The following is a 112498-nucleotide window of genomic DNA, read 5'->3' as shown; positions in this document are numbered from 1 at the left end:
GGCGGCAAGCAGCCGCGCATCCTCTTCGGCACCCAGGCCGGCACCAAGCCGCCGAGGTTCGTGCTGTTCGCCTCCGGGTTCATCGAGGCGGGTTACCGGCGCTTCATCGAGCGCCGGCTGCGCGAGGAGTTCGGCTTCGACGGCACCCCGATCCACATCTCGGTGCGGGTGCGCGAGAAGCGCGGCGCGAAGAAGAAGTGACATGAGGAGGGGGGGGGGCCCCCCCGGGGGGCCCCCCCCCCCGGTGGGGGGGGCAGGGGGGGGGGGGGGGGGGGGGCCCGCCCGGGGGGGGGGGGCCCGCGGGGGGGGGGGCCCGGGGCGGGGGGGGGGGGGGGGGCCCCCCCCCCCCCCCCCCCCCCCCACGGGGGGGGGGGCCGCGGCCCCGGCGGCCCCCCCCCCCACCCCCCCGGGGGGGGGGGGCCCCCCCCGGGCCCCCCCCCCTCCTCATGTGTCAGTTCCCTCTGCGCGGGCCGGGTGGCAGCGCCGCCGGGACGTGCTGCATCCCGGTGTGCTGCATCCCGGTCTGCTGCTGTCCGATGTGTCCCACCCGCTGCCACTGCGACTGCTGGCGGGCGCTGAACGCACCCGCGCTGTAGGCGCTGTACGAGCTGCTGAACGAGCCCGAGGCGTGCGGGATGTTCCCGAACGCGGTGAAGCCCAGCTCCTCCTCGCCGCTGCGGTCACCCGGCAGCGAACGGAAGGCCTTGACGTACTCGGAGTAGAGCGCGTCGTAGATCGGCGTGGCCGATGGTCCGCCGGGAAACCGGCGCGGAGCGTCGTATGGGTGCACGTATGTCCAAACGACACCGGGACCTCGGGGATGCGGTCCGGCGTCCTCACGTCCCCGCGAGCGGCATCGCGGCCGCGACCAACTTGCCGTTCGCCGCGGCCTTGTCGAGTGCGTCCCGCAGCAGGTCCTCGCGAGGCTGTCGTCCGATGGAGCCCACCGGCGCGGCGAACATCAGCACCTGCTGGTGCTTGTTGGCGGCGGCCCGCCAGCTCTCCGTCACCTGGAGCGGCTGGTGCGCCTGCCACCAGGCCACCGGCTGCCCGCCGTTCGCCGAGGGCTGGAGCACCGCGTGCAGCTGCCCCACCGCCAGCAGCACCGACCACCCGTGCAGCACGGAAGGCACCGACTCGATCGACGTCAGCGGCATGAAGCCCTGCTCGATCAGCAGCGGCAGGAAGTCGTCGCCGCCTCCCGTCGCGCCCGGCCGCGCGATGGGCCCGGTCGGCTCCACGACCAGCGCCGGGTGCAGCTCCCCGGCGATCAGGACGAGTCCGCTGGTCACGCCGAGCACCGCCTGCTCGGGTACGACCTTTTCCGGGTCCAGGTCCACGGTGTCGCCGGTGATGGACTTCACCGCGCCCTGGAGCTGCTCCTCGGTGACCTGGACGACCTGGGAGGGCAGGCAGGAGGCGTGGGCGAAGGCCAGGACGGCGGTCTCGTCGCCGATGAACAGGACGGTGCTGGTGCGCTCCTGCTCGGAGTCGCCCTGGGTGCGGCAGGACGTGCAGTCGTAGCTGCCGGGGGCGTTGTGTCCGGCGAGCAGCCGGTCGGCTTCTTCGTCGCCGATCTCAGCGCGTACCTCGTCGCTGACCTCGAGCATGCGCGGCACGGGTGGCTCCCTCGGGAAGTGGTGCGTGGCGGGGCCGGGTGGCTCCCGGCCCGTGAACCGGGCGGGTCCCGGCCTCATGAAGGAGACAACGGGTGATCTGTGGCGGGAGTCACGCCCCACGGTGAACGGAATCGAACCAACCACAGCTCAGGGTCACAGGTCGTACGGATTCGCGCCCGTATCGTCAATTCCCGGGAGATCCAGGGAAGTTGGCCACGCGAAGTGGGTCATGGATCGCTATGACCACTGGTCGACAAATCAGGAAATCACGGAATGAAATGGGTGGACGAAAATCACCGCTGCCCTCGCCCGTGCCGCAGCTCCGCCGCCTCCCCGCTGAACACGACCGCGCCGCGACGCAGTTCGTACACGATCGCCGTCCGGCCGTGCAGCTGGGGTGGGAGCCGTTGCTCGGCCACGACCACGCACGCGTCCAGTGCGGCGAGGAGTCCGTACGTGCGGGCCGCGACCGTGGGGGACATGCCCTGCGCGGGCTCGTCGACGAGGACCACGCGCGCGCGTGCCAGCAGGGCACGGGACAGGGCCAGCATGCGCTGCTCGCCGCCGGAGAGGGTACCGGCGCGGCGCGGGAGCAGCGGGACCAGCTCCGGGTAGGCGTGCAGGGCCGGGTCGGGGGTGGCAGCGGCGAGTTCGAGGTTCTCGCGCACGGTGAGGGAGCCGAACACCGCCCGGCGCTCGGGGACCAGACACAGACCGCGCCGGGCCCGCTCGTACGCCGGTACGCGGGTCACGTCGGTGCCGTCCCACACCACGCTGCCGTCGGTGAGCGGCACCGTCCCGGCCAGGGCGCGCAGGACCGTCGTACGGCCGGAGCCGTTGCGTCCCAGCAGGACGGTGAGGCCGGGGCCGGGGGCGGTGAGGGTGACACCGTGCAGGGCCTCCAGGGGGCCGTAGCGCACGCGCGCGTGGCGCAGGGAGACGGCCGTCCTCGCTGTCATACGGCGGTCTCCCGGGCCTTGAGCGTCTCCAGTACGTGGGCCGGGGGGCCGGAGGCGATGATGCGGCCCGCGGTCATCACGTGCACGATGTCCGCGAGGCCGGCGACCAGGTCGAGGTCGTGCTCGACCACGAGGAGGGCGGTGCCGTCCGCCGCGAGGGCCCTGAGGACGCGGGCCAGGGCGCTCACCTCGGCGGTGTCCAGGCCGGCGGCGGGTTCGTCGAGGAGCAGGACGTTCGGGGAGCCGGCGAGGGCTCTGGCGAGTTCCACCCGGCGGAGGGTGCCGGTGGGGAGACGGGCGGCGGGCGCGTCGCGCAGGGGGCCGTCCAGCTGGAACAGCCTCAGAGCGCGGTCCACCGCGGCCGGGTCCGGGACATGGCCCTGTTCCGCGCCCACCTGGATGTTCTCGGCCACCGTCAATGTAGGGAACACGGCGAGTCGTTGGAAGGTGCGGGCGATGCCGAGGCGGGTGCGGGCGTGGGGCGACAGCCGGGTGATGTCGCGGTCGCCGTAGCGGACTTGGCCTCGGCTGGGCCGGATCGTGCCTGCCAGGCAGTGGAACAGGGTGCTCTTTCCCGCGCCGTTGGGGCCGATGATCGCGGTGATCCGGCCGGGTGGGACGGTGAGGTCGACTCCGTCGAGGGCGGTGAAACCGTCGTAGCGGGCCTGGAGGCCGTGGGCGGTGAGGACTGTCCGGCCTGCGGTACCAACCGTGCGGGGTTCGCGGGCGACTACGGGTGCCCGGGGCGGAGCCGGTGCCTGGGTCGGTGCGAGGCCAGGTGGGCGCAGGCGCCGTCTCACCCGCGCCCCGAGGGGGCTCAGAGCTGTCGGCCGGGGCGGTCGCAGTCGGCCCGCCACCGCCCGCACCGCCTCGTACGGCCCCCCGGGAAAGCGGCCCACCAGGACCGCCAGCACTCCGATCAGCGCCGCCGCCACCCCTCCCCGTGCCCCCGCGTCCAGGCCGACCAGCAGGGCCGCCGCGCCCAGGGCGCCCAGGGTGCTGTCGGCGCCCAGGACGACCACCGCGGCGAACCAGAGGAGGCCGCGGACGGGGTCATAGGCGGTGGGGTCGAAGGCGCGCAGGCCCATGCCGAGCATTCCGCCGCCCAGGGCGGCCAACGCGGCGCCCGCCACGAAGGCGAGGAGCTTCAGGGCGGGGACGCGGACGCCTGCCGCCGACGCGCCGGACTCGTGGTCGCGCAGGGCGGCCAGGGCCCGGCCCGTGCGGCCTCTGCGCAGCGCGTGGGTCGCCAGCAGGGCGAGCGCGAGCAGGACCAGCTCCAGGACGTAGTACCCGCGGTCGCCGTCGAAGCCCTCCGGGCGGCCCAGGGACAGGCCGGACGTGGCATACGGCTGGGCGAAGACGAAGCGGCTCACACCGACGCCGACCGCGAAGGTCGCCAGGGCCAGTGCCAGGCCCCGGCGGGTGATCGCCGGCCAGCCGGTCAGGAGGCCCAGGGGAGCCACCAGGACCACCGCCAGCGCCAGCGCGGCCAGTTCCGGCAGGCGGGGCAGGCCCGGGAAGCGGCCCGCCGCCAGCAGGGCCGTGAACAGGGCACCCAGGCCCGCGTAGGCCGCCTGTCCGAGGGAGATCTGGCCGCCCCTGCCCGTCACGACCACCAGGGAGAGCAGCACCACGCCCAGTGCCGGGACCTGGACCGACGTGTGCAGGTCCGAGCCCGCGAAGCCCAGCGGGAGCAGGAACAGCACCACCGCGACGATCCACGCGCCCTGGGGGGTGGGCACGCGCGCGGTGGCCGTGCGCGGGAGCACGTCCCGGGTGCCGATGCGGGGGAGCACCGACGAAGCGATCAGCAGGGCCACGACGAACAGGTTCGCCCCCACCGCCTGGAGCAAGGGCTCGCCCCGGCCCGACGGGTGCAGCCGGGTCAGCTGGCTCTGCCCCACCCCGATGGCCAGCGCCACCACCACCGCCACCGGCAGACTGCGCATCCGCGCGGCCACCGCGACCGCCACCACCTCCATGACGAGCAGCGGCAGCCCGTACGGGTCCAGGCGGACGTACGGGGCCAGCAGGACGCCCGTGAGGCCCGCTGTGAACGCCCCGAACGCCCAGCCGGCCGCCGCCACCCGGTCGGCGTCGATCCCGCCGAGCACGGCCAGCCCGCGGTCGTCCACGACGGCCCGCAGCTCCCGTCCGAAGCGCGTCCAGCCGGGGGTCTGGGGGCATCCCCCAGAAGGATGCAGTACCGCGCCCACCCCGGCCGCCAGGGCCAGGACGACTGCCAGCTGCCCCCAGGGATCCGCGGACAGCAGCTCCGGAGCGTCGTCGCGGGCGCCCTGGCCCCACAGCAGCGCGGCCCCGCCCACCAGCAGCACGAAGACGCCGATGGAGGCCACCAGGGTCTGGGCCGGATCGCCGCCCAGGACGGACAGGGGCCGGAAGACGAAACGCTCCAGCGCCACACCCAGGGCCGGCGCGAGGATCAACAGGGTCACCACTGCCGCGGCCCACAGCGGCCAGCCCCACTCCACCACGCACTGCCGCAGCACGTACGCGCACACCATCGCGATCGCCCCGTGCGCGAAGTTCAGCACCCCGGTCGCGCGGTACGTCACGATCAGGCCGACTCCGGTGAGCGCGGCCGCGCTGCCGACCGACAACCCGGCCAGGGTGAGGTCGTAGGTCAGCGACGACATCAGTCGGTTTCCTCGACGGGCTCGCAGATCGGACAGGGGCCCAGCTCCCCGCTCGCCAGGAGCTTGGCGTCCACCGGGACCGACTCCCCCTTCCCCGCGACCAGCGGGCAGTCCGCGCGATGCCACAGAGTGCCGCCCGGCACCATCAGCAGGTCCCCGCTGACCGCCAGGGGCGCGTCGGCCGCCGCGGCGGACTCCTCGGCTTCGGCGGGCTCGGCGGCGACCAGGAGGCCGTACAGCTCCTCCACGCGCGCGGCGGCGAGCGCGCCCCGGCCGTGGGCGAGGAGCACCGCCCCGGCGACGATCAGCGCGGCGCCGGGCACCGTGCAGGAGGCGAGGTAGGGCAGCTGTCGCTCCGCGTACCGCTCGCCCGAGACGCCGTACCAGCCCAGGACGCACAGTACGGCGCCCGCGGCGAGCGCGGCCCAGCCGGCCCACAGGACGGGGTGCACGGTCCGCAGTCGGGCTGTCCGCATCTGTGGCTCCCACATGTCGCGTGCCTGTCCATGTCAGCCAATCGCTTGCACTATGCCTTCTGGAAGCTGACCCTGAAAGCACCGGGCGCACGTGGCCCGGACCGACACCCGGTGGTGAGCCAGATGGTTCTCGGGAGCGACCGCACGTGGGGGAACGGCAGCCGGGGGCTGATGACGGTGGGGTTCGTCCTCGCCGCGGCCCTCACGGCGTGCAGCGACGACAGCGGCGGCGGCAGCGAGAGCCCGCCGCCGACGCCTTCCGTGGAGCGGACCACACCGTCGGCGGCCCCGTCGCCGAGCGGCCCCGCCGACGCGGCCGCCGCCCAGCAGGAGATCAAGTCGAACTGGGAGAAGTTCTTCGACCCGAAGACCTCCACCAAGGACAAACAGGCCGTCCTGGAGAACGGCGACGAGATGGGCCCGGTACTCCAGGCCTTCAGCGGTGACCAGCGCGGCGGACAGGTGCAGGCGAAGGTCACGAAGGTCGGGTTCACCAAGCCGACCTCGGCCGACGTGACGTACACCCTGATGCTGAACGGGGCCACCGCCCTGCCGGACGCCTCCGGAACGGCGGTCGAACAGGACGGCACCTGGAAGGTGTCCGTCAACACCCTGTGCGCGCTGGTCCAGTTGAGCGGCAATGCCACGGCGTCGGCTCTTCCGGGCTGCTGAGGCCGCCCTCGCGGTCCTGCTGCTCACGGTGGGCACGGCGTGCGGCAGCAGGCTGCCGGAGAGCGACTTCGAGCACCGCGAGCGGGCGACCCCCGCCCCAGACAGCACTCCGATCCGGGTCGGCATCGTCACCAGCGTGACCAATCCGGTCGGCGGCAGCGCCTTCACCGGCCCGCGCGACGGCGCCAAGGCGTACTTCGAGCGCCTCAACGCGCGCGGGGGCGTCGACGGCCGCCGGATCGAGGTGCGCGAGTGCGACGACGGCGGCAGCGGAGTCGGCAACAACACCTGTGTGCACCGGCTGATCGACGAGGACAAGGTGGTCGCCCTGGTCGCGACCACCGCCCTCGACTACGCCGGCGCCTCCCGCGTCTCCCAGGCGCGCGTGCCCGACATCGGCGGCCAGCCCATCGGCGCCGCCTACGACACCTGGCCGCACCTGTACGGCATCTACGGCAGTCTCGCGCCCCGGTCCGGCACGACCGGCTGGGGCGGGAAGCAGTACGGCGGAACCGAGGTCTACCGCTACTTCAAGCGCGAGCACGGGGCCCGTACGGCGGCTGTGGTGTCGTACAACCAGGCCGCGTCCGCCGCCTACGCCCGGCTCGTCGAGCAGGGTCTGAAGGCCGAGGGGTACAAGGTCGTCACCGAGCAGGTCGACTTCGCGCTGCCCAACTTCCGCGCCGTGGCGGCCGACCTGAAGGAGCAGGGCGCCGACCTGGTCTTCGACGCCGTCGACAGCCATGGCAACGCGCAGCTGTGCGAGGCGATGGACAAGGCGGGCGTCGAGGTCACCGCCAAGGTCACCAATGTGCAGAACTGGACGTCCACCGTCCGGGACGACTACAAGGACGCCCCGCGCTGCCGCAACGCCCTGTGGGCGACCGGGTCCAGCCGGAACTTCGAGGACGTCGGCAATGCGGCCGTGCGCGAGTTCAGGGACGCCACCAAGAGCCTGAAAAGGCATTCTCAGTGGCAGTTGGAGGGCTGGGCGGCCGCGAAGTGGTTCACGGACGCCGCGAAGTCGTGTACGCCACACGGCGTCACGCGCGCGTGCGTCGACGCCTACATGAACCACAGCCAGGACTACACCGCGGACGGCCTGCTTCTCCCCGTCCGCTTCGAGCGCCTGGCCGAGCCCCCGAAGTCCCGCAGAACCTGTCTCTCGGTGGCCCGCTGGCAGGACGGCCGGGGCTGGGCCTCCCAGGGCGACATGGACCGCACGTGCTTCGACGTTCCGCAACTGCCGTATCAGCAGTGAGTCACCGGACGCACGCAACCAAGGGAGGTGCCCGAGGGTCTGACAGAGCACCATGAACCACGGGAGGACCATGCCCGCCGGGCAGGGCGTACAACTGCGCGCCGACTGTGTTGCCGACTCCGCGGGCGGACTGACCTTCGACGTCACCGCCGGCGGGGCGAGCAGTACGGCCCATCTGGTGCTGCGCCGGCGCGACGGCCACGAGGAAGTGGGACTGCCCCTGGCCCCGGCCGCGGCCGGGCGGCTGCGCGCGGCCCTGCCCAGCACCGTCGCCCTGCCCGAGGGCCGCTGGGACGCGTACGCGTGCGTGGCCGACGACGAGCCGCTGCGCCTCGCGCCCGGCGCCACCGACCTGCGCGCGCTCGGCGCCCGCATCCCGAGCGGCTCCCGCGGCCACGTCGCCGTCCGCATCCCCTACGCGACCCGGCAGGGCAACCTCACCGTCCGCAGCTGGCTGCGCGCCCCGCACGCCGAGGCGGGCGAACTGCGGGTCGCCAGCGCCGGACTGACCGTGCGCGGGCGGCTGTACGGCACCGCCTTCGCCACCGGCGCCCACGCCGAGGTGCGCCCCCGGCACTCCCCGGGCCCCGCCCGCCGCATCGACGTCGCCGTGGACGAGGCATGGTTCGGCTTCTCTGTCGGGTACGCGGCACTCGGACCCGGGGTCTGGGACCTGTGGCTGCGGCCGCACGGCGAGAGCGGGCCGCGGGTGCGGATCGCGCGGCTGCTCGACGACGTCGCCGACAAGAAGGCCGTGTTCACCTACCCACGCGCACGCGTGGAGACGGCCTACGGCCCGGTGGAGGCCGGGCCGTACTACACGCGGGACAACGATCTGTCGGTGTCCGTCACCGCGTGCCCGTCACCGCAGTGAGCCGAAGAACTCCCTGACGTCACCGGCCAGCAGCTCGGGCATCTCCAGGGCCGCGAAGTGGCCGCCGCGGTCGAACTCCGTCCAGCGGACGACGGTGTTGACCTGCTCGGCCCAGCGGCGGATCGCCACGTCCTCGCCGAAGTTGGCCACCGCGGTCGGCACGTGGGAGCTCGCCGTCGGGAACCAGTCCGGCACATGGCTGTTCTCGTAGTACATGCGGGCCGCCGAACCGGCGGTGCCGGTCAGCCAGTACAGCATCACGTTCGTCAACAGGGTGTCCCGGTCGATCGCGTCCTCCGGCAACGCTGCCGAGGAGTGCGTCCACGCCTGGAACTTCTCCATGATCCAGGCCAACTGGCCGACCGGCGAGTCGGTGAGCGCGTAGGACAGGGTCTGCGGGCGGGTCGACTGGAGGGCGTTGTAGCCGAAGCCGTCCGTGGTGAACTCGGCGATGCTCGTGAGGCTGCGCCGCTCGCGGTCGGTCAGCCCCTTGCGTGCCGCCTCGTCGACCGGGCCGAGCGGGATGAAGCCGACCGAGGCGGCGTTCACATGGACGCCGACGACGGACTCCGGCGCGATCCGGGCGAGCGCGGGGGAGATCAGCGCGCCCATGTCGCCACCCTGGGCGCCGTAGCGCTCGTAGCCGAGCCTGTGCATCAGCTCCGCCCACGCGCGGGCCACCCGGTTGACGTTCCAGCCCTTGTCGCGCGTCGGCCCGGAGAACCCGAAGCCCGGGATGGACGGGATCACCAGATGGAAGTCCCCGCTCAGCGAGCCGATCACTCCCAGGAACTCCACGACCGATCCCGGCCAGCCGTGCGTCAGGATCAGCGGGAGGGCGTCCGGCCGGGACGAGCGGATGTGCAGGAAGTGCACCTGGGCGCCGTCGATCCCGGTGACGAACTGCGGGAGCTCGTTGAGGGCGGCCTCGTGCTTGCGCCAGTCGTAGGCACCGCGCCAGTACGCGGCGAGATCCCGGACATACGGCAGCGAGGCGCCGTACTCCCAGCCGGCGTCCGGGAGCTCGTCCGGCCAGCGAGTGAGGTCCAGGCGGGTGTGCAGATCGTCGAGCTGCGCCTGGGGGACGTCGATCCGGAACGGTCGGATGTCACGGTTCTCTGCGGTCGCGCTGTTGTCTGCCATGACTCCAGGCTAGGAATGCTTGCGGACAGCTACTGTCCGCAAGCGCTGGCAGACTCGGAACCATGTTGGAGACCTCGGCACGACTCCTGCGCCTGCTCTCACTCCTGCAGGCCCACCGCGAATGGTCCGGCGCCGACCTGGCCGACCGCCTCGGCGTCACCTCCCGCACCGTGCGCCGGGACGTGGACCGGCTGCGCGAGCTGGGCTACCCCGTCAACGCCAGCCCCGGCACCGGCGGCGGCTACCAGCTGGGCGCGGGCGCCGAACTGCCCCCGCTGCTCCTGGACGACGACGAGGCCGTCGCGGTCGCCGTCGGCCTGCGCACCGCCGCAGGCCAGGGCATCGAGGGCATCGGCGAGACCTCGGTACGGGCCCTCGCCAAGCTGGAGCAGGTCCTGCCGGGCCGGCTGCGCCGCCGGGTGGGCGCCCTGAACGCCTTCACCGTGCCGATGCTGCGTAGCCCCCAGCCCTCCGCCGTCGACCCGGGCGTCCTCACCGAGCTGGCCAACCTCTGCCGGGACGCCGAGCGCCTGCGCTTCGAGTACAGCGACCACGCCGGCGCCTCCAGCCGCCGTACCGTCGAACCGCACCGCCTGGTCTGCACCGAGCGGCGCTGGTACCTGGTCGCCTGGGACCTGGACCGCGACGACTGGCGGACCTTCCGCGTCGACCGGATCACCCCCAGGCCGCCGCACGGCCCCCGGTTCGCTCCGCGTACCCCGCCCGCCGAGGATCTTGCCGCGTACGTCTCGCGAGGCGTCTCCACGCGCGTGTACGCCTCGCACGCGGTCGTACGGCTGCTCGTGCCCAAGGAACAGGCCGCCGAGCGGATCTCACCGAGCGCCGGGGTGCTGGAGGCCGAGGGACCCGACAGCTGCCTCCTGCACACCGGAGCCTCGAGTCTCGACGTGATGGTGATCCACGTGATGATGACCGGCTTCGAGTTCGAGGTGCTGGAGCCTGCGGAGCTGACCGAGGCGATCAGGGCGGCTCACGGCCGGCTTGCTCGCTCGCTTGCTCGCTCTTCGGCTCGGGCTGCGGAGCCAGGGCCGCGTACTCCGGATGGTGCAGGTCGAACGCCGGGGACTCGGAGCGGATCCGGGGCAGCGTCGTGAAGTTGTGCCGCGGCGGCGGGCAGGAGGTCGCCCACTCCAGGGAGCGGCCGAAGCCCCAGGGGTCGTCCGTGTCCACCTTCACTCCGTACCTGGCGGTCTTCCAGACGTTGTAGAGGAACGGCAGCGTCGAGGCGCCGAGCAGGAACGCGCCGATCGTCGAGATGGTGTTCAGGGCCGTGAAGCCGTCGGCCGCGAGGTAGTCGGCGTACCGGCGGGGCATGCCCTCGGCGCCCAGCCAGTGCTGGACCAGGAACGTGGTGTGGAAGCCGACGAACAGCGTCCAGAACTGAATCTTGCCGAGCCGCTCGTCGAGCATCTTCCCGGTGAACTTCGGCCACCAGAAGTACAGCCCGCCGAAGACCGCGAAGACGACCGTGCCGAACACGACGTAGTGGAAGTGCGCCACCACGAAGTAGGTGTCCGAGACGTGGAAGTCCAGCGGTGGCGAGGCCAGCAGCACCCCGGTCAGACCGCCGAACAGGAACGTCACCAGGAAGCCCGTCGCCCACAGCATCGGTGTCTCGAAGGACAGCGAGCCCTTGATCATCGTCCCGGTCCAGTTGAAGAACTTCACGCCCGTCGGCACGGCGATCAGGAAGCTCATGAACGAGAAGAACGGCAGCAGCACCGCGCCGGTGACGAACATGTGGTGCGCCCACACCACGATCGACAGGCCGGTGATCGACATCGTCGCCGCGACCAGCGTCAGATAGCCGAAGATCGGCTTGCGGCTGAAGACCGGGATGATCTCCGTGATGATGCCGAAGAACGGCAGCGCGATGATGTACACCTCGGGATGGCCGAAGAACCAGAACAGGTGCTGCCACAGCAGCGCCCCGCCGTTGTCCGCCTCGAAGACCTGTGAGCCGAAGCGCCGGTCGGCCTCCAGGACCAGCAGCGCGGCCGCCAGCACCGGGAACGCCAGCAGGATCAGGATCGACGTGAACAGCGTGTTCCAGGTGAAGATCGGCATCCGGAACATGGTCATGCCGGGGGCGCGCATCCCGATGATCGTGGTGATGAAGTTGACCGCGCCGAGGATGGTGCCGAAGCCGGCCAGCGCGAGACCCATGATCCACAGGTCGGGGCCGACGCCGGGGGAGTGCGCGGAGTTGTTCAGCGGCGCGTAGGCGAACCAGCCGAAGGCGGCCGGACCGGACGGCACCAGCAGCGACCCCAGCACGATCAGGCCGCCGAACAGGAAGAACCAGTACGACAGCATGTTCAGCCGTGGGAACGCCACGTCCGGGGCGCCGATCTGCAGCGGCATCAGCTCATTGGCGAAGCCCGCGAAGCTCGGGGTCGCGAACAGCAGCAGCATGATCGTGCCGTGCATCGTGAACAACTGGTTGAACTGCTGGTTGTCCACGATCTGCAGCCCCGGCCGGGCGAGTTCCGCGCGCATCAGCAGCGCCATGACCCCGCCGACCAGGAAGAACACGAATGAGGTGATCAGATACAGGTGACCGATCTTCTTGTGGTCGGTGGTGGTCAGCCAGTCCACGACCAGCCGCCCGTGCCTCCCGGTCCGCACGGGTCGGGCCGTCGCCTGCACGGTCTGCGTCCCCATCGCTCGCCCCTTCCGCTCTCTGACGCCATGATGCTCGCGCCGTCGTGCATGGCGACAGGGGGCGTAAGGGGGTTCTGTGTCGGAACCGTGTATTTCCTATGCGGCGTCAGCTGGTGAGGCGGTGTCCGGAATCGGTCGGCTAAGGGGCGCCGGACCGGTTTTCGGACGGGCCTTCTCGCAGGGTATTCGGGGAAGTCGTACGACACACGGAAATTACGTTCGAATACCCGCGGTAAGGCTGGGGAAACGCCCGTCCGTGTGACGGAGCGCGAGGGATACGGGTGGCGGGATCCTGTGACAGAAGCGTGACAGGAGGCGTGCGGGATCCGGGCTTCCGCGACCGCCGGGCAGGGCCTAGCGTGGCGGTATGGCACCCATTCCGACACCGCCCACCGAACCCCAGGACAGCCCGGACAGCTACGTCGGCCTCGACTCCGCCTCCGCCGAGCGGACCGCGCGTGAGCGGGGCTGGTCGACGGTCCGGTCGCTGCCGCCGGGGGCGATCATCACGATGGAGTACCGCTCGGGCCGGCTGAACTTCGAGGTGAAGGACGGCCGCGTGGCGCGGGCCTGGAAGGGCTGAACGGCATGACGTGGGCCCCGGCTCCGTGAAGGGAACCGGGGCCCACGTCATGCCCGGGGTGGTGGTGCGTACCGGCCCCGTCGGCTGCGAGGTGCCGGATCAGCCGCCGGTCACCGGCCGGGTGGCCGCGGACGGCGTGCCGCGCACGATCCGGTCCGGGTGCGGCGGCCGGCGGCTGCCGAGCGGGGTGACCGGAGTGCGCTCCGAACGGGTGGTGTGCGGGGCCGGCGCCAGATGGAGGGGTGACCTGGGACCACGCGCCGGAACGGCGGCCTCGCGGGCCGCCGTCTCGTTCTGCGGGGCGGTGAGCGGCTTGAGGCGGGCGGGCGCGGGGGCCGCGACGGGGGTGACCGGGGCCGGGGCCTTCGCGCCGCCGCGGGCCCGCCAGCGGTCGCGCAGGCCGAAGGCGTAGTCCTCGGTGCGGGCGATCAGCGGCTCGAACCAGGGCAGCGCGAGCAGGATCAGCAGACCCGCGACCCAGCCCAGCACGACGTCGCTCAGCCAGTGCGTACCGAGGTAGACGGTGGCCATGCCGACGCCCAGCGACGTCACGGCGGAGATCGCGGACAGCCAGCGGCGGGCTCTCGGGGTGGAGGCCAGATACGCCAGGATTCCCCAGGTCACCACGGCGTTGGCGGTGTGGCCGCTGGGAAATATATCGCCGCCCAGGCCCATCTCGTTCGAGCCGATCACGGTCGCGTAGTGCGGTCCGAGCCTTCCCATGCCGTACTTGGCGGCGCCGACCGTGATGTTCAGCAGCAGCAGTGAGGCACCCAGGGTCAGCAGCGGGCGCAGGGTGTGCTGGCGCCAGGAACGCCAGCCCAGCCAGGCCGCCACCATCACCGCGGTGGGGCCGCGCTGGCCCAGCACCACGTAGTAGTCGACGAACCAGTGGATGGACGCCCACTGCTGGTACGGCCGGAAGAACATGACCTGCCAGTCGAGGCGGACCAGCCACGACGTGGTCACCACGAGCCACACGATCGCCAGGTAGATGGCCAGGGCGGCGACCACGAGGACGGTCCGGTGGCGGCTCGTCCGCGGCACGCTGAGGTGGGCCGGCCGTTCCGGCTCACGGTCCAGCCTGGCGAACACCCGGTCCAGACGGGTGGGGTTTCGTTCGGTACGCACTCAATCGACGTTACAGCGAGTGAGCTCTGATCCCTGGCGAATCAGCGGCTTTGTGATGACGATGTGATGTGGGATTCCTCTCAGCCGGGTGCTTATTTCCGGGGATTCCGCAAAGACGGCGGCTGTGCTCCTCAATTGTTTTGATCATTCCGGATCACGGTTTTATGGCCCTTATGAATTCGTTCACCGAATCATGGGGTGGAATTCTCCGGGCGCTCATCGGCGCTCCCGAGTCGATCATGGTGGACCGGAACCGTTCAGCCAGAAGGCGCCGTACAGGGCGGACGCGGCGGCGATCAGGGTGATGATCACGGCTGACCTGCGGGTCCTCGAGCGGGCCAGGGCCAGGGCGAGGGGGAGCAGCAGGGGGAAGGCGGGCATCAGCAGGCGGGGTTTCGAGCCGAAGTAGCTCGACGCGCACAGGGCGAGCGCGGTGACGACGCCGGAGTACACCAGGAGGGGCAGCGGCTGCCCCTGCCGTGCGCAGACGACGTACAGCCACACCACCAGCCCGACGCCGACGATCAGCCCGGTCCCGGCCAGGGCCGACGGGAACGACGTGAACTTGTCGGCGACGAAACGGGCGAAGGCGTACCCGCCGTCGAATCCGTTCCGCCAGCCCGCCTGCACATCGAGATACCCGAGCGGCCCCTTCCCGGTGCGGTGACCGACCCACAGGACGTAGGCGGCGGCACCGAGGGGTGCGAGAGCCATGCCGAGGGCGCGGCGGGGGGCGGGGTGGTCGGCGGGGGCCGTTGCGGGGCCGGTGCGGGGGGCGTGGGCGGATCCGGGGGCGGGTGAGGAGCCCGCTCCGGACGGGTCGGCGGAGCCGCTGCCGGAGGCGGATGGTGGCGGGCCGGGATCGGGAGCGTGTGACGGGCCGGCGGCGGGGGCGTGTGTCGGGTCGGGCGCGCTGTCCGCGTCCGCGATGCGCCCGGTCATGGGCGACGGGGTCCGGCCGATGGGGGCGTGTTCGGCGTCCGGGGCGCCGCTCGCCCCGGACGCGCTTCGGCTCCGCTCGAAAGAGCTGTCGGCTGGGTTGCCGGGGGCCTGGAGGGCTGGGGTGCTTTCGGGTGTGCCGGGGGTGCCGAGGGGCGAGGACGCACCGGGTGCCGCCGGATCGGTTCCGGGCGTGTCCGCTCCCGGTGCGGACGGGCTGTTCCCGAGTGGACCGGTTCCGGGTGCGGCCGGGTCCGTCTCCGCCGCGTTCAGGGCGGCCCCCTTGTCGAGCTGCAGGCGACCCGCGATGTGCCGGGTGTGCTCGGCGGCGCCCCGGCGCGGAGTCGATGCGGGCCCCCGCAGGGACGGCGCGGCGATACCGGGGGCGCTCTGCGCTCGGGTCCGGTTTCGGCGGTCGCCCAGGTGTGCCGCGATCCCCGCCACCCAAACCGCCGCGACCACCGCCAGGCCCACCGGGCGGGTCAGGCCCGCCAGCGAGGCCAGGAGGCCCGCCGTCACCCAGCGGCCGGTCAGTACCGCGTACAGCGACCAGGCCGCCAGAGCCGTGAACAGCGACTCGCTGTACGCCATCGACTGGACGATTCCGACGGGCAGGACGGCCCACAGCAGGACCGCGCAGGCGCCGGCCCGGCGGCCGTACACACGATCCGTCACCGCGAAGACGCCCCAGGCCGCCGCCGGCGAGGCGAGCAGGGCCACCGCGAAACCCGCGTCGGCGTACGACAGCGGGGTCACCGCGGACAGCAGCCGCTCCAGCCAGGGCAGGAGCGGGAAGAACGCCAGGTTCGAGTGCACGTCGCCGTTCGGCAGCCGCACCTCGTAGCCGTAACCGAGTTCGGCGACCCTCGTGTACCAGAGGGCGTCCCAGCGGGCGGTCAGGAGGGTGTACGCGCTCTTGTCGCGCGCCTCGCTCCACAGGGCCAGCGTGAGGAGGCCCAGGGCGCGTACGGCCGCGTAGCCGAGCAACGCCGGGGCGGCTCGGCGCAGGGCCGGTTCGGTGCGCGTTCCAAGATCGGTCACGGGTCCGATTATCGACCGGTCGCCGAAGCCGCCCGCCGGGGCGTGACGACAGGCGGTGAAAGTGGCGTACGCCACACAGGTTCTGCCGGAAGTCTGAGAGGTCCGCCACTGGGCCGACGCGCGAACTCGCGTACGCTGACGTGTCACCCGCCGTTCGCTGCGCGGGCCGGAGACCACCGCTCCTCTCCGGCCGAGATCATGGGGAGTCCCCACCCCGTGTGCCCGCCGAACGCCAGGGAACTTCTGGGAGGTACGTACATGTCCGGGACGACCACGGCCGCCGCGTTGCTGCGCCGTCGGGCGGCCGGGGCCGGTGCAAACCGCTGGGTCGTCCTCGTGGTCCTCTGCACGAGCCTGCTCCTGGTCGCCCTCGACGCGACCGTGCTGCACGTGGCGGTACCCGCCGTCACCGAGGACCTCAAGCCCGGCGCGATACAACTGCTCTGGATCGTCGACGTCTATCCGCTCGTCTGCGCCTCGCTGCTGATCCTCTTCGGCACGCTCGGCGACCGCGTGGGCCGCAGAAGAGTCCTCCTCCTCGGCTACGCCCTCTTCGGCGTCGCCTCCGGTGTCGCCGCCGTCGCGGACACCGCCCAGGTGCTGATCCTCGCGCGGGCGCTGCTCGGCGTCGGCGGTGCGATGATCATGCCCGCGACGCTGTCGATCCTCCGCCAGGTCTTCCCCGACCGGCGTGAGCGGGCGCTCGCGATCGGCATCTGGAGCGCCGTCGCCGCGGTCGGCGCCGCGGTCGGACCGCTGCTCGGCGGCTTCCTCCTGGAGCACTTCTGGTGGGGCTCGGTCTTCCTCATCAACATCCCGTTGATGCTGGTCAGTCTGCCGGTGGGCCGTCTTCTGCTGCCCGAGTCGAAGGGCAGCGCCGACGGTCCCTGGGACGTCGTGGGCGCCCTGATGGCCGCGGGCGGCCTGTTCGCCCTCGTGCTCGGCGTGAAGCGGCTCGGCGGTGGAGAGCTCGACGCGTTCACCGCGATCCCGCTGGTCGTGGGCGCGGCACTGCTCTTCCTCTTCGTACGGCGGCAGCGGCGGCTCGCGCATCCCCTGGTGGACCTGCGGATGTTCGCGCGTCCGGCGTTCAGCACCTCGGTCGGCTGCATCGTCCTGGCGATGCTCGCTCTGGTCGGACTCGAACTGATCGCGGCCCAGTACCTGCAGCTGGTTCTCGGCCTGTCCCCGCTGGAGACCGGTCTGCGCCTGCTGCCGCTGACGATCGCCGCGATGACGGCGGGGCTGGCCGGGGCGCGTTTCCTGCGGCGGTTCGGGCCGCGCCGGATGGTGAGTGCCGGGTTCTGCCTCACGGCGGTGGCCGTGCTGCTGCTCACCGCGATGGGCGACGCGGACAACACGGGCCTGCTGGTGCTCGGGTTCGTGCTGCTCGGGTTCGGTCTGGAGACGACGCTCTTCGGGGCGTACGAGTCGATGCTCAGCGAGGCCCCGCCGGAGCAGGCGGGCGGGGCCGCGGCGATCGGCGAGACCTCGTACCAGCTCGGAGCGGGCATCGGGATCGCGCTGCTCGGCAGCGTGATGAACGCGGCGTACACGCCCGGCCTGTCGGGCGTGCCCGGTGTCCCGGACTCGGCGTCCAGGTCGGCCGGGCACTCCCTGGGCGAGGCCTACGAGGTCGCCGGACGCCTCGGCGGACCCGCCGGAGTCGCCCTGCGCCGGGCCGCCCAGGACTCCTTCGTGCACGGACTGCACGTGACCTTGCTGGTGAGTGCGGGGTTGTTGCTGCTGGGCGCGGTGATGGCGCTGCGGCTGCCGCGCACGATGCAGTGCGGTGAGACCCCGGCGGCGGTCGGGCTTCCGGCGCCCAGGGACGTCGCGGAGTCGCGCGTCTCCGCCTGACCGGCGTCTGGATGTGCGGCACGGCGCGCTGTAACGTCGGCGACGGAGCTAAATTAGCGGTGCTAGTTTCCGTCGCCACCCAGTCGCCACCCAGTCGCCACCCGCTGTTTCCCGCCGCCCGCCCGCTGGACCCCTTCTGCCGGAGGATGTGCCATGCCCCCGTTCGACCCCGCCGACCCCCTCGGCATCGACGACCTCCTGGAACCGGAGGACCTCGCGATCCGCGGGACCGTGCGGACCTGGGCCGCCGACCGCGTCCTGCCCCAGGTCGCCGACTGGTACGAGAAGGGCGAGCTGCCGGGGATCAGGGAACTCGCCCGGGAACTCGGACAGATCGGCGCCCTCGGGATGTCGCTCAGCGGATACGGGTGCGCCGGCGCCTCCGCCGTGCAGTACGGGCTCGCCTGTCTGGAGCTGGAGGCCGCCGACTCCGGGATCCGGTCCCTCGTCTCCGTGCAGGGCTCGCTCGCCATGTACGCGATCCACCGCTTCGGCAGCGAGGAGCAGAAGCAGACCTGGCTGCCCCGCATGGCCGCCGGCGAGGTGATCGGCTGCTTCGGGCTCACCGAACCCGACCACGGCTCCGACCCCGGCTCCATGCGGACGCACGCCAAGAAGGACGGCCCGGACTGGGTCCTGAACGGGCGCAAGATGTGGATCACCAACGGGTCGGTCGCCGGGGTCGCCGTGGTGTGGGCGCAGAGCGACGACGGGATCCGCGGGTTCGTGGTGCCGACGGACACGCCGGGTTTCTCGGCGCCGGAGATCAAGCACAAGTGGTCGCTGCGGGCCAGCGTCACCAGCGAACTCGTCCTCGACGACGTACGGCTGCCCGCCGACGCGGTGCTGCCGGAGGTCGTGGGACTGAAGGGGCCGCTGAGCTGCCTCTCGCATGCCCGGTACGGGATCGTGTGGGGGGCGATGGGGGCGGCGCGGTCGTGTTTCGAGACCGCCGTGGACTACGCGAAGACGCGGGAGCAGTTCGGGCGGCCGATCGGGGGCTTCCAGCTCACCCAGGCCAAACTCGCCGACATGGCGGTCGAACTGCACAAGGGGATTCTGCTCGCCCATCATCTGGGGCGGCGCATGGACGCCGGCCGCCTGCGTCCCGAGCAGGTCAGCTTCGGCAAGCTCAACAACGTCCGCGAGGCCATCGAGATCTGCCGTACGGCGCGGACGATCCTCGGGGCCAACGGGATCTCCCTCGAATACCCCGTGATGCGGCATGCGACGAACCTCGAGTCGGTGCTGACGTACGAGGGCACCGTCGAGATGCACCAGTTGGTGCTCGGCAAGGCGCTCACCGGACTGGATGCCTTCCGGTGAACCCCGCTGGGGGCAGGGCCGGTGAGCGGCCCTGCCTCAGCTCTGGTTGAAGAAGCCGTCCGTGCGGTGCTGGCCGGGATCGCCGTTCACGATCTCCGTGTTGGCGGGGGTCAGCAGGAACACCCGGGTGGACACACGCTCGATGGAACCGCGCAGTCCGAAGATCAGCCCGGCCGCGAAGTCGACGACGCGCTTGGCGTCGCCGGCCTCCATCGCGGTGAGGTTCATGATGACGGGGACGCCGTCGCGGAACAGTTCGCCGATGGCGCGGGCGTCCCGGAAGCTGTCCGGGGTCACCGTGCCGATGCGACGGCCCTTCTCCTCGGCGACGTCCGAGGCCACCTTGACCCGGGGGTCGGTGACCCAGGCATCCCCGGGCTCGGTCCCTTCGGAGTATCCGTCGTCGTCGTAGTAACGCTCGTCATCGTTGTCGTCAACGAGGCCCAGCCAAGCACTAGCCTTGCGCACCGATCCCATGGACGCCTCCTCTCACAGCGGTTTCTCTTGCTTCTGTATCCCTATGGTCATCCATGATGCGGATCGCGCGCCAAGTGAATAGCCGCCGCGCGGGGGGTTTGTGACGGTACTGGTGCACAGCGAATACGTCGAGAGCCCTTGTACCCCAAGGGTCGTGTCCCATACGGCTGCTGACTGTGAGTGAAATATGATTCTTCGCGGCGTATGGGTGAGGGCTGGAGCGTACGGGTGAACGGGGCGGGGAGAGGAACCCGCTGCTCAACGCCGTGCCGGTGCTGGGATCTGACGGTGGCTCAGGCTGGTGCGCTAAGAATTTTTTCCTTCCGGAGGGGAGATCCGGGACGTGGAAATCGCCGAGCCCGTCGTCCCCCACTTCTTCAGGATCCTGGCGTAGGTGCCGTCCTCGATCAGGTCGTTCACCGCTGCCTGGAACGCCTTCGTCAGCGGTGTGCCCTTCTTGAAGGCGAAGCCCACGTCCAGGCGGTGGTACTCGTTGAGGAACTTCACGCCCTGCTGGTGGGCCACCGCGTAACGCAGGCCGTTGATCGTGGACATCACGACGTCGCTGCGGCCCTGCTGCAGTGAGGACCAGATCGCGCCCTGCTCGTTGTAGGTCTGCACCTTGTACGGCTTGTCGCACAGGTGCCTGTTGTCCTCCAGGGTGGCCTCGAACGTCGTGCCGGCGCCGGTCGCCACGTTCAGACCGCACAGCTGGGTCAGGTCGGTGACCTTGGTGAGCTTGCTGTCGGCGCGGGTGGCGAAGCCCTGGCCGTCGTTGATGTAGGTGACGAAGTCGATCGTCCTGCGGCGCTCGTCGGTCACGCCGAAGTTGCCGACGCCGAGGTCGTACTTGCCGCTGTCGAGGGCGGGCAGGATCGCCTCGAAGCTCGCCTGCTCGGTCCTCAGCCTGATGCCGAGGACCTTGGCGACCGCGTTCGCGAAGTCGACGTCCTGGCCGGCGAGGGTCTTGCCGTCGTCCAGGATCGAGGTGCCGGGCGGCTGGCCGGAGACGCTGACGGCGAGGGTCAGGGTCTTCGTGCCGGGCGGCAGGAGCCGGGCCGCCGCCTCGTCCTTCCCGATCGCGGAGACCACGTCCGCGGTGGGGACGGCGTCGGACTCGGCGGAGGCCGTAGCGGTGTCGTCCGCGCCGGAGCCGCACGCGGTCAGCAGCAGAGTGCCCGCCGTGATGAGGGCGAACGGGATGATGAGCCCGTTTCGGGCGCGCGGGGGTGTGCGCATGGGGGAGCGGTCTCCTGGAAGCGAGAAAGCGCTGGGTGAGGGGAAGGCGCGTGTGAAGGCGAAGAACGTGAAGAGCGCGAAGAAGGGGGAGAACGCGAAAGGCGCCCTGGGTATCAGGGCGCGCAGTGGGTCAGCTCAACAGGAAGAGGACCACACGCGACCGAGGTCGATGTGGGAGCGCTTGACCAGCCACTGCTGTGGATGCATGGGGTAAGTGGAACAGGCATCCGGTTTGCCGTCAACCGACTTGAGACGTACGGCTCACAGTATGGACAGCCTTGACAGCGAGCGGAAACGCACCCGTAGTCTCAAAGGGCGGCCCTGCTGAGGGGCTCGGCCGCATCCGTGTGAAGGCACCCGTCCGAGTTCGACCGACTCGCTGCCACGGAGCCCTCGCATGTCCTGCGACACCCTCGCCAAAGCCCCCGCCGCACCGGAGATACCGGAACACGCGGACTCCCTTCGCATCGTCCCGCAGCGCCGTCTCGGCCAGTGGACGGCCGCCGTCGCCGTCCTCGTGCTGCTGGGCCTGGCCGTCAACTCCGTCCTGCGCAACCGGGCGTTCCAGTGGGATGTCGTCGCGGACTACTTCACCTCGGACGCGGTGCTGCGCGGACTGTGGCTCACGCTCTGGCTGACCGCGGTCGTCATGGCGCTCGGCTTCGCGCTGGGCACCCTGCTCGCGGCGGCCCGGCTGTCCGCCAACCCCGTGCTCAGAAGCGTGAGTTGGGGATACGTCTGGCTGTTCCGGTCGATCCCGGTCCTGGTGCAGCTGCTGCTCTGGTTCAACATCGGGGCGCTGTACCCGCAGATCCTCGGGGTGAAGACGGTCGACCTGCTCGGCCCGGTCACCGTCGCGGTCATCGGCCTGACCCTGCACGAGGCCGCCTATGCCGCCGAGGTCGTGCGCGGCGGCATCCTGTCCGTCGACCACGGACAGATCGAGGCGGCGCAGGCGCTCGGACTGAGCCGGTGGCGGCGCTGGTGGCGGATCGTGCTGCCGCAGGCTATGCGCTCCATCGTGCCCCCGGCCGGGAACATGCTGATCGGCACCCTCAAGGGCACCTCCATCGTCAGCGTGATCGCCGTGCAGGACCTGCTCTACTCCGTGCAGCTCGTCTACCACCGCACCTACCAGGTCATCCCGCTGCTGATGGTCGCCACCCTCTGGTACACCGTCGTCACCTCGGTGCTCGGCGCCGGCCAGTACTACGTGGAGAAGCACTACGCCCGCGGTTCGGAGCGCACCCGATGAGGCACTCACTGGTGATCGTCGGAGCCGGGCCGCGGGGGACCGGTCTCATCGAGCGGATCGCCGCCAACGCGCCCGAGCTGTACGACGGTTCGGGTCTCGACCTGCACCTGGTCGACCCGCACCCGCCCGGCGCCGGACGCATCTGGCGCGAGGCGCAGTCACCGCTGCTGTGGATGAACTCGCACGCCGAGGACGTCACCATGTTCACCGACGAGACGGTGCAGATGGAGGGGCCCGTGCGCCCCGGCCCCACCCTGCACGAGTGGGCCGGCATCGACGGCCGCACCTTCGCGGACCGGCAGCTCCAGGGCGCCTATCTGCGCTGGGTGCACGAGCAGGCGGTGGCCGCGCTGCCGCCGTCCGTGTCCGTCCACCACCATCCCCGACGTGCCCTGCGGGTGAGCGGAGCGCGCGAGGGACGCCAGCAGGTCTGGCTGGAGGGCCGTCCGCGCCCGCTCCTCGCCGACCTGGTCGTCCTCAGCCTGGGCCATCTCGACGCCGAACCGGACGAGGAGCAGCGGGACCTGGCGGCGTACGCCCGCACCCACGGCCTCGTCCACCTGCCGCCCGACTTCACCGCCGACAGCGACCTGTCCGCGCTCGCGCCCGGCGAACCGGTCCTGGTCCGCGGGTTCGGGCTCGCCTTCGTCGACCTGATGGCGCTGCTGACCGAGGGCCGGGGCGGACGGTACGACGGGGACACCTACGTCCCGTCCGGGCGTGAGCCGGTCCTCCTCGTCGGATCGCGGCGCGGAGTGCCGTACCACTCGAAGATCGGCTACGACTGGACCGGTGAGCGGCCGCCGCTGCCCCGTTTCCTGGGCCCGGCCGAGATCGACGGGCTGCTCGCCCTGCCGGAGGGCTTCGACTTCCGGCGGGACGTGTGGCCGCTGGTGGCGAAGGAGCTCGGATTCGCCCACTACCACCGGCTTTTCACCGTGCATCCGGAACGGACCGCGATGTCCTGGACCGACTTCGAGGAGAAGTACGCGGCCGCCGGGGATCCCGCCGAACGGGAGAGCCTGGCGGCCTCCGCCGTGCCCGATCCCCGCGACCGGCTCGACCTCGCCCGGCTCGACCGGCCACTGGAGGGCGTGCGGTACGCGACCCACGAGGAGTTCCAGGACGGGCTCCGGGAGTACGTCGAGGCCGACCTGAGCCGCCGGCACGATTCCCGGTACAGCCCGGACCTGGCCGTGTTCCTGGGGCTGCTCTCCGTCTACGGGCAGTTGGTCCGGCTCGGGGACATCGGCGGATGGTGGCACGGGTTCTTCAGCTTCCTCGCCTCGGGGCCGCCCGGACCCCGGCTGCGGCAGCTGCTCGCGCTGTCCCGGGCCGGAGTGCTCAGGTTCGTCGGGGCGGACATGGAAGTGCGCGCCGAGGACGGGGTGTTCCGGGCGTCGAGCCCCACCGTGCCGGGCCACTCGGTCGAGGCACGGGCGCTGGTCGAGGCCCGGCTGCCCGAGCCGACCGTCCGGCGGGCCCTCGATCCGCTGCTGCGCGAGCTGTACGCCGAGGGGGCCGCCGAGAGCCCGGACGGGCTGCTGCGCGTGGACCGTGCCGACGGACGGCTCCTGGACCGGTCCGGCCGGCCGCACCCCCGGCGCTTCGCGCTCGGGCCGTACACCGACGGACGTACCCCCGGCGCCTTCACCCGGCCACGCACCGGCGGGCCCGCGTTCCGACAGAACGACGCGACCGCGCGGGCCGCGCTGCGGTTCCTCGGCGAGCTCGCCGCCCGTGCGGCCGCCTGAGTCACCTGGAAGGCAGGGAAGTTCACCGATGACCGTCATGGTCGACATCAGGTCCGTCCACAAGAGCTTCGGCCCACTGGAGGTGCTCAAGGGCATCGACCTGGCCGTACGCACCGGAGAGGTCACCGTGATCCTCGGTCCGTCCGGCTCCGGCAAGTCGACGCTGCTGCGCACCGTCAACCACCTGGAGAAGGTGGACAAGGGGACGATCAGCGTGGACGGGGCGCTGGTCGGATACCGGCGCTCCGGTGACAAGCTGTACGAGCTGCCCGAGCGCGAGGTGCTCCGACAGCGCACGCGGATCGGCTTCGTCTTCCAGAACTTCCACCTGTTCCCGCATCTGACCGTGCTGGACAACGTCGTCGAGGCCCCGGTGTCCGCGCTGAAGCGGCCCCGCAAGGAGGCCGTCGAGGCGGCGCGGCGGCTCCTGGACCGGGTGGGACTCGCCGACAAGGCGGACACCTATCCCAGGCAGCTCTCCGGCGGGCAGCAGCAACGGGTCGCGATCGCGCGGGCGTTGGCGCTGGAACCCCGGCTGCTGCTCTTCGACGAACCGACCTCGGCGCTCGACCCCGAACTCGTGGGGGAGGTCCTCGACGTCATCAAGGACCTCGCACAGCAGGGCACCACGATGATCGTCGTCACGCACGAGATCGGCTTCGCCCGCGAGGTCGCCGACACCGTCGTGTTCATGGACGACGGACGGATCGTCGAACAGGGGCCGCCGACCGAGGTACTGGACGCTCCGCGCAACGAGCGGACCAGGGCGTTTCTCTCCAAGGTGCTGTGAGCGAGATGGCCGCCGGTCCGCGCGGTCGTGGTTGCTTCCCGCCGCGGCGGGCCGGATTCTCCCCCGAAAGGACTCCCCCACATGGCTTCCTCGCACGGCCGGGGCCTGGTGCACCTGGCCGCCGCCCTCGACCATCCGTCGGCGTACGACGCGCTCCCCTACATCGAGGCGGCCCGGCTCGCCGAACGCGGTGGGCTCGACTTCCTGACCCTGGACGACACCTTCGCCCGGCCCGGCCCCGACGCGCTCGACGTGCTGTCCCGGGTCGCGTCCGCCACGGGCCGGATCGGCCTGGTGCCCACCATCACGACCACGCACCGCGACCCCTTCCACGTGCGGGCAGCCGTCGCTGCCCTCGACCGCGTCAGCCGGGGCCGGGCCGGCTGGTGGATGGACGTGTCGGCCACCGACCACACCCTCGTGGCCATATCGGCGGCGCCGCCCGTGTCGGCCGGTTCCGAGACACGGGACGCCGGCTTCCCGGGCACGCCCTTCTCCGCCAAGGACCCCTCGATCGTGCCGCGCCTTCCGCAGGGCCTCCCGGTCCGCGTGGTCGACGCCACCGACGGACCCGCCCGCAGAACCGCCGCCCGGTATGCCGACGTGGCCCTCGTCCGCGCCGCGAGTGCCGCGCAGGCCGCCGCCGTACGGGACGAACTGCGCTCCCTGGCCGCGGAGTTCGGGCGCGGCCCCGACGAACCGCGGATCCTCGCCGGCCTCCTCGTCGACCTCGGCGACGGAGAGCACGCGGCCGTGCCGGGGCACGGCGGAGGCGGCCCACGTCAGACCGCGCAGGGGCCGCTGTACCGGGGAGGCCCCGTCGACCTCGCGGAACTGATCGCCACCTGGCACGGCGAGGGCATCGTCGACGGCTTCCACCTCACCCCCGCCGAACCGCTGCGTGACCTGGAGCGGCTCGTCAACGGCACGGTGGCGCTGCTGCAGCACCGCGGACTGTTCCGTACCTTCTACCCGGGCAGCACGCTCCGGGAGCACCTGGGCCTCGGCAGACCGGCCACCCAGTGCGCCGGGACCGGGCGAGCGTCCTGAGCCGTGACGCACGTGTCTGTCCGCCCGCTTTCCGGGCGGCTCGCCGTGGGCTGTTTTCGGCGATCCGGCGAGCGGGGATGGAAGGTGTGTTTCCGGTACGGGTGCCCGTCCGCGCCGGACGTCGGCGGCCGCAAGACGGCCGGTTGCGGGGGAGAGCGACGCGGGCCGAGGCGTGGCGGTTCCCTCTGAAGCACAAAGGTCTTTCAAAGGTTGACGGCCGAAAGGCGCCCTTGCGCCGACCGTCCGTTCGGCCGAATACTCCCCCTCAGCGCTTGTCAGGAGCACGGCTTGTCCGAAAACCGGACGACCGGGCCGCTGACTGCGCCTCACGGGCCCCGACCCCACGCGGGCCCCCGACTTCCCCTGGGAGGGAACGAAACGTGAGGATCAGGCGCACCAACCCCCGCAGTGGCATTACGAGACGGACCCGGCTGATCGCCGGTACCACCGGCCTCGTGGCCGCGGCCGCGATCGCGGTCCCCAGCGCGAACGCGACCGCTGCGACCCCGTTCAGCACCGCCGAACTCAAGAGCGCCAGCAGTTCGGTGCTCAAGGCCGACATCCCGGGCACCGCCTGGGCCGTCGACAGCAAGACCAACCGTGTGGTCGTCACCGTCGACAGCACGGTCTCGCAGGCCGAGATCTCCAAGATCAAGGAGCAGGCGGGCAGCAACGCCGACGCGCTCACGATCAAGCGGACCCCGGGCAAGTTCAACAAGCTGATCTCCGGCGGCGACGCCATCTATGCGAGTAGCTGGCGCTGCTCCCTCGGCTTCAACGTCCGCAGCGGCAGCACCTACTACTTCCTGACCGCCGGTCACTGCACCGACGGCGCGGGCACCTGGTGGTCGAACTCCGGGCACACGACCACGCTCGGTTCGACGGCGGGCTCCAGCTTCCCGACCAACGACTACGGCCTCGTCAAGTACTCCAGCAGCTACCCGACCTCGTCGATCTCCGGCACCGTCGGCAGCGTCGACATCACCAGCGCCGCCACCCCGAGCGTGGGCACCACGGTCTACCGCCGCGGTTCCACCACCGGCATCCACAGCGGCCGGGTCACCGCGCTGAACGCGACCGTCAACTACGGCGGCGGCGACGTCGTCTACGGCATGATCCAGACCACGGTCTGCGCCGAGCCCGGCGACTCCGGCGGCCCGCTCTACTCCAACAGCGGTATCGCCTACGGTCTGACCTCCGGCGGCAGCGGCAACTGCTCCTCCGGCGGCACGACCTTCTTCCAGCCGGTCACCGAGGCCCTGAGCGCTTACGGCGTCAGCGTCTTCTAGACCCGGTTACGGCCTGAACCGCAGCCGGCACCCGGTGAGCCCCCGTACGCATCCGTACGGGGGCTCGTCGTGATCACGACGAGGTCCGCTCCGGTGGCGCGCAGAGCCAGTCCAGTACGGCCGGCAGGGCCTCCAGGGCTCCGAAGCGGCCGGTGTCCCGCTGGAGGACGGGCCGGACCCGGGGGACGCGGTCCGCCAGCCACCTGAAGTGACCGACCGGGGAGAACCTGTCCTGGTCCCCGTGCCACAGCAGGACGGGCCGGGTGACGGCCGCCGGGTCGAAGCCCCAGCCACTGAGCAGGGCGAGGTCGTCGTCGAGCCAGCCGTACGACGAACCGCGCACCGCCTCCCGGTAGGTGCGCAGCAGCATCTGGCCGACCGCCGGGGCGGAGACGGTCCGCCGGTCGGAGTCCGTGAGCCCGTCGCGGAGGGAGACGAGCAGCTGGGCGGGGTCGCGGCGGATGTCGGCGGCGCGGGCGGCGAGGCGCTCGGCGAAGGCGAGCGGGTCGGTGAGCGCCCGGGTGAACTCCTCCACCTGGGACGCGGCCATGCCGTCGAACCAGCTCAGGTCCCTCGCGTCCGGGGGTGCGGGGGACGCCAGTGCCGCAGCCCGCCGTACCCGGGAGGGCAGCAGGGCGGCGCAGGCCAGGGCGTGCGGGGCGCCGCCGCCGTGACCGAGCACCGAGAAGTGGCCGAGCCCGAGGGCGCCGGCCAGTTCCGCCACGTCGCGGGCGGCGTCGGCCACGCGGCGGCCCGGCAGCCGGTCCGAGTCGCCGTAGCCGGGGCGGTCGTAGGCGATGAACCGGATGTGCGGGTGCGCGGTCACGACTTCCCGGGGTACGACGCCGAAGCGGCAGCCCGGGGTGTCGTGCAGCAGTACCACCGGGCTGCCGTCCGGGTCGCCGTACTCCTCGACCGTCAGCCGGCGGCCGTCCCGCGTCCTGATGCCGTGGACCACCTGTGTCCTCCGTCTCCCCTTGTGTACCCCGCGGAGTTACCGTCGAAGTACACACCTTGAGCGCCTGGTTCGGACCCTGGGGGTCGCGATGGTCGAGGAGCTGGTGGCGGCGGGCGTAGCGCTCGTGTCGGCCGGAGCGGTGTACGTGATGGCGGCCGCGCGGGTCGTCAAGCAGTACGAACGGGGCGTGGTCTTCCGCCTCGGAAAGCTCCGGCCGGATGTGCGCGGGCCGGGGTTCACGATGATCGTTCCGGGCGTGGACAAGCTCCGGAAGGTCAACATGCAGATCGTGACCATGCCGGTGCCCGGGCAGGAGGGCATCACCCGGGACAACGTCACGGTGCGGGTGGACGCCGTCGTCTACTTCAAGGTGACCTCGCCGGCCGAGGCGGTCGTCCGGGTCGAGGACTACCGGTTCGCGGTCGCACAGATGGCGCAGACCTCGCTGCGGTCGATCATCGGCAAGAGCGAGCTGGACGATCTGTTGTCCAACCGCGAAAAGCTCAACCAGGGGCTGGAGTTGATGATCGACAGCCCGGCGGTGGAGTGGGGCGTCACGATCGACCGGGTCGAGATCAAGGACGTCTCCCTGCCCGAGACCATGAAACGGTCCATGGCCCGGCAGGCCGAGGCGGACCGGGAGCGGCGGGCGCGGGTCATCAACGCGGACGCGGAGCTCCAGGCGTCGAAGAAGCTGGCCGAGGCGGCCAAGGAGATGTCCGAGCAGCCTGCCGCGCTGCAACTGCGGCTGCTGCAGACGGTGGTGGCGGTTGCGGCGGAGAAGAACTCGACGCTGGTACTGCCGTTCCCGGTCGAGCTGCTGCGGTTCCTGGAGCGGGCGGCGCCGACGCCGCAGCAACCGGTGCAGGAGCAACGTCCGCCTCTTGAGTCCCTGCCGGATCCGGACCCCGAGGGGTTGAATTCAGGACAGGACTAGACCTCACTTCTCTCGCGCCGTACGTCTGGTCATCGTTATCCGTTCGAGACCTCGCGGTGCTCACGCTGTGCTTGGGGCGGCCGTTACATTTGCGGTTCCTGGGGCGTCAACTTCCTTTTGACCAAGGGAAGTTGATCTTCCGTCAGGTTCCTTCACAGCCGATCGTCACGGGGGAGTGCTGTGCAGAAGATCCAGTTGACCTATTGGTGGAACGGGCACGAGCCCGGTGACGTCGTGGACGTCGACGACCAGACCGCGCGGGGACTGCTCGATGTCATCGCGCGGCCCGCGGAGCACTCCGGGGAATCCGACGACCCCGACGAATCCGACGACTCCGAGGACGGCGGCGAGGGGCCGGAGCCCGGGCGATGAGCGAGCCGTACGTCACCTTCCCGGACGTGGAGCAGCTGGTCGTCGATCTGCTCAAGGACCGCAGCGAACTGGCGGGTGTCGTCGTCGATGTCGCACCGCCGGCCGGGTTCGACGGCTCGCAGCGCGCCGTACTGGTCTCCCGGATGGGCGGTGCCTGGGCGGAGGATCCCCGGCTCGACAACCCGCTCGTCGACCTGGACGTCTACGGCCCCTCCAAGGCCGCGGCCCACACCGTCTCCCTCGTGGCCCGTTCCCTGATGCTCCAGCTCCGGGGCGTGCGCTACGGCGGGGCGACCGTCGTGGACGTCGTCGAGGAGGACGGGCCGCGCTGGCTGCCCGACTACCGGCACGCCAGTGCCAACCGCTACGTCTCGACCACCCGCCTGGTGGTCCGCCCGGCCTGAACGGCCGTGTTCCCGGCGCGACTTCGCCGTACCCCCCGCAGCACATCATGTCCATCTCCCAGCAAGGAGCAGTGATGGCCGGAACGAACGCCAAGGAGATCCGGGTCGCGGGCAATGGCCGTGTGCTCATCGCCCCGCTCGCCACCGCACCGCCCGCCGACACCGCCGCGGCGTGGGGTGCCGGCTGGAAGGACCTCGGCTACACCACCACCGACGGGGTCAAGATCTCCAAGAAGGACAAGCTGGACCCCGTGGACACCTGGCAGAGCGTCAGCTCGGCGAGGTACGTCTACTCCGACCGCGATCTCAGCTTCAAGTTCCAGCTCCTCCAGCTGAACGAGGACACCCTGCCGTTCTTCTTCGGCGGCGGGCAGGTCAAGGAGACGGCGACCGGGTCCGGCCTCTACAAGTACGAGCTGGCGGCCGAGCCGAAGTTCGACGAGCGGATGCTCGGGCTGGAGTTCGTCGACGGCGACGAGGTCAAGTACCGCATGATCGTCGCCCGTGGTCAGGTGACCGAGACGGAGGAACTCGCCCTCGTCCGTACCGCCCCCGTGAAGCTCGGGGTCACCTTCACCGCGCTGGCCACGGTGGACGGTGCCCCGCTGGCGACCTTCCTGATGAAGGACCCGAGCTTCAGCGCGGCCTGATCCCTCTGTCCCGTCCCGCAGCAAGGAGTTCCACCGACATGGCCCCCTTCAACGTCAACGCCGCCCGTGCCCAGCGCCTCGAAGCAGTCGGAAAGAGCTGGGAGTTCGAGGTGGACGGGGATGTGTTCCGGCTGCCCACCGAGTTCCCGCGCACTATCGCCAAGCAGATCGCCGCGCTGGAGGACAACGACATCGACGGGCTGCTGGCGCTGCTGCTCGGGGAGGAGCAGTTCGAGCGCTTCTGCAAGTACGACACCAGTGTCCAGGACGTCTCCGCGATCCTGGAGGCGTACGGCAACGACACCGGCATGTCGTTGGGGGAAGGCTGAGCCTCGGCGCGCTGGTCGACGAGCACGCCGAGGCTCTGGAGGCGGATCTGCTCCGCCACTACGGGGTCGACCTCCTCGACTGGCACCGGGGCCGGCTCTCCTCCCGGCGTCTGCGGATCCTCGTCGAACACCTGCCCGCGGACTCGTCCTACGCCCGGGCGGTCCACGGCGAACAGGCGGACTGGACGGTCACGGACCACTTGCTGGCCGCCGTCGTCGACCATCTCGCCGTCGCCAACTGGATGTTCGCGACGGTCCACCGGGACGAGGACGCGGAACCGGCGGAGTATCCGGAGGCGGTGCCGCGGCCGTCCGGGGCGGAGACCGAGGCCATGGAGACACCGCGGGACGCGCGGGGGGAAGGCGCCGCGACCCCGGCAGAGATCGTGGCCTTCCTCAGCGCGCCTTGATCAGGCAGACAGGAGGAGTGAGCGCATGGGGGTGTCGAGCGGTGACATCAGCGCGTTCAAGCAGGCCGTCATGGAACAGGTCAGCCAGTGGATACAGGACGAGCGCATCAAGGCCGAGTGGGCGATCGCTAAGGCCGAGGCGGTGGTGGGCAAAGCCGAGGCGACCTTCGCCAAGGCCGAAGCGACCTTTCACAAGATCGAGGCCACCGGCGCGTCACTGAGCGGCTACGGAGTCCAGCTCGAGTACGGGCTGGTCAAGCACGAGAAGGCGTTGGTCGACCTCAACAAGATCCAGGAGGACATCGAACAGAGGCGGCGGGACTGGGAGGTGGACCGCCGGTTCGCAACCGTTGACGCCCGCCTCAAGGTCGCCGCCCAGCTCAAAGATGTGTCCGACCGGCGACTCGATGCGGTGGTCAGAGCGGACGATCGGCTCCACACGGCGATCGAGACTGAACACAGCCAGCGGACGAGAGCGGACGCGACGCTGCGGCAGGAGATCGTCGGGCGGCTCGACGCCAGGATCAGGGTCGACAGCCAGCTTCGGAGAGTGGTCGACAGTCGGCTTGCAGCGCTGACCAGGGCGGACACGGCACTGAGACAGGAGATCGGCAGGGTCCGGAATCGCAACACGACCACCGCTGAGGGCATCCGCCGCACCCTCCGTTTCGGCGAGCAGCAGTTGCGTACCCAGATCGCCGGCCTGCGCACCGACATCCTCCGCAGACTCAGCCGTGTCGCCGCAGACGCTGAGCGGGGCAGCAAGTCCGTGCGGATCAAGGCGAACGACGCCGAACGCAAGGCCAGCACCGCCCTCAGACAGGTCGGTGTCCTGGACCGGCAGGTCAGGACGGGCATGCAACGAGTCCGTGAGCTGGAGGGCAGCGCCCGGGGTGCGGGCCGGTCGATCCAGGGGCTGCGGAACGACCTCAACGCGCTCGAGCGCGACCTGCGGCGATAACGGCACACACGACAGCGACGGAGCCAACCCACCATGCAGACGTCACTCGTATCGGTCACCCGGGCGCTGAACCAGATGCGCTCCGCGGCCACCAGCACCGGCGGTGCCGTCACCCGCATGCGGACCGCCGTCACCGGGGCGAGCAGTTCGGTCGACCGGCTCAAGAACGCGGCCACACAGGCCGGCACCGCCACCAGCCGGCTGCGGACCGGGGCCGGTCAGGCGAGTGCCGGGCTCAACCAGGTGCGGACCGCCGCCACCCGGGCCGCCGCCGATGTCCAGCGGGCGGGGCGGAGTGCGGCGTCCGGGGGCGGACTGTTCAGCCGGTTCAGTCAGGGGCTCAGGACCGCCACCACCGCCCAGCGCGGACTCAACACCGCCATGAAGGCCAACATCCTGGGCGCGATCCTCTCCCTCATCATGCCGCTCATCACCAAGCTCATCGACATGGCGATGCAGTCCAAGACCGTGCAGGCCGTCATGCAGGCGGCGTTCAAGATCATCGGGCAGGTGGTGGGGACCGTCATGAAGGGGGCGTCGGTCGCCATCAACTGGCTGATCGACGCCGGGAAGAATGTCGTCAACTGGTTGAAGGCCAACTGGCCTTTGCTCGTCGCCATTCTCACCGGGCCCGTCGGGATCGCCGTGCTCGCGATCGTCAAGCACTGGGACCGGATCAAGGAGGCGGTCGGGTCGGTGCGGGACTGGATCGTCGACAAGTGGAACGCCGTTGTTGACTTCCTGCGGGGGGTTCCCGGAAAGATCTGGGGCTTCTTCGCGGAATTGCCGGGCAAGCTCATGGGCTTGGGCGGCGACCTCGTCATGGGGCTCATCAACGGCATCAAGAATTCGGCCGGGGCCCTTCTCAACACGGTGAAGAACTTCATCATCAACACCATTCCGGGGCCCATCCGCAGCATTCTCGGCATCTCGTCCCCTTCCAAGGTGATGATGGGTTTCGGCGAGAATGTCGGTGAAGGGCTCGCCCTCGGTATGGAGGGCGCGGGAAGCCGAGTGGCGGGCGCCGCCGGGCGGCTTGCCACCGCGACCGCGCGCAGCGTGATCGGCCCCGGTTACGGCCTCGCCGGAGTCGCCGGCGGGGCGCCCGCCCGGACCGGGGCCGCCGCGGCGAGCGGGCCCGTCACCGTCAACGTCCACCCCCGCCCCGGCCAGTCCGAGTACGAGATCGGCCGGATCACCGCCCGCGAACTCGCCTGGGCGGCCAAGCGATGAGCGGGCGGCAGCTCCAGCAACCGGTGTTCGAGGTGGACGGCTGGGCCGGGAACACCGTCGACGACGAGGGCGTCGAGTGGTGGGTCACCAGCGAACAGGGCTGGGCCGCCACCCCGCCCGTCCGGCTCACCCTGACCGACCGCCCCGAACGGCACGGCGCGTTCGACGCCCCCTCCTACCGGGGACCTCGCGTGGTCACCCTGGAGGGCATGGCCATCGCCCCCGAACGCGCCGTACGGGAGGAGGCGAAGGACCGGCTGGCCGCCGTACTCGCCGACGGCAGCACCCTGGCGCCGCTCGTCGTCACCGAACCGCACCGCGTGCGGCGGGCGTTGGTCCGCCTCACCGCCGAGACGAAGATCGTCGACCGCAAGTCCGGTGCCTTCGAGTTCTCCCTGACCATGACCGCGCCGGACCCGCTGCGGTACTCGTACGGTCTGAACAGCAGTACCTGTCCGCTGCCGTCCTCCAGCGGCGGGGTCGCCTTTCCGCTCTCCTTCCCCCTGGACTTCGGGTCCGGGTCCTCCGGTGGCCGGCTGCTGCTGGAGAACAAGGGCACCGTCCCGACCTGGCCGGTCTGGCGGATCGTCGGACCCTGTGTCCAGCCGGTGATCAGCAACACCGCGACCGGCGAGGAACTGGCCTTCGAACTCACCCTCCAGGAAGGGGAGTTCCTGCTCGTCGACACCGACGCGCGCTCGGTCCTGCTCCAGGGCACGGCCTCCCGCCGGGCCACGCTGCTGCCCGGTTCGGACTGGTTTCCGCTGCGGCCGGGCGCGACGCCCGTGCTCTTCCGCGCCCGCGACTACGCCTCGGCCGCCCGGCTGACCGCGGAGTGGCGGGACGCCTGGCTCTGACACCCGCTGCCTCCAGTCACCAGCACCCGCCCGCCCTCAGTCACCATAAGGAACGCACCGCATGGACAAGCTCGAGCGCGACTCCGGATGGCTCTCCGGCGGTGTCGTGGACGCCGAGGACGCGCGGCTCGCCACCGGCGTGCTCGCCTCGGCGGCGGCAGACCCCGGCAACCAGATCACGGCCCGCACGGGCATCAAACCCGGCCCCGGCAACCCCGGCGGCGTCGAGGCGGTCGAGACGCCCTCGCGCTCCGTGAGGGTCCAGCCCTTCCAGGGGGTCGTCCAGGGCACCCGTGCGCCGTACGCGGGCGCGTATCTGATCACGCTCGCCCAGCAGAAGATTCTCGACGTGCTCACCGAGGCCCCGGCCCACTCGTCGTACGCCCGGATCGTCCTCGTCGTGGCCCGGCAGACCGACCGGCAGTACGGCGACGCGAGCGACGGCATGGTGGTGCAGGTGGAGGCCGGGGCGCCCGCGCCGACGCCGGTCGCGCCGAGGCTCACCGGCGATTACCTGCCCCTCGCCCAGATCACCGTGCGGGCGAACGCGGGCTCCATCACCCAGGCGGACATCAAGGACCTGCGGGTGTTCACCGTGGCCGCGGGCGGAGTACTGCCGCTGCAGTCCTACGAGTCGCTCCCCGCCGACGGCTACTCCGGACAGCGGCTGTACGACCTCGAGACCGGCCTCGACCTGGTCCGCACCGGCACGGCATGGCGTCCCGCGGCCACGGGGGCGGTGGAGTTCTTCGGGCCGGCGGACACGGGCTGGCCGCTGACCACCGGCTCGGCGGGAGCCACCGGGTACACCTTCAACCAGGTGACCGTGCCCGCGGCGCCGTACCCCCGAATGCTCCTGGTCACCGGGCAGTTGACCGCGCAGACCTCGGGTGCCAACGAGCGCTGGGACCACGTGGTGCGCATGCAGGACGGGACGCCCGTGTCCCTCGCGTGCTTCCACGGCGGGCCCACGGGGATCACCACCAGCGTCGCCCAGGGGCACCGGCTGCTGCCCGCCGCGACACCGCTCGTGCTGACCCAGTACGTCGCCCGGGGCGGCGGGATGACGACCGGTACCGCGAGCGTGTTCTCGCCCGCCGCGCACTACACCGGCCTGCGCGTGATGGCGTTCCCCGTCCCCTGACCCCCCGACCGGAAGAGGCATCCGCATGAGCACGCCCACCCCAGAACGCGACTCCGGCTGGATCTCCGGCGGGGTCGTCGACGCCGAGGACGCCCGCCTCGCCACCGGCGTGTTCGCCGCGCCCGGGGCGAGCCCGGTCCAGGCCCGCAGCGGCATCCGGCCGGCCACCGGGGACCCCGGCCGGGTCCAGGCCACCGCCACCGTCTCCGGCAAGGTCACCGTCGCTCCCTTCCAGGGGGTGATCCAGGGGACCAGGGCCAGTGCGACCGGCGCCTATCTCGTCACGCTCGGCCAGCAGAAGACCCTCGACGTCCTCGGCACGAACCCCGCGGACCCGAGCAACCCGCGCAACGATCTCGTGGTGGCCCGGCAGCGCGACGCGCAGTACGGCGACGCCGGCACCGGCATGACCGTCGAACTCGTCAAGGGAACCGCCGCCGCCACCCCCGTCGACCCCGCGGTGACCGGTGACTTCATCCCGCTCGCCCGGATCAGGGTGGCGAAGAACGCGTCGTCCGTCGCCGCTCCCGACATCGACGACCTGCGTCCCTGGACCTCGGCGGTCGGCGGCATCCTGCGGGTCTGGGGCGAGGGCGGCCGGCCCGCGTACCCCTACGCCGGCATGTACATCCACCGCGGGGACACCAACCACCTGGAGTGGTACGACAGTTCGGGGAACTGGCGGGCGGTCAACAACGACACCGGCTGGACCCCCCTCACCTTTCCCGCCGGCTGGACCGTGTACAACAGCGAGGCACCGGCTGTCCGCAGGGTCGGCGCGGTCGCCTACCTGCGCGGCGCGATGCGCACCGGTGTCGCCCAATCGGCCAATCCCACGGTCCTCATGAACCTCCCGGCCGCCTTCCGCCCGCTGGTACGGCATCACTGGTACGTGGTGCTCGGCGGTACCCGGACGGGCATCGAGGGCATAGTCGACACCGACGGCAACGTGAACCTCTACCCGCAGACGACCGCCCTGCCCGCCGAGCAGATCGTCTACATCAACACCACCTGGCTGGTGGGCCAGTGACCGGCCGCCCGACCCGCTACACCTACTACACCGCCGACCTCGCCACCGGCGCCATCACCGACGAACTCCCCCTGTACGACGCCACGTTCAGCACCGAGCTGAACGAAGCCGGTGAGTTCCGCGCCCGGTTGCCGCTCGGTGACCCGCGCATCGCCGTCCACCGCCCGCGCGAGCTCACCGAACCGGGACGCGCCGCCCTCTACGTCGAGCGGGACGGCGTGCTCGTCTGGGGCGGGGTGGTCTGGACCGTCAAGTACACCTCCGCCGACCAGCACCTGGAGATCGGCGCGGCCGGGTTCCTCTCCTACTTCGACCACCGCCGCGTCCTGCCCGCAGCCTTCGACCCGGCCGCCTCCGACCTGGGCTCCGTCAGCGTCACCTTCACCGACCGCGACCAGAGCGACATCGCCCGCGCCCTCGTCGCCGTAGCCCAGGAACATTCCCACGGCGACATCGGGATACGTCCCGAGTCCGATGCCCGGTCCGGCATCACCCGCACCCTGGTCTACCCCGGCAGCGACCTCAAGAGCACGGGTGAGGCGCTGCGTGAGCTGGCCAGCCTGGAGCGCGGCCCCGACTTCCTCTTCGACATGGCGTACGGCAGCGACGGCCGTCCCGTGCGCAGACTGCGCGTCGGCACCCCGCACCTCGGCCAGCAGGGCACCCCGCACGTGTGGGAGTACGGCGCCAACCTCATCGGCTACACCTGGCCGGCCGACGGCGCCTCCACCGCGAGCCGGGTCTTCGCCCTCGGGGAGCAGGGCGAGGGCAGCCAGCTCGTCGCGGTCGCCGAGGACCCCGACACCGGGCGCCCGCTCACCGAGACCGAGGTCTCCTACGTGCATCTCACCGACGTGGACCTGCTGCGCTCCCAGGCCCGCTCGGCCCTCGCCGCCGTCTCCGCCCCGGTCGTCCTGCCCGAGCTGACCGTGCGCGCCGACCTGGAGCCCGTCCTTGGCTCCTACCAGGTCGGCGACGACGCCCTCGTGGTGATCAAGGACGTGTTCTTTCCCGGGGGCACCCGGTTCGGTGTCCGGATCACCGGGATCGAGGTCACGCCGGGCAACGACGCGGGCGAGGAGCAGGTCCAGCTGACCGTCACCCCCGCCACCCACATCCCTTGAACCGGAGGAGTTCCCCGTGACCAGGATCAACCGCCCCGACACCCTTCTCACCGAGCTCCGCGACATCAAACGGCGCCTGCACGCCCTGGAGACCGCGCAGCGCGCGACGACCGCCGGCGCTCGGCCGAGCGTTGCGGCCGAGCCCCTCGCCGAGGAATCTGCCGAGACCGACACATCCAGGTCCGAATAGGCCGTTTCCGCAGGTGAGAGGTGACTCGAACGCTGTCGTACGCATGTTCGGTTTTTGGTCTATGGTGGAGGTGAGGCGATAGGGAACTGATGTTCGACAGCGGGAGGTGCGGATGCCTGGTTTCACCCATCTGCACACCGTCTCCGGGTTCTCCCTGCGCTACGGCGCCTCGCACCCGGAGCGCCTCGCCGAGCGCGCCTCCGAGCGGGGAATGGACGCCCTCGCCCTCACCGACCGCGACACCCTCGCGGGTACGGTCCGGTTCGCCAAGGCCTGTGCGAAGGCGGGGGTGCGGCCGTTGTTCGGGGCGGAGCTGGCCGTGGCGGAGGCCGAGCCCGTACGGCAGGAGCGGCGCCGCGCTCCCGTGCGCGGCGGTGCCTTCGTCGACGAGTCGGCTCCCCGGGTCACCTTTCTCGCCCGGGACGGTGCCCGCGGCTGGGCCGACCTGTGCCGGCTCGTCACGGCGGCGCACTCCGGCAAGGGCGAGCGGGACACGCCACTGGTGCCCCGGGCCGAGAACCGGGGGGACGGGCTGACCGTGCTGCTCGGCCCCGCCTCCGATGTCGGCCGGGCCCTCGCCGCCGGCCGCCCCGACCGGGCCGCCCGGCTGCTCGTCCCCTGGCGGGAGACCTACGGCGACGCCCTGCGCCTCGAAGCCGTCTGGCACGGGCGCAAGGGCACCGGACCCGGCTCCCTGCGGCTGGCCGCCCGTACGGTCGGCTTCGCCGCCGAGCAGCGGATCCGTCCCGTGCTCAGCAACGCCGTACGGTACGCCGACCCCGGCCTGGGCCCGGTCGCCGACGTCCTGGACTCCGCCCGCCGCCTCGTCCCGGTCGGTGCCGTCAAGGAACTGGACTCCGGCGAGGCCTGGCTCAAGGACGCGGGGGCCATGCTGGCGGGCGCCGAGCGGATCGTCGAGGCCGCGGGCTTCCGGCGCGACACCGCCCACCGGCTGCTGGAGCAGACACAGGCGACGGCCGCCGAGTGCCTGGTCGACCCCGAGGACGACCTCGGGATCGGCACCGTCCACTTCCCCGAGCCGCACCTCGTCGGCGCGGGCCGGCGCGGCGCTCAGCGGGCACTGGCCTCACGGGCGGCGGCGGGGATGGTGCTGAAGGGATACGCGGGCAGGCGCGCGTACTGGGAGCGGATGCACGAGGAACTGGACATCATCGCCCACCACGGCTTCGCCTCCTACTTCTTGACCGTCGCTCAGGTCGTCGACGACGTAAGGGACATGGGGATTCGGGTCGCCGCACGCGGCTCCGGTGCCGGTTCCCTGGTCAATCACCTTCTCGGGATCGCCCACGCCGATCCCGTCGAGCACGGGCTGCTGATGGAGCGGTTCCTGTCCACACGGCGGCTCGTCCTGCCCGACATCGACATCGACGTGGAGTCCGCGCGCCGCCTCGAGGTCTACCGGGCGATCATCGGGCGGTTCGGCACCGACCGGGTCGCCACCGTCGCGATGCCGGAGACGTACCGGGTGCGGCACGCGATCCGGGACGTGGGGGCCGCCCTGTCCATGGACCCCGCCGACATCGACCGCATCGCCAAGTCCTTCCCGCACATCCGGGCGCGGGACGCCCGCGCGGCGCTGGAGGAACTGCCCGAACTCAAGTCGCTGGCAGAAGAGAAGCAGCGTCACGGCCGGCTGTGGGAGCTGGTCGAGGCCCTCGACGCCCTTCCCCGGGGGATCGCCATGCATCCGTGCGGGGTGCTGCTCTCCGACGCGTCTCTGCTCCGCCGCACACCGGTCGTGCCGACCAGCGGCGAGGGGTTTCCCATGTCGCAGTTCGACAAGGAGGACGTCGAGGATCTCGGGCTGCTCAAGCTCGATGTGCTGGGCGTGCGGATGCAGTCGGCGATGGCGCACGCGGTCGCGGAGGTGGAGCGGGCGACGGGGGAGCGGGTCGACCTGGACGCCGTACCGCCGGGCGACCCGGCGACGTACGAACTCATCAGGTCCACCGAGACGTTGGGGTGCTTCCAGATCGAGTCGCCGGGGCAGCGGGATCTGGTCGGGCGGCTCCAGCCGGCCACCTTTCACGATCTCGTCGTCGACATCTCCCTCTTCCGGCCAGGACCGGTCGCCGCCGACATGGTGCGACCGTTCATCGAGGCACGGCACGGGCGGGCGCCCGTGCGGTATCCGCACCGGGATCTGGAGCGGCCGCTGAAGGAGACGTACGGGGTCGTCGTCTTCCACGAGCAGATCATCGACATCGTCGACATCATGACCGGGTGCGGGCGCGGCGAGGCGGACCGGGTGCGGCGCGGGCTGTCCGACCCGGAGTCGCAGGGGCGGATCCGGTTCTGGTTCGCGCAGCACGCGGCGGCGAACGGATACAGCGCGGAAACGATTCAGCGGACCTGGGAGATCGTCGAGGCCTTCGGGTCGTACGGCTTCTGCAAGGCGCACGCGGTCGCCTTCGCCGTACCGACGTACCAGTCGGCGTGGCTGAAGGCGCACCACCCGGCGGCTTTCTATGCCGGGCTGCTCACGCACGACCCCGGGATGTATCCGAAGCGGCTGCTGCTGGCGGACGCACGGCGGCGCGGGGTGCCGATCCTGCCGTTGGACGTGAACAAGTCGGGGGTCGCACATCGGATCGAACTGGTGTCTGAATCTCCGTCTGGATCCCCTTCGATGTGGGGACTGCGACTGGCCCTGTCCGACGTGCACGGCATCAGCGAGGCCGAGGCGGCGCGGATCGCCGAGGGCCAGCCGTACGCCTCGCTGCTGGACTTCTGGGAGCGGGGGCGGCCCAGTCGCCCGGTCGCCCAAAGGCTGGCCCAGGTCGGCGCGTTGGACGCCTTCGGTGCCAACCGGCGTGATCTGCAACTGCACCTGACTGAGCTGCACCGGGGCGCTCGCGCGGGCCGTGGGTCCCAACTCCCCCTGTCCGGCGGGCGAAAGACGGCCTCGGCCGGGTTGCCGGACCTGTCCTCCGTGGAGAAGCTCAGCGCCGAGCTGGGAGTGCTGTCGATGGACGTCTCGCGCAATCTGATGGACGACCACCGGGAGTTCCTGACGGAGTTGGGCGTGGTCAGCGCGCGACGGCTGAGGGAAGCGCGGCACGGCGAGGCCGTGCTGGTCGCAGGGGCCAAGGCGGCCACCCAGACCCCGCCGATCCGGTCCGGCAAGCGGGTCATCTTCACCACCCTGGACGACGGCACCGGCCTGGTCGACCTCGCCTTCTTCGACGACTCCCACGACGCCTGCGCGCACACCGTCTTCCACTCCTGGCTGCTGCTGGTGCGCGGGGTGGTGCAGCGGCGCGGCCCGCGCAGCCTCAGCGTGGTGGGCGCGGCCGCCTGGAACCTCGCCGAACTGGTCGAACTGCGGGACGGGGAAGGCCTCGACGCGGTGGCGGCACGGCTGGCCGAGCCGGTGCCGGAGCGGGCCGGTGTCGCGACCGGCGATCCGACCGGCGGCAGACGAATCCACATGCCGACGGGATACGAACTGCATCCGTGGGCCGATCTGCGACCGGCGGGTCAAGAGGCTTCACAGGTAAGGAAGTTGTGGCACCAGAGTCCGGGGAGTGCGGGATGACCATCCTCTGCGTACGTTTCCAGCTGCCGCCGACGCGGGAGGCGGCCCTGCCCGAACTGCTCGGCCTCCTGGAGGAGTTCACCCCGGTCGTCGAGGCGCTGCCGCCGGACCGGGCGCTGGCCGATCTGCGGGGCGCCGAACGCTACTTCAAGCGGGACGCCGCCGAACTGGCCTCGGTGATCCGGGTCCGCGCCCTCGCCCTGCACGGCGTCGACTGCGCGATCGGAGCCGGGCCCGGGCCGATGCTGGCCCGCATGGCGCTGAAGGACGCCCGGCCCGGGGTGACCTGCTCGGTCCCCGAGGACACGGTGGCGGACTTCCTCGCCGGCCGGCCCGTCGCCGCGCTCCCCGGCGTCGGCGCCGCGACCGCCCGCGTCCTGTGCGAGTACGGCCTCGACACCCTCGGCCGGGTCGCCGCCGCCCCGCTGTCCACGCTCCAGCGCCTGGTCGGCGCCAAGACCGGCCGCGAACTGCACGAGAAGGCGAACGGCGTGGACCGCGGCCGGGTCGTCCCGAACGGCGTCTCGCGCTCCCTCGCCACCGAACGCCCTTTCACCCGCGACGAGTTGGACCCCGGCCTGCACCGCCGCGCGCTGCTCTCCGCGGCCGAGGAGCTGGGCTCCCGGCTGCGCGCCCTCGACAAGGTCTGCCGCACCCTGACCCTCACCGTCCGCTACGCCGACCGCACCGGGACCACCCGCAGCCGCACCCTCGGCGAACCCACCGCCCACTCGGCGGCCCTCACCAGGGCGGCCTACGGCATGTACGAGACGTTGGGTCTCCAGCGCGCCCGGGTCCGCTCCATCGCCCTGCGTGCCGAGGGCCTCGACCCCGCCGAACACGCTTCCCACCAGCTCACCTTCGACCCCGCCGACGACAAACTCCGCCGTATCGAGGAGGCCGCGGACCGCGCCCGGGCGAGGTTCGGACCGCTGGCGGTGCTGCCCGGGGCGCTGGCGGCGTAGGGATCAGTTGGCCCACGGGGGAGTGATGCGGGTGCCGTCGGCCAGTTCCGCCTCCAGGCCGATGGAGGTGGTGACCCAGGTGAGGGCGGTGTGATCGGTGGGGTTCTCGACGGCGAAGGTCACCCCGGGGTTGACGATCACCGTGTCGCCCGCCGTGATCCGGTGGGTGGTGCCGTCAAGGGTGATCAGGAGTTCGCCGATGAGCAGATGGAAGATCTCCTCGCGGTTGACGGTGTGTGCCGGCGCCTTTGTCCCCGCGGGGATCTCGCCGCGCCAGGCGCAGAGTTCCTTGGCGCCGCTGAGGGGAGTGGCGTACGAGACGAAGCGGGCGCCGTGGATCTCGTGGGTGACGGCCTCGGACGAGCGGACTACGGGCATGCGGGACCCCCAGGTCATAGATGGTCAAGCAGGTTGACTATATGTCTCCATGGTCAATCTGCTTGACCAATTCGTCAAGGGTGTTTCAATGCCCGAGTGCAGAACTCCGAAGCCCTCGCCCTGGCCGCCGCCCTGCTCGCCGCCGCCGGAGACCTGACCCAGCGCATCAATGACGGGGTGGTGGCCCGGGGGTTCGAGGCGCGGCCCGCCTGGGGCTTCGCGTTCACCCGGCTCGCGCCGGACGGGGCCACGGTCACGGAGCTCGCCGGTCATCTCGGGGTGACCAAGCAGGCCGCGAGCCAGCTGGTCGACGAGATCGTGCGCAAGGGGTACGCCGAGCGGCGGCCGCATCCCGGGGACGCGCGGGCCCGGCTCGTCGTGCTGACCGAGCGGGGGTGGGCCTGCACCCGAGCGGCGGAGGAGGCCGCCGCGGAGGCGGTGCGGGCGTGGACCGATGTGCTCGGTGAGGGTGAAGTGCGGGCGCTGCGTGACCGATTGGGACGTATTGCTCCCCATGGCCCCATCAGGCCCACCTGGTGATGGTTCATCAGCCGGTGCACCCGGCGCGGTTACCACTGGAAGTTTTTACTGACGCGTAACTTCACAAGTGCACTACTCGTCCGTAACTTTCGAATTGAACAGCATCCTCGTGATCCGGGTCACAGGGCGTACAGCTATCGCAACTCCCTTGAGCCGCAAGGAGATCACCCGATGCTGCCCTGGAAACGACTGCTCAGACCCTTCGCCGCCCTGCTCCTGACCGCCGCGGTCGCCGTCGTCCCCGCCGCCGGAGCCGCCCAGGCGGCCACCGCTCCCAGCTGGGGGTCCCCCCGCTCGAGCGAAGCCGAGAGTGGGGGAGGCTGGAACGACTACTCCTGCAAGCCCTCCGCCGCCCATCCCCGCCCCGTCGTCCTCGTCCACGGCACCTTCGCGAACTCCGTCGACAACTGGCTGGCCCTCGTCCCGTACCTGGAGAACCGCGACTACTGCGTCTTCTCCTTCGACTACGGCCAACTGTCCGGAGTGCCCCTCTTCCACGGCCTCGGCCCGATCGACAAGTCGGCGGAGCAGCTGAAGACCTTCGTCGACAAGGTGCTCGCCGCCACCGGCGCCGCCGAGACCGACCTCGTCGGTCACTCGCAGGGCGGCCTCATGCCCCGCTACTACCTCAAGTTCCTCGGCGGAGCCGCCAAGGTGAACGCCCTCGTCGGCATCGCCCCCGACAACCACGGCACCACCCTGTCCGGCATCACCAATCTGCTGCCGTACTTCCCGGGCATCCAGGACCTGCTCACCACCCGCACCCCGGCCCTCGCCGACCAGGTCGTCGGCTCCCCCTTCCTCACCAAGCTGAACGCGGGCGGCGACACCGTCCCCGGCGTCAGGTACACGGTCCTCGCCACCAAGTACGACGAGGTCGTGACGCCGTACCAGAGCCAGTTCCTCAGCGGATCCGGCGTCCACAACGTCCTGCTGCAGGACCTGTGTCCGCTCGACCTCTCCGAGCACGTGGCCATCGGGCTGTTCGACCGGATCGCCTTCCACGAGGTGGCCAACGCCCTCGACCCTGCCCACGCCACCGCCACCACCTGTGCGTCGGCGTTCAGTTGACCGCGCCGGGGCCTGTCCGGCCTGAGCCGCCGGTCAGGCCCCGGAGTTCATTCGGTCAACGGCCGTGCCGCCCACCACTGTTCACCGCGCGCCGGCGCACCGAGCCGAACAGGATCGCCGCGCCGGCCGCGAGCGTGAGGGCGCCGCCCATCGCGAGATACGGCGTACCGCTGTCACCGCCGGTCTCGGCGAGATTCTGCGAAGTGCCCGCCGCCTTCACGTCGTTGACCGGGACGCTCTCCGTCTCGGCGGCCACCGGCTCTGCCGACGTACCGGCGTCGTCGTCACCGTGCCCGTGGTGTTCGACCGTCGACTTGTCGGTGCCGTCCTCGATCTGCTCCTCGGAGGGCGCGGAGGCGCTCGGGGCCGGGGTCGAACTGCTCGTCGTACCACCGGAGTCGCCCCCGAACATCACGTCCGAGCAGGAGTAGAACGCCTCCGGGCTGTCCGAGCGCTGCCAGACCGCATACAGGAGCTGCTTGCCGGAGCGCTCGGGGAGCGTGCCGGAGAACGTGTAGAAGCTGCCCGAGGCGACCGGGTCGGTGGCCGTCGCGACCGGGTTCGACAGGTCCAGGTCGTCCCAGGCCGGCGGCTGCGCAGGGTCGTAGCCCGGCTTGGTGAGGTACACCGTGAAGGTGCCCTTGTGCGGCGCGGTCACGCGGTACCTGAAGGTGTACGACCCGCTGCGCACGCTGGTTGCCGGCCAGTCGGCGCGGGCCAGGTCGAGCCCCTTGAACTCGTCGTTGTTCGCGCTGCACAGCCTGCCGTCCGGGATCAGCTCCTGGTGCCGTCCGTTCGCGTCGCCGATGCGGATGCCGTTCCAGTCGTAGAGCGCCTGGGTGCCGCCCGCCGCGACCGCCGCCCTGCACGCGTCCGACTTCGGGCTCTCGGGACCCTCCGCGTAGCACTGCGAGACCCGGCTGACCGGGTCGCCCATCGAGCCGTGCGCGGACGCCGGCGCGGCGGCCAGTCGGGTCAGGGCGAACGGAACCAGACCGACGGCGACGGCGGCTGCGGCCTTGCGGCGTGCGGGCACGGGGGATCTCCTCGGAACCGGTACTGATGGGTGCCGGATCAAAGAAACCGCGAAATCCCCAGCTTGTGACGGTCGGCGGCGATCTTTATGGCCCTCTTAAGGGAGTGCTGAGACGGAGATCAGACAGATAGCGTTCCGCGCATGACGAACGAGGAGATCCGACCCGCCGACGCGGCCGACGTACCGGCCGTGAAGGCCGTGACCGACGCGGCGTACGAGCACTACATCGAGCGCATCGGACAGGTGCCGCAGCCCATGGAGCGGGACCACGCGGCGAACGTGGCCGCGGGGCAGGTCTTCGTGACGGGCGACCCCGTGATCGGCCTCGTGGTGGTCGAGCGGTACCCGGACCATCTGTACCTCGACAACATCGCCGTCCGGCCCGACGCCCAGGGGCAGGGCGTGGGCGGACGGCTGCTGCGGTTCGTCGAGGCACACGCGCGTGCACTGGGCCTGCCCGAGGTCAGGCTCTACACCAACGCGATGATGTGGGAGAACCAGGAGATCTATCCGAGGTTCGGTTATGAGGTCGTGGAACGGCGAGTGGACGGGCCCTACGACCGCGTCCACTACCGCAAGCGACTGGTCTGACACGGAGGGAGCATGCCTGCCGCCGTCAGCCGTCGGGCCACCAGGTCCGCGCGATGTCCTTGCGGACCTCGGGTCGTCCCGCGGGGCGCTCGTCGGCCTCCTCGGCAAGTCGCCGGGCATCCGTCCTCTTCAGGGGCTTCTGCACGGTGGTACGGCGCATGGCTGCCTCCTTCAGTGCCTACCGAGTTCCGCGTTCTCACGGAGGTAGACGCTTGGGGGGAGAGTTCCTCATCGGTCACCGGTCTGTCAGTGGCGGCTGTCACGATTCGAGTGTCAGTGGCGGGTGTCACTCTTGGGCGCATGACGGAGAACAGTGGCGGTGGGGGCGTGGACTGGGACGCCGAGGCGGTCTCCTTCGACGAGGAGGCGGACCACGGGCTGCGGGACCCCGAGGTGCGCGGGGCCTGGGCCGGGCGGCTGCGGGGGTGGCTCCCGGAGCAGGCGTGTGACGTCCTCGATCTCGGGTGCGGGACCGGAAGCCTGTCGCTCCTCGCGGCCGAGCAGGGACACCGGGTGACCGGCGTGGACAGTTCTCCGGCCATGGTGGAACTGGCCCGCGCGAAGCTCGCCGGACGTGACGCGGCGTTCCTCATCGGTGACGCGGCGATGCCGCCCGTGGGGGAGCAGCGGTTCGACGTCGTCCTGGTACGGCATGTGCTGTGGGCGCTGCCGGATCCCGGGCGGGCGCTGCGCCGGTGGTGGGGGTTGCTGCGGCCGGGTGGGCGGCTGGTGCTGGTGGAGGGGGTGTGGGGGTCGGTCGGGATATCGGCCGAAGTGGTGAGCGGGTTGGTGGAGCGGCTCGGGGCCAGGCTGCTGGTGGAGCGGCTCTCGGGAGATGCCCTGTTGTGGGGGAAGGACGTGGACGACGAGCGGTACGCGGTGGTGGCCAGGAGCGACTAGAGGGGTGGGAAGGGGTGTCGGGTGCCGACCGCGGGACCACCCTCGACGTGGGCCATCGCCTCCAACTCGTCCAGTGCCGCCAGTGCCGCCGACGCCGCCTCGGCGTCCCTCTCCCTCAGGCCGCTCTCCTCGAACTCGTCCTCGTCCAGGCGCAGCACCTGCGTGCCGTCCGCCGAGACCCACAGGTCCAGGTCCAGGTCCTCCACGACCAGCTCGGCGCCCTTCAGTGTCGCCGGGCGGGTGATGTCGCAGTACCAGCCCTTCAGGGTGCCGGAAGCGGTGCGGACCTCCTTGACGGCGTACCAGCGGTCCCGCCAGTAGTGCTCGGTGAAGACGTCGCCCGGCTCGAAGCGGACGAAGCCGAAGTCGCGGACCCCCTCTCCCGCCCAGGGCGCGCGGACCGTGACGCGGGTGCCGTCGTCGGTGAGGAGCTCGGCCTCGTAACGGATCTTCGTGCGGCCCGCCTTGAGCAGGACGACGTCCACCCGCCGCAGGGGCTCAGGTGAGTTCGCGGACATGACGTACCTCCGTGGCGCAGATCTCGTATCCGAACCACTTGTTGATCGCGAGCATGGGTTCATTGGCGGCGTCGTTGCCGGTGAGGGCCTCCGTGCAGCCGGCGGCGCGGGCCCGGTGCAGGGAGGCGTTCTTGGCGAGCTTGGCGAGGCCGCGGCCCCGGAAGGCGCGGGCGGTGCCGGTCATGGCGGTGGCGTAGCGGCCGGCGCCGTCGGTGTGGGCGGCGCTGAAGGCGGCGGGGCGACCATCGACCAGGGCGATCGTGGTCAGGGCATGGTCGAGGAGGGGGTGCTTCCAGTTCTCCTCGACCCACGCGTCGTAGTCCGTCAACTCGGTGTCGACATCGCTCGGTTCGTCCCCCGAGGTCTCCGCGTCCAGCTCGAAGAAGGGACGCGGGTCGTCGGCGAAGTCGGCGGCGGTGCGCAGTTCGACGCCCGGGGGAAGGGGCTGGAGCGGGGGCAGCGTGCCGTTGGCCAGGTCCAGGCGCAGGAAGTGCGCGGAGCGGCTGGCCCGGTAGCCGTGGCGCTCGGCGAAGACGCGGTTGTGCGGCTCGTCCAGGACCCAGGAGTACAGCCTGGTCGCGCCGTGCGTCGCCAGGTGCTCCTCGGCGGTGCGCACGAGGAGGGCACCCGCGCCGCGCCGGGTGCGGTCCGGGCGTACGTAGATGTTGAGATAGCCCTGGCCCGGCTCCGCGCTGTCGTGGGCGAGACCGAGCTGGGCCGTGCCGATGACCTCGCCGTCCTCCTCGGCCACCAGGGAGCGGTAGTGCGCGTCCGGGTGGGTGTGGACGAGGCGGTGCAGAACGCCGGCCGGGGTCCACAACACGAACGGAAGGGCCAGATGGCGGACGTGGGCGAAGCTCTCGACGTCGGCCGGGTCCTGTGGGCGCAGGTCGCGCACGATCACGGTCATGAAGGCGCACGTTACGGGGGAGGCATCCTCGGGTGCCTCTCATTTTCCGGCGGTGCGGGACAATCGGCTCGTGACCTTGAAGATCCACATCGACGACAGTGCCCCGCCCTACGAGCAGGTGCGGGTGCAGATCTCCGAGCAGGCGCGGGCGGGGGTGCTGCCGGTGGGCTACCGGCTGCCGACCGTGCGGGGCCTCGCCGAGTCGCTCGGGCTCGCCCCGAACACCGTCGCCAAGGCGTACCGGGCGCTGGAGAGCGACGGGGTGATCGAGACGCGGGGGCGCAACGGCACCCTCGTGGCCGCCGCCGGCTCGGCCGCCGAACGGGAGCTGGCATCGGCCGCCCAGGCGTACGTCGAGCGGGCCCGACGACTGGGGCTCACGGAGAACGACGCCTTGGCGGCCGTACGGGACGCGCTGCGGGCGGCTTACGGGGCGGACTGAGACAGCGAGGCGAACAGCTGCGCGTTGCGTACGGCGGCACCGTTCGGGTCGTTGTTGAAGTAGACGTACACGTCCTCGTCCCCGGACCAGGTCCCCCCGATCCGCTCGGCCCAGGTCTCCAGGGACCGTCTGCCGTAGTGCGGCCACGCCTTGGCGCGGCCCTCGTGGAAGCGGACGTACCCCCAGTCGGTGGTGCGCCACAGCGGGGTCACCGGACGGGCCCGTACGTCGGCCCAGCACAGGGCCGCACCCCGGGTCTCCAGGACCTTGCGGGTCTCGGGCGTCCACCAGGACTCGTGACGGGGTTCGACCGCGACCCGGGTCGAGGCGGGGAAACAGGCCAGGCAGGCGTCCAGCAGGTCCGGGTCGGCGCGCAGCGTCGGGGGCAGCTGCAGCAGCACCGGCCCCAGCCGGTCGCCCAGTCCCTGGGCGTGGCTCATCAGGCGGTGCACCGGCTCCTCGGGGTCCTTCAGCCGCTTGATGTGGGTCAGGTACCGGCTCGCCTTCACCGCCACCACGAAGTCCCCCGGCACCCGCTGCCGCCACGCCTCGAAGGTCTCCCGGGTCGGCAGCCGGTAGAACGCGTTGTTGATCTCGACGGTCGGGAAATGCGCCGCGTACTCCTCCAGCCAGAGCCGCACGGGCACGCCGTCGGGGTAGAGGACGCCCCGCCAGTCCTTGTACTGCCACCCCGATGTGCCGACGAACAAGGTCATACAGCCATCAAAGCACTACAGGTACAGCCCCGCGTCCGCCCCGGGCCGCGGCTCCGGCACCGCCGTCGGTGACGTCCCCCGGCGCAGCGCGTACAGCTCCGCCAGGGTGGCCCCCTCGCGGCCCACGCCCTCCTCGGTGCCCAGCCAGCCGGCCGCCTCCCGGCGGGTCAGCGGGCCCACCTCGATACGGGCCAGACAGCGGCCGGGGCGCACCACGGCGGGGTGCAGCCGCTCCAGGTCCTCGTTGGTCGTGACGCCGACCAGGACGTTGCGGCCCTGGCCCAGCAGGCCGTCGGTCAGGTTCAGCAGCCGCGACAGGGCCTGTCCCGCCGTGTGCTTCGCCTCGCCGCGGATCAGCTCGTCGCAGTCCTCCAGGAGCAGGAGCCGCCAGCGGCCCTTGCCCGTCGCGTCCTCCTCGCCGATCGCGATGTCCATCAGATAGCCGACGTCGCTGAACAGCCGCTCCGGGTCCAGGACGCAGTCCACCTGGCACCAGTCCCGCCAGGAGCGGGCGAGCGTACGCAGGGCGGAGGTCTTGCCGGTGCCCGGCGGGCCGTGGAGCAGGAGCAGACGGCCCGCGATGTCCTCCGGGGTCGTCTTCATCAGGCGGTCCATCGCGTCCGCGACGGGTGCCGTGTAGTTCTGCCGCACCTCGTCCCAGGTGCCCGCGGAGATCTGCCGGGTCGTGCGGTGCGGACCGCGTCTGGGGGAGACGTACCAGAAGCCCATCGTCACGTTCTCCGGCTGGGGTTCCGGCTCGTCCGCCGCGCCGTCGGTGGCCTGGTCGAGGACCTTCTTGGCCAGCTCGGCGTCGGTGGCCGTGACGGTCACGTCGGCGCCGCGGTTCCAGCGGGAGATCAGCAGGGTCCAGCCGTCGCCCTCGGCGAGCGTCGCGCTGCGGTCGTCGTCGCGGGCGACCCGCAGCACCCGGGCGCCCGCCGGCAGGAGCGTGGCCCCGGTACGGACCCGGTCGATGTTGGCCGCGTGGGAGTACGGCTGCTCGCCCGTCGCGAAGCGGCCGAGGAACAGCGCGTCGACGACGTCGGACGGCGAGTCGCTGTCGTCGACGTTGAGCCGGATCGGCAGAGCGTCGTGTGGGTTCGCAGACATGCGGCCCATGATCCGGCACGGGACCCCCATACGCACCCGGTTTCCGGAGTGCGGGGATCGTGTCGCCGACGTCCGGTGTTTCCGGTCTGTCCGCTAACTCCTGTTACAAGGCTGTGCATCTCCGACATCTGCCCGCACACGTGTGTTCGCGGATACCGTTGCCCTCAATGGGACGTCATGAGTGGAATTCGGGGGCACGGCGGTGGCGGCTCACCGCTCTGCTCGGTGTGGGCGCGGCGGCTCTGGCGCTGGTCGTGACCCTCCTCAACACGCTTCCGGGCAGCGGTGCCGGCACCGACGGCACCTCACGCAACGGCGACAGGGTCCACGGCACCCCGACGACCACACCCGACGCAAACACCCCGGAGGTCGGCTGGGGTTTCACCCACACCCAGTTCAGCGCCGACGAGGGCAGTTCCGCCGCCACCGCGCGCGTCGAGGGGCTGCTGGCCGACGCCGGCGGACTTCCGCAGAACCAGCACATCATGGGCTGGGGAGCCGACAACCCCGAACCGGTCAAGGGGCGTTACGACTTCGAGGGCCTGGACCGGCGCATCGACTTCATCCGTGCCTCCGGCTCCACCCCGATCGTGACCCTGTGCTGCGCTCCGGACTGGATGAAGGGCGGCGAGGCGGGCGTCGGCAACACCGACTGGAGCAAGGCGGCACTGGAGACCGCGCCGGACCCCGCGCACTTCGAGGACTACGCCGCGCTCGCCGCGACCGTCGCCAAGCGCTACCCGGACGTACGCCACTTCATCGTCTGGAACGAGTTCAAGGGCTTCTGGAACAACGGGGAGGCCCGCTGGGACTACGAGGGGTACACCCGGCTCTACAACCTGGTCTACAAGGCGCTGAAGAAGGTCGACCCCAAGATCATGGTGGGCGGACCGTATCTCGTGATGGACAGTGTCGACCCGCGCTCCGAGGACGCTTCCACCACCTTCAAGGGGGCCTGGGGCGCGATGGACCAGCGGATCCTCGACGCCTTCGACTACTGGAACAGGAACAAGGCCGGCGCCGACTTCGTGGTCGTGGACGGCTCCAGCTACACCAACGACGACGACCTGCTGCCGAACGAGTTCGCGGCCACCGACAAGTTCACCGCGGTGAGCCGGTGGGTGCGGCAGCGGACCGGGAACCTGCCGCTGTGGTGGGCCGAGTACTACGTCGAGCCCGCCGACAGCCGGGACGAACGCGAGGGCTGGTCCGAGAACCGCCGGGTCGCGGTGCAGGCCGCCGGGATGATCGCGCTGGCCAGGGGCGGCACCACGTCCGCCCTCTACTGGAACCCGGAGAACGAGAAGGGCACGGACTGCGCGGGCTGCCTCTGGACGCCGACCAGCGCCGGCGGCGGCCGGAAGCTGCCGATGTTCGACCTCGTCAGCCGGTTCAGCAAGGCCTTCGCGCCGGGGAGCGCGTACGAGAACGTCTCCGTCGCCGCCGACGACGTACCCAACGTCCGGGTCCTCGCCACCGACAGGACCGTGCTGGTGGTGAACACCTTGAATCGGCAGATCAGCGCCGAGATCGACGGGAAGAAGTTCGACATGCGCGCGTACGAGGTCAAGTGGCTCGCCCGCTGAGCCACTTGACCTCCGAATGACTGCCGAATGGCTGCCGAATGACGTCCGAAGGGCGTCACTTCATCGTCAGGAACCGTTGCACCAGTGCCGCCAGGAACACCGCGAGGAGCGGCAGCGCGAACCAGAAGCTGCTCTGCAGCCACCGCAGCCGCCGCACACTCGGCCGCACCGCGACCCGCACCGCCTCACGGGCCGAGAGCAGCAGGATCAGCGCCAGCGCCGCCAGCGCCCCCACCACCGACCAGGGCGTCCAGGTCACCTGCGGCCCGATCGGCCCCGGATCGGCCTTCGGTACTTTCCCTGCGGGCTGGTCCCGCAGGGCGTACATGGTCACGTCATCGTTGGTGAGGACCCGCTTGAGCTCCTTGCGGCTGTCGAGGTTGTCCAGCAGCCGGGGCTCCCACGTCGTCGAATAGCCCACGTCCAGCCGCAGATAGGTGACCTGGCTGACGTTGACCATCAGATACGAGTTCGGGCCCGCGTCCTTCAGCGACTTCACCAGCCCGGACACCAGCACCGGGTCGGTCGGCGCGAGCGTCGGCACGTAGGACACCTTCTCCATGTCCTTCGCGCCCCACGGCATCGCGGGCGTCACGTTGTCGAGCGTGTCGTTGGACAGCCACAGCACCCGGACCGTCGGATCGTCGTGGGCGTAGACGTAGTCCATGGCGGCGACCTCGCCGGGCTGGATCCGCTCGAACGGCTCGTTGCCCCAGCGGGCGACCAGGAAGCCGCCGACCAGCAGCAGTCCCGCCATGAGCGCGGCCACCGGAGCGAGGCTCACCCGGTCCTTCTCGCGTTCCTTCGCGGTGACGCCGGTGCGCGGGAAGAGCGCAAGGGCGGCGAGCAGCCCGGCGCCCGGCAGGGCGAACATGAAGACCCGCAGGGCCATCTCGCCGCCGTACGACTGCATGCCGAAGCCGAGGAACGGCACGAAGGTCAGGACGAGCAGCGCGGCTTCCCGGTACTTGTGGTCGCGCCGCCGCCACCAGCCGTAGCAGGCCAGCGCCATGACCCCGCCCGCCAGCAGCACGCGCACGTACAGGACCAGCTTGTGGGTCGAACTGCCGCCCTCGATACGGCCGGAGACCGACGAGGAGACGTTGCCGCCGACGCCGCCGACCCCGCCGAACAGGTCGTCGAAGTGACCCGACCAGTACGGCTCGGCCATCCAGCCGATCCAGGCGGCCACCATGACGGCGAACAGGACCGGCAGGCCGCGCAGTTCGCTGCGGCCGACCAGGACGAGGACCGCCAGCACGCCGAGCATCACGAACGGGGTGAGCTGGTGGGCGGGCACGCTCGCCGCGAACAGACCGATCAACACCGCGAGCAGGACGGCCCGTTGGCGGCGGTTCGTGGGTTCGACCTCGGCCTCGCCGGGCCGCCGCTTCGTCCAGATCACGTGCGGGGCGCGGAACCAGACGAGCAGCACCGCCACGAACACCAGGTACAGCAGATAGGTGAAGCCCTGCGGGGAGAAGTAGTCCTGGCCGACCCAGCCGCTGAGCACGAAGATCCAGATGCCGGTCCACTTGGCCCGCCAGCTCGCCCGCATGTGCCGTACGAGCAGGAACATCGGTACCAGATAGGCGAGTTGGATCGCCGTCGGCCACCAGCGGACGACCTCCGTGAAGTCCGTGACCCCGCACGCCTGCGCCACGAACGCGGCCACCGCGAAGAAGCCCGGCCAGCTCCAGCGGGCGTCCAGGTCGGGCACCGCGGAGCCGGTCCGGTCGATGTAGTCGATGAACCCGAGGTGCTGCCAGGCCGTCGCGAACCGCGGCTCGGCCTCGATCAGCGCGGGCAGCGCGTGCAGCGAGAACACGGTCGCCACCAGCGTGATCAGCAGCAGCGCCTTGTGCTCACGGCCAAGCCAGAGCAGCGAGGCGAAGACCACGACCAGGAGCGCCGCGCCGACCAGCGTGGGCAGCGGCAGGATCGAGATCAGCCCGAGCCCGCCCATCCGGTCCAGGTCGGCCTCGCCCAGGCCGAGGGCCGGCACCCAGTACAGGAGCAGTGCGACGGCCAGCAGACAGCCGAGGAACACCCCGAGCCAGGTGGGCTGCAGCCGCTCCCGCCAGGACAGCGGCCGCGACGGCTCCGCGGGCTGCGGCACCTCCTCCGGCACGTCGGGCTCCTCCGCCGCGTCGGCCTCCTTGCGCGCGTCGAAGGCCACCTCGAACGGCGCGTCGACCTCCGCCTCGGACGGCCCGAGTGAGGACTCGGCGCCCGGCTCCCGAGCCTCCACCGGCAGCCCCAGGTCGGCCGGCTTCCGCAGCGCCCATGTCGGCCGGTCCCGCGTCACGCCCGGCACGGGCGTCCCCGTGGGCGGGGTGCCGGGACCCGGGCGTACGTCGGGACGGCGTTCCTGGTGGTCGAAGTCGACGTGGATGCCCAGCGCCAGGGTGTCCTGGTCGAGCGCCCAGCCGGGGCGGCGGGTGCGGCCGGCGGCCGGTACCTCGCGCGCCCCGAGGTCGGCGAGGTCGCCGTCGGGAGCCGCGCTCGCGGGGACCTCGGCGGCCGGGGCGTGCCGGATCGTCCGGTACAGCCGGGGCGCGGCGAGCGCGACGATCACCGTGAGCGAGGAGATCTCGGCGACGCCCGCTCCGGTCAGCCCCATGCGGGGCAGGAGCAGCAGCGTCAGGCCGAGCACCATGGCACACAACAGGCCCTGCAGCCAGGCCAGTCCGGAGGTGCGGCTCTGTGCGCGCAGCACCGCGAAGTACGTCTCCATGACGACCCGGAGCACCGCGCCGACGGCGAACCAGCGCAGCAGCGGGGTGGCCGCGTCCGCGTAGCCCGAGCCGAACACACCGAGGATCCGGGGCGCCCCGAAGAACAGGATCCCGGCCACCGGCAGCATGATCCGCGCCATCCGCTTCAGCGCGGCACGGGTGTTGGCGGCCAGGCGTGAGGGGTCGTGCGAGCCCTCGACGGTCAGGGAGGCGCCCATGTTGATGGCGAGCAGGTTGCAGGTGCCGCCGATCGTCGTGGTGATGTAGAAGTACGCGTTGTCCTGGGAGCTGACCTGGGACGCCACGATCACCGGGACCAGATAGACCACGGCGAGCGAGAACAGCGAGCCGGTGTAGTCACCCGCGAGGAAACGCCCGATCTCCCTGAGGGAGGGCGGCTTCGCGTGCTCCTCGGTCGCCTTGACATGGCGCGGCGCCAGACGCCGGAACACCATCCAGCCCAGCGGCAGCACCGAGACGGCGATCGCCGCGACCCACGACACGAAGACACCGGCCGTCGGGATCGCCACCGCGAACGCCACCAGGAGTCCCAGCTTCACCGCCGAGAACACGGTGTTGCCCACCGGCACCCACAGCGCGCTGCGCAGCCCGGTCAGCACCCCGTCCTGGAGGGTGAGCACGTTCCAGGCGACGACGGCGGCGATGAAGCCGAGGCCGTTCACCGGCCCGTGCAGGAACCGGTACGACGGCCCCCACGCGTCCAGGGTGAGCAGGAAGACGACAGCGGCGATCGCCACGAGCACCGAACTGCCCGCGTACGTACGGGCGATGAGGCGCCCGGTGGCCCGGCCCGCGACCGGTATGAAGCGGGCCAGCGCTCCGGTCAGGGTCACCGCGGTCAGTCCCGCGAGGAGTTTCATCGCGGCGATCGCGGCGGAGCCCTGGCCGACCGCCGACTCGGAGTAGTAGCGGGCGGCCGCCAGCCAGAAGCCGAGGCCAAGGACCGCGGAGATACCGGTGTTGAGCATCAGAGCATAGGCGTTGCGGAACAGTTGATTGCCGCCGCCGGCGCCCCTGCCGAGGCCGGGCAGCCGAAGACGGCGCCCCGACTGCTCGGGCGCCTTCGCCGCGGTCGACTCGGGCTCGGTCGTGGTCGTCGTGTCAGACACGGGAACGGGAGACCTTCCGGCGGACCTGTCGTGCTCTTCGGACCAACGCGTACCCCTTGGTGAGGGCACGGTCCCTGGCGAAGTCCCGGGCGATCGCACGGCCCTGGACGAGCCGCTCGAACTCCTCGGCCGTGGTGGCGCGGCGCACGGTCAGCCGCGTCAGCGCGTACGGCCCCTGGCGGCGCCGCGCGAGCGCGTTGTTCACGGCGAGCGCCTGGCCGTACCCGGTCTCGCGGACCGCCTCGCGCACCCGGCGACTGGAGTAGCCGTACGGGTAGGCGAGCGAGACCGGCGCGGTGCCGAGCTCGTCGGTGACGATCTCCCGGGAGTGGATCAGCTCGTGGCGCAGCGCGGTGTCGTCGAGCTGGTCGAGCTGCGGGTGCGTGTGGGTGTGGCCGCCGATCTCGACGTCCGCCGCGGCGAGTTCGCGGACCTGGTCCCAGTCCAGCATGGTGTCCAGGCCGCCGCCCGTGTCGTACGCGCCCCGGATCCAGCCGGTGGAGACGAACACCGTGGCCGTGAAGCCGTGCTTGGCGAGCACGGGCAGGGCGTGCCGGTGGACGCCTTCGTAGCCGTCGTCGAAGGTGATCAGGACGGGCCGCTCGGGCAGCGGCCGGCCGTCGCGCCAGCGGGCCGCGAGGTCGGCGGTCCTGAGCGGCGTGAGGCCCAACTCGCCGATGATGTTCATCTGTTGGGCGAAGGCATCCGGCGACACCGACAGCACGCGGGTGGCGTCGTTCGGGTCGGTGGCGACCGAGTGGTACATGAGGATCGGTACGGGCGGCTCAGCCATCTCTCCCCCCCTGGAGCTCCTCCTGCATCTCCGCCGGTATCTCCGCGACCGAGAACGTGGCCCCGCCCCGCCGCGCCCGGACCGTGCCGACCAGGTACCCACCGGCCGCCGTGAGGACCCCGGCGACGATCGCGCCCGCCCGGCCCGCGCCCCCCGGCCGGGCCAGCGCGGCGTCCCGCAGCCCGCGCACCACCCCGGCCGGCAGCACCCGGGTGGCGTACCGGCGCTCCGACTCAAGTCCCTTGTCCGCCCCCACACTTCGGGCCACCAGGGCCTTGGACAGACCCTCCGCGTACGCGCGCGTGCGGAAGTACCCGAAGTTCTCGCGCGCCCCGGGCACCCGGTGGTGGATCACCGCCCGGTCGTCGATCAGCAGGACCGCGTCCGGTCTGGCCCGGCTCAGCCGGATGCACAGTTCCGTCTCCTCGCAGCCCAGCGGGCGCTTGTCGCCGTCCCGCCCGATGCCGGTGGCGAAGCCGCCCGCCGCGTCGAACGCGCTGCGGCGGAAGGAGGCGTTGCCGCCGAGGACGTTGCGCACCCGGACCAGCCCGGCCGGGATGCCCTTGTAGGTGCAGCCGACCACCCAGTCGAACTCCTCCGGGAACCAGGCCGGCCGCCGCCCCGCCGCCCAGATCGGCACCGTACGGCCGCCGACCGCCATGACCCGCGGGTCCGCGTATCCGGCGGCGAAGTGCCGCAGCCAGTCCCGCTCGGCGACGGCGTCGTCGTCCAGGAAGGCGATCACCTCGCCGCGAGAGGCGGCGATCCCCGTGTTGCGGCCGGCGGACAGGCCGCGGGGGCCCGCGTTGGCGAACACGCGGACCTCCTGGACTTCCTTGTACTCCTTGGTCAGCCGGTCCAGCAGCGCCGGATTGTGGTCGACGACCAGCAGCGTCTCCAGGGCCGCATAGGACTGCGTCCGCACCGAGACGACCGCCGCGAGGATGTCCTCCCAGCGGTCCTCGGTGTACACGCAGATCACGACGGAGATGTCGGGATCGCTCAAGACACCTCTCCCCGGCGCGAGTCGAGCATCGGCGAGTAGTGGGCGCGGCGGCGCAGCGCACGCCGGTTCGACCGCTCCCCGAGGATCACCTTGAGCACCCGGAACCCGTCCCGGACGGCCCGCAGATTGCTCGCGCCGTGGATGCGGAGGTACTCGTAGCTCGGTATCTCCTGCACCTTCAGCCCCGCCTTGACGACCCGGATGTTCATCAGGGTCTCCACCTCGAAGCCGGTGCAGTCGAGGTCGATCTTGTCGAGGCAGTGCCGCCAGAAGGCGTTGTAGCCGTAGCAGAGATCCGTGTAGCGGGCGCCGAACTTGCGGTTGACGATGGTGCACAGCGCCCAGTTGCCGAGCTTGCGGATGAAGGTCATGTCGTCGGTGCCGCCGCCGTTGGCGAAGCGGGACCCCTTGGCGAAGTCCGCGCCCGAGACCAGGGCGGACACATAGGAGACGATCTCGTTGCCGTCGGCCGAGCCGTCCGCGTCGATCATGACGACGATGTCACCGGTGCAGGCCTCGAACCCGGTGATCAGAGCGTCCCCCTTGCCCTTGCCGTGCTGCTTGACGACCTTGACCTCGGGCCACAGCTCGCGGGCCACCGCGACGGTGGCGTCCGTGGAGTTGCCGTCCACCAGGATCACTTCGTGGATCCAGTCGGGCAGGGTCTTGAAGACGTACGGAAGGTTCTCCGCCTCGTTCATGGCGGGTATGACGACACTCACCGGTGGCGTGATGGCCAGGTGAGTGGAGATGGGCCGGTACTGGCTGGCTGTCGGCACATCCTGGCCCGCAGTCGCCGGGCGCAGAACTGAACTCATGAGTCTGGTTCCCTCTCGTCCGGTGGACCGCCCGCCCCTGGGCGGTCCGGTTTGTCGCTCCGGTTCGAAAGGGGGGTTCTGTTCTCACTCACGGCATGCCGGAAGGGATCTCCGTACGTGCCGGGTGAGCTGGCAAAGCTGGCCGACCGCCGTCGTGCTGTGCTTGTTCCAGAGAAACGACAGCCGGTCGCGCGGCACGACTCGGTCACCTGTGCGGTCACCGAGCACGGCACCCCCCCTACCGCGCCCCGCGCCCCCGTCGCGGTCCTGAGCCCTCCCCTGGAGCCGCTGAATGACGGGACGGTGCGGGTGTGATGTATGACGGTATTGACGTTTGGACCCGTATGGCAAGACCTGGAACGAGGCCTCACGTTTTTGTTGGTTTGACCGTTACAGTCGCGCCGGAGCGGATCTTTCCCACTTTCTTCAACAGCCTGTCGGCGGGTTCGAACAGCTCCGGACGTGCCACCACGGCGTTGCGCAGTGCCCGCACCGGAACCCGGCGGACGCGGTGTCCGACCGCGACCGGGTGCCGACGGGTCACCCACCCCTCCGACACGGTGAGTTCCCGTGTCTTCAGGGAGTCCTTGTACTCCTTCTGACCCCGGCCCAGATCGAGGTACGCGACGCCGTCGGCGGCGGCCGCCTCGGCCATGCGCAGATGCAGGACCAGGCCCGGGGAGTACTTGGCGTACTGCGGGTCGTACGCCGGGAACCAGCAGGCCAGGACGCGTTCGGTGCGCAGCCCGAAGTGGGCGGCGACCGGCTTCCCGTCGGCGTACAGCACCGAGAGGATCCCGGCGAACGGCTCGGAGCGGGTGTGGAACAGCTGCTCCACCAGCCGGGCGATCCACTCGTGCGCGAAGCGGTCGCTGCGGCCGGTCCTGCGGTACTGGGCGGACTTCCAGCCCATCAGGGTGCGCAGGGCGGCCGGGTCGCGCTCGTCGTGGACGTAGCGCACCTCGCTCGCCGTGCGGACCAGCCGGCGTTCCTTGGCGAGGGTCGTGCGGGTGAACTTCGGCGAGCGCTCCCGCAGTCCGGCCAGATACGTCTCGTAGCCCTGGTCGATGTCCATGACCGGCGAAGGGAACCTGCCGGAGGCTCCCGTCTCGAACGGCCCCTGGCCCTCCACCAGATGGTCGAACTCCCAGACGGCCAGCCCACAGGCGCGCAGCAACTCCCGGGCGTCCCAGGTGAATCCGGGCCGGTGCACCAGTCCCTGGGCGTCCGAGACGCCGAGGCCGACGGCCCGGCCGACACCGGTGGCCGTCCTCTGGAAGGGCAGGAACGCGGCGGGCTCGCCCCGCTCCCGTACGACGGCGATCCGCACGCCCCGCCTGAACCGGCCCACCGCGAGCGCGAACTCGGGGGACAGGAACGGGTTCGCCAGGCCCGGCGAGCCGTGCAGATGGGCCTTGGACTGCAGGGCGGTCCACGCCACCCGGTCGGCCGCGCTCAGCTCGCCGGGGCGGTACACGCTGATGTCCACGTCAGAGGTCCCGGCCCTTCGCCGTACGGCGTCGCCGCATCCACACCAGCAGGAGGACGAGGGCGCTGATCACGGCCATCGCCAGGACGCCGCCGCGCGCCGACCAGCGGTGCGTGGCCAGCATGCCCTGGGCCACCAGCATGTTGAGGACGACCGAGCCGGCCAGTGAGGCCAGCGCCCGGGCGAACGGATCGAAGCCGCGCAGTGCGGCGGCGATACCCGCGGCAGGTGCCGCGAGCAGGAAGAAGAGCGTGAGCGGGGCGCGCAGCGGTGAGTCGGAGCCGGTGAACGCGAGCAGTGCGCCGAATCCCCCCACAGCGGTCGCGGCGCCGGCGAGCAGTGGCGTCAGGTCTCTGCCCGACGTCGTCGTGGATGTCCCGGTACGTGTGGTCTGCATGGGCGACGTTTCCCCCCAGAAAGCGCCGGATGCCGGGCTTCAATGTCGCGCAGTGCCGTGGGAGCCGTCAAGGCCGACCCGTACGGACGTGGACAGGGGTGTGCCCCCGGAGGCGTGAGTCACCTCCGGGGGCCACCTGTTCGGGTACTACGGCACCAGCTTCAGGAGCTTGTTGGGCGAGCCCGTGCCGGGGCTGGTGACCACGTTGGACGTGGCGCCGCCCACCAGGGCCGTGGCGACCTGGGCCGGGGTGGCCGAGGTGTGCCCCGCGAGGTAGACCGCGGCCGCGCCCGCGACGTGCGGGGTCGCCATCGACGTACCGGAGATGGTGTTGGTCGCGGTGTCGCTGGTGTTCCAGCCCGCCGTGATGGAGGAGCCGGGGGCGAAGACGTCCAGGACCGAGCCGTAGTTGGAATAGCTGGCCCGGGCGTCGGTGCTGGTGGTGGCGCCGACGGTGATCGCCTCGGTGACGCGGGCCGGGGAGTACGAGGAGGCGTTGGCGCTGCTGTTGCCGGCTGCGACCGCGTAGGTGACGCCGCTCGCGATGGAGTTCCTGACCGCGGTGTCCAGGGTGGTGGACGCGCCGCCGCCGAGGGACAGGTTGGCGACCGAGGGGCCCGAGTGGTTGGCGGTGACCCAGTCGATGCCCGCGATGACGCCGGCGGTGGTGCCGGAACCGGCGTTGTCGAGCACGCGCACCGCCACGATCTTCGCCTTCTTGGCGACGCCGTAGGTGGAGCCCGCGATCGTGGTGGCCACATGGGTGCCGTGGCCGTTGCCGTCGGAGGCGGTGGTGTCGCCGTCGACGGCGTCGTAGCCGTAGGAGGCGCGGCCGCTGATCTGGCTGTGGGTGATGCGGACGCCGGTGTCGATGACGTACGCCGTGACACCGCTGCCCGCGGAGTCCGGGTAGGTGTAGGTGCCGGAGAGCGGGAGCGCGGCCTGGTCGATGCGATCCAGGCCCCACGGGGCACTGGACTGCGTGGTGTCGGCCACCTGGACCCGCTGGTTCTGCTCCACGGAGGCCACCGACGGGTCCGCGGCGAGTCTCTTCGCCTCGGTCGCCGAGAGCGTGGCGGTGTAACCGTTGAGCGCGGAACCGAAGGTCTTGCCGACCGTCCCGCCGTACTCCTTGATGAGCCCCTTGCCTGCGCCGGACGAGGACGTGAAGCCCGCGTTCTTCTTCAGCGTGACGATGTAGCTGTCCTTGACGGCCGTGGGGGAGCCGGCGGCGAGGACCCGGCCCTCGGCCGGGGCGGCCTGGGCGGGAAGGGCGGTGAGCCCGCCGACGAGGGCGCCGGCCGTCAGGGTGGTTATCGCGGCGAACCGGAAGGTGTTGCTACGCAGTTGTGCCATTACGAGGGAGTCCTCCTCATGGGCGACGCGCGCCTGGGTCGGGCGCGCGTCCGTGGGGGGTGTGCACGTGATCGCGCACACGACCGGGAGCGTCGCGTTCCGCTCCGGGCTGAGGTAAAGGCTGGGCCATCTACGGGGGTAGAACAAGGGAGTTGAGGAGGAGTCAACAAACCTGTCATGTCCACGAAATCATTGGCAGTTTTGGCATGGACACTTCCCATCGCCACGTGTCGTTGCTACGACGGATACGGCAGAGATCCTGCTAAAGGGAGGTTCCATGAGACGTTCCCGATTTGCCGCATACGTCGGCTCACTCCTCCTCGCCCTCGCCGCAGTCCTCACCGGGACAGGCACCGCCCACGCCGCCGAAGGCCCGTATGTGGCCCTGGGAGACTCCTATTCCTCGGGAGTCGGCGCAGGCAGCTACATCAGTTCCAGCGGCGACTGCAAGCGCAGCACGAAGGCCTACCCCTACCTCTGGGCGGCCGCCCACTCACCCTCGTCGTTCGCGTTCACCGCGTGCTCGGGCGCCCGTACGGGTGATGTTCTGGCGAACCAGCTGACCCCGCTCAGCTCCGCCACCGCACTCGTCTCGATCAGCATCGGAGGCAACGACGCCGGTTTCTCCGACGTCATGACGACCTGTGTGCTCCAGTCCGACAGCTCCTGCCTCTCCCGGATCAACACCGCGAAGGCGTACGTCGACTCGACGCTCCCGGGCCAACTGGACACCGTCTACTCACAGATCAGCGGCAGGGCCCCCAACGCCCACGTGGTCGTCCTCGGCTACCCCCGCTTCTACCAGCTCGGCGCCACCTGCCTAGGCCTCTCCGAGACCAAGCGGAAGGCGATCAACGACGCCGCCGACTACCTCGACACCGCGATCGCCAAGCGGGCCGCGGACCACGGCTTCGCCTGGGGCGACGTCCGCTCCGCCTTCACCGGGCACGAACTCTGCTCCGGCAGCGCCTGGCTGCACAGCCTCAACCTGCTCAACATCGGCGAGTCCTACCACCCGACCGCGGCCGGCCAGTCCGGCGGCTACCTCCCGGTCCTGAACAGCGCGGCCTGATCACCCCTCACGGGGACGCAGTGGGGGAGGCCTCGCCGGTGTCGGTGCCGGTCGGGGTCTCCGCCACGCAGGTCAGCGAGAAGGGGACCGAGTTGGACGTCTTCTCGACGGGGTCGCGGACCTCCACGCTGATGGTGTCCTGGAACGTTCCGCTGGTGTCCTGCGTGGTGACGAACCGCCTGTCCTGCTGCGTCTTTCCGCCACCGGCCGGGAACGTGAGCGTCTTCCAACTGCCGTTCACCGAGCCGTTCTTCGACACCCAGCGGTAGGTCACCGTCGCCGGGAGCCGGCCGACCGTCAGCGTGACCGTGAAGGTGGGGGCCGCGGACTTGTCCGGCGGACAGCTGCCTGCGTAGTCGGTGTGCGAGCCGGTCAGCGAGACGTCCACCGACTGCGGCGGGGGCGCGCTCGTGGTGCTCTTGCTCGGACTCGGGGACGGGGACGGGGTGTCGCTGGGCTCGTCCGAGGTGGTCGGCGCGGGTGAACTCACCGCCGGGCCACTGTCCTTGGCGGTCGCCCCGTTCGGGTCGCCGTTGTCGCGGTTCAGCAGCGCGTACGTCAGCCCCGCGATCGCCAGCGCCAGGGCCAGCACGCCCGCGACCAGGACGACGGCCGCACGGCGATTGCGCTCCGGGGGCCGGGAGCGCGCGGTGGGAGTGGAGGTCGGCGTGGGCGCGGGCCGGTACGGGGCCGTCGACGGCTCCTGCGGGAAGGGTGCCGCGACGGTCGGGGCGTACGGCCCCGCCTGCACGGCGTCCGCCCGGGGCGTGCCACCCGCCCCGATGATCCGCAGCTCCTGCTCCGCCCGGTCGGCTGGCAGCCGCTCCGCGGGATCCTTGCGCAGCAGCCCCTCGATCACCGGCGTGAGCGGACCGGCCCGGTACGGCGGCGGCAGCTCCTCGTCCACGATCGCGCGCAGGGTGCTCAGCGGGGTGTTCTGCCGGAAGGGGGAGTTGCCCTCGACGGCGGCGTACAGCAGCACGCCCAGCGACCACAGGTCGGACTCCGGGCCCGGCGTGCGGCCGAGCGCCCGCTCCGGGGCCAGGAACTCGGGCGAGCCGATGACCTCGCCGGTCATCGTCAGCGCCGAACTGCCCTCCACCTGGGCGATGCCGAAGTCGGTGAGCACCACGCGGCCGTCGTTCGACAGCAGCACGTTGGCGGGCTTCACGTCCCGGTGCAGCACCCCGGCCTCGTGCGCGGCGCGCAGCGCGGAGAGCACCTCGGCGCCGATGTGCGCGGTCCGCTGCGGGCTGAGCGGGCCCTCCGCGTCCAGGAGTTCGGCGAGCGAGATGCCGCGCACCAGTTCCATGACGATCCACGGGCGGCCGTCCTCGGTGGCCACGTCGTAGACCGTCACCACATTGCGGTTGGCGACCCGCGCCGCCGCCCACGCCTCGCGCTCCAGGCGGGCGTACAACCGCTCCACCTCGTGGGTCGCCAGCCCGTGCGGCGCGCGCACCTCCTTGACGGCGACCTCGCGGTGCAGCACCTCGTCGCGGGCTCGCCACACGGTTCCCATGCCGCCCTCGCCGAGCGGGGACAGGAGGCGGTAGCGGCCCGCGATCACTCGTTCACTGCCCGGTTCTTCGGACACGGGCGTCCCCCATTCGCATCCGGGCGAAATCTCCACTCCGCATGATGTCGCGCGTGAATTCTGTATGGGTCATTTCCGTACGCGTCATTTCTGTACAAAAGTAGCTCAGCCGAGTGCGGATGCCGCCCCCTTGAGCACCAATCCTGCCCCGAGAGCCACCACGACGAACGCCGACATCAGGGGCGCGGTCCTGCGTACCAGCGCGGTCATCGGGCTCGCGGCCAGGCGGGGGCGCCTGTCCAGCAGCCGTGTGACTCCACTGCCCAGCCTGACGACGGCGAATCCGGCCGCAGTCAGGGTCAGGGCCAGCCCGACGCCGTACGCCACGACGAGCAGCAGTCCGAACCAGGCCTGCCCGAGCGCGGCGGCACCGACGAGCACGACGACCGCGGAGGGGCTGGGCACCAGACCGCCGGCGAAGCCGAGGAGGAGCGTGCCGCGGAGGGTGGGGGCCACGGCGTGGGTGTGGGTGAAGCCGCCGTGGGTGTGTTCCAGGGCGTGGGAGTGGGCGTGGTCGTGGTCGTGGTCGTGGTCGTGAGGGTGCGGATGCCCGTGATCGTGGGTGTGCCCGTGGTCGTGGTCGTGGTCGTGCGTGTGGGGGTGCGCCTCCGCCGTCGCCCGGGCGGTCTCCGTGTGGGCGGCGACCAGGACCAGCTCGCGCTCCTCGGGCTTCTTGGTGGGGTGCGGGTGGTCGTGCGTGTGCCCGTGCTGGGGCGCGCGGGTGCGCAGGGCCCGGCGCAGCAGGGTGACGCCCGCCGCGGTCACCATCACCCCGCTCGCGATGCCCAGCCACGCGATCACCGAGGGCGCGGCCGCCGAGCCGGCCGTGACGAGGAGGCCCAGGGCGACCACGCCCAGGGTGTGGGTGACGGTCACGGAGGCGGCCAGCGGCAGGACGTCCTTCATCCGGGCCTTGCCGCCACGGGCCGCGGCGACCGCGGCCATCAGGGTCTTGCCGTGTCCCGGGGCCAGCGCGTGCATCGCGCCGAGGACGACCGCGATGAGCAGGGCGAGCGCCGCGAAGCCGACGGTGAGGTCGTGCCGGGCGACCAGGGAGTCCAGGGCGCGCGTCCAGCGGTCGGCGCCACGGGGCAGTACGGAGGCGGCGGGGGCGTCCGACCGCTCCTCACCGAGGGCGGCTCCACCGGGCCGCACGCGCAGGGCGGCGGTCACGGTGTCGGCGGGTGAGGAGAGCAATTCCCGCGGGTAGGTGGTCAGTTCGTTCGAGACCGACTTCGTGGGCACGTCCGACCTCGTGAGCGTCATCCGGTCGCCGCGCGCGGTGATCTCGCGCCAGCCGGGCCCGGAGTCGGTGCCCGCGCTGTGGAAGCCGAGCGTGACGGTGGCGTCCTCGGGCAGCGGGGCGGTCAGCCGGCACTCCACCCGCAGGGTGTCGAGCCCCGCCTGACCGGGACGCACGCGCGCGTGGCTGGTCCGCACGGTGAGAGCGGCCGTATGGCCGTCGACGGTGACCTTGCCGCCCTCCGCCGCCTTCTGGCAGCGCCGGGCGGCCCACTCGGTCATGCCGAGCTTCTCGATGTCCGGCTTGGCCTGGGTGGCCGGGATCTCGGCGAGGTCCTCGACGTGGTCGACGCGCAATTGCCCGGGGGCGGCGACGAGACCGTCGTAGCGATTGACGGTGAAGTTGCCGAGGGGGTGGGCGCTCGCGCTGCTGGAAGGGAGCAGCGCGAGCGCACAAGCCGCCGTCAGGACGGCCGTGAGGGACGCGAACAGACGGCGGGGCTTCACTCGGAGGCCTCCTTGAGAGCCTTGCGGGCCTCGCGGGCGCCGAGGGGGGAGAAACCTGGGTTGAGCTTCAGGGCGGAACGGAGAAGGCTCCGGCCCTCCTTCTCGTCGCCCGCGGCGCGTTCGACGATCCCGCGGTGGTAGAGGAAGGACGCGTTGCGGTAGCCGGTCGCGGTGGCCTGGCGGGCGTACGGCAGGGCCTCCTTGTCCCGGCCGTTCACGTGCAGGGCCCAGGCGAGGGCGTCCGCGGTGTGCACGGTGTGCCGGCGGGCCCACTCGGCGCGGGCGGCGCGCAGGGCGGCGGCCTTGTCACCGTGGTCGGCGGCGGCCATGGCGGTGTCGAGGTCGGCGTTGACGCCGTTGGCGCGGGCGAGGGCCGTCCAGGCGTCCACGAGCGCGTACTGGTCGCCCGCCTTCGCCTTGTCGCCGTCACCGCCCCGGTCCTCGTACAGCTCCCCGAGCGCGACGAGCGGCCCCGGCAGCGGATACCGGGCCACGACGGCCTCCATGCCCTTGATCGCGGCGGCGCGGTCCCCGCTCGCGGCCTGGGCGCGGGCCCTGCCCTCCAGCGCCGGGAGGTAGGCGTCGTCGGCGGCGAGGGCGCGGGCGTAGTCGGTCAGGGCCGTGTCGTAGTCGCCCTGGTTCCAGGCGAGTTGGCCCAGTGCACTGGCCACGTAGGCGATGTCGCCCGGGGTGGTCGCGGTCGACAGGGCCCGCTCCAGGACGGTGCGGGCGGTGCGGACGTCGCCACGCAGTTCGTGGACGTAGGCGTAGCGGGTGAACACCGGGATGCCGGGACGGCGTTCGTCCGCGAGGTCGGCGGCCTTCGACGCCTCGGCGTAGCGGCCGAGTTCGACGAGGGAGTCGATCCGGGAGGAGAGGGCCCGCTCGTTGTACGGGTTCTGCTTCAGGGTCCTGTCGGCGTACGTGAGGGCGCCCTTGAAGTCGTGCCGGGCCGCGGCGAGGGCGGCGAGACCGGTGAGTCCCTGGTCGTTGTCGGGCTCCAACTCCAGTGACCTCTGCAGGGCTTGCTCGGCCTGCGGGTACCGCGAGGGGTCCCCCTTGGTCCGGGCCTGCTCGACGTAGGCGAGTCCGAGAGTGGCCCAGCTGCCGAAGTCCATGGGCTGGGCGCGCAGATGGGCCTGGATGGCCCTGATGCCCGCGTCGAGGTCCCCACTCGCCATGAGGCCGGGAGAGAGTGCCGACGACGAACTGGCGACGGTCGCGGTACCACCGTCCCGCAGCGCCCCGAAGGCGATCGACCCTCCTGTCAGCGCGACGGCCAACAGGGCCGCGCACCCGGCGAGTTGAGCCGCCCGCCAGCGCCGCCCGGCCTCCGAGACCCGCCGCACGGCGGCGGCCTTCTCCTCGTCGGCCTGAGCAGAGGGCTCATGGGCTGAGGTCTCCTGGGCAGAGGGCTCATGGGCAGAGGGCGCCACGGTCTCCGACGTTCCGTTGTGCTCGTTCTCGGGTGCGCTGTCGGTCGTAGAGCCGGACATTGCCCTCTCCTCGTCAGATCGTGATCGTGTGTGGGGCGCGGCCTGCACCGTGGGGGATGAGTACGTGCAGGCCGCGCCGGTAAAGGGGCCGGTAGGGCCTAGTACGCCCGCCGCCGCATCCGGCGCCACCACATGAGCGCCGCTCCGATGAGCACGATTCCGGCCGCACCCGCGCCCGCGGACCCGGCGATCAGGGACATGTTGTCGCCGGAGCCGGAGGCACCCGCCGGGGACAGCGCGTCGCCGAGCTGGTTGCGGACGTCGTTGCCCGAGGTCGTGCCCTTGGCCAGCGGCCCACGGGATCCCTCGGTCGGCAGCGCCACGTACGGGAACGACTTCTCGAAGTCCTTGTCGTTCTTGTCGACCGCGTCACCGAGGTCGTTCTTGGACCCGACCAGCTCACCCTCGACGACCTGGAGCGAGGCGTCGATCACGTCGTCGGTCAGCCGACGCCCGTTCGGGAACCCGGCGTTGTCGCCATCAAGCACACCGAGCCGCTTCGGAGAATCGGTGGGCTTGATGGACGTGTTGAGGCGCAGCTCCTCCGCGGGCCGCACGTAGGGGGGCTGGTTCAGCCCCTTCACACCCTTGAGGAACACGTCCACGAGGTCGTTGCGGGGCTCCTTCGGGGCGGGGATCTTGTAGATCGCCTCGATGAGCTTCGGCAGTTCGGGGTTGGTCACGTTCTTCAGGAACTGGCCGTCGTCGTACGGCGAGGACGCGTTGAACTTGTCCTTGTCCTTCAGGGGGTTGACGACCTCGTTGACGAGCGGGTTGCCCAGGCGCGACACCTGCGAGTAGTACCCCTGCGCGTTCCTGCGCTGGGTCGTGGACCAGATCCCCACGATCGGCTGGTGCGAGGACTCGGCGATCATGTCCGTCGGGACCTGCAGCGCGATCGAGTTGACGTTGTAGCCCTTGAGCGTGTCGTTGCCGACCTCGGTGAGGTTCCCGCCGTACAGCAGGTCGAAGACGCGCAGGTCGGCGAAGAACGGGTCGTCGGCCTGGCCGGCGAACGACGCCGAGTCGTTGGGGAGCTTGTAGACCGCCTGGTCCCGCAGCTTCTCGTAGTTCGGCATGGACGCCTTGCCGACGTTCGACGGCGCCACCGGGACGTCGTCCGCGATCTTCGTCTTGTACTTGACCTTCTGGTTCTTCAGCTGGAAAAGCTCGATGTCGTACGTCTGCGTGACGTTCAGGTCCGGGTCGTCGAGGCTCTCGACCACGCCCGTGTTGTACAGGAACGACTTCTTGTTCTTCACATGCGTCTTGAAGGTGAAGCGGTACAGCAGATCGCCCTGGCCGTCACCGTTGTTGTCGATGTGGAGGTCGTACTGCGCGTCCTCGGCGAACTGGTAGAAGTTCGGGCCGCCGCCGGGCTCCTCGAACGGGATCCAGTTGGCCACGATCGTCGTCGAGTCGGGCTTGTCGGGGCTGACGAACGCGTACACGTCCGTGTTGTCGTACTGGGGGTCGCCCGAGATCAGCGGGGCTTCCCGGTGACTGGAGGCGGAGGCCGCCCCGGGTTCCAGCGTGGCCACGCCGGCGGCTACGAGCCCACCGGCGGCCAGCGCGCCACAGATGAGGGTCGCAAGGCTGCTGCGTCCCGAGCCGTTCCTGGAGATAGGTGTCATGCCGTCCGTCCTCAGTCCAACTTGCCTGACGCCGGTGATTCGGAGTGGTGGGCGGGCCGGATTGGTCGAATCTCAAAACTTCTTTTCTGCTGCTCGACCCGCGTTTTCGGCCTTCTGATCCGTAACCCCATACGGAGGTGTGTGCGTTGCGAGTACCTCGTGGGACGGGACGGCCCAGGTGCGGGTTTGCGGGAGGGGGCGGCGAGTTGGAGGCGGACGAGCTTCTGATGCTCGTGGCGGGAGGGGACCAGAGGGCATTCGAGGAGCTCTACGGGCTCGTCGCCGGGCCGGTGTTCGGGCTCGTACGGCGTGTGGTGCGTGATCCGGCGCAGTCGGAGGAGGTGTCGCAGGAAGTGCTGCTCGAATGCTGGCGGTCCGCCGCGCGGTTCGACCCGCGCCGGGGCAGCGCGCTGTCCTGGGTCCTCACCCTCGCGCACCGCCGTGCCGTCGACCGGGTGCGCAGCGCCCGCGCGGCCGGTGAACGCGACCAGCGCGAGGCACGCCGGTCTCATCACCCTGCCTTCGACCAGGTGACCGAGGAGGTGGAGGCGGGCCTCGAGCGCGAGTGGGTGCGCCGGTGCCTGGAGCGTCTGACCGACCTCCAGCGCCAGTCCGTCACCCTCGCCTACTACGACGGCTACACGTACCGTGAAGTGGCCGAGCGGCTCAGCCTGCCGCTGGGGACGGTGAAGACGCGGATGCGTGACGGACTGACCCGCTTGCGGGAGTGCCTGGGAGGTGCGGCATGAGCCTCTTCCGCCAGGAAGACCTCCACTCCCTCGCGGCCCCGTACGCCCTCGACGCGCTGGAACCCGCCGAACGGGCCCGCTTCGAGCGACACCTCAAGGACTGCGACAGCTGTACGGCGGACGTGCGTGCCCTGTCCGAGGACGCGGCACGGCTCGCCTGGTCGGCCGCCGCGCCGCCACCGCTCGCGATGCGCGACCGGGTGCTGTCCGCCGTACGCACCATCCCGCAGGAGCCCGCCGTACGGCCCGAACCGGCCCGTGCGCGGCCGGAGCCGGCCCGCGCGCGCAGGTCGCAGCTGCCGCCGCATGTCTGGGGCGCCCAGCCGCCGCCCAGGCAGCGTCGGAGGCGTCCCCTGTTCGTGCCCTTCGCGACGGCCACCGCGGCCGCGGCCCTCGTCGTCGCCACCCTGTTCGCCGTCCAGGCCAACCGGACCCAGGACCAACTGGACGCGCAGAAGGCCCAGGCCAGTGAGATCGCCCACGTTCTCCAGGCCGCGGACGCCCGGGCGACCCGGGGGCAGGACCCACAGGGTCGCAGTATCGCGGCAATCGCTTCCGCGTCCGAAGGACGCGCGGTCGTCACCCTGAGCGGGTACGAGGCGCCCCCGAGCGGCCGCGTGCGTCAACTGTGGCTCATGCGCCCCAACGAGCAACCGCGCTCCCTCGGGCTCTTCGCCGCCGACACGCCCTTGGTCGCGAGCGGACTCGACAAGTCCGCCACATCACTCGCTGTGACGGTCGAGCCCGACGGGGGATCACCACAGCCCACTACCCAGCCGGTTGTCCAACTCGCCCTGAAATCGGCAGGATTCGGAGAGTAATCATGGAGGGGTCGTCAACACCCTTGCGGGGAAGGTGAATCCTGTGACGCCGATACACGTGTGCCCCGACGGGGCGATAGGGTTACCCTGCCCGGGCCGGGTGGACTCGTACGGGTGGGGAGTGACATGGAACAGATAACAGTGCGCAGGGCGAGGGTCCCTGCGATCACCTGCGGGAGCAGCGCGACCAGTTCGCGCCTCGACCGCCATCTCTCGGTGCTGTCGGGACCTGCCGTCCCGCAGCGCGAGGCGGCCGAGGCGACGTCACTGATGCGCGAGCTGACCGCGCGTGACAGCACCAAGCAGGAGCGCAGTGACAGGGGTGCGCGGGTTCGCCGTGTCTCGCTGTTCGCGCCACTGCGCCGACTGCGCCGTTCGCTGTTCGGCGGACACTGAGCCCTCGCCGCCCGGTATCGTGCTGCGATCCTGCCCGTCGTCCCCACGGCATGCAGCACGATCCAGGTGACCGAACTCCCCTCCCGGCAAGAGGCGTTCACCCCTCGCCGTGTGCGTACCTCCGTACGGCGAGCGGCGCGAAGACCGCGAGCAGCACCCCGCACCACATCAGCGACCCGGCGATCGGATGCGCCACCGGCCAGGCGGCCCCCTCCGGCACGGGGGCGTTCCCGAACAGGACCCGCAGGGCCGTGGTCACCGCGCTGATCGGGTTCCACTCGGCGAGGGCGCGCAGCCACCCGGGCAGCCCCTCGGCCGGGATGTACGCGTTCGAGAGCAGCGGCAGGATGAACGTGGCTCCGCCCAGCTGCCCCGCGGCCTCCTCGCTGCGGGTGAGCAGGCCGAGGAAGATGCCGATCCAGGTGGTCGCGAACCGGAACAGCAGCAACAGCCCGGCGGCACCCACCGCTTGCAGCGCGGACCCCTCGACGCGCCAGCCCACCGCGAGCCCCACCAGCAGGAACGGCACCGTCCCGGCTGCGGTGACCACCACGTCCGCGACCGACTGTCCCAGCGGCACGGCCGCCCGGCTGATCGGCAGGGTCCGCAGCCGGTCCGTCACGCCCCGGTGGACGTCCTGGGCCGCCTGGAACATCCCGGTCATGATCCCGTTCGCGGCCGTCGCCACCAGCAGGCCCGGCACCAGGAAGGACCGGTACTGCTCGCCCGGCATCGCCAGCGCGCTGCCGAAGACGTAGCCGAAGAACAGCAGCATGGTGATCGGCATGGTCTGGGTCAGGATCAGCAGCCCCGGGTTGTTCCGGACCCGCCGCAGCTGACGGCCCAGCATCGCGGTGCCGTCGTGGGTCAGCGTGCTCATACCGCAAGCTCCTTGGTGAGTCGCAGGAAGACGTCGTCGAGGGTCGGCGGCCGGATGCTCGCGTCCAGCAACGGCACTCCCGCCGCGTCCAGTTCACGCACCAGCCGGGGCAGTGTGAGGGTGGTGTCCCGGGTGACCGCGCCGACCGAGTTGCGCTCGCGGTCGAGCGACGGTTCTCCTCCGGTGAGCCGGTCGAGCACGCCGGCCGCCGTCACCAGGACGTCCGCGTCCGCCACGGCGATCTCGACGTACGCCCCGATCAGCGCCTTGAGCTGGGCCGGTGAACCCGTGTGTGCGACCCGCCCCTTGTCCACCAGGGCGATCTCGTGGGCGAGCTGGTCGGCCTCCTCCAGGTACTGCGTGGTCAGCAGCACGGTCGTGCCGTCCGCCGACAGCTCGCGCACGGCGTCTTGGACGAGGATGCGGCCGGCCGGGTCGAGACCGGTCGTCGGCTCGTCGAGGAACAGGATCTCCGGGCGGCGGATCAGGCTCGCCGCGAGGTCGAGGCGGCGGCGCATACCCCCCGAGTAGGTGGCCGCGGCCCGGTCGGCGGCCCCGGCCAGCCCGAAGCGGTCCAGCAGCTCGGCGGCCCGCTCGGCCGGCCCCCGCACCCGGTGCAGCCGGGCGAACAGCCCGAGGTTCTGCCGCCCGGTGAGGTCCCCGTCGACCGACGCGTACTGCCCGGTGACGGAGATGGCGCGCCGTACGGCCTCCGGTTCCCGGACGAGGTCGTGTCCCGCGACCCGCGCGGAGCCGGCGTCCGGCCGCAGCAGCGTGGTCAGCAGCCGTACGGACGTGGTCTTGCCGGCGCCGTTGGGGCCGAGGAGCCCGCAGACCGTGCCCGCGGGCACGGCGAGATCGAGACCGCGCAGGGCATGGACCTCCCCGAACCGCTTCTCCAGACCTTCACTAAGTACAGCGTACGTAGAAGTCATGGGGTGACCATAGCGCACTACGTACGCTGTACGTAACTAGGATGGTGGCCGAGGTGATGATCGATGGCGCGCCGAGCGGCCGTACCCGAAGTGATCTGGACGCGTCCCGAGCGCACGGGACGTGGCCCGAAACCCGCGTTCACCAGGGCGGACATCGCGGCGGCGGCGGTGCGGCTGGCCGACGCCGGGGGGCTGGACGCGGTGTCGATGCGCCATGTCGCGGCCGAACTGGGCTGCGGGACGATGTCGCTGTACAACTACGTCCCCCGCAAGGAGGACCTGCACGAGCTGATGGTGGACGCGGTCGGCGGGGAGCACGAGCTGTTCGAGCCCACGGGTGACTGGCGGGCCGACATGCTGCGCAACGCCCGCCAGACCAAGGCGCTGATGCACCGGCACCCCTGGATGCCGCGGCTCATGTCGGGGGCGTACGGCTTCAGCCCCAACGCCCTGCGTTATCTGGAGCACTGCCTCGCCTGCCTCGATCCGCTGGAGGCCCCCTACGGCACGAAGATCGAGCTGGTCGCGATGCTCAACGGCTGCGTGACGACGTACGTCTCCAACGAGCTGTCCACCGCCGAGCGGGTGCGGTCGCTGCCGTGGTCGCAGGAGCAGGAGAACGCGGTGCGGATCGCGTACCTGGGCAGTCAGGTGGCGTCGGGGGCGTATCCGCGGCTGGCGGCGTCGTTCACGGAGGACGCGGGGCCGATCGATCTGGACGCGGTGTTCGAGCGGATGCTGGAGCGGGTCCTGGACGGCTTCGAGCCCAGGACCTAGAGGACCTGGAGGACCTGGAGGACCTAGTGGACCTAGAGGAGCGCGAGCTGGCCCTCCGGTCCCTCCTCGTGGCCGTCCAGGACCGACGCCGGCCTCCGGGCCGAGTCCGGGACCGGCAGCACTCTCGCCCCGCGCAGGTCGGCCGCCGTGATCCGTGACGTCACCTCGTCCTGGAGCGGCTGGAGATCCGCCAGCAGAGCCAGCACGGTGATCAGTTCGAGGAGCTCCGACGTCCACGCCTGCGGCCAGGTCGCCGGGCGGATCGCGGCCAGCGTGCCCGGCTCCGGTTCCGCGATCCGGGCCGCGAACCACTGCTCCAGCACCCGCACTCCACCCGCCTCGTAGTCCCAGGCCTTGGGCGGTACGGGGGAGACGCGGCCCTCGTCCAGCAGCAGGGCCTCCTCGTCGCGGTCGTAGTCCAGGACCAGGGGCCGGGAGGGCAGCGGTGCGCGGACGTACGGGCGGCGGCCGCCGGGCAGCTTCGGGCGGTCGCCGTCGCGGCGCATCAGCCACAGGGCGCGGTGGCCCGACTCGACGCCGCGGGCCCACAGTGCGGGGTCGTCGGTGAGCGGGACGGTGAGGCCCGGGCGGACCGCCGCCAGGATCCAGGCGAGCACGTCCAGGGGCTCCACCGGGACACCCAGGCGGGTCCGCAGGTGCGCGAGGAGACCGGGCGCGAGGTTGGGTTCCGTGCCGCCCGGGCGGCGGTACAGCGGGCGGATGCGGCCCGGGCGGAGCAGGGGGAGCAGCGAGGTCGCGAGGAGCTGGGGGCCGAGACCGTCCGTGGGGGTCTCCACCACGAACACCTGGTCGTCGTCCGCCACCCGCCACAGCTCGGGCCGGGCCGCGTCGATCAGCCGGTGGTCCGGGATCAGCCACTGTTCGTCGAAGGGCGCGTGCAGCACCCGTACCGGCTCCGGGCAGGGGCCGGAGGCGCGCGCGAGCCTCTCGGTGCCGCCCGTGCGCCCCGGAAGCTGCCCGACCGCGGAACGCAGGGTGCGGGACCGGGTGGGCTCGAACAGGGTCTCCCGGTCGGGCCCCTCGGCCTTCAGCAGGACGTCCCAACGGGCTTTCAGGGAGGCCGCGTCGGGGCCCGCCGGCCACCCTCGGCCGAGCCGCGGCGGTGCGACGGACCACGGCATGAGGTCCGCCAGCTGCGGAGCGTCGTCGTGCGTCACGCTGGGCATCGTACGACCTCCCGCCGACAGTCGGTCGGGGCCGGTGCGCTCATGTGGCGTCCAGGGTCACCGTGAAGGAGAAGCGGTCACCCCGGTAGTGGATCACCGCCGCGTCGAGCACCCGACCGCCGGTGTCGTAGGTGACCCCCGTGTAGTGCAGGATCGGGCTGAGCAGCGGGACTTGGAGCAACCGGGCCGTCTCCGGGTCCGCGAGGCGTGCCTCCACGGTGTCCGTGATGCGGCTGATGTCCGCCCCGACGACATCCCGCAGCACCTTCGTCATCGGCCAGCGCACCAGGTCCGACGGGTCGATGTGGGCGGCCAGTTCGGGCCGGACGTAGTTGCGGGCGTGATTGGTCGGCTCGCCCGTCTTCTCGTCGCTGCGCAGCCGGTGGTACGACGCCACCTCGTCCAGTTCCGGGAAGTGCCCGGCGAGTTCGGGCGGCACGGGTGACTTGCCGTGCTCCAGCAGCTCGGTCGTCATACCGGACTGCTGGGCCACGATCGCGTCCACCGAGCCGAGCAGCCGGACCGGGGTGCCCCTGGTCGCACCCGGCTCGATGAAGGTGCCCCGGCGCCGGTGACGGGTGATCAGCCCCTCGTCCTCCAGCTCCTTCAGTGCCTGCCGCATGGTCAGCACGCTCACCCCGTAGTGCCCCGCGAGCTGTTCCTCGGTCGGCAGGCGGAGCGGGTCCTGGGGGGTGCGGCCGAGTATCGAGGCGCGCAGGGACTGCGACACCTGGTACCAGAGCGGCAGCTTGCGGTTCAGGACGATGGAGTCCGGGGCGAAGGAGGTCACGGGCTATCCGTACCGTTCGCGGATCGGTCAGTGCAACGGGCGGAAGTGGCGTTCCAGGCCCCGCCACACGTCGTCGTAGTGCGGCTGGAGGTGGTCCGCCCGGGCCGCGTGCGCGGTGAGCGTCACCGGCCAGCGCGTCTCGAACATGAACGCCAGCCCGTCGTCGACCTTGTGCGGCTTCAGCTCGGCCGCGCTCGCCCGGTCGAAGGTCTCCCGGTCGGGGCCGTGCGCCGACATCATGTTGTGCAGCGAGCCGCCGCCGGGCACGAAGCCCTCCGCTTTGGCGTCGTAGGCCCCCTCGATCAGGCCCATGTACTCACTCATCACGTTCCGGTGGAAGTACGGCGGCCGGAAGGTGTCCTCGCCGACCAGCCAGCGTGGCGCGAAGACCACGAAGTCGACTCCGGCCAGCCCCGGGGTGTCCGACGGGGACGTCAGCACGGTGAAGATCGACGGGTCGGGATGGTCGTACGAGATGGACCCGAGCACATTGAAGCGGCGCAGGTCGTATACGTACGGCACATGGTTGCCGTGCCAGGCGACGACGTCGAGCGGGGAGTGGTCGTAGGTCGCCGTCCAGAGGTTGCCGCAGAACTTGTTGACCACCTCCACGGGCCCCTCGACGTCCTCGTAGGCGGCGACGGGGGCCCGGAAGTCGCGCGGGTTGGCGAGGCCGTTGGCGCCGATGGGACCGAGGTCGGGGAGCTGGAAGGAGGCCCCATAGTTCTCGCACACATAACCGCGGGCGGAAGTGTCGAGGAGCTCCACACGGAAGCGCACCCCACGAGGGATCAGCGCCACGTGGCCCGGCTCCACATGGAGCAGCCCGAACTCCGTGCGCAGCAGCAGCCCGCCACGCTCCGGGACGATCAGCAGCTCGCCGTCGGCGTCGCTGAAGACGCGGTCCATGGAGTCGGTGGCGTGGTACAGGTGCACGGCCATGCCGGTGCGCTGGGTGACGTCGCCGTTGCCGCCGAGGGTCCACAGGCCGGCGAGGAAGTCGGTGCCCTCGGCGGGCTCGGGCAGGGGGTTCCAGCGCAGCCGGTTCGGGTCCGGGACCGACTCGGTGAAGGGGGCCGTACGGATGCGGCCGTGGTGGGTGGGCGTGAACGCCGGGTGCGCGGCGGAGGGGCGGATGCGGTACAGCCACGAGCGGCGGTTGTGGGCGCGCGGCTCGGTGAACGCCGTGCCGCTGAGCTGTTCCGCGTACAGGCCCAGGGGGGCGCGCTGGGGGGCGTTGCGGCCCTCGGGGAGGGCGCCGGGGACGGCCTCCGAGGCGTGCTCGTTGCCGAAGCCGGAGAGGTAGGTCAGGCTCTCGGCGGTCTTGCGTGCGTCGCCGCGCGTGATCTCTGCGTCCCCGGTCATGATCGCTCCCTTGCGGTCTGATTCCTATGGAACACCGTAGGATTGCGGTGTGGCCGGCGCAAGAGGGCGCTCCCCGGCCGTTCCCCGGCCGCTCCCTGGAACCGATGTCCCGCCCGTGACCTCCTCAGGGAGGAGGACGAGAACCAGACCCCAGGGGGATTCGCGGTGTCGGACCCGTGTTCTACGCTCCCCGGCATGTCGTGGACGCGGGGACTCCTTGCCCTGCTCGCGGTCTGTGTCCTGCTGGTCACCGGATCCGTGAGCTGTGGCACCCATGGGGCACAGGAACGCAAGGACGGACGGTCGGTCGCACCGGTGGGCAAGGTCCTCGACGACACCGATCACGAGGGGCGGCACTACCGCGAGGTGGACAAGGAGAACGCCCCCGATGTCGGCATAGAGGTGCAGCCGGCCACCGACGACTGCTGGACCGTGCGGCTGACCGTCCAGAACTTCACCTTCTCGCCCGCCGCGACGAAAGCGAAGGCCGTCTCCGGCCGCGGCGTCGCCGTCCTCTTCGTGGACGACCGCCCCGTCACCACCCTGCGCACCCCGTCCTACCGCCTCCCGTCCGCGTACGTCCCCCAGGGCACCCACAAGGTCACGGCCCGTCTCTACGCCGACGACGGCACCGTCTGGGCCGTCGACGGCACCCCGGTGGAAAGCACGGCGGACGTGACGGCCTCGAAACCGGAGTCGACGGGGAGCGGCGGCTCGGGGGCGCGGTCCATGGAGGGCGGGGCGTCGGAACTGCGGCCCACGGGAAGCGCGGGCGACACCCTGGAGGCGCAGCCGATCGCGAGGGTGGGCGGCGGGGGCGTCTCGTACCAGCGGGTCGTGGTGGGCGGCGGTGTCGCGGGTTCGCGGGGCGTGTTGGGCGCGGGCGGCGGTGTCGCGGGTTCGGGGGGCGTGGTGGGCGCGGGCTGCGGTGTCGCGGGTTCGCGGGTCGGCATGGGTGCCGGCGGTCGAGCCTCGGAGCCGCCGCTCACGACGAGGATTCGCGCGGCCTCGGACGTGCCGGCCGCGGCGGGCACAGCCGCGGGCGCCCCGGACGCGCAGGCGGTGGCGGGCACGGGCGGCGGCCTCCTGGCCTTGCGGGTGGGCGCCACGTCGCTCGCGGTGAGCAGCGGTGCCGGCGTGGTCCTGGACGGGCGGGCCGTCGCGGGCATAGGGCTCCCCGGCTCGCGGGTGGGTGCCCGTACCGTGGCAGCGGGATCGTCGCTCGCGGTGAGCAGCGGTGCCGGCGTGGTCCTGGACGTGCAGGCCGTCGCGGGCGCAAGCCTCCCCGGCGCGTGGGTCGGCATCCGTACCGCCGCAGCCGGACCGTCGCTCATGACGAGCCCCAGCACCGGCGTGGCCGCGGACGTGCAGCCCCTCGCGGGCAAGGGTCTCTCCGGCGCGTGGGTCGGTATCCGTACCGTGGCAGCGGGATCGTCGCTGACGGCGAGCAGCGGCGCCGGCGTGGCCGCTGACGTGCAGGCCGTCGCCGGCAAGGGTCTCTCCGGCTCGCAGGTCGGCGCCCGTACCGCGGCAGTGGAACCGTCACTCACGGCGGGCATCGGCGTCGGCGCACGCCCCGGCGGTGGGCGATGAGTGTCGCAGGCCCCCGGAGCCGTACCGGGGGGCAGGGTTCACCGGACCGCGGCGGAAAGGCATCATGAAGCCCGTGCCCCAAGCGACCTCGCTTCGCCGCGCCCCCGTGCAGCGGCGCAGTGCCGAACGGCTGACCAGAATCCTCGACGCCTGCGCCGACCTCCTCGACGAGGTCGGCTACGACGCCCTCAGTACCCGCGCCGTCGCCCTGCGCGCCGGCGTGCCCATCGGCTCGGTGTACCGCTTCTTCGGCAACAAGCGGCAGATGGCCGACGCCCTCGCCCAGCGCAACCTGGAGCGTTTCACGGCCGGCGTCAGCGAACGCCTCAAGGAGTCGGGCGAGGAAGGCGGCTGGCGCAAGGCGATGGACGTCGTCCTCGACGAGTACCTCGCCATGAAGCGCACCGCCCCCGGCTTCTCCCTCGTCGACTTCGGCAACCAGATCCCCGTCGGCGCCCGCCATGCCGAACCCAACCACCGCGTCGCCGACCGACTCACCGACCTCCTCTCCGGCTACCTCTCCCGCGAACCCGACGACGATCTGCGCCGCACCTTCCTCATCGCCGTGGAAACCGCCGACACCCTGGTCCACCTGGCCTTCCGGATGGCACCCGAGGGAGACGAACGGATCATCCAGGAGGCCCGGGAAATGCTGCGGGCCTACCTGGCGCGGGTCCTGGACTGACCCTCCGCACCCCCTCCCCTCCATCCCTACCGGTCGGTATGCTCATCCTGACAGGCACCGCTGCCCCGGGAGGACCCGTGTCCCGCACCGCTCTGCGTATCTGCCCCCTGTGCGAGGCCACCTGTGGTCTGACGCTCACCATCGAGGGGAGCCGGGTCACCGGCGCCCGCGGGGACCGAGACGACGTGTTCAGCAAGGGGTTCGTCTGCCCCAAGGGAGCCGCCTTCGGCGCCGTCGACGCGGACCCCGACCGGCTGCGCACCCCCCTCGTACGACGGGACGGGGAGTTGCGCGAGGCCACCTGGGAAGAGGCCTTCGACGCGGTCGCCGCCGGCATCCGGGCAGTCGTCGACGGGCACGGGGCGAACTCCGTCGGGGTCGTCCTCGGCAACCCCAACGTCCACACCATGGCCGGCGCCCTCTATCCGCCGGTGCTGCTCTCCGGCCTCGGCACCCGCAGCGTCTTCACCGCCTCCACGGTCGACCAGATGCCCAAGCACGTCTCCAGTGGGCTGCTGTACGGCGACGCCAACGCCATCCCCGTGCCCGACCTCGACCACACCGACCACCTGCTTCTCATCGGCGCCAACCCCCTGGAATCCAACGGGAGTCTGTGCACAGCCCCCGACTTCCCCGGCAAGCTCAAGGCGCTCAAGGCCCGCGGCGGCACCCTCACCGTCATCGACCCCCGCCGCACCCGCACCGCCAGGCTCGCCGACCGGCACATCGCCGTCCGGCCCGGTACGGACGCCCTGCTGCTCGCGGCGATGGCGTACACGCTCTTCGAGGAAGACCTCGTGGACACGGGGGAGTTGACGCCTCATCTCCAGGGGATCGACGAACTCCGGTCGTCTCTGGGCGACTTCACCCCGGAGGCCGTCGCCGGCCCCTGTGACGTCGACGCCGTCGTCATCCGCACCCTCGCCCGCGAACTCGCCGCCGCCCCCACCGCCGCCGTATACGGCCGCATCGGCAGCTGCACGGTCCCGCACGGCACCCTGGCCAGCTGGCTCGTCGACGTGCTCAACATCCTCACCGGCAACCTCGACCGGCCCGGCGGCGCGCTCTTCCCTCAGGCGGCCACCGACCGGACACCCCGGCCCGCCGGGCCCAGCCACGGGTTCGCCCTCGGGCGCTGGCACTCCCGGGTGAGCCAACACCCCGAGGCGAAGGGCGAGTTGCCGCTCTCCGCGCTCGCCGAGGAGATCGACACCGCGACCCAGGAGGGCGAGCCGATCCGGGCACTCGTCGTCGTCGCCGCCAACCCCGTGCTGTCCGCCCCCGACGGCGACCGGCTCGACAAGGCCCTCGGCTCGCTCGACTTCATGGTCAGCGTGGACCCGTACCTGAACGAGACCTCGCGCCATGCCCACGTCGTGCTGCCCCCGCCCCCGCCCTCCCAGAGCCCGCACCACGACTTCGCCTTCAACACCCTCGCGGTGCGCAACCAGGTCCGCTACACCCGCCCCGCCGTCCCGCTGGAGCCCGGCCGGATGGCGGAGACGGAGATCCTCGCCCGGCTGATCCTCGCCGCGACCGGCATGCACGGCGCCGACCCCTCCGCCGTCGACGACCTGGTCATCGGCCAGACCCTCGGCAAGACCGTCAAGGACCCCCACTCGCCCGTGCACGGCCGCGAGCCGGGCGAACTCACCGCCGAACTCGCCGGTGAGACCGGCCCCGAGCGGCGGCTCGACATGATGCTGCGCCTCGGCCCCTACGGCGACGGGTTCGGCGTACGGCCCGACGGCCTGAGCCTCACGAAGCTGCTCGCGCATCCGCACGGGATCGACCTCGGACCGCTGAGGTCCCGGCTGCCGCAGCCGCTGAAGACCCGCAGCGGCAAGGTCGAACTGCTGCCGCAGCCGATCGCGGACGACCTCCCCAGGCTGCGCGAGGCCCTGCGGCACAAGGCCGACGGGCTCGTCCTCATCGGCCGCAGGCACCTGCGCTCCAACAACAGTTGGATGCACAACGTCCCCGCCCTCACCGGCGGCACCAACCGCTGCACCCTGCACATCCACCCCGAGGACGCCGGCCGGCTCGGCATCGAGGACGGCTCGGCGGTACGGATCAAGGGCGCCGGGGGAGAGGTGGTCACCGAGGCCGAGGTCACCGACGGGGTGCGCGCAGGCGTGGTCAGCCTGCCGCACGGCTGGGGCCACGACCGGCCCGGCACCCGGCTCGGCCACGCCGCCAAGAACCCCGGCGTCAACGTCAACCAGCTCCTCGACGGCAGCCTGCTCGACCCGCTCTCCGGCAACGCGGTCCTCAACGGCATCCCGATAGAACTGGCCGCCGTAACGGCCCTGTGAGCAGCGCAAAGCTGTGACCAGCAGTTTTGCGCTTATTGCTCGCATGTCAACGTCTTGTTAACGCCACTTGACGAGTCCTAACGTCATCGCACTGCCGACTCCGGTGGGAGTTCAAGGGCGAACGTTAGGTATCCACTCATGCTGACCATCCTCGGCTTCGCCATGATCGCGACCTTCCTGGTCCTGATCATGATGAAGAAGATGTCGCCGATCGCGGCGCTCGTACTGATCCCGGCCCTGTTCTGCGTCTTCGTCGGGAAGGGCGCCAAGCTCGGTGACTACGTCATCGACGGCGTCACCAGCCTCGCCCCCACCGCGGCGATGCTCATGTTCGCGATCGTCTACTTCGGCGTGATGATCGATGTCGGCCTCTTCGACCCGGTCGTGCGCGGGATCCTGAAGTTCGCGAAGGCCGACCCGATGCGGATCGTCGTCGGTACGGCGATCCTCGCCGCGATCGTCTCGCTGGACGGCGACGGCTCGACCACCTTCATGATCACCGTCTCGGCGATGTACCCGCTGTACAAGCGCCTGAAGATGAGCCTGGTCGTGATGACCGGTGTCGCCGCCATGGCCAACGGCGTGATGAACACCCTGCCCTGGGGCGGCCCGACGGCCCGCGCGGCCACCGCGCTGAAGCTCGACGCCGGCGACATCTTCGTCCCGATGATCCCGGCCCTCGCCGTCGGTCTGCTGGGTGTCTTCGTCCTCTCGTACGTGCTCGGCAAGCGCGAGCGCAAGCGGCTGGGCGTGCTCACCCTGGACGAGGTCCTGGTGGACGAGAAGGTCGAGACGAAGGTCGAGGAGACCGAGACGGTGCTCGTGGGCGCCGGCGGTTCGGGCTCCGGCTCCGGCTCGAAGACCCCCGTGGCCACCGGCGGCTCCGGCTCCGGCACCGACGCCGAGGACGAGGACGAGGCCGGCGACGCGGAGCGCTTCCAGGTCCTCGACCCGAACCGGGCCACCCTGCGCCCGAAGCTCTACTGGTTCAACGCGCTGCTCACGCTCACCCTGCTCACCTCCATGATCATGGAGTGGCTGCCGATCCCGGTGCTGTTCCTGATCGGCGCCGCACTCGCGCTCACCGTGAACTTCCCGCACATCCCCGACCAGAAGGCCCGCCTCGCCGCCCACGCCGACAACGTCCTCAACGTCTCCGGCATGGTCTTCGCCGCCGCCGTCTTCACCGGCGTCCTCCAGGGCACCGGCATGGTCGACCACATGGCCCGCTGGATGGTGGACGTCATCCCCGAGGGCATGGGCCCGCACATGGCCCTCGTCACCGGCGTCCTGAGCCTCCCGCTCACCTACTTCATGTCCAACGACGGCTTCTACTTCGGTGTCCTCCCGGTCCTCGCCGAGGCCGGCGCGGCGCACGGCGTCACCCCGCTGGAGATGGCCCGCGCCTCCCTGGTCGGCCAGCCGCTGCACATGTCGAGCCCGCTCGTTCCGGCCGTGTACGTCCTGGTCGGCATGGCCAAGGTGGAGTTCGGCGACCACACCAGGTTCGTGGTCAAGTGGGCCGCGCTCACCTGCCTGTTGATCCTCGGGGCGGGCCTCCTCTTCGGGATCATCTGACCGGCGTCGACGGAGGACTCGAACCATGGCGCCCGGTGGGAACCGCGGCTGGCTGCTCCGCCTCGTCATCGCCTTCAGCTTCGCGCAGGGGGCGGTGTCGATGGCGCGGCCCGCCGTCTCCTACCGGGCCCTCGCACTGGGCGCGGACGAGCGGGCGATCGGTGTCATCGCCGGTGTGTACGCGCTGCTCCCGCTGTTCGCGGCGGTCCCGCTGGGCCGCCGTACGGATCACGGGCGGTGTGCGCCGCTGCTGCCCGTCGGTGTGGTCCTGATCTCCGGTGGCTGCGCGCTCAGCGGCCTCGCCGGCTCCCTGTGGACCATGGCGGTCTGGAGCGGGGTGATGGGCCTCGGACACCTCTGCTTCGTCATCGGCGCGCAGTCGCTCGTCGCCCGCCAGTCCGCCCCGCACCAACAGGACCGCAACTTCGGCCACTTCACCATCGGCGCCTCCCTCGGCCAGCTGATCGGCCCGGTCGCGGCGGGCGCGCTGATCGGCGGCTCCGACAGGGCGGGTACGAGCGCGCTGGCCCTGCTCGTCTCCGGCGCCGGAGCGGCGGTCGCGTTCACCTCGCTGTGGCGCATCGAGCACCGCGACACGGCGGCCAAGTCCCGTACCGGGCACGGCGATCGGATCCCCGTCGGGTGCATCCTGCGGACCCGGGGCGTGCCCGGGGGCATCTTCATGAGTCTGTCCGTGCTGTCCGCCACGGACATCCTCACCGCGTACCTTCCGGTGGTCGGCGAGCACCGGGGCATCGCCCCCTCGGTGATCGGCATGCTGCTGAGCCTGCGCGCGGCGGCCACGATCGCCTGCCGTCTGGTGCTGACCCCGCTGCTACGGCTGCTGGGGCGCGCGGCGCTCCTCACCGTGACGTGTCTGCTGGCGGCGGTCCTGTGCGCGGGTTTCGCGCTGCCGGTCCCGGTGTGGGCGCTGGCCGTCATGCTCACCGTGCTCGGCTTCTGCCTCGGCGTGGGACAGCCGCTGTCCATGACGACGGTCGTCCAGGCCGCCCCCGACGGCGCCCGCTCCACCGCCCTCGCCCTGCGGCTGACCGGCAACCGCCTCGGCCAAGTCGCCGCACCGGCCACCGCGGGCCTGGTCGCGGGAGTGGCGGGCGTGGCCGCGCCGTTCGTGATGCTCGGGACATTGCTGCTGCTGTCGGCGGGGGTGGCGCTGCGGTCGCCCGGGCGGCCCGAGAGGACCGGACCGGCCGCGGGGAAGCGGCCGAAGCGCCCGGGATTGCGCCGCACGAGCGATATCTGACGGCGCGCCGGGTGCCGATGCGACCGACCGTCGCGCGCATGAAGGAGAGTGCTGCCGAAAGAGCGATTTGTATGGAAATCGTCTGAATCGGAGGAGCGCGCATGCCCACCCTGACACTCCCACGTACCTTCCGCGTCCGAGCGGGCGCCACTGTGGTCCTCACCGCCCTCGCCGCGTCCGGCGCGTCGTGGGCGATGGCGCCGACCGCGTCGGCGCAGGGCGAGAACGGCGACATCAGGATCCACCACGTGGGCGTGCCTTTCGGCGTCTCGAAGGATGATCCACGGGTCTGCAAGTTCTACCTCGACGCCGTCAACTTCGACGTCCTGACCGCCATCGCCTACACCATCACGCCCCAGCCTCCGCTGCCCACCGCCGCCACCGTCGCCGGCACCATCCAGCTCGCGGGCGGCGCCGGTCACACCGACCCGCTGGGGGTGGCGGACGGCCAGTACAAGATCACCTGGATCGTGGCGGGCGCCCCCAAGGAGAAGGTCTTCCGCGTCAACTGCCACGACGGCAAGCGTGACGCGGAGCGCCGGCCGGGCGACCAGATCGAGGACCAGCAGCGCGACGGCGCGGACGGCGCGGGCTGGGGCCAGAACGAGGCCGGCGGCCCGAAGGGCGGTGTACACGCGGGCGGCGGCGGTCTCGTCGACACCGCGGCCGCGTTCGCGCCGGTGACCGCCGCGGGGGCCGTCGGCCTGGTGGCGGTCGGCGGTGCCGCGTACTTCCGGCTGAACCGCCGTCGGCCCAATGGCGCCGCGTAGGCGCAGACGCAGGCCCTGGTACCGGACCCGCGCCTACCGCCTCACCAGGACGGCTCTGCTCACGGTCGTCCTGGTGACGGTGGGGGTCCGGTGTACGGGTGACGACCGGTCGACCGCGCCGGACTGGCCCGACGGTCCGGACACCGTGGCGGCCGCCGGGCCGGACGCGGAGGGGGCCGACGGGCTTGACGCGGAGGAGACCGGTGGGGCGCCTCCCTCCGCCCGCCCCAAACCCACCCGCACGCCCCCGCCCCGCCCGCTGCCCCGGTCCCGGCCGGCGACCTTCCGCATTCCGTCCCTGGGCATCGACGCGCCGGTCACCGGCCTCGGGCTCACCAAGGGCCGGGAGTTGTCGACACCGCCGGTCGACAAGCCGAAGCTCGTGGGCTGGTACCAAGGCGGTCCCACACCCGGCGAGTCGGGCACCGCGATCGCCGTCGGCCACCGCGACACCATGACCGGCCCCGCCGTCTTCGCCGCGCTCGCCCAGGTCAAACCCGGCAAGGTGATCGAGGCCAGGCGCGCGGACGGCCGTACCGCCGTCTACACCGTGGACCGGGTGAAGGTCTTCGACAAGGGCGGCTTCCCCGACAAGGAGGTCTACGGCCCGTCCCGGCGCCCGGAGCTCCGTGTGATCACCTGCGGCGGACTCTTCACCCGGCGGACGGGCTACACCAGCAACGTCGTCGTCTTCGCCCACCTCACCCAGACCCGTGAGCCGCGGCCGCCGAAAGACGCGACGGCGCGCTGAATCCGACCGTCCGTCATCTCGCAGGCTGGACCGGAGCGTCCGATCTCGCCCAGTCTCTTCCCCAGGCCGCATGCATTCCGTTAACTTCCGTGACCCACAGCCCCGTACGACCCGCACGGGGCCTCTCGACCGCGGAGCACCAGCGCCTGATCCAGCCCCCGGGGGCATCGTCATGACACGCGCCATATCTCTGCACCACGTGAGCAAGACCTACACCCGGGGAGTCCGGGTGGTGGACCGGCTCTCGCTGGACATCGCGCCCGGCGAGTTCCTCGTCCTGCTCGGCCCCTCCGGCTGCGGAAAATCCACCGTGCTCAGGATGATCGCCGGGCTGGAGGAGATCACCGAGGGCCAGCTCAGGCTCGACGGCGAGTACGCCAACGACCTGCTGCCCGCCGAGCGGCGGATGGCGATGGTGTTCCAGAACTTCGCCCTCTACCCGAACATGACCAGCCGGGGGAACATCGGCTTCCCGCTGCGCATCGAGGCCCCCGACGAGGACCCCCGGGCGCGTGTGGACGCCACCGCCCGCATGCTGGGCATCGAGGACCTCCTCGACCGCTATCCGGGCCAGCTTTCGGGCGGTGAGCGCCAGCGCGTGGCGATGGGCCGGGCGATCTCCCGCCATCCCTCCGCCTTCCTCATGGACGAGCCGCTGTCCAACCTCGACGCCAAGCTCCGCAACCATCTGCGCGCCGAAATAGCCGGTCTCACCCGGCAGTTGGGCGTCACCACGGTCTACGTCACCCACGACCAGGCCGAGGCGATGTCGCTCGGCGACCGGGTCGCCGTGCTGCGCGGCGGAGTCCTCCAGCAGGTCGGCACCCCGCGCTCGGTGTACGCGCTGCCCCGCAACGTCTTCGTCGCCGCCTTCATCGGCACCCCGCGCATCAACCTCCTGCGCGGGCTGGTGCGGGCCCCGTTGGACGGAGCGATGACCATCAGTCTGGGCAAGCAGTACCTGCGGCTGCCCGAACCCCTCTCCCTGGACCACCAGTTGCTCCGGGTCCAGCAGGGCCGTGAGGTGATCGTGGGTCTGCGTTCGGAGGCGATCCGCATCGCCAAGCCGGCCTCCGCCCGTCCCGGGGAGATGCCGATCACCGGCCTGGTGGAGCACGTGGAGTTCCAGGGCCACGAGGTCCTGGTCCACTTCAACACCGGCTCCCGCCCCGCCCTGGTCCCCGACCTGGAGGCCCCGCGCCCGGCTCCGCGCCCGCCCCGGCGCCGCCGCCGCGAGGGCACCGTCCTGGAGCGTCTGCGGGATCGCGCGGGCTCCCTGCGGGCGGGCCCGGTGGTGGTCCTGGAGGACCCGCCGGACGCCGCCCCCGAACCCGCCCTCTCCGACGCCCGCCTCCCGGGCGACCTCGTCGTCCGCACCACCCCGGACATCGACCTCCGCCGCGGCATGCAGGTCCCGCTCCTCGTCGACATCTCCCACCTGTTCGTCTTCGACCAGCACGGCGAACGCATCTGCCCGTCCCCGGACCACTTGCCGGACCTGGACGAGTGAGGGCGGGGGCTGCCCTGCGGCGGATGCCCGTCGCAGGGTCCGGTGGCGCTGCCCTGGCGCCAGAAAACTATCGTCGCTAGTTTATGAGACCGGACGACGACACGACACGGCCCAGCCCGGGAGGACGCACCATGAAGGCGCACGACGGCATGTACATCGAGGGCGAGTGGCGCCCGGCCACCGGCCCGGACGTGATCGAGGTCGTGAACCCGGTCGACGAGCAGGTCATCGCCCGGGTCCCGGCCGGCTCCGCCGAGGACGTCGACCTCGCCGTACGGGCCGCCCGCACTGCCCTCCCGGCCTGGGCCGCGACCGCTCCGGCCGAACGGGCCGCCCGCCTGGCCGCCCTCCGGGACGTCCTCGCCGCGCGCCAGGACGAGATCGCCGAGACCGTCACCGCCGAGCTCGGCTCGCCGCTGAAGTTCTCGCAGAACGTCCACGCGGCCGTCCCCGTCGCGGTCGCCGCCTCCTACGCCGAGCTCGCGGCCACGCACCCCTTCGAGGAGAAGGTGGGCAACTCCACGGTCCATCTGGAGCCGGTCGGCGTGGTCGCCGCGATCACGCCCTGGAACTACCCGCTCCACCAGATCGTCGCCAAGGTCGCCCCGGCTCTTGCCGCGGGCTGCACGGTCGTCCTCAAGCCCGCCGAGGACACCCCGCTCGTCGCCCAGCTCTTCGCCGAGGCCGTCCACGAGGCCGGCGTCCCGGCCGGTGTCCTCAACCTCGTCACCGGGCTCGGTCCGGTCGCGGGCCAGGCCCTGGTCGAGCACCCGGGCGTCGACCTGGTCTCCTTCACCGGCTCCACCGCGGTCGGACGGCAGATCGGCGCGAGTGCCGGTGCCGCGCTGAAGAAGGTCGCCCTGGAGCTCGGCGGCAAGTCCGCCAACGTCATCCTGCCGAGCGCCGACCTCGCCAAGGCGGTCAACGTCGGTGTCGCCAACGTGATGTCCAACTCCGGCCAGACCTGCAGCGCCTGGACGCGGATGCTCGTCCATCGCGAGCAGTACGACGAGGCCGTGGAACTCGCCGCCACCGCCGCCGCGAAGTACGGCGACCGCATCGGACCCGTCGTCAACGCCAAGCAGCAGGCACGGGTGCGGAGTTACATCGAGAAGGGCCTGGCCGAAGGGGCCCGGCTGGTGGCGGGCGGCCCCGAATCCCCGCGCGAGCAGGGCTACTTCGTCGCCCCGACCGTCTTCGCCGACGTGACGCCCGACATGACGATCGCGCAGGAGGAGATCTTCGGCCCGGTCCTGTCCGTCCTGCGCTACGAGGACGAGGAGGACGCCCTGCGCATCGCCAACGGCACGGTCTACGGCCTCGCGGGCGCCGTCTGGGCCGGCGACGAGTCGGAGGCCGTGGCCTTCGCCCGCCGGATGGACACCGGGCAGGTCGACATCAACGGCGGCCGCTTCAACCCCCTTGCACCCTTCGGCGGTTACAAGCAGTCCGGGGTGGGCCGTGAACTCGGCCCGCACGGTCTCGCCGAGTACCTCCAGACCAAGTCCCTCCAGTTCTGAGGAGCCTTCCCGTGGTTCGTGCCGCCGTCCTTCCCGCCGTGGGCGCTCCCCTGGAGGTCACCGACATCGACCTCCCGGACCCCGGCCCCGGTCAGGTCCGGGTCCGCCTCGCCGCCGCCGGGGTCTGCCACTCCGACCTGTCCCTGTCCAACGGCACCATGCGCGTCCCCGTCCCGGCCGTCCTCGGGCACGAGGGCGCGGGCACGGTCGTCGCCGTGGGGCAGGGAGTCACCGGGGTGCTGCCCGGCGATGACGTCGTCCTCAACTGGGCTCCCTCCTGCGGCAGTTGTCACGCCTGCTCACTCGGCGAGGTGTGGCTGTGCGCCAACGCCCTGAACGGCGCCGCCGACGTCTACGCCCGCACCGCCGACGGCACCGACCTGCACCCCGGCCTGAACGTCGCCGCGTTCGCCGAGGAGACCGTCGTCTCCGAGTCCTGCCTCCTGCCCCTCCCGGACGGCATCCCGCTCACCGACGCGGCCCTGCTGGGCTGCGCGGTCCTCACCGGCTACGGCGCCGTCCACCACGCGGCACGGGTCCGGAAGGGCGAGACGGTCGCGGTGTTCGGCGTCGGAGGCGTGGGCCTGGCCGCGCTCCAGGCCGCCCGGATCGCGGGGGCGTCGACGATCGTCGCGGTCGATGTCTCCCCGGAGAAGGAGGAGCTGGCGCGTGCGGCGGGCGCCACGGAGTACGTCGTGGCCTCCGAGAACACCGCCCGCGAGATCAGGGGACTGACCGCGAAGCAGGGCGTCGACGTCGCCGTCGAGTGCGTGGGCCGCGCCTCGACCATCCGCACGGCCTGGGACTCCACCCGCCGCGGCGGCCGTACGACGGTCGTCGGCATCGGCGGCAAGGACCAGCAGGTCACCTTCAACGCCCTGGAGATCTTCCACTGGGGCCGCACCCTCGCGGGCTGTGTCTACGGCAACTCCAACCCCGCCGAGGACCTTCCGGTGCTCGCCGGGCACGTCCGTGCGGGCCGCCTCGACCTCGGCTCCCTGGTGACGGAACGGATCGCGCTGGACGGCATCCCGGCGGCGTTCGACAACATGCTGGCGGGCAAGGGCGGCAGGGCGCTGGTGGTGTTCTGAGCGACGGTTGCCCGCAGCCCCGTCTCGGGTGCTCCGGGCAACCTTCCCGCACAACCGTTGACCCCATACCGTCCGGTCAGTATGTTCGGCCGCCAACGTCCCCACGCACCCACCGGAGTGTGCACCGCATGGACACGGCCCCTTCCGCTCACCCCACTTCCGTAGCCGCGCCGGCGTCCCCCCACCGCCGCCGCGTCGCAACCGCAGCCGCCCTCGCCTCCGCCGTCGAGTGGTACGACTACTTCGTCTTCGGCATAGCCGCCGCCCTCGTCCTCGGCGATCTCTACTTCCCCTCGGGCAGCTCCACCGCCGGCGTCCTCGCCGCCTTCGCCACCTTCGCCGTCGGCTTCCTGGCCCGCCCGATCGGCGGCATCGTCGCCGGCCAGATCGGCGACAAACGCGGCCGCAAGCCGATGCTGGTCCTCGCCCTCACGCTCATGGGCATCGCCACCACCGGCATCGGCCTCCTGCCGACCTACGACACCATCGGCGTCGCCGCCCCGATCCTGCTGGTCCTGTTGCGCGTCGTGCAGGGCGTCGCGGTCGGCGCGCAGTGGGGCGGCGCGATGCTCCTGGCCACCGAGTACGCGCCCGAGGGCAAGCGGGGCCTCTACGGCAGTGTCGTCCAACTGGGCGTGCCCATCGGCGTGGTGACCGCCAACACGGTCTTCCTGCTGGCCGGCGCGTTCACCACCGACGCCGGGTTCGCGGCCTGGGGCTGGCGCATCCCCTTCCTCATCGGCCTGTTCGTCCTCGCACTCGCCTGGTACATCCACGCCAAGGTCGAGGAGACCCCCGAATTCCACCGGGCCGAGCGGGAGTTGGCCGAGCAGGAACGGACCGAGCAGAACTCCCCGCTGCGCATGATCCTCCGCCACCACCTCGGCACGGTCCTGCTCGCGGGCGGCTCGTTCGCCGTGAACACCGCGACCTTCTACATCCTGATCACCGGCGTCCTCGACTACACCACCCGCGAACTCGGCATGAAACGCAGTGCCGTTCTCACCGTCTCGCTCTGCATCAGCCTCACCCAGATGGTGCTGATCCCGGCCGCCGCCGCGCTCTCCGACCGCCTCGGCCGGATCCGGATCTACGCCCTCGGCGCGGCCGGCATCGCCCTGTGGGCCGTACCGATGTTCCTGCTGATCGACACCGGCTCACTGCTGTGGCTGGCGGTCGCCACCTTCGTCGCCGGGTGCTTCCTGAGCATCATGTACGGGCCCCAAGCCGCCCTGTTCGCCGAGCTGTTCACGCCCGAGATGCGGTACACGGGTGCCTCTCTCGGCTACCAGATCGCCGCCGTGCTCGGCGGTGGGCTCGCGCCCTTCCTGATGGTGCTGCTCCTGGAGACCACGGGCACCTCGATGGCGGTGTCCGGGTACATCATCGGGCTCTCGGTGATCGCGCTGCTCTGCATCAAGGTCCTTGCGGGCAGGGCGCGTTCACGCGGAGTCTGACGCCTCCTCGGGCTGCGGCCCCGGTGTCGTCACCGGGGCCGCAGCCGCCCGCGCGCGGGAGCGGGACACCGCCACGCCCGCCAGGCACAGTGCCCCTCCCGCGAGCGTGAACAGACCCGGGACCTCGCCGAGCGCCAGCCACGACATCAGGACGACCAGAGCGGGGACCGCGTAGGTGGTCGCCCCCATCCGGGCGGCGGTCGTACGGGCCAGGGCGTAGGCCCAGGTGGTGAAGGCCAGGGCGGTCGGGAACATGCCCAGGTAGACCATGTTGAGGGTCGCCGAGACGGGGGCGTCGGCCGCCTCCGACACCAACTGGCCGGCGAACGGAAGACAGACGACGGCACCGATGAAGCACCCGAACGTCGTCACCTGCAGCGGTGTCGCCGAGCCCAGTGCCGGCTTCTGTGCGACGACCCCGCCGGCGTAGGCGATCGCCGCGAGCAGGCACAGGACCACGCCGAGTACCGAGGAGCCGCCGTCGTCCGACATCGACAGGCCCACCGTGACAGCCCCGGCGAAGGAGACCGCCATTCCGGCCAGCAGGCGGGGTGGCATCGCGTCCCCCAGCAGGCGCGCGCCGAGCAGGGCGATCAGGATCGGACCGATGTTCACCACCAGGGCCGCGGTGCCCGCGTCCACCTGCTGCTCGCCCCAGTTCAGGACGACCATGTAGAAGCCGAACCAGAGGACGCCGGAGATCGCGATACCGCGCCAGGCCGCTCGGGGTGGCCGTCCTTCCCGTCGTACGAGGCAGATCGCTCCCAGGGCCAGGGCGCCCGAGAGGAGGCGGCCGAGGGCGAGGGCGCCGGGGGAGTAGGCGTCGCCCGCGCTGCGGATCGAGACGAAGGCGGAGGCCCAGAGGACGACGGTGACGGTGGCTGCGCCGGCTGCGAGGAGTTCGGTGCGGCGGTGGTTCATCATGCTCCTGAGGTTAGGAAGGGAAGAGGGTCGCAATCTCGCGGATTTCGGACGGGCCGTCCCTGAAGGGCTCAGCGCAGCGTCTCCGTGTCGATTCCCAGGAGCTCGGTGAACGCCCGTTCTCCCGTCGCTGTCACCTTCACCGCTCGCTCCGAGCCGATGCGGACACACCAGCCCTCGTCCAGCGCGTGCCTGCACAGAGCCGCTCCGGCCACCCCGGCCAGGTGCGGGCGGCGTTCCGTCCAGTCGAGGCAGGCCCGGGCCAGGGGGCGGCGGCCGTTGCGGTCGAGCGGGATGCCCACGTCCCCGAACCACGCCAGGCCCGCGTCCGTCAGGGCGAAACCCGTGTCCTGGCGCAGGAGTTGACGGGACGTCAGCGCATCGGTCACCGCGATGCCCAGTCGCCCCGCCAAGTGGTCGTAACACGTGCGGCCCCGGGCCATCGCCGAGCCGGCGCTCGACTCCCGCAGGTTCCGCGGGCGTTGTGCCGTGTCCGGGGCGACCTGCGCCGCGAGATCCTCCACCAGGTGGGCCACCCTCGGGTCGGCCAGCCGCACGTACCGGTGCCGGCCCTGCCGCTCCTCCGTGAGCAGCCCGCCCGCGACCAGCTTGCCCAGGTGCTCGCTCAGGGTCGATGCGGCCACACCCGCGTGCCGGGCCAGCTCACCCGCCGTCCAGGCCCGGCCGTCGAGGAGGGCCAGGAGACAGGCGGCCCGCGTCTCGTCGGCGATCAGGGCGGCGAGCCTCGCCAACTGGGGTGCCTGTGGGTCCTGGGTCATGCCTCCCAGCATGGGGCAGGGACACTTCGGCGCCCACCGAAATATGCCTACGCCGTGCGTCCGACGTGCTCGTACTGCTGGGCAAGACCGTCCAGCAGAGCCCGGAGCCCGGTCTCGAACGCCCGCTCGTCGATCTTCTCCTGCTGCTCGGCGAGGAGGTGCGCCTGGCCGAGGTGGGGGTAGTCCGCGGGGTCGTACGCGCTCGCGTCGTCGACGAAGCCCCCGGCGAACGAACCGAGCGCGGAGCCCATGATGAAGTACCGCATCAGCGCGCCGATGGAGGTGGCCTGCGCCGGCGGCCAGCCCGCGTCGACCATGGCGCCGTAGACCGCGTCGGCGACGCGCAGCCCAGCGGGGCGGCGGCCGGGGCCCTGGGCCAGGACCGGGACGATGTTGGGGTGGTCGCGCAGGGCGTCGCGGTAGGAGAGGGCCCAGTCGTGCAGGGCGGTCCGCCATGCCCGGCCGTCCTCGAACATCGACAGGTCGACCTGGGCGCTCACCGAGTCGGCGACCGCCTCAAGGATCTCGTCCTTGGTCCGGAAGTGGTTGTAGAGGGACGGGCCGCTGACCCCGAGTTCCGCCGCCAGCCGGCGCGTGGACAAGGCCGCGAGGCCCTCCGCGTCCACGAGCGCGCGTGCCGTCTCGACGATCCGGTCGGTGCTGAGGAGGGGCTTGCGCGGTCGGGCCATGGCGCACATAGTAGGGCTGCGGAATGGAAACTAGCAGTGCTAATTTAATGGCGCCGCTCTCAAGTGAGGTGAACTCGTGGTCGACCTGGGGTTGAGTGAGGAGCAGACAGCCGTCCGGCGGCTGGCGCGGGAGTTCGTGGACCGTGAGATCGCCCCCCACGTCATCGCCTGGGACCGCGCCGAGGAGGTGGACCGGTCCCTCGTCAAGAAACTCGGCGAGGTCGGCTTCCTCGGGCTCACGATCGACGAGGAGTACGGCGGCTCGGGCGGCGATCATCTCGCGTACTGCCTGGTCACCGAGGAGCTGGGGCGGGGTGACTCGTCCGTGCGCGGCATCGTGTCCGTCTCCCTGGGGCTCGTCGCCAAGACGGTCGCCGCGTGGGGGAGCGAGGAGCAGAAGCGGCGCTGGCTGCCCGGGCTCACCTCCGGCGCCTACGTCGGCTGCTTCGGCCTCACCGAGCCCGGCACCGGCTCCGACGCGGGCAACCTGGCCACGCGCGCGGTGCGCGACGGTGACGACTACGTCATCGACGGCACCAAGATGTTCATCACGAACGGCACGTGGGCCGACGTGGTGCTGCTGTTCGCCCGCTCGACGGACGCTCCCGGACACAAGGGCGTCTCCGCCTTCCTGGTACCGACGGGCACCCCCGGCCTCACCCGCCGCACGATCCACGGCAAGCTCGGGCTGCGTGGCCAGGCCACCGCCGAACTGGTCCTGGAGGGGGTGCGCGTGCCCGCCTCCGCGATGGTCGGTGAGGAGGGGAAGGGGTTCTCCGTCGCCATGTCCGCGCTGGCCAAGGGGCGGATGTCGGTGGCGGCGGGGTGTGTCGGCATAGCCCAGGCGGCCCTGGACGCGGCGCTGCGATACGCCGGCGAGCGCGAGCAGTTCGGCAAGCCGATCGCGGGGCACCAGCTGGTCCAGGAGCTGATCAGCGACATCGCCGTCGACGTGGACGCGGCCCGGCTGCTGACCTGGCGGGTGGCCGACCTGATAGACCGCGGGGAGCCCTTCGCCGTCGAGTCCTCCAAGGCCAAGCTCTTCGCCTCGGAGGCGGCGGTGCGCGCCGCGAACAACGCGTTGCAGGTGTTCGGGGGTTACGGCTACATCGACGAGTACCCGGCGGGCAAACTGCTGCGCGACGCACGGGTGATGACGCTCTACGAGGGCACGAGCCAGATCCAGAAGCTGGTGATCGGGCGGGCGTTGACGGGGGTCTCGGCGTTCTGAGTACCGTCTGAGTACCTGAGCGGATGTGGCCGGGGTCACGGATGGCCGAGACTCTGGCCATGAGCGACACACCGGTCAAACAGCAGAACACGGCCGCCTTCTACGGTCAGGCCGTCGCCTCCTTCGCGGTGGCCATGGCCGCCACGGCCGTCGGCATCTTCCGCCTGAACGCCGACGCCTGGGTCCGGGGCTTCCTGGCGATCGCCGTCCTGTACCTCGTCACCTCCGCCTTCACGCTGGCCAAGGTCATCCGCGACCGCCAGGAGGCCGGCCAGATCGTCAGCCGGGTCGACCAGGCCCGCCTGGAGAAACTACTGGCCGAACACGACCCCTTCGAGAAGCTCTGACGGGGCGGTGGTCGTTGCGCCATCTCGGCCCGGACCTGATCCGTACAGCTCCTGTCACTCTGCTCCAGCCGCCGCAGGCGCCCCCTGAGCGGGCAGGCTAAGCGCTCGCTCAGGTTCGGCGGTATGGTGGGGGTTCTGACAGTGGAGAGGGGCGTGCGATGAGTACGGCGGAGGAGACGGCCGACGGCGAGACGTCGGCGTGGGGCGAGGTCACGCCCGACGCGGCGCGGCGGCTGCTCGTTGCCGCGGTGGAGGCGTTCGCCGAGCGCGGCTATCACGCCACCACGACCCGGGACATCGCGGGCCGGGCCGGGATGAGCCCCGCCGCGCTCTACATCCACTACAAGACCAAGGAAGAGCTGCTGCACCGCATCAGCCGGATCGGTCACGCGAAGGCGCTGGAGATCCTCCGGGTCGCCGCCCGCCGCGAGGGCACCGCGACCGAGCGGCTCACCGACGCGGTGAGCTCCTTCGTGCGCTGGCACGCGGGCGGCCGTACCACCGCCCGGGTCGTCCAGTACGAACTGGACTCCCTCGGCCCCGACGCCCGCGCCGAGATCCTCGACCTGCGCCGGCAGTGCGACGCCGAGATCCGCGGGATCATCGAGGACGGCATGGCCTCCGGCGAATTCGACGTGCTCGACGTGAAGGGCACCACCCTCGCCGTCATGTCCCTCTGCATCGACGTGGCCCGCTGGTTCAACCTCGACGGCCCCTGGACGCCCGACGAGGTCGGCGCGCTCGACGCCGACCTCGTGCTGCGGATGGTGGGGGCCACCAAGTAGCCGCCTACAGGTAGTACCGGGACACCGACTCCGCCGCGCACACCGGCTTGTCGCCGCCCTCGCGCTCCACGGTGAAGGCGACGGTGACCTGGACACCGCCCGCCACGTCGTCGACGCCGGTGATCCGCGCGGTGGCGCGCAGCCGGGAGCCCACGGGCACCGGCGCGGGGAAACGCACCTTGTTCGTCCCGTAGTTGACGCCCATCTTCACGCCTTCGACCTTGATCAACTGCGGTCCGAACAGCGGCAGCAGTGACAGGGTGAGATAGCCGTGCGCGATGGTGGTGCCGAAGGGACCCGCGGCGGCCTTCTCCGGGTCGACATGGATCCACTGGTGGTCGCCGGTGGCGTCCGCGAACAGATCGATCCGCTTCTGGTCGACCTCCAGCCAGTCGGTGTACCCCAGCTCCTCGCCCACCGCCGCCTTCAGGTCGTCGACCCCCGTGAAGATCCTCGGCTCTGCCATGTCCCGGCCTCCTCGCCACATGATGTCTAAGCGACTGCTTAGCATGGTCGGCCGGGGAGCCCCTGTCAACGGACCGCGAGGGTGACGGCATGGGTAGGGTTCGAGGGGTGCCCCAGATTCCTGAGAAGATCCATGAACTCACGGTCGGCCAGCTCGCCGCCCGCAGTGGCGCCGCCGTCTCCGCCCTGCACTTCTACGAGTCCAAGGGCTTGATCAGCAGCCGTCGCACCACGGGCAACCAGCGCCGCTACTCCCGTGACGCGCTGCGCCGGGTCGCGTTCATCCGGGCCGCCCAACGCGTCGGCATCCCCCTGGCCACGATCCGCGACGCCCTTTCCGAACTCCCCGAGGAACGCACCCCCACCCGCGAGGACTGGGCCCACCTGTCCGAGGCCTGGCGCTCCGAACTCGACGAGCGCATCAAGCAGTTGAACCGCCTCCGCGACCACCTCACCGACTGCATCGGCTGCGGCTGCCTCTCCCTGGACTCGTGTGTCCTGTCCAACCCGGACGACGTGTTCGGCGACCGGTTGACGGGGTCCCGGCTGCTGGTGGAGCCGGGCAAGGGCCGGCAGAAGAACGGGCGCCCGGAGCGGGAACGGGAGGAGTCGCCGGACAAGTGCCGCTGAGCCGTACGGGCCGTGGGTCACCCCGCCCGGAACCCGGCGCCCGGCACAGCCGGAAACCGCCGGTGCCGCTTCCCCGTGTCTGTTAGCGTCGCGATCTTCGGCCGGCGGCGACACCGCGCCCGGAGCCCTGATCTACGACGCCCGCTGGGCCCACCCGTACTGGACCAGCCCCTCGGTCACCAACTGAGCGTTGGAGGTGGCGCGTCGGCCGTCCGGCAGGAACAGGGTGTCCTCCAGGCCCACCCGGGTCGCGAGGCCCAGGCGGCCCGCCAGCCGCAGGACCGGCCAGGCGCCGGCGTCCTCGCCGTGCAGCAGCACCGGGCGGCCGTGGGCCGTGCCCAGCTCGCTGAGGAGGGTGTGCGCGGACGCCTCCGCCGCGTCGGTGTCCGTCACCTCCGCGAGCACGCGCAGCACCTGCGGCCCGAGCGGAGACACCGCGAACCGGGCCGCCGCGTCCGTGCCCGACCAGATGCCCGCCTCCACACCGACACCCAGGTCGATCAGCGCGGCGGTGGTCTCCTCGGCGCCCGGCTCGTGCCAGTTCACCGAGGCGTGGTCGGGCAGCACGGTCCAGCCCCGGACACGGGCGAGCCGGGCCGCCGGGTCCGGTTCCGCCCAGGCGCCGGTCGTCACACCGACCGGGACCGACACCCGCTCCCGGATCGCCTCAAGCGTCGCCGCGACCACCCGCGGCGACAGACTGTCCCGACCGCAAGGGGACTTGGGGTGGACATGGATGTCCGTGGCGCCTGCCGTGACGGCCTGGGCTGCCGCCTGCGCCATGGACCCGGGAGTGAGCGGCACCGCCCTCCCGTCGGCGGCCCCGCGTGGGCCGTTGAGACACACCTGCACCATTCCTCGATGGTGCCAGGCGGCACCGACAGTTCAACACCGTCAAACAGGGAGTGCGGCATCCCCGGCGCACCCCCGGTGCGCCCACACGCTCTAGGCCGACATCAGCAACCGTCCGCGCCTGGCATCCGCCAGGGCCTCGGGTGTGAGCACGGGCCGCGGCACCAGGATCCCGCAGTCCACGCAGACCGGGCCGGTCGAGGGTTCATGGTCCAGTTCGTACCTCCAGACGAGCCGCTCCCCGTCGCACACCGGACACACCGCGCCCGGCTCGCGCTCCAGCGCGGAGATCAGCCTGCGCAGCACCTCGGCCAGCGAATCGTCGGGGTGCACCCGGGGGTCGTCGCACCATGCGACTCCGAACCCGCCCCAGGTCAGCCGGTGCCAGTCGTCCACACTGCCCGGCCTGCGCAACCCGTCGTGCTTCTCCTTCTTGCGCCGCTCGGCGAACTCGACCTCGTAGGCCAGCCAGACCGAACGCGCCTCCTCCAGCTCCTCCAGTGCGGCCACGAGCCGCGCCGGGTCGGGGGAGCGGTCCTCGGGACCGAATCCAGCCCGGGAGCACAAGTGGTCCCAGGTCGCCCTGTGCCCGTAAGGAGCGAACCGCTCAAGGCACTTGCGCAGCGAGTAGCGCCGAAGCGCCAGATCGCACCGCGGATCCCGCACCTGTCTCGCCAGACTCCGGAAACCGGCCATCGCCCTGCACCTCCGTCACACCTGCACCTGTACTTCGGTCACTTCGGCGTTGTCGCCGAGCGGACTTCGCTCGGCGTTGCCGAATAGACGTACCGACAAGCGATTTGGCTCCATCCGATTTCCGATGCCCCCCATAAGCTCGAGAACCCCTGCCAAAACTTGACGCATGCTCATCTTCAATCCCGGGGATACCGGCGGTAACGTCCGGCCACACCCCCCGTCGGTTGGAGCTGCCATGCCTCGACGCGCCTCGCGCACCGCACTCGACAGACTGAGAACTCCCAGCACACTCACCGGGTTCCTGAAGTCCGCATCCATATGCGTCCTGATTGCCGGTCTTTTGTCCCCGCTCGCCCAGACGGCTTCGGCCGCCGAGGCCACAGCGGCGAACGACTACTGCGGCGGCCAGTGTTCCGACATCCTGCCGCCCGGCGAGAACGGCAACGCGACCCTCGCGCAGGTCCTCCTCAACCAGGCCTTCGGCACCCAGCCCGACCACGCCGAGGACCAGCTCGGCCCCTACGCCAACCTGGCCAAGGGGTACCCCGCACTCACCAACTCCACCATCAACACGTTCTTCAACGACGCGTCGTTCGGGGTCCCGTCCGATCAAGTCGCCTCCACCCTGAGCCCCGCCGGCCGCACCGACGTGACGATCGTCCGTGACAAGAAGACGGGCGTGCCGCACATCACCGGTACCACCAGATACGGCACCGAGTTCGGCGCGGGCTATGCGGCGGCCCAGGACCGGCTGTGGCTCATGGACGTCTTCCGTCATGTCGGCCGCGGCCAGCTCACCGCCTTCGCGGGCGGCGCCGCCTCCAACCAGGGCCTGGAGCAGCAGTTCTGGCGCAACGCGCCCTACAGTGAGGCCGATCTCCAGGCGCAGATCGACAATGCGGTGGCGACCAACGGCGCCCGCGGCCAGCAGGCCCTCGCCGACGCCAACGCCTACCTCGCCGGCATCAACTCCTACATCGACGCCTCCGACAGCGGCCGCTACTTCCCCGGCGAGTACGTCCTGACAGGACACAAGGACTCCGTCACCAACGCCGGCACCATCGACCACTTCAAGATCACCGACCTGGTCGCGCTGGCTTCCGTCATCGGCTCCCTGTTCGGCTCCGGAGGCGGCGGCGAGGTCAACAACGCGATCTCGCTGCTGGCCGCCCAGCAGCGGTACGGCGTGACGAAAGGCACCGAGGTCTGGGAGTCCTTCCGCGAGCGCAACGACCCCGAGGCGGCGCTCACCGTCCACAACGGCGAGAGCTTCCCGTACGCCGCCAAGCCCGCGAACCCGCAGGGCGAGGCGCTGCCCGACGCCGGCTCGGTGAGCACCGAACCCCTGGTCTACGACGCCACGGGCACCGGCGCCGACCAGAGCGCGAGCGCGGCCTCCGCCACGGCGACCGCGAACGCCCTCAGCTCGGCCAAGCGCGGCATGTCCAACGCCCTCGTCGTCAGCGGGAAGTACACCGCCAGCGGTCACCCGGTTGCCGTCTTCGGACCGCAGACCGGCTACTTCGCCCCCCAGCTCCTGATGCTCCAGGAGATCCAGGGCCCGGGCATCAGCGCCCGCGGCGCCTCCTTCGCGGGTCTGAGCATGTACGTCGAACTCGGCCGCGGCCAGGACTACTCGTGGTCCGCCACGACCTCCGGCCAGGACATCATCGACACCTACGCCGTCGAGCTGTGCCAGGACGACTACCACTACCTGTACCACGGCACCTGCACGGTCATGGACAAGATCGAGCAGAAGAACTCCTGGGCCCCGACCACGGCCGACGGCACCGCCGCGGGGTCGTACACCATGAGGGTCTGGCGCACGAAGTACGGTCCGGTCGAGTACCGGGCGACCGTCGGCGGAAAGAAGGTCGCCTACACCACCCTGCGCTCCTCCTACCTGCACGAGGCCGACTCGATCATCGGCTTCCAGATGCTGAACGACCCGGACTACGTCAAGAGCCCGGGGACCTTCCAGAGCGCGGTGCAGCACATCAACTACACCTTCAACTGGTTCTACGCCGACTCCACGCACACCGCGTACGACAACAGCGGCAACAACCCGGTGCGCGCGTCCGGCGTCGACGCCGAGTTCCCGGTGTGGGCGCAGTCGGCGTACGAGTGGAAGAACTGGAATCCGACGACGAACACCGCCGACTACACGCCGGCCTCCGCACACCCCAACTCGATCGACCAGGACTACTACATCTCCTGGAACAACAAACAGGCGCTCGACTACGCGACGGCCTCCTGGGGCGACGGGCCCGTGCACCGCGGCAATCTGCTGGAGGACCGGGTGAAGAAACTGGTCGCCGCGGGCGGGGTCACCCGGGCCTCGCTGGTGAAGGCCATGGCGGACGCGTCCCTCGCCGACCTGCGCGCCGAGGACGTCCTCCCGGACCTGCTCAAGGTGGTCAACAGCTCGACGGTCACCGACACGGCGGCCGCGGCCGCGGTGACCAAGCTCCAGGCGTGGCTGACGGCAGGCGGCAAGCGCACCGAGACATCGGCGGGTTCGAAGAAGTACGCCGACGCCGACGCGATCCGCATTCTGGACGCGTGGTGGCCGCTGCTGGCCAAGGGCATCTTCGAGCCGGGCCTCGGCACCGGCCTGTACACCGCCTTCCAGGCCAACCTGCCCGTCGACGAGTCCCCTTCGGCCGCGCACGGCCCGACCGGCGCCCACGCGGGCAGCTCCTTCCAGTACGGCTGGTGGAGCTACGTCGACAAGGACGTCCGCACGGTGCTCGGTGAGAGCGTGCGGGGTCCGCTGGCGGACAAGTACTGCGGCGGTGGCAGCCTCGGCGCCTGCCGGGACATCCTGATCAGCACCCTGAAGACCGCGGCCGGCAAGACCGCGGCCCAGGTCTACCCCGGCGACGACCTGTGCTCGGCGGGCGACCAGTGGTGCGCCGACTCGATCGTGCAGCGCACCCTGGGAGGCATCAAGCACTACAACATCAGCTGGCAGAACCGTCCGACCTTCCAGCAGGTGGTGGAGTTCACCTCACACCGGTAGAAGTGCCGGCCGACGCAAGGCAGTTGGCGGCGGGTCACCGGATACGGCCCGCCGCCAGCACCAGTCGGGCCAGCTCGCGGTGGCAGATGTCGCTGTGGGCGCCGGCGGGTGGTCCGCCGCGTCTGACGACGGGCGCCGCGTCGACGTTCACGCAGCCCTTCGCGGGCAGCCTCCCGAGAAGAGCGTCGGCGAGGCTGACGGACGACGTGCCCGGCACCGCCTGCACCCCGTCGTGACCCATCGCCCCCCACTTGGCGCCCAGTGTCCGGCCGAGGTCGAAGCCCGCCACGCCCCGGGCGTCCCCCGCCATGCGCGAGGCCAGCGGATACAGGGTGCCGAGTGCCGAGTCATGGCGGGAGAAACAGCACACGAGGGGCCCGTCGACGCGGTTCTGCTGCCCCTGGAGCACGCCTCCCGCACGTGTGTCGTGCGGCAGCCGGGCCGCGAACGCGTAGTGGGAGAAGGCCCCTTGGAGCAGCGTGACGGACTTGACCGACCGCACCCCCTCCGGCAGTCCGCGCAGCGCGAACGACACCAGCCGCCCGCCGAAGCTGTGCCCCACGAGGTGCACCCGCACCCCGGGCGCCGCCTTCGCGAGCTGCCCGATCACGGGCCCCAGCCCGCGCTCTCCGACCGTGCCGGCACGCCGCTTCATCGCGTAGTACGTCCCCTGCCGCAGCAGTTCGTGCGCCCCGTCCCAGGGGTTGGGAATCGTGAACGCCTCTGCCCCGTCAGGTGATTCGAGACCGGCGAGAGCCTGCGCGAACTCCTCGCACACGGCCGCCGCGGACCCGGCGAACATCTCCGGCTCGTCCTGCGGCACGCCCTCCGCCAGGGTGTCCGCCCCGAACAACGCCTGCGGCCCCGGTGGCACGACCTCCACCAGCAGCCGTACCAGCCGCCCGAACTCCTCCAACTCGGCTTCCTCGCGCGGCTGCTGGTCCAACAGCCGGGCCAACTGGTCGATCACCGTGGCCCGGCCCGGGAAGGTCTCGAGGAGCGCGTGCCGGGTGTCCTTGTCGAGCACCGGATGCGGCGGCATCTCGGCGGCCACCGCCCGCGGGAAGTCCGGGATCGGCTCGTCCGAGAACCGCATCGACGGCCATACGACCCCCACGTACCCGAGTCTCGCGGCCGGCGCGAGCTCCGGGAACGGCTCGAAGAAGCGGCTGTAGAGCCGGGTCGCGCCCGAGCGGTCACTGTTCCAGCCGTGCGAGAGGACGACCAGGTCCCTGACCCCCCGGCCCGTCACCTCCGCGAGCAGCCGGTCCCGCCGGCCGGTGTCCGGGTCGCCGTCCGCGTCGAACGTCAGCTCCCAGTACGGCGTCACACTCATCGCCGGATCCGCCATCACCGACCCCCTCGTCCCCCGTGGTGGTGCGCATCGTCCTGCTACGGGGCGAGGTTGGCCATACTCCACGGCTCATCCGTAGAGGAGGTAATTCCTTCGAATCCGCCGGAAGGCGCTCAGCTCCTGGCGCCAGCCCGCCACCACCTCGTCGGTGTCCGCACCGGCGTCGATCATCGTGCGGACCCGGGTGGAACCGGTGAGCTTGTCGATCCAGTTGTCCGGGCGCCAGGCGAACCCGGCCCAGGTCTTCCTGGCGGTCACGAGCAGTGCGATACCGGTGCGGACGGGGTCGTAGGCCGCCCTGTCGTGGACGTGGATCTGCACCCCGCCGATCGTCCTGCCCTGGAACTTGGAGAAGGTCGGGGCGAAGTAGGCCTCCCTGAAGTGCACGCCCCGCAGGCCGAGTTCGTTCGCGGCGGCGGCCCAGCGGCCGTCCAGGCCCTCCGCGCCCAGCATTTCGAAGGGGCGGGTGGTGCCGCGGCCCTCGGAGAGGTTCGTGCCCTCGAAGAGACAGGTGCCGGAGTACACCAGAGCCGTGTCGGGGGTCGGCATGTTCGGGCTCGGGGGGACCCAGGGCAGGTTCCAGGCGTCGTAGAACTCCGAGCGCCTCCAGCCCGTCATGAGGACCGTGTCCAGGGGGACGGGTGCGGGAAGGAACTCGCCGTTGAAGAGACGGGCCAGTTCGGCGACGGTCATGCCGTGCGCCTGGGAGATGGGCTGCCTGCCCACGAAGGTCGCGAACTCCGGGTGCAGGACCGGGCCCAGGGCCGCGCGGCCGGTGACCGGGTTCGGGCGGTCCAGCACGACGAAGCGCCTGCCCGCGAGCTGGGCCGCCTCCATGCAGTCGTACAGGGTCCAGATGTACGTGTAGAAGCGGGCGCCCACGTCCTGGATGTCGAAGACGATCGTGTCCACGCCGGCGGCGGTGAAGATGTCGGCGAGGGGCCGGCCGCTCTTCAGGTACGTGTCGTAGACGGGCAGGCCGGTCGCCGGGTCGTCGTAGCGGCCCTCGGAGCCGCCGGCCTGGGCGGTGCCCCGGAAGCCGTGTTCGGGGCCGAAGACGGCGGTGAGGTTCACCCTTTCGTCGTCGTGCATCACGTCCACGATGTGCTGAACGTCCCGGGTGACGCCGGTGGGGTTGGTGACGATGCCGATACGCTCGCCGCGGAGCTGTTCGTAGCCGGATGCGGCGAGGTTCTCGAAACCGGTTCGTCTGTGGGGGCGGGCCGCCTGGGCGGGGGGTGCGGAGGTCACTGACGCCGTTGCCGTTGCTGCTGCCAGCAGGGTTCGTCTGGATAGGCGCATGAGGTGCACGGTAGGCGCTCCCGCGGGTTGTGGGGAGGTTCCGCTCACCCTTTCCTTGAACATACCGACCGGTTAGTCTGGCCGTGCAGTCGAGCCGCAGTCGAAGGAGACCGATGGTGGAAGCCCTGCAGGGTGCCGGAGTGGTTGTGACCGGGGCGGGAGGCGGCATCGGGGCCGCGCTGGCCCGCCGGTTTGCTGCGGAAGGGGCCCGGGTCGTCGTGAACGACCTCGACGCCGACCGCGCGAAGGCCGTGGCCGAGGAGATCGGGGGCATCGCCGTCGCCGGGGACGCCTCCGCCGTCGTCTCCGACGCCCTCGACGCGCTCGGCGGCACCGTCGAGGTCTACTGCGCCAACGCCGGTGTCGCCTGCGGCGGCGGGAACGCCGACGAACCGCTCGACGAGACCGGCTGGGCCGCTTCCTGGGACGTCAACGTCATGGCACACGTGCGAGCCGCCCACGCACTGCTTCCCGGGTGGCTGGAGCGTGGCAGCGGACGGTTCGTGTCGACCGTCTCCGCCGCCGGGCTGCTGACCATGATCGGGGCGGCTCCCTACGCCGTCACCAAGCACGGGGCGTACGCCTTCGCCGAGTACCTGTCGCTGACGTACCGGCACCGGGGGATCAAGGTGCACGCGATCTGTCCGCAGGGAGTGCGGACCGACATGCTCGCCGCCACCGGGACCGCGGGGGACCTGGTGCTCAGGCCCACCGCCGTCGAGCCGGAGGACGTGGCCGAGGCCCTGTTCCGGGGGATCGAGGAGGACCGGTTCCTGATCCTCCCGCATCCGGAGGCCGCCGAGTACTACCAGGCACGGGCCGCCGACCCGGATCGCTGGCTGGCCGGTATGAACCACCTCCAGCGCAAGTGGGAGGAGACCCGATGAGCGAGTCCCGCTACGCCGCCAAGCCCTGGCTCGGTCTGCTCAGCGAGGCCCAGCGCGGGCCGATCGAGCCCGACGACTCACTGGTGCACGCACTGCGGCGGGCCGTCGCCGAGGCGCCCGAGCGGCCCTTCCTCGCCTACTTCGACGGGCGGCTCGGCTACCGCGAGGTCGACGAACTCAGCGACTCCGTCGCCGGGCATCTCGCCGCTCGCGGGCTGGAGCGCGGGGACCGGGTGGCGATCCTGCTCCAGAACTCGCCCCTGTTCGTGCTCGCGCTGCTCGGCGCCTGGAAGGCGGGCGCGGTCGTCGTGCCCGTGAACCCCATGTACAAGTCGGGGGAGGTCGGCCATGTCCTGCGGGACGGCGAGGTGGCCGCCCTGATCTGCTCCGACCGGGCCTGGGAGTCGTATCTGCGCGAGACGGCGGCGGACTCGCCGGTGCGGATCGTGCTGACCGGGTGCGAGCTGGACTTCCAGACCCGCGGGGACGCGCGCGTGCTCACCTTCGAGCGGCTTCCGCAGGCCGAGGACGCCGACGACCTGGTCGCCGTCGCCCGGGCCGGGCACAAGGCGCCCGAAGGACGGGACGTCACGCCCTCCGACATCGCGCTGATCAGCTACACCTCCGGCACCAGCGGCACCCCCAAGGGCGCCACCAACACGCACGGCAACATCATGTACAACGCCGAACGGCAGCGCACCGGGCTCGGGTTGCCCGAGGCGCCCGTGTACTTCGCGCTGGCGCCGCTGTTCCACATCACCGGGATGGTCTGCCAGCTCGGGGCGTGTCTGAACAGCGTGGGCACGCTCGTGCTGGCGTACCGCTTCGAGGCGGGGGTGGTCCTGGACGCCTTCGCCGAGCACCGGCCGCACTACACGGTCGGCCCGTCGACCGCGTTCATGGCCCTGGCCGCCCACCCGGACGTCACCCGCGAGCACTTCTCGTCCTTCGTCAACATCTCCTCGGGCGGGGCCCCGCTGCCGCCCGCCCTGGTGGAGAAGTTCCGGGCCGGCTTCGGGCCGTACATCCGCAACGGCTACGGGCTGACCGAGTGCTCCGCGCCCTGCGCCTCCGTGCCACCCGAGCGGGAGGCGCCCGTCGACCCGGTGTCCGGGACGCTCGCCGTGGGGGTGCCGGGGCCCGAGACGGTCGTACGGATCGTCGACGACAGGGGCGTCGAGGTGCCGTTCGGCGAGCAGGGCGAGATCGTCGTGCGCGGGCCGCAGGTGGTGCCCGGGTACTGGCGGCGGCCGGACGCGACCGCCGAGACCTTCCCGGACGGCGAGCTGCGCACGGGTGACATCGGGTTCATGGACGCCGAGGGCTGGCTGTACGTCGTCGACCGCAAGAAGGACATGATCAACGCGTCTGGCTTCAAGGTGTGGCCGCGCGAGGTCGAGGACGTGCTCTACACGCATCCGGCGGTGCGCGAGGCGGCTGTCGTCGGGGTGCCCGACGGCTACCGCGGGGAGACCGTCAAGGCGTACATCAGCCTCCGTCCGGGTGCCGAAACCGACCCCGGTGCGCTCGCCGCGTACTGCAAGGAGAGACTGGCCGCCTACAAATACCCGCGGCAGGTGGAGATCCTGCCCGACTTGCCGAAGACGGCCAGTGGGAAGATCCTCCGTCGGGAACTGCGTTCCCGACCGCACAACGGCGAATGACCTCTCGAAAGGCAGGTGGCGGCACAGTGCCCAGGACGACGGACGGAGACGGTACGCCCGTCCCGCAGCGGCTGCTGGCCGCCGCCACCCGGCTCTTCGCCGAGCAGGGCTACGACCGCACCTCCGTGCAGGAGATCGTCGAGGCGGCCGGCGTCACCAAGGGGGCGCTGTACCACTACTTCGGCTCCAAGGACGACCTCCTGCACGAGGTGTACGCGCGCGTGCTGCGCGTGCAGCAGGAACGCCTGGACGCGCTCGCGAACGCCGACGAGCCGATCGAGAAGCGGCTGCGGGCCGCCGCCGCGGATGTCGTGGTCACCACGATCGAGAACCTCGACGACGCGATGATCTTCTTCCGCTCGATGCACCACCTGAGCCCCGAGAAGAACAAGCAGGTGCGGGCGGAGCGGCGGAAGTACCACGAGCGCTTCCGCGCGCTCATCGAGGAGGGCCAGGAAGCGGGCGTCTTCTCGAAGGCGACCCCGGCCGACCTCGTCGTGGACTACCACTTCGGGTCCGTCCACCACCTGTCGACCTGGTACCGCCCCGACGGCCCGATGGGCCCGCAGGAGGTGGCCGACCACCTGGCCGACCTCCTCCTGCGGTCCCTGCGGCCGTAGAGCGCCTTCTAGAGGTACTTCTTCAGCTCCCGGCGCGCGAGTGAGCGCTGGTGCACCTCGTCCGGGCCGTCCGCGATCATCAGGGTGCGGGCGCCGGCGTACAGCTCGGCCAGCGGGAAGTCCTGGCTGACTCCGCCCGCGCCGTGCAGCTGGATGGCCCGGTCGATGATGTCGACGACCGCGCGGGGCGTAGCGATCTTGATGGACTGGATCTCGGTGTGGGCGCCCCGGTTGCCGACCGTGTCCATCAGCCAGGCCGTCTTCAGGACCAGCAGGCGGAGCTGTTCGACGGTCACGCGCGCGTCGGCGATCCAGTTGTGGACCACGCCCTGCTGGGCCAGCGCCTTGCCGAAGGCCGTGCGGGAGACGGCCCGCCTGCACATCAGCTCGATGGCCCGCTCGGCCATGCCGATCAGCCGCATGCAGTGGTGGATCCGGCCCGGCCCGAGGCGGGCCTGGGCGATGGCGAAGCCGCCGCCCTCCTCGCCGATCAGGTTCGAGGCCGGTACGCGCGCGTGGTCGAAGATCACCTCGGCGTGGCCGCCGTGGTAGTGGTCCTCGTAACCGAAGACCCGCATCGCGCGCTGGACCGTGACGCCCGGAGTGTCCCGGGGGACCAGGATCATGGACTGCTGGCGGCGGATGTCCGCGCCGTCAGGGTCGGTCTTGCCCATCACGATGAAGATCTTGCAGTCCGGGTTCATCGCCCCGGAGATGTACCACTTGCGGCCCGTGACGACGTACTCTCCCCCACTCTCGGCTCCGCTCGAGCGGGAGGTGCCCCCACCGTCCCGCTCGATGTGGGTGGTGATGTTCGTGGCGTCGGCGGACGCGACCTCCGGCTCGGTCATCGCGAACGCCGAGCGGATCTCACCGGCCAGCAGCGGCTCCAGCCACTGCTTCTTCTGCTGCTCGTCACCGAACTGGCTCAGCACCTCCATGTTGCCGGTGTCGGGCGCGGCGCAGTTCAGCGCGGTGGGCGCGAGCTGCGGGGAGCGGCCGGTGATCTCGGCGAGCGGGGCGTACTGGAGGTTGGTGAGGCCGGCGCCGTACTCGGCGTCGGGCAGGAAGAGGTTCCACAGGCCCTGCCTGCGGGCCTCGGCCTTGAGCTCCTCGACCACGGCCGGGGTGTCCCACGGGGAGGCCAGCAGGGCACGCTGCTCCTCCGCGACGGCCTCGGCGGGGTAGACGTACTCGTCCATGAAGGCGAGCAGCTTGGCGCGCAGCTCCTCGGTGCGCGCGTCGAACGCGAAGTCCATGCGGATCAGCCTTCCTGGATGCCGTCGTGAAGCGTGGTCAGACCGTGCTGGATGAAGACCGGGACGAGGTCGCCGATGCGGTCGAAACCGCGGCCGACCGTCTGGCCCTGGGTGTAGCGGTAGTGGATGCCCTCCAGGATCACCGCGAGTTTGAACCAGGCGAACGCCGTGTACCAGGACACCGCCGAGACGTCCCGCCCGGAGCGCTCGGCGTACCGCGCGACCAGTTCGGCCGGATCCGGGTGGCCCGGGGCCTCGGCCGTCGTGGAGACCGGGGAGTCGGACATGCCCAGCGGCAGGCTGTACATCACCAGCAGGCCGAGGTCGGTGAGCGGGTCGCCGAGGGTGGACATCTCCCAGTCGAGGATCGCCTTGATGCGGTCGTCGTCGCCCATCAGGACGTTGTCGAGCCGGTAATCGCCGTGTACGACCGTGGCAGCGGGGGACTGCGGGAGACGGCGGCCGAGGGTCGCGTGCAGCTCGTCGATTCCGGCGAGGTCGCGGTTGCGGGAGGCGTCCAGCTGCTTGCCCCAGCGGCGCAGCTGGCGGTCCAGGAAGCCCTCGGGGCGCCCGAAGTCCGCGAGCCCGACCTCCGCCGGATCCACCGCGTGCAGTTCGACGAGGGTGTCGACCAGGGACAGCACGGCGTCGCGGGTGCGCTCGGGCCCGAGGGGGGCGAGCTGGTCGGCGGTGCGGTACGGGGTGCCCTCGACGAACTCCATGACGTAGAAGGGCGCGCCGAGCACCTCCTCGTCCTCGCACAGCAGGACCGGATCAGGCACCGGGACGTTGGTGGGATGCAGGGCGCTGATGACCCGGTGCTCGCGCTTCATGTCGTGCGCGGTGGCCAGGACATGGCCGAGCGGGGGCCGTCGTACGACCCACTTCGCGGTGCCGTCGGACACCGCGTACGTGAGGTTCGACCGTCCGCCCTCGATGAGCCGGCCGGTCAGGGGGCCCTGCACGAGGCCCGGCCGCTCGCGGTCGAGGAGGCCGCGCAGCCGGTCGAGATCGAGGCCTGGCGGATGGTCGGGGCTCATCAGGGCTCCTTACGCGCGCGTGAACGGGTCCCGACCATCATGCCGACTGGTCGGTATGTCGTCCAGAGGGGAGGGGGAACGTGATCGGGCCCACGATAGGCCGACAGCTCCCCGGCCGGTGCGGCGGGGAGCTGTCGGCGATGCTTCTCGGTGTTCTCGGTGTTCTCGGTGTTTCCCGGTCAGGTCAGTGGTCGTCCCAGTGGCCCTCGTGCGCGGCGTGCCGGTGGCCGTCGTGGACGTAGTCGACGTGGTCGCCGTGCAGGACGCTCTCGTGTCCGCAGTCCTGGCCGTGCCGGTGCTCGTGACCGTCGTGCGCGACATGCCCGCCGGATTCGCACTCGTCCCAGTGGTCCTCGTGCTCGCGGTGCAGATGGCCGTCGTGCGCGTAGTCGACGTGGTCCTCGTGCGGCACCTGGGCGTGTCCGCAGTCCGGGCCGTGGGTGTGCGCGTGCGAGGCGTGTTCGTGGTGGAGGGTGGTCATGGTGCTCACCTTCGAAGCGACGGACGATGACGTCGGACAGGCTGTCACGCGGAAGGTGCATATCCGGACATTCGTGCCTGCGTGGCGAACGGGTACCCCGCAGGGGGAGTACGGGCCTGCCCGGGTATGGAGCGCCGAGCCGTTCAGAAGACCAGCGCCGCCCCGCACACCGCCATGGCCACCGTGCACAGGACCGCCGCCGTGGCGTGTCGCGGGGCGAGGGCCCCGGGGGTGTCCGACGAGGTCAGGGTGCGGATGCGGTGGTGGGCGAGGGAGAGGAGGCCCAGCCAGAGGGCGCAGCACAGGGCGCAGGCGACGAGGGTGGCGGGGGTCGGACCGCCGTGCAGGGCGGTCTTCACGGCGAGTACGGCGGAGACAGTGCCCGAGAGGGTCGTACGGCGCCAGGCGAGCCGGGTGCGTTCGGGCTGGAGCCCAGGGTCGCGCCCGGCGGCGGTGCCCTCGCTCATCCCTCCCACCCGGCGAGCACGACGACGACCATCGCCACGGCCACCACGGCGACCACCAGGCCCAGCAGCGCCGGGAACCGCGACACCGGCAGGTCCTCGCCCCGGCGCATCGCCCGCTCGCATCGCACCCAGTGGTTGACCGCCCGCAACGAGCACAGCACGCCCGCCGCGAGCAGCGCGAGCGCCAGTCCGACCCGCCAGCCCCAGCGCAGGTCCGGCAGGAACTGGTCCACGGCGAAGCCGCCGCCGATCAGCGCGAGCGCGGTGCGCAGCCAGGCCAGAAAGGTGCGTTCGTTGGCCAGCGAGAACCGGTAGTCGGGGGTGCGGCCCTCCTGCCGAACCCCCTCGGGGGCGAACCAGACGCGGACGTTCCGTGCGAAATCGATCACGCGCACGAGCCTATCCGCACGGTTCCCGGTTGACGTGGCCCGGGCCCAGCTCAGCCCATCGACCGGTACGCCTTGAGCCGCTCGTAGGCCGCCAGCCCGTCCGGTACCCACTCCCAGTCCCGCAGGCGCAGCTCCACCTCGTCCTCCGGCAGGAAGTCGTGCCAGGCGACCTCCTCGACCTGGGGGCTGACCGGGAGCTCACAGCGGACCTCGTAGACCGCGGACCACCAGGTCCGGCCGGCGCCGTCGTCGTAGAGGAACTTGAAGAGGAACTCCGGGCGGGGCAGCCCGCTCACGCCGAGTTCCTCCTCGGCCTCGCGCAGGGCCGCGTCGTCGTAGTCCTCGCCCGCGCCGACCACTCCGCCGACGAACATGTCGTACAGGGACGGGAAGACCAGTTTGGTCGGGGTGCGGCGGTGGACGAAAAGGCGCCCCCCGGCGTCCCTGGCCTGGATGAAGACACAGCGATGACGCAGGCCTTGGACGTAGGCCTCGCCGCGCGGGGACTGCGCGACGACGTTGTCGTGCTCATCGACGATGTCGAGGATCTCGTCAGCAGCGCTCATGTCCCCATCCAACCAGGGGGCGGCAGCCGGGCGGGGGTGGGCCTACACGGCGCCCGCACCCATGCCAGGTCCCGCACCCACGTACGGATCCGAGCCGATAGAGGCCGCCCCCACACTGCAGCCGGGAACCCGGACTCAAGTAGACGCCCGCATCCACGCAGACACCTACCTCACGCAGGGACCTGCGTCCGCACGGCGTCCGGCCTTCGTGCAGGGACCTGCGTCCGCACGGCGCCTGGCCTTCGTGCAGGGACCTGCGTCCGCACGGCGCCTGGCCTTCGTGCAGGGACCTGCGTCCGCACGGCGCCTGGCCTTCGTGCAGGGACCTGCGTCCGCACG

The 112498-nt window shown here is 71.3% G+C and carries 105 protein-coding genes and 2 pseudogenes (1 of these 107 only partly in view); 58 read left to right on the top strand and 49 right to left on the bottom strand.

What is annotated here, in order from left to right; genetic code table 11:
• On the top strand, positions 1-201 hold the 3' portion of the coding sequence (gene der, locus ACIRP7_RS17170; protein WP_352390834.1) for a ribosome biogenesis GTPase Der. It extends 1278 nt beyond the left edge of the window; the window shows 201 of its 1479 coding nt (coding positions 1279-1479); the start codon falls outside the window, past its left edge; its stop codon occupies positions 199-201.
• A 250-nt stretch (positions 202-451) separates the two neighbouring features.
• Here the strand turns inward: der and ACIRP7_RS17165 are convergent, their stop codons facing one another.
• From ACIRP7_RS17165 to ACIRP7_RS17145, 5 genes are all read right to left on the bottom strand, one after another.
• A complete protein-coding gene (locus ACIRP7_RS17165) occupies positions 452-790 on the bottom strand; it encodes a hypothetical protein (protein ID WP_403659462.1) in 339 nt (112 codons plus the stop codon).
• 46 nt (positions 791-836) lie between these two features.
• Positions 837-1619: a hypothetical protein gene (locus ACIRP7_RS17160; protein ID WP_403659459.1), complete on the bottom strand. Its 783-nt coding sequence runs from the start codon at positions 1617-1619 to the stop codon at positions 837-839.
• A 293-nt stretch (positions 1620-1912) separates the two neighbouring features.
• The gene (locus tag ACIRP7_RS17155; protein ID WP_403659456.1) at positions 1913-2578 is read right to left on the bottom strand and encodes an ABC transporter ATP-binding protein; all 666 of its coding nucleotides are present in this window, start codon (positions 2576-2578) and stop codon (positions 1913-1915) included.
• Complete coding sequence (locus ACIRP7_RS17150; protein WP_403659453.1) at positions 2575-5238, bottom strand: ATP-binding cassette domain-containing protein; 2664 nt, start codon at positions 5236-5238, stop codon at positions 2575-2577. Before ACIRP7_RS17150 ends, ACIRP7_RS17155 begins: the two co-directional genes overlap by 4 nt.
• Positions 5238-5714, bottom strand: a complete 477-nt coding sequence (locus ACIRP7_RS17145) for a hypothetical protein (RefSeq protein ID WP_403659450.1) — start codon at positions 5712-5714, stop codon at positions 5238-5240. The genes ACIRP7_RS17150 and ACIRP7_RS17145 overlap by 1 nt, the downstream gene beginning before the upstream one ends.
• A 123-nt stretch (positions 5715-5837) precedes the next feature.
• On the opposite strand from ACIRP7_RS17145, the gene ACIRP7_RS17140 reads away from it, so the two are divergent.
• The 3 genes from ACIRP7_RS17140 (at position 5838) to ACIRP7_RS17130 (ending at position 8521) form a co-directional block, all read left to right on the top strand.
• Positions 5838-6386, top strand: coding sequence for a hypothetical protein (locus ACIRP7_RS17140; RefSeq protein WP_403659447.1), 549 nt, complete (start codon positions 5838-5840; stop codon positions 6384-6386).
• Positions 6355-7647, top strand: coding sequence for an ABC transporter substrate-binding protein (locus ACIRP7_RS17135; protein ID WP_403659444.1), 1293 nt, complete (start codon positions 6355-6357; stop codon positions 7645-7647). The genes ACIRP7_RS17140 and ACIRP7_RS17135 overlap by 32 nt, the downstream gene beginning before the upstream one ends.
• A gap of 70 nt (positions 7648-7717) precedes the next feature.
• Complete coding sequence (locus tag ACIRP7_RS17130; RefSeq protein WP_403659441.1) at positions 7718-8521, top strand: hypothetical protein; 804 nt, start codon at positions 7718-7720, stop codon at positions 8519-8521.
• On the opposite strand, the gene ACIRP7_RS17125 is transcribed toward ACIRP7_RS17130, so the two are convergent.
• Positions 8510-9664: an epoxide hydrolase family protein gene (locus ACIRP7_RS17125; RefSeq protein WP_403659438.1), complete on the bottom strand. Its 1155-nt coding sequence runs from the start codon at positions 9662-9664 to the stop codon at positions 8510-8512. The genes ACIRP7_RS17130 and ACIRP7_RS17125 overlap by 12 nt on opposite strands.
• A gap of 62 nt (positions 9665-9726) precedes the next feature.
• Between ACIRP7_RS17125 and ACIRP7_RS17120 the strand changes: the two genes are divergently transcribed.
• Positions 9727-10779, top strand: coding sequence for a helix-turn-helix transcriptional regulator (locus ACIRP7_RS17120; protein WP_403659435.1), 1053 nt, complete (start codon positions 9727-9729; stop codon positions 10777-10779).
• Positions 10780-10822: 43 nt separating this feature from the next.
• On the opposite strand, the pseudogene ctaD reads toward ACIRP7_RS17120, so the two are convergent.
• A pseudogene (gene ctaD / locus ACIRP7_RS17115) lies at positions 10823-12349 on the bottom strand (cytochrome c oxidase subunit I); the annotation flags it as partial.
• A 367-nt stretch (positions 12350-12716) separates the two neighbouring features.
• On the opposite strand from ctaD, the gene ACIRP7_RS17110 reads away from it, so the two are divergent.
• The gene (locus tag ACIRP7_RS17110) at positions 12717-12932 is read left to right on the top strand and encodes an I78 family peptidase inhibitor (RefSeq protein WP_403659432.1); all 216 of its coding nucleotides are present in this window, start codon (positions 12717-12719) and stop codon (positions 12930-12932) included.
• Between the two features lie 99 nt (positions 12933-13031).
• On the opposite strand, the gene ACIRP7_RS17105 is transcribed toward ACIRP7_RS17110, so the two are convergent.
• Positions 13032-14063, bottom strand: a complete 1032-nt coding sequence (locus ACIRP7_RS17105; RefSeq protein WP_403659429.1) for a phosphatase PAP2 family protein — start codon at positions 14061-14063, stop codon at positions 13032-13034.
• Between the two features lie 1341 nt (positions 14064-15404).
• A pseudogene (locus tag ACIRP7_RS17100) lies at positions 15405-16043 on the bottom strand (mannosyltransferase family protein); the annotation flags it as partial.
• Positions 16044-16301: 258 nt separating this feature from the next.
• Here ACIRP7_RS17100 and ACIRP7_RS17095 point away from each other — a divergent pair.
• On the top strand, positions 16302-17903 hold the full coding sequence (locus ACIRP7_RS17095) for an MFS transporter (RefSeq protein WP_403659426.1): 1602 nt from the start codon (positions 16302-16304) through the stop codon (positions 17901-17903).
• Positions 17904-18056: 153 nt separating this feature from the next.
• Positions 18057-19229, top strand: coding sequence for an acyl-CoA dehydrogenase family protein (locus ACIRP7_RS17090; protein ID WP_403659423.1), 1173 nt, complete (start codon positions 18057-18059; stop codon positions 19227-19229).
• Between the two features lie 36 nt (positions 19230-19265).
• On the opposite strand, the gene sepF is transcribed toward ACIRP7_RS17090, so the two are convergent.
• Together sepF and ACIRP7_RS17080 are read right to left on the bottom strand one after the other, a co-directional pair.
• A complete protein-coding gene (gene sepF, locus ACIRP7_RS17085) occupies positions 19266-19706 on the bottom strand; it encodes a cell division protein SepF (protein ID WP_390005225.1) in 441 nt (146 codons plus the stop codon).
• A 306-nt stretch (positions 19707-20012) separates the two neighbouring features.
• Positions 20013-20945 carry an ABC transporter substrate-binding protein gene (locus tag ACIRP7_RS17080; protein ID WP_403659419.1) on the bottom strand — a complete coding sequence of 311 codons (933 nt, stop codon included), beginning with the start codon at positions 20943-20945 and terminating at the stop codon, positions 20013-20015.
• 397 nt (positions 20946-21342) lie between these two features.
• On the opposite strand from ACIRP7_RS17080, the gene ACIRP7_RS17075 reads away from it, so the two are divergent.
• From ACIRP7_RS17075 to ACIRP7_RS17055, 5 genes are all read left to right on the top strand, one after another.
• On the top strand, positions 21343-22200 hold the full coding sequence (locus tag ACIRP7_RS17075; RefSeq protein ID WP_403659416.1) for an amino acid ABC transporter permease: 858 nt from the start codon (positions 21343-21345) through the stop codon (positions 22198-22200).
• A complete protein-coding gene (locus ACIRP7_RS17070) occupies positions 22197-23954 on the top strand; it encodes an FAD/NAD(P)-binding protein (RefSeq protein WP_403659413.1) in 1758 nt (585 codons plus the stop codon). The genes ACIRP7_RS17075 and ACIRP7_RS17070 overlap by 4 nt, the downstream gene beginning before the upstream one ends.
• A gap of 28 nt (positions 23955-23982) precedes the next feature.
• The gene (locus ACIRP7_RS17065) at positions 23983-24744 is read left to right on the top strand and encodes an amino acid ABC transporter ATP-binding protein (RefSeq protein WP_403659410.1); all 762 of its coding nucleotides are present in this window, start codon (positions 23983-23985) and stop codon (positions 24742-24744) included.
• An 81-nt stretch (positions 24745-24825) separates the two neighbouring features.
• Positions 24826-25794 (top strand): LLM class flavin-dependent oxidoreductase, encoded by a 969-nt coding sequence (locus ACIRP7_RS17060; RefSeq protein ID WP_403659407.1) that lies wholly within the window; start codon positions 24826-24828, stop codon positions 25792-25794.
• A gap of 380 nt (positions 25795-26174) precedes the next feature.
• Positions 26175-27083: a S1 family peptidase gene (locus ACIRP7_RS17055; RefSeq protein ID WP_403659404.1), complete on the top strand. Its 909-nt coding sequence runs from the start codon at positions 26175-26177 to the stop codon at positions 27081-27083.
• Positions 27084-27156: 73 nt separating this feature from the next.
• Here ACIRP7_RS17055 and ACIRP7_RS17050 read toward each other — a convergent pair whose 3' ends face one another.
• Positions 27157-28041: an alpha/beta fold hydrolase gene (locus tag ACIRP7_RS17050; protein ID WP_403659401.1), complete on the bottom strand. Its 885-nt coding sequence runs from the start codon at positions 28039-28041 to the stop codon at positions 27157-27159.
• Positions 28042-28129: 88 nt separating this feature from the next.
• Here ACIRP7_RS17050 and ACIRP7_RS17045 point away from each other — a divergent pair, with 88 nt between their 5' ends.
• The 15 genes from ACIRP7_RS17045 to ACIRP7_RS16975 all read left to right on the top strand — a co-directional run bounded on the left by ACIRP7_RS17045 (position 28130) and on the right by ACIRP7_RS16975 (position 42206).
• A complete protein-coding gene (locus tag ACIRP7_RS17045) occupies positions 28130-28978 on the top strand; it encodes a slipin family protein (protein WP_403659398.1) in 849 nt (282 codons plus the stop codon).
• Between the two features lie 180 nt (positions 28979-29158).
• Positions 29159-29350, top strand: a complete 192-nt coding sequence (locus ACIRP7_RS17040; RefSeq protein ID WP_403659395.1) for a hypothetical protein — start codon at positions 29159-29161, stop codon at positions 29348-29350.
• Positions 29347-29754: a hypothetical protein gene (locus ACIRP7_RS17035; RefSeq protein ID WP_403659392.1), complete on the top strand. Its 408-nt coding sequence runs from the start codon at positions 29347-29349 to the stop codon at positions 29752-29754. The genes ACIRP7_RS17040 and ACIRP7_RS17035 overlap by 4 nt, the downstream gene beginning before the upstream one ends.
• Positions 29755-29828: 74 nt before the next feature.
• A complete protein-coding gene (locus ACIRP7_RS17030) occupies positions 29829-30404 on the top strand; it encodes a phage tail protein (protein ID WP_403659389.1) in 576 nt (191 codons plus the stop codon).
• Between the two features lie 38 nt (positions 30405-30442).
• Positions 30443-30733 carry a hypothetical protein gene (locus ACIRP7_RS17025; RefSeq protein ID WP_403659386.1) on the top strand — a complete coding sequence of 97 codons (291 nt, stop codon included), beginning with the start codon at positions 30443-30445 and terminating at the stop codon, positions 30731-30733.
• Positions 30734-30933: 200 nt separating this feature from the next.
• Positions 30934-31143, top strand: a complete 210-nt coding sequence (locus ACIRP7_RS17020) for a hypothetical protein (protein WP_403659383.1) — start codon at positions 30934-30936, stop codon at positions 31141-31143.
• A gap of 25 nt (positions 31144-31168) precedes the next feature.
• Positions 31169-32104 (top strand): hypothetical protein, encoded by a 936-nt coding sequence (locus tag ACIRP7_RS17015; protein ID WP_403659380.1) that lies wholly within the window; start codon positions 31169-31171, stop codon positions 32102-32104.
• Between the two features lie 33 nt (positions 32105-32137).
• Entirely contained in the window at positions 32138-33337 is a 1200-nt protein-coding gene (locus ACIRP7_RS17010) for a hypothetical protein (RefSeq protein WP_403659377.1), read from the top strand.
• Entirely contained in the window at positions 33334-34194 is an 861-nt protein-coding gene (locus ACIRP7_RS17005; RefSeq protein WP_403659374.1) for a phage distal tail protein, read from the top strand. The genes ACIRP7_RS17010 and ACIRP7_RS17005 overlap by 4 nt, the downstream gene beginning before the upstream one ends.
• A gap of 61 nt (positions 34195-34255) precedes the next feature.
• Positions 34256-35338: a hypothetical protein gene (locus ACIRP7_RS17000; protein WP_403659371.1), complete on the top strand. Its 1083-nt coding sequence runs from the start codon at positions 34256-34258 to the stop codon at positions 35336-35338.
• A gap of 25 nt (positions 35339-35363) precedes the next feature.
• Positions 35364-36368: a hypothetical protein gene (locus ACIRP7_RS16995; protein WP_403659369.1), complete on the top strand. Its 1005-nt coding sequence runs from the start codon at positions 35364-35366 to the stop codon at positions 36366-36368.
• On the top strand, positions 36365-37492 hold the full coding sequence (locus ACIRP7_RS16990) for a hypothetical protein (protein ID WP_403659366.1): 1128 nt from the start codon (positions 36365-36367) through the stop codon (positions 37490-37492). The genes ACIRP7_RS16995 and ACIRP7_RS16990 overlap by 4 nt, the downstream gene beginning before the upstream one ends.
• A 16-nt stretch (positions 37493-37508) precedes the next feature.
• Entirely contained in the window at positions 37509-37682 is a 174-nt protein-coding gene (locus tag ACIRP7_RS16985; RefSeq protein WP_403659364.1) for a hypothetical protein, read from the top strand.
• Positions 37683-37794: 112 nt separating this feature from the next.
• Complete coding sequence (locus ACIRP7_RS16980) at positions 37795-41241, top strand: DNA polymerase III subunit alpha (protein WP_403659361.1); 3447 nt, start codon at positions 37795-37797, stop codon at positions 41239-41241.
• Entirely contained in the window at positions 41238-42206 is a 969-nt protein-coding gene (locus ACIRP7_RS16975; RefSeq protein WP_403659358.1) for a DNA polymerase thumb domain-containing protein, read from the top strand. Before ACIRP7_RS16980 ends, ACIRP7_RS16975 begins: the two co-directional genes overlap by 4 nt.
• A gap of 3 nt (positions 42207-42209) precedes the next feature.
• Here ACIRP7_RS16975 and ACIRP7_RS16970 read toward each other — a convergent pair whose 3' ends face one another.
• Positions 42210-42584: a cupin domain-containing protein gene (locus ACIRP7_RS16970; RefSeq protein WP_403659355.1), complete on the bottom strand. Its 375-nt coding sequence runs from the start codon at positions 42582-42584 to the stop codon at positions 42210-42212.
• Between the two features lie 96 nt (positions 42585-42680).
• On the opposite strand from ACIRP7_RS16970, the gene ACIRP7_RS16965 reads away from it, so the two are divergent.
• Both ACIRP7_RS16965 and ACIRP7_RS16960 read left to right on the top strand, forming a co-directional pair.
• Positions 42681-43124, top strand: a complete 444-nt coding sequence (locus tag ACIRP7_RS16965; RefSeq protein ID WP_403659352.1) for a MarR family winged helix-turn-helix transcriptional regulator — start codon at positions 42681-42683, stop codon at positions 43122-43124.
• Positions 43125-43295: 171 nt separating this feature from the next.
• The gene (locus ACIRP7_RS16960; RefSeq protein ID WP_403659349.1) at positions 43296-44195 is read left to right on the top strand and encodes an esterase/lipase family protein; all 900 of its coding nucleotides are present in this window, start codon (positions 43296-43298) and stop codon (positions 44193-44195) included.
• A 55-nt stretch (positions 44196-44250) separates the two neighbouring features.
• On the opposite strand, the gene ACIRP7_RS16955 is transcribed toward ACIRP7_RS16960, so the two are convergent.
• The gene (locus ACIRP7_RS16955; protein ID WP_403659346.1) at positions 44251-45231 is read right to left on the bottom strand and encodes a lytic polysaccharide monooxygenase; all 981 of its coding nucleotides are present in this window, start codon (positions 45229-45231) and stop codon (positions 44251-44253) included.
• 141 nt (positions 45232-45372) lie between these two features.
• Between ACIRP7_RS16955 and ACIRP7_RS16950 the strand changes: the two genes are divergently transcribed.
• Positions 45373-45822, top strand: coding sequence for a GNAT family N-acetyltransferase (locus ACIRP7_RS16950; protein ID WP_403659343.1), 450 nt, complete (start codon positions 45373-45375; stop codon positions 45820-45822).
• 25 nt (positions 45823-45847) lie between these two features.
• Here the strand turns inward: ACIRP7_RS16950 and ACIRP7_RS16945 are convergent, their stop codons facing one another.
• The gene (locus tag ACIRP7_RS16945) at positions 45848-45982 is read right to left on the bottom strand and encodes a hypothetical protein (protein WP_403659340.1); all 135 of its coding nucleotides are present in this window, start codon (positions 45980-45982) and stop codon (positions 45848-45850) included.
• Between the two features lie 140 nt (positions 45983-46122).
• Between ACIRP7_RS16945 and ACIRP7_RS16940 the strand changes: the two genes are divergently transcribed.
• Positions 46123-46722, top strand: a complete 600-nt coding sequence (locus tag ACIRP7_RS16940) for a class I SAM-dependent methyltransferase (protein WP_403659337.1) — start codon at positions 46123-46125, stop codon at positions 46720-46722.
• On the opposite strand, the gene ACIRP7_RS16935 is transcribed toward ACIRP7_RS16940, so the two are convergent.
• Complete coding sequence (locus tag ACIRP7_RS16935; protein WP_403659334.1) at positions 46719-47240, bottom strand: DUF402 domain-containing protein; 522 nt, start codon at positions 47238-47240, stop codon at positions 46719-46721. The two genes, ACIRP7_RS16940 and ACIRP7_RS16935, sit on opposite strands and share 4 nt — an antisense overlap.
• Complete coding sequence (locus ACIRP7_RS16930; RefSeq protein ID WP_403659331.1) at positions 47221-48150, bottom strand: GNAT family N-acetyltransferase; 930 nt, start codon at positions 48148-48150, stop codon at positions 47221-47223. Before ACIRP7_RS16930 ends, ACIRP7_RS16935 begins: the two co-directional genes overlap by 20 nt.
• A gap of 70 nt (positions 48151-48220) precedes the next feature.
• On the opposite strand from ACIRP7_RS16930, the gene ACIRP7_RS16925 reads away from it, so the two are divergent.
• Positions 48221-48592: a GntR family transcriptional regulator gene (locus ACIRP7_RS16925; RefSeq protein WP_403659328.1), complete on the top strand. Its 372-nt coding sequence runs from the start codon at positions 48221-48223 to the stop codon at positions 48590-48592.
• Here ACIRP7_RS16925 and ACIRP7_RS16920 read toward each other — a convergent pair.
• Together ACIRP7_RS16920 and ACIRP7_RS16915 are read right to left on the bottom strand one after the other, a co-directional pair.
• Complete coding sequence (locus tag ACIRP7_RS16920) at positions 48577-49308, bottom strand: DUF72 domain-containing protein (protein ID WP_403659325.1); 732 nt, start codon at positions 49306-49308, stop codon at positions 48577-48579. The genes ACIRP7_RS16925 and ACIRP7_RS16920 overlap by 16 nt on opposite strands.
• A 15-nt stretch (positions 49309-49323) precedes the next feature.
• A complete protein-coding gene (locus tag ACIRP7_RS16915; RefSeq protein ID WP_403659322.1) occupies positions 49324-50418 on the bottom strand; it encodes a DUF5925 domain-containing protein in 1095 nt (364 codons plus the stop codon).
• A 167-nt stretch (positions 50419-50585) separates the two neighbouring features.
• Between ACIRP7_RS16915 and ACIRP7_RS16910 the strand changes: the two genes are divergently transcribed.
• A complete protein-coding gene (locus tag ACIRP7_RS16910; protein ID WP_403659319.1) occupies positions 50586-52004 on the top strand; it encodes a xylan 1,4-beta-xylosidase in 1419 nt (472 codons plus the stop codon).
• Positions 52005-52059: 55 nt separating this feature from the next.
• On the opposite strand, the gene ACIRP7_RS16905 is transcribed toward ACIRP7_RS16910, so the two are convergent.
• The 7 genes from ACIRP7_RS16905 to ACIRP7_RS16875 form a co-directional block, all read right to left on the bottom strand.
• Positions 52060-55872 carry a lipopolysaccharide biosynthesis protein gene (locus tag ACIRP7_RS16905; RefSeq protein ID WP_403659316.1) on the bottom strand — a complete coding sequence of 1271 codons (3813 nt, stop codon included), beginning with the start codon at positions 55870-55872 and terminating at the stop codon, positions 52060-52062.
• Entirely contained in the window at positions 55865-56665 is an 801-nt protein-coding gene (locus ACIRP7_RS16900) for a polysaccharide deacetylase family protein (protein ID WP_403659313.1), read from the bottom strand. Before ACIRP7_RS16900 ends, ACIRP7_RS16905 begins: the two co-directional genes overlap by 8 nt.
• Complete coding sequence (locus ACIRP7_RS16895; protein WP_403659310.1) at positions 56658-57671, bottom strand: glycosyltransferase; 1014 nt, start codon at positions 57669-57671, stop codon at positions 56658-56660. Before ACIRP7_RS16895 ends, ACIRP7_RS16900 begins: the two co-directional genes overlap by 8 nt.
• Positions 57668-58489 carry a glycosyltransferase family 2 protein gene (locus ACIRP7_RS16890; protein WP_403659308.1) on the bottom strand — a complete coding sequence of 274 codons (822 nt, stop codon included), beginning with the start codon at positions 58487-58489 and terminating at the stop codon, positions 57668-57670. Before ACIRP7_RS16890 ends, ACIRP7_RS16895 begins: the two co-directional genes overlap by 4 nt.
• A gap of 367 nt (positions 58490-58856) precedes the next feature.
• Positions 58857-59978 carry a GNAT family N-acetyltransferase gene (locus tag ACIRP7_RS16885; RefSeq protein WP_403659305.1) on the bottom strand — a complete coding sequence of 374 codons (1122 nt, stop codon included), beginning with the start codon at positions 59976-59978 and terminating at the stop codon, positions 58857-58859.
• A 1-nt stretch (position 59979) separates the two neighbouring features.
• On the bottom strand, positions 59980-60375 hold the full coding sequence (locus ACIRP7_RS16880) for a hypothetical protein (RefSeq protein WP_403659303.1): 396 nt from the start codon (positions 60373-60375) through the stop codon (positions 59980-59982).
• 147 nt (positions 60376-60522) lie between these two features.
• Complete coding sequence (locus ACIRP7_RS16875) at positions 60523-61731, bottom strand: S8 family peptidase (protein ID WP_403659300.1); 1209 nt, start codon at positions 61729-61731, stop codon at positions 60523-60525.
• A 277-nt stretch (positions 61732-62008) separates the two neighbouring features.
• Here ACIRP7_RS16875 and ACIRP7_RS16870 point away from each other — a divergent pair, with 277 nt between their 5' ends.
• Positions 62009-62803, top strand: coding sequence for an SGNH/GDSL hydrolase family protein (locus tag ACIRP7_RS16870; RefSeq protein ID WP_403659297.1), 795 nt, complete (start codon positions 62009-62011; stop codon positions 62801-62803).
• A gap of 7 nt (positions 62804-62810) precedes the next feature.
• Here the strand turns inward: ACIRP7_RS16870 and ACIRP7_RS16865 are convergent, their stop codons facing one another.
• From ACIRP7_RS16865 to ACIRP7_RS16850, 4 genes are all read right to left on the bottom strand, one after another.
• Positions 62811-64400, bottom strand: a complete 1590-nt coding sequence (locus ACIRP7_RS16865) for a serine/threonine-protein kinase (RefSeq protein ID WP_403659294.1) — start codon at positions 64398-64400, stop codon at positions 62811-62813.
• 105 nt (positions 64401-64505) lie between these two features.
• Positions 64506-66149: a sulfite exporter TauE/SafE family protein gene (locus tag ACIRP7_RS16860; RefSeq protein WP_403659291.1), complete on the bottom strand. Its 1644-nt coding sequence runs from the start codon at positions 66147-66149 to the stop codon at positions 64506-64508.
• Positions 66146-67645: a tetratricopeptide repeat protein gene (locus ACIRP7_RS16855; RefSeq protein ID WP_403659287.1), complete on the bottom strand. Its 1500-nt coding sequence runs from the start codon at positions 67643-67645 to the stop codon at positions 66146-66148. The genes ACIRP7_RS16860 and ACIRP7_RS16855 overlap by 4 nt, the downstream gene beginning before the upstream one ends.
• A gap of 98 nt (positions 67646-67743) precedes the next feature.
• Complete coding sequence (locus ACIRP7_RS16850; RefSeq protein ID WP_403659284.1) at positions 67744-69279, bottom strand: DUF4331 domain-containing protein; 1536 nt, start codon at positions 69277-69279, stop codon at positions 67744-67746.
• 206 nt (positions 69280-69485) lie between these two features.
• Here ACIRP7_RS16850 and ACIRP7_RS16845 point away from each other — a divergent pair, with 206 nt between their 5' ends.
• From ACIRP7_RS16845 to ACIRP7_RS16835, 3 genes are all read left to right on the top strand, one after another.
• Positions 69486-70028, top strand: a complete 543-nt coding sequence (locus ACIRP7_RS16845; protein WP_403659281.1) for a sigma-70 family RNA polymerase sigma factor — start codon at positions 69486-69488, stop codon at positions 70026-70028.
• A complete protein-coding gene (locus ACIRP7_RS16840; RefSeq protein ID WP_403659278.1) occupies positions 70025-70849 on the top strand; it encodes an anti-sigma factor domain-containing protein in 825 nt (274 codons plus the stop codon). The genes ACIRP7_RS16845 and ACIRP7_RS16840 overlap by 4 nt, the downstream gene beginning before the upstream one ends.
• A 126-nt stretch (positions 70850-70975) precedes the next feature.
• Positions 70976-71245 (top strand): hypothetical protein, encoded by a 270-nt coding sequence (locus ACIRP7_RS16835; protein WP_352390887.1) that lies wholly within the window; start codon positions 70976-70978, stop codon positions 71243-71245.
• A gap of 97 nt (positions 71246-71342) precedes the next feature.
• Here ACIRP7_RS16835 and ACIRP7_RS16830 read toward each other — a convergent pair whose 3' ends face one another.
• Together ACIRP7_RS16830 and ACIRP7_RS16825 are read right to left on the bottom strand one after the other, a co-directional pair.
• A complete protein-coding gene (locus tag ACIRP7_RS16830; RefSeq protein ID WP_403659274.1) occupies positions 71343-72125 on the bottom strand; it encodes an ABC transporter permease in 783 nt (260 codons plus the stop codon).
• Positions 72122-73060, bottom strand: a complete 939-nt coding sequence (locus ACIRP7_RS16825) for an ATP-binding cassette domain-containing protein (protein WP_403659271.1) — start codon at positions 73058-73060, stop codon at positions 72122-72124. Before ACIRP7_RS16825 ends, ACIRP7_RS16830 begins: the two co-directional genes overlap by 4 nt.
• 63 nt (positions 73061-73123) lie before the next feature.
• Here ACIRP7_RS16825 and ACIRP7_RS16820 point away from each other — a divergent pair, with 63 nt between their 5' ends.
• Complete coding sequence (locus ACIRP7_RS16820) at positions 73124-73837, top strand: TetR/AcrR family transcriptional regulator (protein ID WP_403659268.1); 714 nt, start codon at positions 73124-73126, stop codon at positions 73835-73837.
• Between the two features lie 32 nt (positions 73838-73869).
• On the opposite strand, the gene ACIRP7_RS16815 is transcribed toward ACIRP7_RS16820, so the two are convergent.
• From ACIRP7_RS16815 to hmgA, 3 genes are read right to left on the bottom strand one after another with little or no spacing between them, the layout of a single operon-like run.
• Positions 73870-75024, bottom strand: coding sequence for a type ISP restriction/modification enzyme (locus ACIRP7_RS16815; protein ID WP_403659265.1), 1155 nt, complete (start codon positions 75022-75024; stop codon positions 73870-73872).
• A gap of 40 nt (positions 75025-75064) precedes the next feature.
• A complete protein-coding gene (locus ACIRP7_RS16810) occupies positions 75065-75814 on the bottom strand; it encodes a GntR family transcriptional regulator (protein ID WP_403659263.1) in 750 nt (249 codons plus the stop codon).
• Positions 75815-75841: 27 nt separating this feature from the next.
• A complete protein-coding gene (gene hmgA / locus ACIRP7_RS16805; protein WP_403659261.1) occupies positions 75842-77179 on the bottom strand; it encodes a homogentisate 1,2-dioxygenase in 1338 nt (445 codons plus the stop codon).
• Positions 77180-77374: 195 nt separating this feature from the next.
• Here hmgA and ACIRP7_RS16800 point away from each other — a divergent pair, with 195 nt between their 5' ends.
• The 11 genes from ACIRP7_RS16800 to ACIRP7_RS16750 all read left to right on the top strand — a co-directional run bounded on the left by ACIRP7_RS16800 (position 77375) and on the right by ACIRP7_RS16750 (position 91713).
• Positions 77375-78772, top strand: a complete 1398-nt coding sequence (locus ACIRP7_RS16800; protein ID WP_403659259.1) for a hypothetical protein — start codon at positions 77375-77377, stop codon at positions 78770-78772.
• 64 nt (positions 78773-78836) lie between these two features.
• Positions 78837-79457 (top strand): TetR family transcriptional regulator, encoded by a 621-nt coding sequence (locus tag ACIRP7_RS16795; RefSeq protein WP_403659256.1) that lies wholly within the window; start codon positions 78837-78839, stop codon positions 79455-79457.
• 77 nt (positions 79458-79534) lie between these two features.
• Entirely contained in the window at positions 79535-81772 is a 2238-nt protein-coding gene (locus ACIRP7_RS16790) for a molybdopterin oxidoreductase family protein (RefSeq protein WP_403659253.1), read from the top strand.
• A gap of 138 nt (positions 81773-81910) precedes the next feature.
• Positions 81911-83350 carry a CitMHS family transporter gene (locus tag ACIRP7_RS16785; protein ID WP_403659250.1) on the top strand — a complete coding sequence of 480 codons (1440 nt, stop codon included), beginning with the start codon at positions 81911-81913 and terminating at the stop codon, positions 83348-83350.
• 25 nt (positions 83351-83375) lie between these two features.
• Entirely contained in the window at positions 83376-84614 is a 1239-nt protein-coding gene (locus ACIRP7_RS16780; protein ID WP_403659247.1) for an MFS transporter, read from the top strand.
• A gap of 101 nt (positions 84615-84715) precedes the next feature.
• The gene (locus ACIRP7_RS16775) at positions 84716-85384 is read left to right on the top strand and encodes a hypothetical protein (RefSeq protein ID WP_403659244.1); all 669 of its coding nucleotides are present in this window, start codon (positions 84716-84718) and stop codon (positions 85382-85384) included.
• Entirely contained in the window at positions 85371-86135 is a 765-nt protein-coding gene (locus tag ACIRP7_RS16770) for a class F sortase (RefSeq protein WP_403659241.1), read from the top strand. Before ACIRP7_RS16775 ends, ACIRP7_RS16770 begins: the two co-directional genes overlap by 14 nt.
• Before the next feature lie 172 nt (positions 86136-86307).
• Complete coding sequence (locus tag ACIRP7_RS16765) at positions 86308-87645, top strand: ABC transporter ATP-binding protein (RefSeq protein WP_403659238.1); 1338 nt, start codon at positions 86308-86310, stop codon at positions 87643-87645.
• 131 nt (positions 87646-87776) lie between these two features.
• Positions 87777-89165, top strand: a complete 1389-nt coding sequence (locus tag ACIRP7_RS16760) for an aldehyde dehydrogenase family protein (protein WP_403659235.1) — start codon at positions 87777-87779, stop codon at positions 89163-89165.
• A gap of 11 nt (positions 89166-89176) precedes the next feature.
• Positions 89177-90256, top strand: coding sequence for a Zn-dependent alcohol dehydrogenase (locus ACIRP7_RS16755; protein WP_403659232.1), 1080 nt, complete (start codon positions 89177-89179; stop codon positions 90254-90256).
• A 128-nt stretch (positions 90257-90384) separates the two neighbouring features.
• Complete coding sequence (locus tag ACIRP7_RS16750; RefSeq protein WP_403659229.1) at positions 90385-91713, top strand: MFS transporter; 1329 nt, start codon at positions 90385-90387, stop codon at positions 91711-91713.
• Here the strand turns inward: ACIRP7_RS16750 and ACIRP7_RS16745 are convergent.
• The 3 genes from ACIRP7_RS16745 to ACIRP7_RS16735 form a co-directional block, all read right to left on the bottom strand.
• The gene (locus ACIRP7_RS16745) at positions 91699-92634 is read right to left on the bottom strand and encodes a DMT family transporter (RefSeq protein ID WP_403659584.1); all 936 of its coding nucleotides are present in this window, start codon (positions 92632-92634) and stop codon (positions 91699-91701) included. The genes ACIRP7_RS16750 and ACIRP7_RS16745 overlap by 15 nt on opposite strands.
• 71 nt (positions 92635-92705) lie before the next feature.
• Complete coding sequence (locus ACIRP7_RS16740) at positions 92706-93425, bottom strand: ArsR/SmtB family transcription factor (protein WP_403659226.1); 720 nt, start codon at positions 93423-93425, stop codon at positions 92706-92708.
• 35 nt (positions 93426-93460) lie between these two features.
• Positions 93461-94102 (bottom strand): TetR/AcrR family transcriptional regulator, encoded by a 642-nt coding sequence (locus ACIRP7_RS16735; RefSeq protein WP_403659223.1) that lies wholly within the window; start codon positions 94100-94102, stop codon positions 93461-93463.
• A gap of 76 nt (positions 94103-94178) precedes the next feature.
• On the opposite strand from ACIRP7_RS16735, the gene ACIRP7_RS16730 reads away from it, so the two are divergent.
• The 3 genes from ACIRP7_RS16730 (at position 94179) to ACIRP7_RS16720 (ending at position 96465) form a co-directional block, all read left to right on the top strand.
• Positions 94179-95333 (top strand): acyl-CoA dehydrogenase family protein, encoded by a 1155-nt coding sequence (locus tag ACIRP7_RS16730; protein WP_403659220.1) that lies wholly within the window; start codon positions 94179-94181, stop codon positions 95331-95333.
• A 59-nt stretch (positions 95334-95392) separates the two neighbouring features.
• Positions 95393-95680, top strand: a complete 288-nt coding sequence (locus ACIRP7_RS16725; RefSeq protein WP_020117785.1) for a YiaA/YiaB family inner membrane protein — start codon at positions 95393-95395, stop codon at positions 95678-95680.
• A 158-nt stretch (positions 95681-95838) separates the two neighbouring features.
• Positions 95839-96465 carry a TetR/AcrR family transcriptional regulator gene (locus tag ACIRP7_RS16720; protein ID WP_403659217.1) on the top strand — a complete coding sequence of 209 codons (627 nt, stop codon included), beginning with the start codon at positions 95839-95841 and terminating at the stop codon, positions 96463-96465.
• 4 nt (positions 96466-96469) lie between these two features.
• On the opposite strand, the gene ACIRP7_RS16715 is transcribed toward ACIRP7_RS16720, so the two are convergent.
• Positions 96470-96931, bottom strand: a complete 462-nt coding sequence (locus ACIRP7_RS16715) for a MaoC family dehydratase (protein ID WP_403659214.1) — start codon at positions 96929-96931, stop codon at positions 96470-96472.
• A 107-nt stretch (positions 96932-97038) separates the two neighbouring features.
• On the opposite strand from ACIRP7_RS16715, the gene soxR reads away from it, so the two are divergent.
• Positions 97039-97560 carry a redox-sensitive transcriptional activator SoxR gene (gene soxR / locus ACIRP7_RS16710; RefSeq protein ID WP_403659212.1) on the top strand — a complete coding sequence of 174 codons (522 nt, stop codon included), beginning with the start codon at positions 97039-97041 and terminating at the stop codon, positions 97558-97560.
• A 132-nt stretch (positions 97561-97692) separates the two neighbouring features.
• On the opposite strand, the gene ACIRP7_RS16705 is transcribed toward soxR, so the two are convergent.
• Positions 97693-98415, bottom strand: coding sequence for a 3-keto-5-aminohexanoate cleavage protein (locus ACIRP7_RS16705; RefSeq protein WP_403659209.1), 723 nt, complete (start codon positions 98413-98415; stop codon positions 97693-97695).
• Between the two features lie 90 nt (positions 98416-98505).
• Positions 98506-99108 (bottom strand): hypothetical protein, encoded by a 603-nt coding sequence (locus tag ACIRP7_RS16700; protein WP_393604746.1) that lies wholly within the window; start codon positions 99106-99108, stop codon positions 98506-98508.
• A gap of 235 nt (positions 99109-99343) precedes the next feature.
• Here ACIRP7_RS16700 and ACIRP7_RS16695 point away from each other — a divergent pair, with 235 nt between their 5' ends.
• Entirely contained in the window at positions 99344-102130 is a 2787-nt protein-coding gene (locus ACIRP7_RS16695; RefSeq protein ID WP_403659205.1) for a penicillin acylase family protein, read from the top strand.
• Positions 102131-102164: 34 nt separating this feature from the next.
• On the opposite strand, the gene ACIRP7_RS16690 is transcribed toward ACIRP7_RS16695, so the two are convergent.
• Positions 102165-103481 carry a serine-threonine protein kinase gene (locus tag ACIRP7_RS16690; RefSeq protein ID WP_403659202.1) on the bottom strand — a complete coding sequence of 439 codons (1317 nt, stop codon included), beginning with the start codon at positions 103479-103481 and terminating at the stop codon, positions 102165-102167.
• 72 nt (positions 103482-103553) lie between these two features.
• Positions 103554-104786: an exo-beta-N-acetylmuramidase NamZ domain-containing protein gene (locus ACIRP7_RS16685; RefSeq protein WP_403659199.1), complete on the bottom strand. Its 1233-nt coding sequence runs from the start codon at positions 104784-104786 to the stop codon at positions 103554-103556.
• Positions 104787-104899: 113 nt separating this feature from the next.
• On the opposite strand from ACIRP7_RS16685, the gene ACIRP7_RS16680 reads away from it, so the two are divergent.
• The 3 genes from ACIRP7_RS16680 to ACIRP7_RS16670 are packed head-to-tail and all read left to right on the top strand — an operon-like array spanning position 104900 to position 107957.
• Positions 104900-105673 carry an SDR family oxidoreductase gene (locus ACIRP7_RS16680; RefSeq protein WP_403659196.1) on the top strand — a complete coding sequence of 258 codons (774 nt, stop codon included), beginning with the start codon at positions 104900-104902 and terminating at the stop codon, positions 105671-105673.
• Entirely contained in the window at positions 105670-107337 is a 1668-nt protein-coding gene (locus tag ACIRP7_RS16675) for a class I adenylate-forming enzyme family protein (protein WP_403659193.1), read from the top strand. The genes ACIRP7_RS16680 and ACIRP7_RS16675 overlap by 4 nt, the downstream gene beginning before the upstream one ends.
• 26 nt (positions 107338-107363) lie before the next feature.
• Positions 107364-107957: a TetR/AcrR family transcriptional regulator gene (locus ACIRP7_RS16670; RefSeq protein WP_266526460.1), complete on the top strand. Its 594-nt coding sequence runs from the start codon at positions 107364-107366 to the stop codon at positions 107955-107957.
• A gap of 8 nt (positions 107958-107965) precedes the next feature.
• On the opposite strand, the gene ACIRP7_RS16665 is transcribed toward ACIRP7_RS16670, so the two are convergent.
• From ACIRP7_RS16665 to ACIRP7_RS16640, 6 genes are all read right to left on the bottom strand, one after another.
• Entirely contained in the window at positions 107966-109216 is a 1251-nt protein-coding gene (locus ACIRP7_RS16665; RefSeq protein WP_403659190.1) for an acyl-CoA dehydrogenase family protein, read from the bottom strand.
• Between the two features lie 5 nt (positions 109217-109221).
• The gene (locus ACIRP7_RS16660) at positions 109222-110256 is read right to left on the bottom strand and encodes a phosphotransferase family protein (RefSeq protein ID WP_403659187.1); all 1035 of its coding nucleotides are present in this window, start codon (positions 110254-110256) and stop codon (positions 109222-109224) included.
• Positions 110257-110440: 184 nt separating this feature from the next.
• Positions 110441-110737, bottom strand: coding sequence for a hypothetical protein (locus ACIRP7_RS16655; RefSeq protein ID WP_403659184.1), 297 nt, complete (start codon positions 110735-110737; stop codon positions 110441-110443).
• Positions 110738-110880: 143 nt separating this feature from the next.
• Positions 110881-111204 (bottom strand): DUF202 domain-containing protein, encoded by a 324-nt coding sequence (locus ACIRP7_RS16650; RefSeq protein ID WP_403659181.1) that lies wholly within the window; start codon positions 111202-111204, stop codon positions 110881-110883.
• Complete coding sequence (locus ACIRP7_RS16645; protein WP_403659178.1) at positions 111201-111593, bottom strand: YidH family protein; 393 nt, start codon at positions 111591-111593, stop codon at positions 111201-111203. Before ACIRP7_RS16645 ends, ACIRP7_RS16650 begins: the two co-directional genes overlap by 4 nt.
• A 50-nt stretch (positions 111594-111643) precedes the next feature.
• A complete protein-coding gene (locus tag ACIRP7_RS16640; protein ID WP_403659175.1) occupies positions 111644-112159 on the bottom strand; it encodes an NUDIX hydrolase in 516 nt (171 codons plus the stop codon).
• Positions 112160-112498: the final 339 nt, after the last annotated feature.

The sequence above is a fragment of the Streptomyces sp. NPDC102270 genome (assembly GCF_044766405.1).
GTDB lineage: Bacteria > Actinomycetota > Actinomycetes > Streptomycetales > Streptomycetaceae > Streptomyces.
The sequence above is the reverse complement of the archived record's forward strand: the minus strand, read 5'-3'. Positions and strand labels throughout refer to the sequence as shown.

Coding starts and splice junctions, on each gene's coding strand:
- ACIRP7_RS17010 (WP_403659377.1), top strand. CDS start 32,138: ATGCAGACGTCACTCGTATCGGTCACCCGGGCGCTGAACCAGATGCGC.
- ACIRP7_RS16930 (WP_403659331.1), bottom strand. CDS start 48,150: ATGACCGTGATCGTGCGCGACCTGCGCCCACAGGACCCGGCCGACGTC.
- ACIRP7_RS17075 (WP_403659416.1), top strand. CDS start 21,343: ATGTCCTGCGACACCCTCGCCAAAGCCCCCGCCGCACCGGAGATACCG.
- ACIRP7_RS16690 (WP_403659202.1), bottom strand. CDS start 103,481: ATGGCGGATCCGGCGATGAGTGTGACGCCGTACTGGGAGCTGACGTTC.
- ACIRP7_RS16705 (WP_403659209.1), bottom strand. CDS start 98,415: ATGGTGCAGGTGTGTCTCAACGGCCCACGCGGGGCCGCCGACGGGAGG.
- ACIRP7_RS17135 (WP_403659444.1), top strand. CDS start 6,355: ATGCCACGGCGTCGGCTCTTCCGGGCTGCTGAGGCCGCCCTCGCGGTC.
- ACIRP7_RS17140 (WP_403659447.1), top strand. CDS start 5,838: ATGGTTCTCGGGAGCGACCGCACGTGGGGGAACGGCAGCCGGGGGCTG.
- ACIRP7_RS17030 (WP_403659389.1), top strand. CDS start 29,829: ATGGCCGGAACGAACGCCAAGGAGATCCGGGTCGCGGGCAATGGCCGT.
- ACIRP7_RS17125 (WP_403659438.1), bottom strand. CDS start 9,664: ATGGCAGACAACAGCGCGACCGCAGAGAACCGTGACATCCGACCGTTC.
- ACIRP7_RS17095 (WP_403659426.1), top strand. CDS start 16,302: ATGTCCGGGACGACCACGGCCGCCGCGTTGCTGCGCCGTCGGGCGGCC.
- ACIRP7_RS16940 (WP_403659337.1), top strand. CDS start 46,123: ATGACGGAGAACAGTGGCGGTGGGGGCGTGGACTGGGACGCCGAGGCG.
- ACIRP7_RS16825 (WP_403659271.1), bottom strand. CDS start 73,060: ATGACTTCTACGTACGCTGTACTTAGTGAAGGTCTGGAGAAGCGGTTC.
- ACIRP7_RS17110 (WP_403659432.1), top strand. CDS start 12,717: ATGGCACCCATTCCGACACCGCCCACCGAACCCCAGGACAGCCCGGAC.
- ACIRP7_RS17090 (WP_403659423.1), top strand. CDS start 18,057: ATGCCCCCGTTCGACCCCGCCGACCCCCTCGGCATCGACGACCTCCTG.
- ACIRP7_RS17045 (WP_403659398.1), top strand. CDS start 28,130: ATGGTCGAGGAGCTGGTGGCGGCGGGCGTAGCGCTCGTGTCGGCCGGA.
- ACIRP7_RS16675 (WP_403659193.1), top strand. CDS start 105,670: ATGAGCGAGTCCCGCTACGCCGCCAAGCCCTGGCTCGGTCTGCTCAGC.
- ACIRP7_RS16685 (WP_403659199.1), bottom strand. CDS start 104,786: ATGCGCCTATCCAGACGAACCCTGCTGGCAGCAGCAACGGCAACGGCG.
- ACIRP7_RS16935 (WP_403659334.1), bottom strand. CDS start 47,240: ATGTCCGCGAACTCACCTGAGCCCCTGCGGCGGGTGGACGTCGTCCTG.
- ACIRP7_RS16740 (WP_403659226.1), bottom strand. CDS start 93,425: ATGCTGGGAGGCATGACCCAGGACCCACAGGCACCCCAGTTGGCGAGG.
- ACIRP7_RS16880 (WP_403659303.1), bottom strand. CDS start 60,375: ATGCAGACCACACGTACCGGGACATCCACGACGACGTCGGGCAGAGAC.
- ACIRP7_RS16780 (WP_403659247.1), top strand. CDS start 83,376: ATGGCGCCCGGTGGGAACCGCGGCTGGCTGCTCCGCCTCGTCATCGCC.
- ACIRP7_RS16840 (WP_403659278.1), top strand. CDS start 70,025: ATGAGCCTCTTCCGCCAGGAAGACCTCCACTCCCTCGCGGCCCCGTAC.
- ACIRP7_RS16875 (WP_403659300.1), bottom strand. CDS start 61,731: ATGGCACAACTGCGTAGCAACACCTTCCGGTTCGCCGCGATAACCACC.
- ACIRP7_RS17035 (WP_403659392.1), top strand. CDS start 29,347: ATGAGCGAGCCGTACGTCACCTTCCCGGACGTGGAGCAGCTGGTCGTC.
- ACIRP7_RS16950 (WP_403659343.1), top strand. CDS start 45,373: ATGACGAACGAGGAGATCCGACCCGCCGACGCGGCCGACGTACCGGCC.
- ACIRP7_RS16910 (WP_403659319.1), top strand. CDS start 50,586: ATGGGACGTCATGAGTGGAATTCGGGGGCACGGCGGTGGCGGCTCACC.
- ACIRP7_RS17150 (WP_403659453.1), bottom strand. CDS start 5,238: ATGTCGTCGCTGACCTACGACCTCACCCTGGCCGGGTTGTCGGTCGGC.
- ACIRP7_RS17120 (WP_403659435.1), top strand. CDS start 9,727: ATGTTGGAGACCTCGGCACGACTCCTGCGCCTGCTCTCACTCCTGCAG.
- ACIRP7_RS16855 (WP_403659287.1), bottom strand. CDS start 67,645: ATGTCCGGCTCTACGACCGACAGCGCACCCGAGAACGAGCACAACGGA.
- ACIRP7_RS17130 (WP_403659441.1), top strand. CDS start 7,718: ATGCCCGCCGGGCAGGGCGTACAACTGCGCGCCGACTGTGTTGCCGAC.
- ACIRP7_RS16960 (WP_403659349.1), top strand. CDS start 43,296: ATGCTGCCCTGGAAACGACTGCTCAGACCCTTCGCCGCCCTGCTCCTG.
- ACIRP7_RS16720 (WP_403659217.1), top strand. CDS start 95,839: ATGAGTACGGCGGAGGAGACGGCCGACGGCGAGACGTCGGCGTGGGGC.
- ACIRP7_RS17015 (WP_403659380.1), top strand. CDS start 31,169: ATGGGGGTGTCGAGCGGTGACATCAGCGCGTTCAAGCAGGCCGTCATG.
- ACIRP7_RS16785 (WP_403659250.1), top strand. CDS start 81,911: ATGCTGACCATCCTCGGCTTCGCCATGATCGCGACCTTCCTGGTCCTG.
- ACIRP7_RS16655 (WP_403659184.1), bottom strand. CDS start 110,737: ATGACCACCCTCCACCACGAACACGCCTCGCACGCGCACACCCACGGC.
- ACIRP7_RS16660 (WP_403659187.1), bottom strand. CDS start 110,256: ATGAGCCCCGACCATCCGCCAGGCCTCGATCTCGACCGGCTGCGCGGC.
- ACIRP7_RS16665 (WP_403659190.1), bottom strand. CDS start 109,216: ATGGACTTCGCGTTCGACGCGCGCACCGAGGAGCTGCGCGCCAAGCTG.
- ACIRP7_RS16920 (WP_403659325.1), bottom strand. CDS start 49,308: ATGACCTTGTTCGTCGGCACATCGGGGTGGCAGTACAAGGACTGGCGG.
- ACIRP7_RS16945 (WP_403659340.1), bottom strand. CDS start 45,982: ATGCGCCGTACCACCGTGCAGAAGCCCCTGAAGAGGACGGATGCCCGG.
- ACIRP7_RS16750 (WP_403659229.1), top strand. CDS start 90,385: ATGGACACGGCCCCTTCCGCTCACCCCACTTCCGTAGCCGCGCCGGCG.
- ACIRP7_RS16890 (WP_403659308.1), bottom strand. CDS start 58,489: ATGAGTTCAGTTCTGCGCCCGGCGACTGCGGGCCAGGATGTGCCGACA.
- ACIRP7_RS16915 (WP_403659322.1), bottom strand. CDS start 50,418: ATGTCTGCGAACCCACACGACGCTCTGCCGATCCGGCTCAACGTCGAC.
- ACIRP7_RS16795 (WP_403659256.1), top strand. CDS start 78,837: ATGAAGCCCGTGCCCCAAGCGACCTCGCTTCGCCGCGCCCCCGTGCAG.
- ACIRP7_RS17025 (WP_403659386.1), top strand. CDS start 30,443: ATGGCCCCCTTCAACGTCAACGCCGCCCGTGCCCAGCGCCTCGAAGCA.
- ACIRP7_RS16640 (WP_403659175.1), bottom strand. CDS start 112,159: ATGAGCGCTGCTGACGAGATCCTCGACATCGTCGATGAGCACGACAAC.
- ACIRP7_RS16775 (WP_403659244.1), top strand. CDS start 84,716: ATGCCCACCCTGACACTCCCACGTACCTTCCGCGTCCGAGCGGGCGCC.
- ACIRP7_RS16820 (WP_403659268.1), top strand. CDS start 73,124: ATGGCGCGCCGAGCGGCCGTACCCGAAGTGATCTGGACGCGTCCCGAG.
- ACIRP7_RS16835 (WP_352390887.1), top strand. CDS start 70,976: ATGGAACAGATAACAGTGCGCAGGGCGAGGGTCCCTGCGATCACCTGC.
- ACIRP7_RS16695 (WP_403659205.1), top strand. CDS start 99,344: ATGCCTCGACGCGCCTCGCGCACCGCACTCGACAGACTGAGAACTCCC.
- ACIRP7_RS17070 (WP_403659413.1), top strand. CDS start 22,197: ATGAGGCACTCACTGGTGATCGTCGGAGCCGGGCCGCGGGGGACCGGT.
- hmgA (WP_403659261.1), bottom strand. CDS start 77,179: ATGACCGGGGACGCAGAGATCACGCGCGGCGACGCACGCAAGACCGCC.
- ACIRP7_RS17060 (WP_403659407.1), top strand. CDS start 24,826: ATGGCTTCCTCGCACGGCCGGGGCCTGGTGCACCTGGCCGCCGCCCTC.
- ACIRP7_RS17080 (WP_403659419.1), bottom strand. CDS start 20,945: ATGCGCACACCCCCGCGCGCCCGAAACGGGCTCATCATCCCGTTCGCC.
- ACIRP7_RS17005 (WP_403659374.1), top strand. CDS start 33,334: ATGAGCGGGCGGCAGCTCCAGCAACCGGTGTTCGAGGTGGACGGCTGG.
- ACIRP7_RS16800 (WP_403659259.1), top strand. CDS start 77,375: ATGTCGTGGACGCGGGGACTCCTTGCCCTGCTCGCGGTCTGTGTCCTG.
- sepF (WP_390005225.1), bottom strand. CDS start 19,706: ATGGGATCGGTGCGCAAGGCTAGTGCTTGGCTGGGCCTCGTTGACGAC.
- ACIRP7_RS16745 (WP_403659584.1), bottom strand. CDS start 92,634: ATGAACCACCGCCGCACCGAACTCCTCGCAGCCGGCGCAGCCACCGTC.
- ACIRP7_RS16650 (WP_403659181.1), bottom strand. CDS start 111,204: ATGAGCGAGGGCACCGCCGCCGGGCGCGACCCTGGGCTCCAGCCCGAA.
- ACIRP7_RS17000 (WP_403659371.1), top strand. CDS start 34,256: ATGGACAAGCTCGAGCGCGACTCCGGATGGCTCTCCGGCGGTGTCGTG.
- ACIRP7_RS16975 (WP_403659358.1), top strand. CDS start 41,238: ATGACCATCCTCTGCGTACGTTTCCAGCTGCCGCCGACGCGGGAGGCG.
- ACIRP7_RS16680 (WP_403659196.1), top strand. CDS start 104,900: ATGGTGGAAGCCCTGCAGGGTGCCGGAGTGGTTGTGACCGGGGCGGGA.
- ACIRP7_RS17155 (WP_403659456.1), bottom strand. CDS start 2,578: ATGACAGCGAGGACGGCCGTCTCCCTGCGCCACGCGCGCGTGCGCTAC.
- ACIRP7_RS16725 (WP_020117785.1), top strand. CDS start 95,393: ATGAGCGACACACCGGTCAAACAGCAGAACACGGCCGCCTTCTACGGT.
- ACIRP7_RS16900 (WP_403659313.1), bottom strand. CDS start 56,665: ATGGCTGAGCCGCCCGTACCGATCCTCATGTACCACTCGGTCGCCACC.
- ACIRP7_RS16735 (WP_403659223.1), bottom strand. CDS start 94,102: ATGGCCCGACCGCGCAAGCCCCTCCTCAGCACCGACCGGATCGTCGAG.
- ACIRP7_RS16850 (WP_403659284.1), bottom strand. CDS start 69,279: ATGACACCTATCTCCAGGAACGGCTCGGGACGCAGCAGCCTTGCGACC.
- ACIRP7_RS16970 (WP_403659355.1), bottom strand. CDS start 42,584: ATGCCCGTAGTCCGCTCGTCCGAGGCCGTCACCCACGAGATCCACGGC.
- ACIRP7_RS16700 (WP_393604746.1), bottom strand. CDS start 99,108: ATGGCCGGTTTCCGGAGTCTGGCGAGACAGGTGCGGGATCCGCGGTGC.
- ACIRP7_RS16770 (WP_403659241.1), top strand. CDS start 85,371: ATGGCGCCGCGTAGGCGCAGACGCAGGCCCTGGTACCGGACCCGCGCC.
- ACIRP7_RS16870 (WP_403659297.1), top strand. CDS start 62,009: ATGAGACGTTCCCGATTTGCCGCATACGTCGGCTCACTCCTCCTCGCC.
- ACIRP7_RS16760 (WP_403659235.1), top strand. CDS start 87,777: ATGAAGGCGCACGACGGCATGTACATCGAGGGCGAGTGGCGCCCGGCC.
- ACIRP7_RS16980 (WP_403659361.1), top strand. CDS start 37,795: ATGCCTGGTTTCACCCATCTGCACACCGTCTCCGGGTTCTCCCTGCGC.
- ACIRP7_RS16765 (WP_403659238.1), top strand. CDS start 86,308: ATGACACGCGCCATATCTCTGCACCACGTGAGCAAGACCTACACCCGG.
- ACIRP7_RS17145 (WP_403659450.1), bottom strand. CDS start 5,714: ATGCGGACAGCCCGACTGCGGACCGTGCACCCCGTCCTGTGGGCCGGC.
- ACIRP7_RS17065 (WP_403659410.1), top strand. CDS start 23,983: ATGACCGTCATGGTCGACATCAGGTCCGTCCACAAGAGCTTCGGCCCA.
- ACIRP7_RS16715 (WP_403659214.1), bottom strand. CDS start 96,931: ATGGCAGAGCCGAGGATCTTCACGGGGGTCGACGACCTGAAGGCGGCG.
- ACIRP7_RS16830 (WP_403659274.1), bottom strand. CDS start 72,125: ATGAGCACGCTGACCCACGACGGCACCGCGATGCTGGGCCGTCAGCTG.
- ACIRP7_RS16815 (WP_403659265.1), bottom strand. CDS start 75,024: ATGCCCAGCGTGACGCACGACGACGCTCCGCAGCTGGCGGACCTCATG.
- ACIRP7_RS16995 (WP_403659369.1), top strand. CDS start 35,364: ATGAGCACGCCCACCCCAGAACGCGACTCCGGCTGGATCTCCGGCGGG.